The sequence below is a fragment of the Chromobacterium sp. IRSSSOUMB001 genome (assembly GCF_023507765.1).
GTDB classification, from domain to species: Bacteria; Pseudomonadota; Gammaproteobacteria; order Burkholderiales; family Chromobacteriaceae; genus Chromobacterium; species Chromobacterium haemolyticum.
On the sequence record NZ_JALCYU010000005.1, the window covers coordinates 228,141 to 336,209 of the forward strand.

Sequence of the window (108,069 nt, forward strand, 5' to 3'; positions counted from 1 at the left end):
TGTGGGCCTGGACGAGGCGGACGCTTTGCTTATGGCCAGCCATGGGGGCTCCTTTCATCAGGCGTAAAAGTCGGAGGTGAACAGCAGCGGGTAATAGCCGAAGCCGTCCTGGTACAGAGCCGGCGGCGGCGTGGCCGCCTTCAGCTTGTCGTAATGGGAGAAATCGGGAGACCAGCCCAACAAGGCATCGCGCACCTGGGCCAGCAACTGGCCGGCTTTGTCGAATGCGGCGGCGTTGTTGCCTTGCATCACGGCCACCACCAGCCAGTATTGCTGGATGAGGTTTTGAGCATCGGCCGACTGGCTGTCACTCGGCAGCACGTCGCGCTGATAGATCAAGTACAGCGCTGGCGAGATCTGACTGCCGCTCGACAAATCGTCCATCTCGCCACGTTGTTCTATCGTTCGAACGCCTGCGATTTCAGCCCGCAGCCGCGCTACCAGGTGAGCACCCAGTGCCAGGTGATTGGGGCGCATCAGTACCCCTCCATGGTCTTACGCGTAAACAGCCGCGGGGGGCCGTCTACGACCACCGCGCCGACGGCGCTGGCCGGTGCTTTCGATTCCGGGAGACCAAGGGAGACGACACCGGTGGACACGTCGCGCAGCCAGCGCTGGGCAGCATCATGACGTTTGCTGATGTCTTCGCTGGGGCTGTCGAACAGGAAATAGCGGACCAGGTCGGCGGCAATGCGCTGCAGCGCGTCGGGCACATTCGGCACCGGCAGCAGATAGCGCTTGCCAAGATAGCTATTGATTAAGCTGGTGGCGTCGGCGATGGCCCGCTCCACTTTTGCCGTATTCACTTCACCGGTGTTGGTCGGATCGGTCGCGATGAGCAGGAAGTCCCGGCCGAAGCGGGCTTCCAGATCAGGGGCGGTGATGTAGGGGCTAGATGCAGTCATGCCCGCATTGTGCGGGCATGATCAGGGGGAAACAGTCATGAAGGGGTTCGGTAGAGGATTCACTCTTCCTCCTCCTCTATGAACCTAGGCCATAGATTTGCTCCAATAGCAAGACCAGCCAAACTTGCTGCTGCTTTGAGTTTTACTAAAAAACATAGTTGCTTCATGTCCACAGACGCTACTTGATGGCTTTGAAGCAAAGCCCATCCGTCTGGTATGAGAACGCAAGCAACAACGGCTATCGCCACGGCACAAAGGGACACCACAAAATTTAGCCCACATAGCCACTCGCACAAGATACGGCAAAGGAAAAAAACAAGGATATAGCCAATTAAGATGACTAATGTAGTTGCCGTATAAACTGTATAAAGTTCGGGCATCATTTGTATGATTAAGTTAGTTAGAGTTAATGCGATTTTGAAACTGAAATCAACTTCGCTTTTCTTCCGTGCTTAACGTAACCCTGATGCAGATGGCGTGGTTACATGAGGTATGGCTACAATGGTTATTATAGTGCAGCCTGGCATTATTTCTAACCCCACTCAATTTATGTTCCGATTTAAAATAATCAGCTCCCCAGCCTCTTTCCTGGCAGCTCCCTGGCCCACGGTGTAGCGAATGCTGACGCGCTCCTGGTAGAAGTCCTGGAACACCTCACGGATCGCGGGATGATCGTTGATGCTCAACACAAACTGCCCCCGGCACTGGCGCATGATCTCGGCCAGTGCCACATACTCATCGAATGGGAAGGGCACGCCATAGCCCTGGGTTTGCCAATATGGCGGGTCTGCGTAAAACAGGGTGTGCGGCCGATCATAGCGCTGAATGCAGCTCTTCCAATCCAGGTGTTCGATCAAGGTCCGAGACAGTCTCAGATGGGCCGCGGACAGCTCCTCCTCCAACCGCAGCAAATTGAGCCGGGGCGCACTGGTGGTCATGGTGCCAAAGGTCTGGTTCTCGGTCTTGGCCCCAAAGGCGGTTTTCTGCAGGTAATAGAATCGTGCCGCCCGCTGGATGTCCGTCAGCGTTTCCGTCGGTGTCGCCTGCAGCCATTTGAAAATTTGTCGGGAGGTCAGCGACCATTTGAAGTGCCGGATGAACTCCTCTAGGTGGTGCTGGACAACTCGGTACAGATTGACGATCTCGCAGTTGATGTCATTCAGCACCTCAGCTTTGGACGGTGCCTTCAAAAAGAACAACGCCGCCGCACCGCAGAAGGGCTCGACGTAACAGGTGTGTTTGGGGAACAGGGGCAAGATGTGTTTGGCCAGGCGGCGTTTGCCGCCGATCCAGGGCACAATGGGGTTGCTCGTCATGCTGGGCTCCAGTGGCTCTCTAGGGGCGCTGGAGTCGGGGCGCGAGGCCCTCGGGCTTTGGGCCGGGCGAAAACCCGGCGTTACGGTTTACTGCTCTGTCGCCGCCGGTGGTCGAGGCAATCTCGCACCGATGCCGGCATGCGTGGAGATGTAGCCACAAAGGCATTCATGGCGCTGCACCGCGGGCACTTGATGCGCAGTTCAACATACCATCCCTCCGCCAGCTTTTTATGACAACATCCGCACCGTATTTCCTCTGCAATGGTTTTATTCATGCTGCAAGTTTCTTGAAACCCGGTAGACTGGTCTCGCTTTCTGGCCAGAAAGTGACGGCCTCCGGGTTGGCTTGCAGGTGCTTCTGCAGGTCAGCTGGCCGGCGACGTGTTACCGCACGCCACCGGTCGCCGTCTCTCTACTGCTGCGCTATTTCAGCGCCAGTTCTACCAGCATCTCAGGGCGGAGACACAAAGGCAGCGGGTTGGACTGGGTGTGCACGTCGACGCCGCGGTCAAAATCGGTGTTTTTGATCTTGGCGTAGTACGGCTCGCCGACCGTGCCCACCGCTTCCATGAAATCGCCTGGCGCATCGTAGGTGCGGAACGAGTTAACAGTCCCCAGCGGCACCACATGCCCACGACCCGGATCAATCAGCGGATGGAGTTTGTCCGAGCTGTCCGAGACCTCACCCACATATTCTTCGAACGTAAGGCCGCCGAATTTGAAACCGCTGCGGGTATCGCCCCCAAGCGCTTCCTGTGCCGCCGCCCAGCCCTGGAACGCCTTTTCGACTTTGGGGTGAGCCGTCAGGGCATCGAAGAAATCCGCATCGACCCAGACCAACTTGTTGGTATAGCGGTCGCCCATCAGGTTTTTCTCGATGTGGCGCGAGACATTCATGCAGGCGCGTTTGACATCGAATGCCGCATCGCTCAGCTTGAATTCGATCGTCTTTTTGGAGATGCCGTATTCCTTGAACAGGTCGTACAGCAGATTGCCGTCCCCATCCAGGATTTGTCCCTTGATGGCACCCAACATCATCCATTCCTGCGTCAGATCGTGGCGGGCTTTCATTTCTTGAAGACGTTCATTCACCACCGCGGCGACATCCGCAACCGGATCGGTCGAGCCAAAGCCACGGCTCCCGCTTAGGTCCGACGCCAGAATCGTATCGTCATGCGGGATGTGAGGGATGACGAAAGAGCGGACATTCCGGCCCTTTCGAGCTGACCGGCTGCCCGGCGCGCCCAGGTCTTTCGGACCGAGCAAGTGGAGCCGGCCATTCGCGTACTCGATAACCACCGTCCGCGTGTTGACCCCTTTGCGCGTGAAAATGCCGCGCTGACCGACTTTGCTGTACATGTTGGGCAGCAACTTAATGGATTCGGTGAGGCTGGCAACACCGAATGCCGGGTCTTTCAAAATATCTGCGATTGTAGTGAGCATATTGGGGTGTCCTTTGCTTAATTACGTTCGACGATCCGGGCACCACGCGCGGACAACATGCGCACCGCCTGGCGATAGTGCGCCGGTGCGCTGGTTTTTGCATCGCGCAACACCGGCAGGGTGTCCAGCGCTAGCGAGCAGTTGCCGGCAACGATATTGGCGGGTCGCTGTGTGACGCCAGCCGTGGCGGCCGGCAACGGCGTGCGCACCACGCCGACGACGAATGCTGGCAGCGGGTCGGCGGCGTTGAGCCAGGGAACCGCCAGTTCGTCATCCAGCTTGTCCACGCCCAGCAGGGTGCCGGCGGCCAGCGCGACCGGGCCGACGAGGACGCTCTCTTGCGACAAGCCAGGCTCGCCCTGGAGCGGGATTTGCGGCTTGATTTGTTCGGTGATGGTTGCCATGGGGTTTCCTTATTTCTGTGCGGCGCGAGCCTTGGCGTTGGCGATCAGCGGGTTGTCGCCGCCACCGTGCTGGCCATCGCCTTTTGCATTGGCGGCGCGCTGCGCATCAGCCGCGGCCGCGATGACCGGAGCGCCAGCGACGAACTGGCGGAACGACGACATGTCGGCCGCGCACTGGGCGCGGAAGTAACTGCGGGAGGCCGGCGCAATCTTGCCGGCTTTGATTGCCTCGTCGAGCATTTGGTCAATCTCCGAGTCCTTAGCCCCAGCCTCCTGCTGAGCCAGCGCATTGGCGACGCGCTCGTACTCTGCTTTGGGCACGAATCCGGTCAGCACGCTGTTGGCAACGGTTTGAAGCGTAGCGTCATCCGCTGCGCCGACGGCCTGGCGCAAACTGTTGGCCGCGGTTTGATTTTCCTTCTTGGCCGTCACCAGCGCCTTGATCGCCTTAACGGCCGCGGCGGCATCCGCATCAGCCGGCAGGCCGAGCAGTTCCAGCAGTTTTGCTAATTCCACGATGGTTCCTCCATGTGTGGTGTTGAGGGCACGCAAAAACAGGTTCGGGATATTGCTGAGAGCGACCGAGACGATGAAGACAACGCGGCCGGTTGGGTCGAAATCGAAAACCGGGGACATATAGCGGTATTCTTTTTTGCCGATTTGATCGGCGGCGGCCGCGGTCCACTCGACGCGTGCCCAGACGGCCCCGCCTCGCTCCTCCATGGCCTTGATCCAGCCTGCGGCAGGCGCTTTTTGTCCGGTTTGCTGCACAAGCATTGTTTGGTGGTCGTAATCAAACACCGGCTCAATGCCGCCGCTTTGATCCGCCATGAACGCGCTCAGGATGGCCGGGATGTCTGCAAGCCATGGGCCGCGCCCATCCCGGCCGCTAAATTGTCCAGCCGGCAGCAACTGGACCCATTCCGGCACTTGACCATCGACGAGCTCAAGGCTCATAGAGCAGGCCGCTCGCGATGTCATATCGGCGGCGGAGTTGAGGGCGCGGAAGTAGGTTTGCGTGTTCATGGGCCGCATTGTGGGGCGGCCATGTCGTGGAGAAAGATATGGAAGGGCTTCGGCAAGAAACTTGCTACGTGAAGCTGAATCAAAGCCTTCCAGCAAAAATGGCATCACTTGCTGGAAAATGACATTTGGGATGTGGTAGATTTTATATTCTTAAAACAATAGGAATATAAAATGTTTGAAACTGCTGTAAGTTGGTTTAAAGATAGTACCGTCCAAGGGCTTTTCTTGTCGCCATTAATTGGTGCCATCATGGGACTGCTGCTGACCTTTCTTACTCAAGGTAGCCAGTTAAGCAATGCCAACCGTCCAAGAGACGTCATTCTGATTGTTCAGAAGAAAATCACAAACAACAATCCAGCAAGAAACAACTCTGATGATCCTGCTGCTGTCTTGATTGCCTTGGCCGCTGCGCTATTGTTTTCGATTTACTTCTATGCGGTGCACTCCGTTCTCATAATTGATACTGCATTCAAGGCAACATTGTTTGCGATCTCATTGGGAGTTGCCTTTGTTTTTGCGCTTATTTTACAAAGCAGAATATCTGGTGCTGAGTGGATTGCCAGGGTTGTTCTGCCTCTGGTCTTTATTCTGTTCTCGTGGGTATTGTGGGGCTATGCTCAACGTGGCATTGTTCCTGGAGCAAAAGAAGTTGCCGAACAGTCGGGAGTTGTGAAATTTTACTTCTCCGCATTAGATGAGCCACATAGAAACTGGATTTTGAGTCAACTGCTTGGTGTACTGGCAAGTGCCGTCTATACCATTCTGGCAATTGTAAACCTGTTTCATAATATGGCTTTGCTCCAAGTGCGCTATCAAGGACAGCTACAGGCTTTCTGGCTGTGGGTTTTTAGGGCTACACACTTCTTCTCTACAGGTGGTGTCGTATTCCTGATCATCCTCCTAGGGGCATTGGCCTTGTGCTTGCTCAATGGAATGGGGTACGAATTTCTGATGAGCCGTGTAAAACTGTAGCGCCCCGCCTCTGGAGTGCAAATTTAACGTGAGTTAACGGGGTCTGGTTGCGTTTTGCCAGTCTTCCTGCAACCTTGCCCCATCCTCCGCCCACTTGTCGTGATAGTGGGCTTTTCTACGCCTTCTTCAAGACCACAAACATTCGCAAGACTATGCAAGCGTGAACCAAAGGCCAGTACCTTGGAGAGCGCATGCAATCTAAAATGCTGGTTTTACTTGTCGCAGGAAAGCCAATGAAGCGCGTTATCCGCCTTGGAGACCCCACCGATCACGGTGGTTTTGTCACCAGTGCCGCATCGACCACGGTTTTCTTTGGCAAGCCGGTCGCTTTGATTGGGGATGCCGTGAGTTGTCCGAGACAGGGGCACACGAACTGCGTCATCGTTGAAGGCGATGCTTCTTGGGTCGTGAATGGTAAAGGCGTGGCGCTGGAGGGGCACAAGGTCAGTTGCGGCGCAACATTGATTTCCACTATGCCGGAGGTCGGCCGATCTTACGAAAGCAGCGGCTCTTCCTCATCGGGCATTGGAGCCGGCATGGCTCTGGCCGCCACAGGAGCCGCCGGCTTGCTCCAAATGTTCAATGAGAAATTCCAGCTCCTAGACGAGTCGTCCGGCCACCCCTTGGCTAACCATGAGTACGCTATTGTGCGAGCGGATGGAAAAGTCGAGCATGGCGTCACAGACGATGATGGACACACCCATCTTACAAAAGCCACTGTTGAGTCGGAAGAACTCAGCATCTACCTGGAGGGCTGAACGTGGCCGGGGAAAACGCTAGTCAAACCCTTAAAGCACCGAGCGGAAAAGACCTGTTCCTGGTAAGGAAGCAGACCTCAACGCCTACCACCAATGATGAGCTCAAAAAGGTGCTGTTAAAGCGGGAGCTAATCGAGGTTATCATCAGCGACTCTAGGATGCGCAGCATGGGCTCTCAATGGGGGCATGCCGCCATTGTCATTGATGGCCAGGTCTATAGCCGTGCGCATGAAGAGTATGTGAAAACCGACAAGAATACCTACCTGAACGGCGGGGTTGTTCAGAGAGCAAACGACACTATCAATGTCAATGGCAACCGTTGGCGCGACAATGTTGGCGTTTATCTCACTGTATCAACAAGAGAGAAGGACATCGTAAAAAACGAATTGGAGCGGCGAATTAAAGTTGATCGGGAGTTCAAGCGCAAGCATCCGGACGAGACGTCATATAGTTTGTTCAGTAATAGCTGCTCGTCTAATGTTGCTGACGCTTTGGAGTTGGTCAATATATTGGCCCATGATCCTCGTTGGATTCCTTTTCCGGTTGCCCCCGCCGAATTGCTTGCTGTTATCGAAAAATCCAATCGAGCAGTAAAAAAAGAGCTCTACCCCAAGAAATGAAAAAAGCCTTACTTATCAATTTTATTGTGACTGCAATCTCCGTTGCAGTTACATCCATATACTTTTTGAGCCAGCAACCCAAATTTTGGAAGGAGCGCCTGGAGCTAAAGAAATTTGAAGTCATGAGTGTGGAGCCGACTTCAGTGTATGAATTTTCCGATTTAAAAAATGCAAGCTTCAAAGTTAAAAAAGGCGATCAATGCTTCTATGTAAGCGAGGGGAGCTTTTCATTTGGCGAGGCTACGCCTGATCTGGCTTGGTACAAGAAGCTAATTATTCTCTGCCCAGAAAAGGGTATTGGCTGGATTGAGAATGGTAAGTGATTCGTGACTGACTCATCAACGCCAGGCGGCATTAGCCCTCTCCATCAATATGGCGATTGATCACGGCCACCAGCTCCGCCTCGGCCCGCGGTGCCAACTGCCCGTTTTCATCCACCGGCAGGTAAGAACGCGCCGGCAGATAGACGCTTAGACCGCGGCCAGCAATGCCGCCCAAGTGCTGGATCGCCGCATAGGCGTCCAGGCCATTGCCCCAAGGGCCGAAGCGCAGTCCTTCCGCGCTGGCGGCATAGCTGAATGCGGCACGGCGCAGATTGCCATCGACCTGCAAAATACGCTTTGCGCCTAGGCGGCGCTCGCCGGCGATGCTCAGCTTGCCGTTCCGCTTGTAGTTCTTGTGGCCGCCGTGGCTGCGCAAATAGGCGGTGAGCGTCGACGGGGCATTGGGCTGCCAGGGTGTGCCGGACCAGTCGCTTTGTTCACTAAAACGCTCGTCGGTTTCGCCTTTTGCCCATTCGGCCCAGTCCAACAGCGCTGGCCGCAGGTTTTGGCCGCGCTGCTCCAGTTGCGCGAGCGATTGCTCGACCGTGTCGCTGACCACTTTGATTTCAAAGCTGTTTTCACTCATAATGATTAAACACCGTGCGGGAATACGTGAATTCGCCTGTACGTATGGCAAGCCCACCAGGGAGTGCCCACGCAGGAAGTGGCGTCCTGCCTGCCCGGTGATTCCCCCCTCTATTTGACCCGCCGGTATTGCGCCGGGTTATCCAAGTCCGACAGTTCCACATAGCCCAAGGTCGTTAACGTATTGGTCTGTATGCTGACCCGCTTGCCATCCTGTTGTTTATCTTTTGTGCGGTAATTTGCACTGACCACGGCTTTTACGTGTTTCTTGCCTCCCTGGGCAGGGTAGATCATCAGGTACAACGGCTTGGACTCCCCTTGCTCGACGACCTGGTACACCCTTTCCGGTTGGTACATGCCGACTACAGCGCGCAGGGCGTCCGCCTGGCTGATCCGCTTTGTCGCCTTACCGCCGGCATCGCGCAGCGCGTGTTTGATCTCGCTATCGTCGACCGAGATCACCGCAGTGGCCAGTTCCTGACCGGTCACGGTTTCGATGTGCTCGACCAGCTCCGGGGCCAGCGCGCCGATGTGGATGCGCTGCTTGCTCGGCTTGTAGTTACTCGGGTCCGGGTAGATCCGTTGCACAAGCGGCCGCCATTGTTCCTGGAGCACCTTGTCCAGGGCGTCGATGTTTTCCGCCGCGCTGCGCACCGCAGCCGCACCGATCCGCGCCGAGGTGCTGGCCGCCTTGTCCAGCAACTGGCGTCCCAGGTAAGCCTGGCCGGGGGCGTAGTCCCAGCCAAAATCGACGCCGTCCGGCACAAAGACGCTGCTGCCGTCCGGCCGAATAATCTCGCGGGTCTCGATGACGGGTGCGGTGTCCGGGCCGGACTTGCCGAATGTGCTGCGCAGTTCCTGTTCGGATACCGCGACGATGCTGCACTGGCAGCCCCAGCCATTAGGAGGGAAATGGATCTGCCACCATGGGTCGTCGGCCCGCAGAATGAGGCCGTTCCAGGCCAAGTGTTGCGGGCGCGGCCGCAACACCGAGTCGCTGTGTTTGTAGCGCCAGTATGGCCGGACCTTGAGCATGTCCGGGTCGGTCAACTGCTGCCAGCGCCCGGCGGCGTAGCTGCTGGCGAGGTTGGTCTGGTAGATCACGCGGCTGCGCCAGTCGCGGCTGCCGTTGTACTCCCAGCCACGCTCCGCGACGATCTTGTCGAAGTCGCGCCGGAAATCCGCCAGCGTGCTGCCGCCGGCAACTGCCTTGTCAACCGCCTGGCGCAAATCCTCAAGTAAGTCACCGGCCATCGCGCCGGCCACGACGAAGGCCTTGTCGTGCTGGCCTTTCATGATGTCGGTCCAGCGTTCGGTGCCCAGATTCAGTTTCTGCCGAAAATAGGTGAGCTGGGCATCCCAGGGTCGCTTGAACACTGCGGCCAGGCTATCGGCCATGGTTCACCTCGTAGCGCCCGGCCAACTCGGCAAGGCTGAAACCGGTATGCATCACGCGCTGCAGCTGCTCGGTTGGCAGATCGCCGTAGGCGTCCAACAGCCATGCACGAAACGACTCCAGGTCCGGCGCATCGGCCAGCGCCTGGCGGATGACCTGCAGCATCGCGTCCAGCGGCTGTTGGCCTGCCTGGGTCAGTTGCTGCTGCAGCGCGTCCAGTTGCCCGCTCTGGCTAGGCTGCAGCTGGTTGGCTACGCGATAACGATTGACGGCCTGGGCCAGGCCAACGCCGGCGTCAACGGGCTGCAATAATGCCTCGCCTTCTTTGGGTTTCTCCAGGCCAAAGCGCTGATAGACCGAGTCCTGGCTAATTGGCAACCCCGCCCGCACCAGCGTATTGACGACGCCGGCCAGCGCGGTCAAGTCCTCGGGTTTATTGACACGAATCTTGATCGACGGATAAACCGACTGCGGCCCGAGGTTTAAATCAACCAGCGGCCGGACATAGTCGCGGGCCAGTGTCGTTTCGAGCTGCCCGACATCCGACTCCAAAATGTCTTGTCGCACTTCGTTGTGAACTTTGCCGAGCGCGTAAGCGCCGCCGCCGCTTTCGCCGGCATTGGTTGACAGCGTTTGCCCGAGCACGATCTTGCTAATGTTGCGGTCGAAATACTCGCCGAGTTTTGCATAGATATCGACGGAGGCAGTTTTATTGCCAGCGTCGACGAATTCTATTTTCATGTCCTTGGGGATCGCCGCCGCCGCGTCGGTGCCCAGGCTGCGCAGCGCTTGCAGCAGCGAGTCGATGTCCGCCGGCGTCGCGCTTTTCTCGTAGTAGCCAACACGCAGCGGCTGACCGTAGGCTTCAGCGAAGGTTAACCAATCTTTGATCGCAAAATTGCTGAACAAGAAGGCCCAAGTCGCCATCCGGGCCAAGCCGCCGCGGATCAACACCCCGGATTTCGCCTTCACCTTGTGCACGATGAATTTGTACGGCAGCAGCGGTTCCCCCGCCTGGTCCATATCCGAGCGCAGAAACAGCGTGTCCGGCTCGGTTTTGCGGGTCTGCAGCCAGTAGGGCTGGAGGTGTTGCAGCCCCCTGGGCATCCATTGTTTTGCACTGGTTTCCCAGTCGATTTCATGCACGCTATAGCCTTTGCCGATGGCGTCCAGCAAATCGAACAGGCTCGCCCGCACCGGCTCCAGCGCCTGCTCTACAAGCTCGGCGGCGCGCAGGCTGGTGGCATCGTCGCCGGCCGGTTCGACATAGAGTTCCAAGCCGACCAGGGCGCGTTTACGCGTTGACAGCTCAGAACCGTAATGGAGGTACTTTTCTTCCATATCTTCGGCAAGCTTCAGGTAGTCGCTAGCATTGCCAGTCACGGCATTGCGCAACATGGTGCCCAGTCGATGCGGGTCCAGCCCCTGAGTGACGCCGGCAACAATTTGACGAACCCCGGTGGTGGTCGGGGTGGCGATCGTGGTTTTTAACAGGCCGGTGCTGATCGGCTGGCCATCGGGGCCAAGGATTCTGCTCGCCATTTTTCTTCCTTTACCAGGTGCCGCGACCGAAACGACCGGACGCGGCATGCATGCCGCGGCTGATGCCGTGATAGCCGCGGGTGGCTAATGGCGTTGCGTTGATTTCGCGGCTGGCGTATTTGGCCAGTGCCAGCGCAATGGCCGCATCACCGTGGCGCTGGCCCTTGTCTTCTCCCGCCGTTCGGCTTTCGGGCACCCTCGGCACGCCTTTGATGATTTGGACCGACCGCAGGTCGGCCAAAATGTCCTTATCTTTGGGGATGTCGATCAATTCGCCGTCCTCTAGAGCGGCTTTCAATGGCGGCATATGCTCGCGATACCAACTTTCGGTGGGCATGATCTGATGAATGCGTTCCACGCCGTAGCGCTGCATGGCCACCTCCGCAAGGTATTGACCGTTCCCTCGAGCGTCGAACGCGGCCCCAGCAAAATTGGGCAACCCATCCAGCAAGTGAAAACAAAGTTGTTCCTGCTGCCGGAATGGAACATTGCGCAGCTCTAACACGAAGGGCACCCGATGCAATAGATTCTGCTGCTCAATCAAGGGCACATGCACCGACAGATCGCCGCTACGGGCAAAGTCCTGGCCGTCGAATGACCGCAGCTCCGGTGGCAGCTTTTTCAACACGGGGTCCAGGTGTTCCTCAATCCAGTCCTGACAATCAAGATGACGGGTGGTGTCGGACAGCAGCTCGAATCCCTCCTTGCACTCGTAGCGCAAAACCGGGGTCTCTGCGGACATGCGTAGCTCAATCAGCGCACGCGATAGCCAGGCACCGCCCGAATTGGCCGGCACGCAGTCCAGCTCTTCCACCGCGCCATCGCCATAGAAGGCGTAGACCCCCGCCATCCACTCGGCCTCGTCCGCAGCGCTCCAGTCCTTGCCCAGACGTAAGCAAACCCGCCGATAAAGTCCGTCTGCAACGGCTTCTTTGAATGTCACACGATGCACACTGCCTTTGCGCTTGCCGGCCCGGATATCTTCAATCAGGTCGTTGAACGGGTTATCGGTGCCGTTATGGGTGGAAATGATGCGCACCTTGCCACCCCAGATCAGCATGGCCAGCGCTGCTTTCAGCAGCTCGCCCAGTTTGTCGTGGAATGCGGCCTCGTCAATGACGATGATCCCTTGCCGGCCGCGCAAGTTGGACGGCCGGCTGGACAAGGCGACGATACGGAAGCCGGAGGCGGGGAATCGGATGGTATAGGTCTTGATGTGTTTGTCCGCATCGTCTTCCCCGTCCCAAAACCCTTCTTCCACTTCACCGGCCGCGTAATTGAAGACTCGTGCCCACATCGCACATGCCTGGATGTACTCGATAGTCATGTCCTGGTTGTAAGCGATGTAGTAGACGTTCTGCCCGCCGGCGCTGCGGGCAGTCGCGGCCGACAGCACATCATCTGAGGCCTCACCCCAGGTCAGGCCGGTACGGCGGCTTTTCTCTATGACCTTGAGCGGGGACGGGTCAGCAACCCAGCGCTGCTGATACCCCATCAAGGCTGCCGGAGCCTCAATGCTTGCCGTATTGGGGAGCTGAACTGGAAGGTTAGCTTTCATCCACGGCCTCGCCCTGGAGGAGACTATCAATGACCATATCCGGCTCCGCTTCGGCCATAATGGCCCTCACTTCCTCCTCGCTGTCGGCAATCACCGTCGCCTCGTAAACTTCGCAGGATATGCGCGAGCCATTGCTCTTCGTTTCACTGTATTTCACATGCCATTCATACATTTCAGTCCCCATGCTCACGTTGCTTTAGCCCGCAATCCCAAGGATTTCTCGACGCAGCTGTGCTGCTACCTCGGCCGACAGGCCGCCTTTCTGGGCGATCTTCTCGACATTGGCGGCGGCTGTGTCCACCTTCGCCTGCACTTCCTGGCGAAACCGCTTCTGGTTGACGCTGGCCCTGGCCAGGGTGGCGATGTTTTTCGCCGCTTTCGACAATAGCGCGATGCGGTCTTCCGGTCGGATGTCTTCCTCGTTGGCCTCTTGCAGATTGACGATGCTTTCAAACATCTCTGTCTGCACCAGTGCGATCACCGCTTCGCTGCGTGCGTCCTGATCATCGGCCGCGCCCTCGGTTAGAAAGCGCGCCGCCTCAGTGCTCGCTTTAATGGCGGCGAATCGGCGCTCGATTTTCTGGCCGTAGCGGTGAATCGCTGATCGGCTGACCGCGCAGCCCCGCTCGCGCAGGGCCTCCTCCAGCGCCTTATAACCGCTGAAATTGCCATCGATCAGCGCTTTGTCCAGCCAGTCGCGTACCGCTTTGGGCAACTGCTCGACACTGTTGCGACGCGCCATCTCATTGGCCCCAGTATTTTTGGGGTCGGGCAATGCCAGGTTCGCAGTCGATGGTGTACTCGGTGATATCGACGCCGTATCGGGTCAGATCGCCCCACCACCGCCCGCTAGCCTCTTTGCGCAATTTCACCAGCACCCGGACGGCCAAGTAATCCAGCTCTTTGCGGACCTCCAGTGCCGTGACGTCGGGGTATAGCGTCTGCATCGTCATCAATACGATGTCCTCGCAGACTTCTTCCGGACGTGCGTTGTACAGTGCCAGCAGCAGATACCAGCGCAGCGATTCACGACGCAATTTCGCTTGATCCACATTCATCGGTGTGCCCTCAATTGGATGTTCTCGATTTTCAGCGCCACAGCGTCCAACTTGGCTTCGATTACCGTTTGATTGCGCATGTAATCTTCGCGGCGCACATAAGAGAGAGGTAGGTCTCCCTGAAACTTCAGGAAGTCCCTCTCCAAGCGATGCACGCTTTCAGCTTGTTGGGACAACTGTTGATTCACGCTTTCGGCCTGTTGGCCCAGCTGCTTAAGTAGGGCCTGAGTTTGCTGTTCCTGTCGGTCATCCCGCTCACTCTGCCGGCGGTCCACTTGTGCCAGGAACAGCTTGCCTGCGGCAAATAGAAAACCGAAAAACGAGAGCGCTAGCCCAATCAGGTATGTCGGCTCCAATGTGATCAATATTTCCCCCTCGGCGCTCAGCGGCGCTCCTTGCGTTCTTGGCAGTAAATACAGCGGCGGCAGCCTGGCATCGCTCTAGCCCGCGCCGGCGGGATCGCGTCGCCGCAATCCTCGCAGTGGCTCAAGGCCAGCCCGCTGGCGGCACGGGCCAGTTGATCGCTCAACGCGATATCGCGCTGCAGCTGTTCCAGCTCCGACGCCTGGTCAAACTGATCCATCAAATGCCTCCGTCCACGACGCCTGGGCTTCCGCCAGGCGGTTTGCGGCTTCTTTTGCACAATTGCCATTTCCCCCCATCGGAGCGATCTGCTGAATCAGCCCGGACAGCCTGTCGCTGGTGGCGTCAAGTTCGTCGAGCAGATCGCCGCGGTCATTCATTCGCAGGCCAAGGAAATCGATCACCGGGACTCCGCGTGATACAAGCGGTTCAAGCTGTCGAGCTGCTGCTCTATCTTCTGGCACCAAGCGCCGTAATCGGCGGAATGAGCCAGGAGGTCGACTGGTAATAGCCCGGTCTCGGCGGCGGCGGTCGCATCGGTTTTTGCAGCATTTCCGGCGTCGGTTGCGGGCAAGCCCTTTGCGGCGTCGACATAACCGAGGTTGTCGGTGTAGAGCCGCAGCCCTGCAGGGCCAAGGCCAGTAAAAGAAGAGCCGTCGGAACGAGTCGCATCGGGGATTCTCCGTTTCAGTGCGGCATGAGCCGCAACGAGTTCAGCGCGGGTGTTCAGCAGTTCAACGCCTAGGCGGTGCGCCTGTTCGTTGAGCGCGGTTTGCTCGCGCAGCGCTTTGTCCAGCGCCGTCGCCTGGGCTTCCGCCTGGCTCTGGCGCTCGCGTGCATAGTCGGCATGCAGTCGGTCCAACTTGGCCTGGTAGACATTGGCGGCGACTTGGTATCCGCCGCCGGCAATCAGGCCGGACACTGCGATCACCAACAGCGCCAGGCCAATGGGCCTCAACCAAGGATTCATGGCGTTTCCTCCGGTTTTGTCGGCAGCGTGTCGCGAGTGATGGCGGCGCGTTTGGACGCTTGGCTTTGCGTCACCCAGGCAGCCAGATAGCCAACAAACAGCCATTCGCTCAGTTGGCCGGTGACAGTGGCGTAAAGCAGCGCCAACGTGCTGGCCAGGAATGCGCCGACCAGGGTGCTGTCGCTGGTAGAAAGCCGGCCAGAGGCCGGGTTTGTGATGAGGTCTCGCAGCGCCATGGTCAGCCCAACAGATGCGCGGCTAAGGGCTTCATACCGCTAGACAGCCATTCGGCGACCGTGAAGCCCGGGCAGGTTTTGGTCCACTCGTTCGGCGTGATCTTGCCGTCGCCGTTGAGGTCCGGGGACAAGTCGCGATGGCCGAGCACGGACGCACCAGGGAACTGCGCCTGCAGCGCTTTGACCAGGCTGTGCAACGCGCTCCACTGCGCGCTGGTATAGCGGTCTGTGCCGACCAGGCAAATCCCGATGCTGTCAGCGTTATGGCCCTGGACATGCGCGCCGATTTCGTCGAGATGCCGGCCAGTCGATTTGCGGCCGTCGACGTCCAGCACGTAGTGATAGCCGATGGACTTGAGATTGGGGTTGAAGCTGGCGGCATAGGGGCCGCTGCGCCGGAAGCCGCGCTGGCTGTGCCAAACATCAATGATGCCGGCGGCGGTTTGGCTGTCACTGCGCGCCAGTTGCTTGCCATTGGGCGAGGCGGCGCAATGAATCACAATTCGATTGATGGTTCGGGCCATGGGGCCGCTCCTGTCGTGGACATGAAGCGATATTAGGGAGCGGCGGCCGAAAAGAAGATCAGGAAGGAGTTCGGTAGGGGATGCGGCTTACTACTTACACAGACGTTCAGCGATGTCGAATAGTGGAGACAGCGACATCTTGGGCGTCACGCAGTTGGGTTCGTCAGGCCGGCAAGCCATTCCAGGGTTGGAGTTGTCGAGGAGTAGCGGGCGAATCTCAGGATACACTGCGTTCGCCATACCATTGATGCCCCAGCGCTGGCCGTTAGGGTCTTCGAACACGTAGCGAGCACCGAGTTCGCAGTAAACTTTGCCGGAGCTGACGCGTAGCGGCCACTCATTGCCCAACTGCGCGGCAGATACTGATTGGCTTTGTGCCTGCGAGGGGGATGAAGTGGGGGTAGTGGCCTTGTACTGGTAATACTCTGCACCTGCTATAGCAACCATGAGAACAGCCACAATGCCTAACTGCTTATTGGTAATCGCCATCACTCCCCCTAAAACAAGCTCCCTTGCGCCTCCGGCAACACCTGGTCGACCTTGGATAAGATGTCTTCCAGCCTCCGGTCGCATAGTCGGTACTTGGGAACCAGTATATTGTTGACAGTGGCATTATGCCCCAATTCCCGGCACCACTTATCATAGTCCGCACGGATGTTGGCATCACGCAAACCGCGCAGCGCCGCCGCGCATTTCGGCACATAGAGCCGGGTATCGCCATAACGCCGCACCAGCAGCCGAGCGGCATCGGTGCCCACGACCTCCGACAGCGCGGAGAAACTGCCACGCTCGCGTGTGGTTTTGGGTACAGAAACATGGGTGCCGCCAAAGGCGTTCACGAGTTTCAATGTAGTGGCCAGGCCGATGATGTCGACGACCTGGCGGGCATTTTCCGGCAGCAGATGCAAAGCGCGGGCCATCGCCGCTTCATGCTGGGCTTCGTTCATTTCGGCCTCCCATTGCGACGCGCATCGTAAACCAGCGCCAACATCAATTTGTTCAGCTGCTCGGCGTCCAGCCATTCCACGCGGGCAATCCGGAACATATGCCACGCCATGCCGTGGGCGTAGCTCCAGGGCCTGGCGGCGCTAGCCAGCTGCGCCTCAATTTTTGCGACCAGTGTTTCGCGGCTGTCCGTCGGCCGCGGCCTGCGGCCATGCTTTTGCGCTGGCTTTTGCACGAAACCGAGGCGAGCCATCTCGCGCAGCGCCATGTCCAGTTCGGCCCGCGTTAATTGCGTGCTGCTCCGTTTGCCCGATGCGATGCGAGCGAGCATCGCCCGATAGTCGGCGTCGTCCATTTGCAGCTTGCGCTTGGCGATCTGCAATTTAACGATCATCGGTTTGCGCGGGTCTGTCATCGTGTTTCCTCCTGCTCGCATGGGTGAGCCGCCTGCCGGCGGTATCAGAGAACGGCACCCCTGTTGAATGGATCGGGGCCGGCGGCTCACCCATGCGAGCTCTGTCGATGGTCTGCGGCTGCTCATCAGTACCGGGCCGCCACGCCCGGCAGACCGCCCTTGCGGGCGGTTTCGCGGGGGTCAGTCTTTCTCGATAAGGTCGCCGGCTGTGTTCCCAATTTTTTCGGCGAGGTGGGCCAGGGCGCCCTCGTTGTAGGCGTCGAGGTCTCCCCACTGCGCGGCCATGTCCTGCAACTTCCGCTGCATGGCCAGAAGGGATCGGCGCTGTCCGGCTGCGATCTGTTTGTGCGTGGGGGCCATCTCATTCACCCAGCGGAATCAGATCGTCAACGGGAACAAAGGCGTTGTACTCCTGCGTGCAGTACGGGCAGCGCAGGATCAGGTCGATGACTGGACTCGGCCCCACCGCGCTGTCGAACACATCCGCCTTGACGTGATTCAGCCAGCCCATCGTTTCGCTGCAGTTGATGCAGTTAGCCATCTCAATCCTCCTGCGCGTCGCGCATTGCCTGAAGAACCGCCTGGGTGTGATATCCGGAAATCATCACGATGGCGAAAGTTCTGCTGTTATTCAGTTCCATTTCAACGACCTCGAACTGATCATCCTCAGCGTTAACCGCCTCGTTGAAGACATTAAGAAGGGTGGTTTTGGGCCAGTCGAACACGTTTGTCAGTGCGCTCATCTCAAACTCCCGCAATATCAAGGGGGATCATCCGGTACTGTTCGGATTTGCCGATTCGCTCATAGAGCCGGATATAGGTGGAGCTGCCTACCACCTGCAGCGCCTCGCCAATGGCCGTCATAGCCCGCTGCCAACGCTCGTCTTGGATGTCCAGGCGACGCAGAGCCAAAATGCGGGCGGTATTGATCTTGCCTTTTTTGTCCACGGCAAAAGCCTGGTTCACGATCGCCTGCAGTTCCGGCCCGGCCCCTTCCGACCAGTCGTGTAGACACTGATCAATCAACACCTTCGCCGCCTGCAGACGCTCATCAAAGGCGATCCGGTCCTGGAACGCGCGTTCCAGGCGATAACGGCCGTCGAAGCTGTGCAGCGTTACGTTGCCCTTTTTGCCGCCCACCACGACGCCGTACTGTTCCCAGGACAGCTCGGTAAAGGCGGCCACGTCGTCAAAGGCACTTTTCTTGAAGCCCGCTAGGGCATCGGAAATCGGCAGGGCCCTGCCCACCAGCTCTTTCACCAGGCGGTCCCGTTCCTGGTCAATGGGCCGGATCAGACTGACCGGCACTAAATGACCTTTGGCGTCCTGCCAGTACCCCTCCGGGATTTGCATATCGTTTTGCATCGTCATCACCTCAACAATCGCTTTACATGCGCCAGTTGCCGCCGGTTCCTTTCCAGCCACTCAGGCGTGAGTGGCGGCTCATCCTCCGCCCGCCAAAACGGACGATTAGGAGGTGGAGCACTGGCCGGCGGCTCCGGCACCGGGACAGCCACAGGCGGCGCTGGCGTGGCGACCAGGCTGGCAGCCAGTTCGTCCTGGTAGTCGTCCCATACGATCCGCCGCGCGTCTCGCCGGTCGATGTCCATCGCTACCAGCCGGTCCACCTCGGCAGCCAGCCGCTGCCGGGTCGCCTCGTCCAACACCGCCTGTGTCATAAGGCGGCCCCGATCAGCGGCGCCGCGAGACGCATGAACTCGTTCAGGGCCGCGGCCTCTGTCACGCTCAGCGTCAATTTCCCGCCATGGTTCTGAATCTCCAGCGAGCCGTTATTCACCACAGCGATGCGGAATTGCCGGGTGAAGCGGGCTAGCGTCTGGTCGATCTGGTCCAGTTCCGCGACGTCGGCCGGCTGGGCCGTTGGTTCCGGCAACAACACCGGGGCCGGGTCCAGTTGCACGCCTGCCGGGACTCCATCCGATGCCGGCACGCTGGCGGGCGGCTCCTGCCACTGCCAGCCATCGTTGACGATGCGCACGCAGTTTTTTTTGCGCCAGTGCTGCAGCGCTGCGTTGATTGCCTGACGCGAGCCATCTACCCGTTTCGCCAGTTCGGCGACGCTGAGTGTTTGCTGTGGCGCGGCCTCTAGGTGCTGCCGCACCTGCTGCGGCACTGACAGGCTGTCGCACGGCGCAGCAGCGATGGGTGTCGCTGGCGGCGTAGCGACTGTAGTCGGCAGGTTGATTTGGTAGGTCTTCTGGTCCAGGTCGAATGTCACGAGATAGACCTCGGCCAGCTTGTCCAGGCATTGCTGCACCAGTTCGCGGTTCAACTGGGTGGCCTCAACCAGTTGACCGAATGTCAGCGGTTGCGAGGCGCGGTTCAGAGCGTGGACGATGGTTTGTTGATGCGGAATGATTTGCATGGTCAGCCCTCCCGGCCTGTTTCCAGTTGGTTGACGCTGCCGGCCTGTTCAGCCTCAGCTGCGGCCAGCTTCATTGACGCGATCAGCACCTGGAAGCGCTCGGCGGTGCGGCGCAGTTGCCCGGCGTCCAGCGTTCCGCCGATCACGGCCCGCACCAGGTCGGCGTTGCCGCTGCTAATCAGCCGCGTGTCGATGTCAAGTTCGTGCTGCAGGCGGACCAATTCAGCGACCGGCTTCGGGATTTTGCGCTCGTTCTCATAGCGCGAGCCGCCGGACTGGGTGACGCCTACCCGGCTCCAGAATTCGCCCTGTTTCATGCCGCGGTTGCGACGGATTTCGAGATAGTTTTTGCGTGCGGTTTGCATGTCATGCTCCTGATGGTTACGGGGGTGTCGTGGGTTTGGGGTTACGGGTACTGGGTCCAGATCACGCGGCAACCGGCGCGTTCGAACTGGGCCTCGCTGAAGCGGCCATCATCGTTGCTGCCGAACGAGTAGAACGAGGCCTCGCCGGTGGCGATCAGCCGGTCGCACTGGATGCTGTGGCGCACGCGAATCGTTGGCTTCATCGGGTGTTCCTGTACCGAACTCAGCACGGTGAGCCCTTCGCGGCTCAGCAGCTCAATCGCGGCGGCGATCCGGTGAGCGCCGGCCAGCATGTAGACATTGGGCACCGGCCGGCCCAGCGGCAGGACGGCGCTCATGGCCGGGCCTCGGTCACGTAGAGATTCAGCGGCCGGCGCTGCAGGCAGCAGCGCGCCATGCGGTACAAGAGGGCAAAGCCGGTGCGCCCCATCGGCACATTGACCCGCAGCTCGTCGTCCCGCTGGTCGTCGTCGCTCCAGAAGTCGACGCGGCCACTCTCAAAACGCTGACGATAGAAATCGACGGTCAGTTGCAACGCCGGCTGGCGGTCCAGCGTATGGCGGCGGATCAGGAAGTATTCCCGGCCGGCAACGGGCTGCTCGTGCAGCTGCTGATTCGATTGGATGCGCTGCAGAGCAGCGGTTTCGCTATGTAACATCGTCACTCTCCTGTGCTGCGGTTGGGGCAATGCCGGCAGTGCTGCCAGTTCGCCAACTTGCTGGGGTTATGTGTCGGGATCGGGCCGGCGGAGATCGTCGCGCAGACGTCGCGGGCGATGGCGTGCCCGGTGAACGGGCACGCGACAGTGCCGAACTCTGTTTGCACCGCGTTTTGCACCAGGTCGACGCGGCCGCCGTATTTGCCGGCCAACACTAGGCTGATGGTGGTGCGCGAGTAGTTCAGCCGACGCGCTACCGCCTGCTGGCCCTCGGCCTGGACGGCGGCGTGCAACATCGCGAGCCAATTAGTCATGGTGCGGTGCCTCTTGCTGGACGATCTGCGCCCAGTTCGGGTCGTAGACCGTTTTCAGAAGCTGAACCATCGGTGCCCGCGGCCCCGGCGCTTTGCCGGTGATGGGGTGAATGGGGCGCAGTCGCAGCCGGCAGGGGCTGTTGCCGCCGCCGGGCTTCCCTTGCGAGGGCTGAACGATGTCCAGATAGCCGGCCTGCTCCAGTGCGAGCAGGTAGTTTTTGGCCGTGGATGGGGCAATCTGGTGTTCAGGCGTCGAGGCATCGCGGGCGATGCTGTGATAGTCGAACTCGCTTTTGCTCATTCGGATCACGCGCCACATATTGGTGTTGCCAATGCCACGATTCACCACTTGGCCGTGACGATTGAGCCGCGGCGCGTCGACGCCGCAGTCGTTGGCCAGCCGGTAGGTTTTGGCGGCGATACTGGTGTTGCGGCGCGGGCTGGTGCTGCTGATATAGCCGCCGCGCTCCAGCGCCTGCAGATACGCCTTCGCGGTTAGGATGTCGATGTCGGCATAGCAAGCGACGTCGTTCAGCGTGAAGCTTTCACGACGGGCGCGGATGGTTTCCCAGGCCAGCTGGCGCGGACTTTTACCGCCGGCCAGTTCCAGTTGAGCCGGTTTGCGGCCGTTGCGGGGCGCGGTCATTGCGGCAGCCTCCGGGTCGGTGCTTTGCCGTTGTACAGCGGCCGGGTACCCCACACCTCCAGGGTGGCCACGTCCCAGCCTTCGGCCAGTCCCTCTTCGCGAATCAGGTTCAGGTTGTTACCAACGCGGCGCACCGAGCCGCGGGCTTCATCCACCACGCGCTGCAGCAGGCAATCTGCGACCGGCAGATCGGCGCAATAGATCGGTGCCAGTTTGCGGGCGTCGGCCAGGCTGACCGGCTGGGCCGGCACCCAATCCAAAACGCGGCTATGGACCCGTTCCCATTTGGCGAGCTTGTGCGGTAGTGCTTCCTCGCCGACCAAAATGATGCTGGCGCGCCAACTGGTGTCGTGAATGTCGCGGATCAGTTGAATCAGCCGGGGCTTGTCAGCCGCATAGTCGGCTTCATCGATGATCATCGGGCGCTGGCTGGTCGATAGCTGCTGCGCGACTTGGTCGAGCATGGCGCTGGTGGTGCGGCCCGCTTGGATGTCCATTTCGGCGAGGACTTTTTGCAAGAACGTCTTGCAAGTCCACGAGTCGGAAACGCGGACGAAATAGCCGTTGTGGCGCAGATAGGCCTGAGTCGCGGCTTGGGTTTTACCGTAGCCGCTGGGGCCAAACATCACGGCCAGCCCATCCGAGCCACTCGGGCGGTTCAACAGGCGCAGCGCCGTGGCGTGCATCAGATCGACATTGGTAATGTCGGCGGTAGCATTCAAAGTCATGTTTCAAACTCCTAGTGGTTGCCGGCGTTGCGCGGCTGGCTGGCCTGCAGCTTCTGGTGCTTCTCGTGCTGGACCATGAATCGGGCGGTCTTGGGGAAGCCGGCGAAAAAGCGCTGTTCGTTTTCGGGGATCGCCTGACCGTGCTCGACCAAGTCGGACAGTTCCAGCCAGCGGCGAAACTTGGCTTCGTCGCTCAGCGGGATGTCGACCGGGGCCGGGGCAGATTTAGCCGCCAACGCCTGCTGGCGTTGAATCGCCAGCGGGATATTGGATTGAGGGTTGTCGACGGCCTGGACTGCGGCTGCGGCGGCGCGGGTGCCCTGGGTGTCGACGGCGGCGGCCGGCCGCGGCAGCGAGACCAACTTGCCGGCGCGCTCGGCGTCGGCGCGAAGGATTTCCTGCACAACTTCGTCGGTGGCCGCCTTGCGTGCCAGCGCTTTGAGTTCGCGCTTCTGGCGGCTGACCTCAGCGGCCTGCATGCGTTTGGCCTGCTGTGCTACAAGTTGGCGATCCATGCCGGTGCGTTCCGGGCATTCGGCGACGCAGATGAACTGGCCGTCGTGGAACACGTAGACGCGGCCCAGGTCGGTGGGGTCCAGCCGGACCTGGACTTGACGGCCGATCAGATTCACCGCCAATTCCGGGGCGATGAACCAGCCGCCGTCGATCTGCAGGCCTTTTTTCAGCACGGTGCGGTCGATGCGTTCGGCCAGCAGCACGTCGAGCAGGCGCGGGTTGTCGATCTCCTCGACCTCACCGGCCCAGGACGCCGCTTTTTCAACGGGACTCATCTCAAGCTGGCTGTGCGTCGTGTTGTGGTAACGCACCAGCCATTGGTCGCAGAACGCCTGCAGCTGCTGGCTGCTCATGCCGACATCCAACACTGTGTTTTTGGTGAACAGCCGTTCCGAGAACTGCTTGCGCGCCTCAATGGCTTTGCGCTCGGCGACGTTGTGGCCGATATAGCCCGGCAGCAGCTCCAACAGATCGTGCGAGAAAGTGCGGAAAAGTCGCTCGATATGGGGTTTGTGCCAGGGCTGGAACGGCGGGCATTTGATCTGCTCAATGTCCAGTGCGCGGAACACGTCGTCGACGTAGACGCCGACGTATTCCTGGCCATTGTCGGTTTTGGCCTCGGCGCATTTGCCCCAGTCCAGCAGCGCGGCCCGGACCAGGACGCCCACGCCCAGGGCGCGGCTGGTTTTGGCAACCAACAGCTTGGCGCGGCGGCTCCAGACGTCGATGACGCCGAGCAAGCAGTAACGGCCATCGGTCAGCATCAGATCGGCCGGGGTGGAGTCAAACTCCCAGCGCTGGTTCAAGCCGTAAACGTCTTCAGACGCGGAGCCGAACGCCGACATGTGTTGGTTTTTCCACGCGTCCGGGTTGATTAGGGCGGTAAACAGCTCGGCGTTGTCGGTTTTCCATTGATTGATGAAGCGGCGGAACGCGTGGTATCCGGGCACGGACACGTTGCTGTGGCCGGCAAAGCGGGCGGCGGCGGCTTGCTCAAGGTGGACCGGCTTGATATGCGGATTGCTGACCAGCATGCCGAGGGTGAAGTTGTGCAAATCCGGCTGCAAACTGATCTGGCAGCGGCCGCGCTGGTGGCTGCCGTCGAGTTTGTCGACGAAGGCCGCAAGGCCGGTTTTTTCGTAATCGGACACCCACATCTGCAGAGTCCGCAGCGCGATCTGCTCAATCACGCCGGCGGTAGCGATGGCCAGCTCCGGGTATTGCACCTTATTCGCCTGCAGGTGGCCGGCGTTGAAGTGGCTGACGAAGGCTTCGTACAGCTTGCGCGACGGCCGCATGCCGTGGAGCTTGAGATAGGTGTACCAGGCTAGGGTGATACTGCGGCGCGCTTCGAAGCGTGCGACCTGTTTTGGCGTCAGTTTCGGCAGCCGCAGCAGCACTTCGCGGTCGGCTTCACGGCGGTTTTCGTCGTCCAGCAAGCTCATTTGCGAGCCAGGGATTCGGCTATTGATCGCCGGGGCGGCGGCGGGGTCCATCAGTTGGTCAACGCGACCGGCGGCAGCGGCGCGGGCTTGGATGGCGCGGACGGCGTCAATTGGGAGGCTAGAAATAGCGTACTCGAACCCCTTACCTTGGAGCTTCTTGCGAGCGTCCCACTTATTACGCTCAGCAGTGATGCGAATGCCCCTTTCAGTCCCCGGAAGGTTAGGCAAGCGCATATTCGCTAGCTCTGACGCGCTGAAATACGACTTGAATGCGGGGGAGTTCATGCTTGGCCCTCGCAGAAATCGAGCTCAGGCTGGCCAATTTTGCGGATGTTTTCGCGGTGGTAGGCCGCTTGCGAAAGGACAACGCCGAGTAAGGCCAGGGTTTCCGCGACGCTCGTTTTGTCGCGGTAGCATTGCTCCAGCAGCATGATCACTTCGCCAAAATTAGCCTGCATTTCCCCAAGGTCGCTCGCTTTGGCGGCACGGCCAGACGGGATGGCGATCACCACTTTGTCTCCATGAGCCGTGCAGAGGTATTCGCTGATGTAGGAGGCTTTGCAGAAGGTTTCGAACTGGCGAACGCGGTTCAGCGGCATGCTGTTGTCCGCCAGCCAGCGGTAATAGGTCTTGAGTTCAACACCCATCAGGTCCGACATGCGCTTCGGAACCAAGCCGATCTTGGATGCCGCCTCTACTTGCCGGTTGATGGCATCGCTGAGGCTCGATGAAACAGTTTGTGTTAGTCGTTTTCCCATTTGTCTTGACCTCTGAATGAGAATTGGCGTGGTAGTTATTCCGAGTGGGGTTCACTACCATTCACGAGGAGACAGGGGACGTACTTGCGCAGTCCTCTGTAGATTTGGGAAGCGCGGCAGGAAAAACCGGCTTAAAATGGCGCTTGTTGTAGCGACTTGGCCAGATGCTTTCCGGGGGGACTCCGATAGCAGCGGCAATGATGCCCTCTGCTTTCGGCCATGACCGGTCAAGTGCATTGTTGAGTGCGCCTGCGCAGAGTCCGGCTTCAATGGACAGTCTGCGAAGTGACCACCCCGCCTTGTGGACGGCTGCAACAATATCCGCCCGATGCCAGTCGGCGGCTTTTTTTTGCACTGTTGGTGTGTTCATTTGATGATCTCTTGCAATGAATTCGCAAGCACATTATGGATCGCATCCGATCCATTCATCAATAAAAAACACTCATTTCCGATTCGCTTCCGATTCGGATGCGATTGATTTGACTAGGGATTGCACTGTTTTCTCAATGAAAACAGACATATACGATTGGAATTTGCATGGCTTCAGCCAAAAATGGATCGTTTCCGATTTGCAACAGTGGCATCGGAGACCGCATTGGAACCGTTGCAGACCTCTACGGCACAAAGGGTGAGGCCGCCTCTACAGCTGGGGTTAGCCCAATCTCGCTCCGTAGATACATCGCGGAAGAGCAAGCACCACCATTTGAGGTTCTGGCAAACTTGGCTATGGCAAAAGGTGTTTCTCTTGAGTGGCTGGCAACCGGGGAGGGTGAACTCTACGCGAGACAAAGAGTTGTTCACGGTGAGGTAAAAGCATCTGAGGACGACGCCGTCGAAATGGTCAAACTAAGCGTTCAGGCGCTAGAGGAATGGCTGCTAGAGGAAAATTTAGAGCTCGACCCGGAGCGCAAAGCGGAGGTTGTGGTGGTGTTGTATCGCTACTTACGGTCTCGAAATACAGTCAATCCACAGGAAATTGCTAGCCTATTGCAAGCGTTGGCGGCCTGAGCTTAGCAACTGCCCTTAGTGCTGGTTGCGAGCCTGATAATACTAATCTAGGATGTCCGCGTCATATTAATTTGCGGCGGCAAGGCGTCATGGGGGATCAGGGCACTATCGATCATCTCAAGGGGCTGCTCGCAAAAGCTAGGCCACCAACGCCCCGACGACGCTTCCCACGGGATATAGAGGCTGCGAATGATCCCACAATCCCGCATCAGACAAGCGTTTCAGCGGCTGTAATGCATGCAGGTAGCCGAGCAGCGCCACTTTCCCTCGCATTTGCCCACTTTTGGGTGGAGGATCGATGGCAAACGGCCATTGTTTGGCTGGTGGTCTTGTGGCCATACGCAAAAAAGCGGTGGCGGCAGGGTTGGGGCTGGCAGGTTCAAAACTCTTCTAAGACGCCGCCAGATGGATGCAAAACCAGCCACAAAAATCATGCTTCCACAGATTTTCGATGCAACGGCTGGCTTTCGTCATCAAAATGGCGGCTAGATTGCTCAGAGACAGCGCCCAGGCTTGATTTCCCGCCACTTTATCCCATGTCATCCTGGCTCATCCCACTTCCTGACCCAGTGCAATACTCCTAGCAACATCACAAAAAGATCGTAAACAGGTTCTAAGAGCGGCTAGCATTGTCAGTTTCACGTCTTTCGCCAATCAAGACGGCTCTACATTTCCTGGACAAACATCACCGTGTTTCCGGCTGGATCGCTGACTTGGGCAAGCTTTATGAATCCCAGGTCCTGTGTTTCGCTAGCGGCAACACCAGCGTCTTGACAAATTGCCCTCTGTGTTTCGATATTGCGGACACCGCACACTACACATGATTTACCCGCCAGGCTTGGGTCTGGCGCAAGCGAAACTTGAATCCAAGCATTTTCTGCCAGCCGCCATTCGGCGACTCCCTCATAAGGGGTAACATCCGGCTTGCGCCCAAGCCATTTGGCGTACCATTCAACGGCTCCGCCGAAATCATTCACGTGAAGAACGGAGACTACGCTCGTAAAATTGTTATTCGACATGTCCTTATTCTCCTTGTTACGATTTTTTCAGTGCGTGAAATGCTGCTTAACCGCGCAGCGGATTCAATGCCTTGAGCAAGGCTGCCAGTAAGCAAAGACCATGAACAGGTCCGCGCTACACCTGCCGCCCCAGCCACACCACCCGCCCCAACACCGAGAAATCCGCCGGCGGCGCGGCCAGGTCCACCTCAAACGGCGGATAAGCCTCATTGGCGCTGGACAAGCCCAGCTTGCCGCCCGGCAGCCTCTGCGCCCGGCGCACCACCACCTCGCCGTCCAGCTCCAGCGCGTACAAGCCGCTGCCCGGCTGGGTTTCCGCCCGGTTGATCAGGGCCAGGTCGCCATCGTTCAACACGCCGTCCATCGCATCGCCCGCCACCGCAACCGCCGCCAGCTGGCCGGCCGGCAACTTGAGCCGGGATTCCAGCCAGCCCAGCGCCAGCGGCAGAGCCGCGCCGTCGCCGTAACACAGCACCTCCACATGCGCGCCTTGCGGCGCATACGGCGCCAAGGGCTCGCCGGTGCGCGGCCCCGTCGCCCCCGGCAAGGCCTCCCCTTCGCCAAACAGCAGCCAATCCAGCCGCGCGCCGGTCAGGCGTGAAAACTTGGCTACCAGCACGGCGGACGGTTTGCGCGTGCCGCCTTCGTAGTTCTGCAGCGACACCAGCGATATGCCCAGTTTCTGCGCAGTGACGTCGCGCGCTTCCTTCAGCACCGTGTCGCGGATAAACCTCAATCGTTTGCCAAGAGATTCCAATATCCACCCCCTCAGAATCGGTTCAAAGTCTGCTGCGCTTCATGGCGCCTTGTACCGCGCCGCGCCGCCATTCCGCCGCCTCAGCCGCAACGCCTTGTCCCGCTTGAGCCCCCCTGCGCCCTGAACAGGCTCTCAGCTTCAACAAGGAACGAAGCGGATAGACGGAAAAACCACATTCACGGTCACTGCAATGAGTTGATTTTATTGAATATATTTATATTTTAAAATTGCGGACCACGCTCGCATTTGCAATTAACCGCGATCGTGGTGAGATAGCGTCACGCCAATGACTCAACAGGCTAACGCCGCCAAGGCCAGCCAAACCAGTCAGCGGATAAGCCCCGCGGCCACCCGCCAGGCCTCCCTTGGGTCAAGGCGGAACCGGAGTTCCGACACGATTCGTGCATTCTAAGCCGCTCATCTCGAAATCGCGAATCCAGCCGGTCCGCCTTCCGCCCAGCGGACCACGCCCCGCGCCAGCCCATAACGGACTTCCAGGAGCTTCCATGCCGATACGCAACCTCCTCGCCCGATTCGCCAAACCGCCGCCGGCCAAACCGCCCGCCCGCCTGATCAAGACCGTCCAGCAGTTGCACGCGCAGCGCAGCGACAACCCCGCCCTCGCCGCCATCGACCTTGAACTGGCCTATCTGTCCCGCTGCTGCGAACACTACGACGACATCGCCGACGAACTGCGCCAATGCTGCGAGGCGCTGAGCGCGCTGCTGCTGATGCTGCGCCACACGGAAAACGCGCAACTGCGCGGCAAGGCGCTGTGGGCTTTGCTGGAGCCTTTGCAACAACGTTTGCAGCTGGCCGCAAGCAAGCTGGAGGCGGTGACGTCCTGAACGCCCATCGGCCCGCATTGCCTGATGCTTGGGCTGCGCTGGCGCCATGGGAGATACACGCGGCGGGCGCCCCTCATCCCTCCAATATCCGCCGCGCGCAGGCCTCGTCGGTAACCAGGCCGGACAGCCATTCGCCGCGCAGCGCCGCCAGGATGGCGGCCGCCTTGTCCTCGCCGCCGGCGAAGGCGATCACCGGTTTGGCCGGCCGCGGCCTCAAGGCCAGGCTGGTTACCCGCTCCTGCACCGTTTCGCCCACCAGCCGGCCGGCGCTGTCCATCGGCCGGCCCAGCAGCTCCGCCACCGCCTGGCGCGCCATCAGCCCGGCAATCTCGGTCTCGTCCAAAAAGCCGTCCTCCTGTAGGGGGCAGCCCGGCGCAATGGCGCCGATGCCGATGAAGGCCACGTCGGCCTCCGCGCCCAGCGCCTCCACCGCGCGGTACAGCCGGTGGTTGCACCATTGCGCGCGGTCGTCGGCGCTGTCGGCGTACAAGGGCGCCGGCAGCAGGTAGTAGCGGCTCTGGGTTTTCTGCGCCGCCGGCAAGGCCACGTCGTAACGGTTGGAACAGCCGTCGTGGGCGATGGTGCCGATCAGCGACACCAGCCGGTGCTGCGGGCTGTGAATGTCGCCCAGTTCGTCGATCACGGCCTTGAGCGTGCGGCCGGACCCCAGGGCCGCCACCAGCGGGCGCGGCTGCTGCAAATAGCTCTCGAACACGCGCGCGCCGGCCACCGCCAGCTTCTTGCGCAATTCGGCCGGGGCGTCGCCGTCGGCCGGCACCACCTCGCACAGCTGCAGACCAAAGCGCTGGCGCAAGGCTTCCGCCAATGCCAGGCAGGCCGCCACCGGATGCGCCACCGTCACCTTGACCAGGCCCTGGTCCACCGCCGCCGCCACCAGCCGCTGCGCCACCTGGCGCGACACTTGCAACTGCTCGGCGATCTCGTTCTGGGTCTTGCCCGCCACGTAATACAGCCAGGCGGCCCGCGCCGCCTGGTCCAGCTTTTCCTGCTGTTTGGACAAAACACCCTCCTCGCTTGATTTGGCCCTCGCCCGCGTCCGCAACGCAGAGACACGCATTCTAAACGATTGGCGCGCCGCGCTTCATTCGCCGCAAGCACGAAGAAATAGGCTTTTAAAATCATGCTGCTATGCAGCACTTCTTTTTCGCCCTCTGCGCTTGACAGCCCTCTTCATTTTATCGAATATTTGCCCACAACAAGAGCAAATGCTCAAAAACAATCTTTGGAGGAGAAAGCATGAAGTTGAAACACAAGGTGGCCATCGTCACCGGCGCGGCCGGCGGCATCGGGCTGGCGGTGGCGCGCCGCTACCTGGCCGAGGGCGCGCGCTGCCTGCTGGTGGACCTGCGGCTGAGCCCGGAACTGCTGGCGCTGGCCGGCGGGGCGGACGCGGACAACACGGCCTTGCTGGCCGCCGACATCGGCAAGCGCGACGATATCGAACACATCGTCCGCGCCGCGATCGAGCGCTTCGGCCGCGTGGACATCCTCTACAACAACGCGGCGCTGTTCGACCTGGCCCCGCTGCTGGAAGCCAGCTGGGACAGCTATGAGCGGCTGTTCGCCGTCAACGTCAAGGGCATGTTCTTCCTGATGCAGGCGGCGGCGCGGCAAATGGCGGCCCAGGGCGAGGGCGGCAAGATCATCAATCTGTCGTCCCAGGCCGGCCGCCGCGGCGAGGCGCTGGTGGCCCATTACTGCGCCAGCAAGGCGGCGGTGATCAGCTACACCCAGTCCGCCGCCCTGGCGCTGGCGCCGCACGGCATCAACGTCAACGCCATCGCGCCCGGCGTGGTGGACACGCCGATGTGGGATCAGGTGGACGCGCAGTTCGCCCTTTACGAGAGCCTTGGCCCCGGCGAGAAAAAACGGCGGGTGGGCGCGGCGGTGCCGCTGGGCCGCATGGGCAGGCCGGAGGATTTATGCGGCGCGGCGGTGTTTCTCGCCTCCGCCGACGCGGACTACATCACCGCCCAGACGCTGAACGTGGACGGCGGCAACTGGATGAGCTGAGCCGCCACGCCGGCAAACCGCCCTGATTCACGCCTCAATACCCGATCCAGAACCGCAGACACCGCCCCGAGCGGGCCCGAGCCGCCGCCGCATCGCGCCCGGCGCCGGCCGCACCAGCTTTGTCCGCAACGCTTCAAGCTAAGGAGAAACGCCATGACCAGACCCTGCCGCTTCCCGCTGGCCGCCGCCCTGCTGCTGGCCGGCTCCGCCCACGCCGCCACCCTCACCATCGCCACGCTGAACAACCCGGACATGATCACGCTGAAAAAGCTGTCCCCGGCCTTCGAGGCGCAAAACCCCGGCATCAAGCTCAACTGGGTGGTGTTGGAGGAAAACATGCTGCGCCAGCGCGTCACCACCGACATCGCCACCAAGAGCGGCAAATTCGATCTGATGACGATAGGCACCTACGAAGCGCCGATCTGGGCCAAGAAAGGCTGGTTGCAGCCCATGGATCAACTGGCGCCCGGCTATGAGCTGGCCGATGTGGTCAAGACCGCGCGCGACGCGCTGTCCTACAAGGGCCAGCTGTACGCGCTGCCCTTCTATGTGGAAAGCTCGATGACCTATTACCGCAAGGACTTGTTCGCCAAACTGGGGCTGAACATGCCGGAGCGGCCCACCTATCAGCAGATCGCCGGTTTCGCCAAAACGCTGAAGGAAAAAGGCGGGGTATACGGCATCTGTCTGCGCGGCAAGGCCGGCTGGGGCGAGAACATGGCCTATCTGTCCACCCTGGTGCACACCAACGGCGGCCGTTGGTTCGACGAGCAATGGCGGCCGACGATAGACAGCCCGGAGTGGAAGCAGTCGCTGAACTTCTACGTGGACCTGATGCGCAACTACGGCCCGCCGGGGGCCAGCACCAATGGTTTCAACGAGAACCTGACCCTGTTCGCCAGCGGCAAATGCGGTATCTGGATAGACGCCACCGTGGCCGCAGGGCTGTTGTTCAATCCCAAGGAGTCTCAGGTGGCGGATAAAGTGGGCTTCGCCCAGGCGCCGACGGGGGTGACGCCCAAGGGCTCCAGCTGGCTGTGGTCCTGGGCGCTGGCGGTACCCCAATCCTCGCGTCAGCAAGCGGCGGCCAAACAGTTTGCCCAATGGGCCACCTCCAAGGACTACATCCGGCTGGTGGCCAAGGATCAGGGCTGGACTTCGGTGCCGCCCGGCACCCGCCTGTCCACTTACCAGCAGCCGGAATACCTGAAGGCCGCGCCCTTCGCCAAATTCGTGCTAGCGGCGATCCAGCAGGCCAATCCCAATGACCCGGCGCTGAAAAAAGTGCCCTACACCGGCATCCAGTATGTCGGCATCCCGGAGTTCCAGTCCTTCGGCACCGTGGTCGGCCAGGCCGTTTCCGGCGCGCTAGCCGGTCAAAGCAGCGTGGACGCCGCGCTGAAAGCCGGCCAGGCGGCGGCGGACCGGGCGGTGCGGCAGGGCGGCTATCAAAAGCCGTAAGCATAAGAACCCAAGAGCCTGTTCCCAGCGCTTTGCCGCCCCCATCCACCCACGACCGCCGCTACGGCGGTCCGGAGGAAACCCCATGCCCTCTCCCGCTCATACTTTACGCGCCGCCGCCGGCGCGGCCCCGCCTTCCAGGACGCGCCGCGGCGGCGCGCGGCGCTGGCTGCTGGCGCCGGCGGTGCTCAGCCTGTTGCTGTGGTCGCTGGTGCCGCTGGCGATGACCCTGTATTTCTCGGTCAACCGCTACAGCCTGCTGAGCCCGGACGAATCCGGCTTCGCCGGCCTGGACAATTACCGCTTCCTGTGGAGCGATCCGGCCTTTTTCCCCTCCATCGCCAACACCTTGCTGCTGACCGGCGCGGTGCTGCTGATCTCCGTCGTCGGCGGCCTGCTGATGGCGGTGCTGTTCGACCAGCCCTGCTTCGGCCGCGGCCCGGCCCGCTTGCTGGCCATCGCGCCCTTCTTCGTAATGCCCACCGTGGGCGCGCTGATCTGGAAGAACATGCTGCTGCACCCGGTCTACGGCCTGTTCGCCGCCGCCGCGCAAGCGCTGGGCCTGCCGCCGGTGGACTGGCTGGGCCAGTACCCGATGTTCTCGCTGATCCTGATCGTCAGCTGGCAATGGCTGCCCTTCGCCTTCCTGATCCTGCTCACCGCCATCCAGTCGCTGGACCCGGAACAGAAGGAGGCGGCCCAGATCGACGGCGCCGGCCCGCTGGCCATGTTCTTCCACATCATCCTGCCTCACCTGAGGCGGCCCATCGGCGTGGTGGTGATGATTGAAACCATCTTCCTGCTGTCGGTGTTCGCGGAAATCTACGCCACCACCGGCGGCGGCCCCGGCACCGCCACCACCACGCTGTCCTTTTTGATCTACGCGGTGGGCCTGCAACAGTTCGATGTCGGCCTGGCGTCCACCGGCGGCGTGCTGGCGGTGGTGCTGGCCAATATCGTGGCGGTGTTCCTGATCCGCATGCTGGCGCAAAACCTCAAGGAGGAAGGGCAAGCATGAACCGGAAACCGACGCTGTCCTGGCGCTACGCCGCCACCTCCGCCGCGGCCTGGCTGATCGCCCTGCTGCTGTTCTTCCCCATCCTGTGGATGCTGCTGACCGCCTTCAAGACCGAGGCCCAGGCCTATCAGCTCAGCCTGTGGTTCCAGCCCACGCTGGACAGCTTCCGCGAGGTGTTCGCCCGCAGCGACTACCTGGCTTTTGCCGGCCACTCCATCGCCGTGTCCTTCGGCGCCACCGCGCTCAGCCTGCTGCTGGCGGTGCCGGCCGCCTACAGCCTGGCCTTCCATCCCGGCGCGCGCGCGCAGTCGCTGCTGCTATGGATGCTGTCCACCAAGATGCTGCCTTCGGTGGGTGTGCTGCTGCCGGTCTATCTGCTGCTGAAACAGGGAGGCCTGCTGGATACCGTGACCGGGCTGGTGCTGGTCTACGCGCTGGCCAATCTGCCGATCGCGGTGTGGATGGCCTACACCTATTTCTGCGAAGTGCCGCGCGAAATCCTGGAAGCGGCGCGCATGGACGGCGCCGGCCTGTGGCAGGAAATCATTCATATGCTGCTGCCGATGGCCCTGCCCGGCCTGGCGTCCACCAGCTTGCTGCTGCTGATTCTGAGCTGGAACGAGGCTTTCTGGAGCATCAATCTGTCCAGCGCCCACGCCGCGCCGCTGACGGTGTTCATCGCCTCCTACTCCAGCCCGGAAGGCCTGTTCTGGGCCAAGCTATCCGCCGCCTCGCTGCTGGCGGTGGCGCCCATCCTGGCGCTGGGCTGGCTGACGCAAAAGCAGCTGGTGCGCGGCCTCACCTTCGGGGCGGTCAAATGAGCGGCGCCGTCGCCCATCTGGTCTGCGATTGCGACGGGGTGCTGCTGGACAGCGAGGCCGCCGCCCAGCACGCGCTGCAAACGCAGCTGGCTGCTCGGCTGCCCGGGGTGGACGCGGCCGCCGTGATCCAGCCGCGGCTGGGCATGACGCTGGAAGCGCTGCTGGCCGACATCGCCGGCCAGCACCCCTTGCCGCTGACGCCGGACGAGATCGCGCGCATCCGCCGCGCGGTGGACGCCGAGGTGGCGGCGCGGCTGCGGGCCGTGCCCGGCGTGGCCGCCGCCTTGCGCGCCATCCCCCTGCCCAAGGCGGTGGCCAGCAACAGCGCCGGGGCGCGGGTGCGCGCGGCGCTGCGCCGCACCGGGCTGTGGCCCTTGTTCCAGGGCCGCGTGCATTGCGCCGACGAGGTGGGCGCGGCCAAGCCGGCGCCGGATGTCTACCTGGCGGCCTGCCGCTCGCTGCGCGCCGCGCCGGATGACTGCCTGGCGCTGGAGGACAGCGTCACCGGCGTCACCGCCGCCCGTGCCGCCGGCCTGCGCGTGTTGGGCTTCGCCGGCGCCGGCCACATCGCCGCCGGCCACGCTGAGCGGCTGCTGGCCGCCGGGGCCGGCCTGGTCTTCGACGATATGCGGCGGCTGCCGGAGCTGGTGCGCCGGCTGCAAGCCCGTCCGTTCTGAAATACTGATAAGGAGAAAACGCATGGCAAGCGTCCAATTGCGCAATGTCGGCAAACGCTACGGCGACGGTCCGGAGGTGATGTCCGATATTCAACTGCACATCGACGACGGCGAGTTCGTCGTCTTCGTCGGTCCGTCCGGCTGCGGCAAGTCCACGCTGCTGCGCATGATCGCCGGCCTGGAGGAGATCAGCGCCGGCGAGCTGGAGATAGGCGGCGAACGCATGAACGAGGTGCCCGCGGCCAAGCGCGGCATCGCCATGGTGTTCCAGTCCTACGCGCTCTACCCGCATATGAGCTTGTACGACAATATGGCCTTCGGCCTCAAACTGGCCGGCAAAAGCCGCGCCGAGATCGACGCCGCGGTGCGCCGCGCCGCCGCCATCCTGCACATCGACCACCTGCTGGAGCGCAAGCCCAAGGCCTTGTCCGGCGGCCAGCGCCAACGGGTGGCCATAGGCCGCGCCATCACCCGCCAGCCCAAGGTGTTCTTGTTCGACGAGCCCTTGTCCAATCTGGACGCGGCGCTGCGGGTCAAAATGCGGCTGGAGTTCGCCCGCCTGCACCAGCAGCTGAAAACCACCATGATCTATGTGACCCACGATCAGGTGGAGGCGATGACGCTGGCGGACAAGATCGTGGTGCTGTCGGCCGGCCGCGTCGAACAGGTGGGCGCGCCGCGCACGCTCTACCACCATCCGGCCAACCGCTTCGTCGCCGGCTTCATCGGCTCGCCGCGGATGAATTTTCTGCCGGGCCGCGTGCTGAGCATCCAGCCGGAAGGCGTGGCCGTGCGTCTGGACGGCGGCGGCGAACTGCTGGCGGCGGTGGCGGCGCAAGACCTGAAGCCCGGCGACGCCGTCACCGTCGGCGTCCGCCCGGAACACCTGCAGCCGGCCTCCGGGCCAGCGGCGCTGCGCGCGCGCGTGGCCGCGGTGGAGAGCCTGGGCGACTGCGCCTATCTGTACGCCGAGGCGCCGGACGCCGACGAGCCGCTGATCAGCCGGATCTCGGACGCGCAGGACTTCGCCGCCGGCGACGAAATAGGCTTCAGCGCCCTGCCGCATCACTGTCACCTGTTCCACCAAGACGGCCAGGCCCTGCCGCGCCTGCCGCACTGAAGCCGCCACGGAGCCCTGCGATGAAACACACTCCCTCCCCGCCGCGCTGGCTGCACATCGGCGCCGGCGCCTTCCACCGCGCCCACCAGGCCGTCTATCTGGACCAACTGGCCTGCGCCGACGCCGAGCCCTGGCGGTTGGCCGTCGGCAATATCCGCGCCGACCAGAACCCGCTGCTGGAACAATTGGCGGCGCAGCAAGGCCAGTACACGCTGGAAACCGTCAGCCCGGCCGGCGAGCGCCGCTACCGGCGCATCCGCGCCATCAACGCGGTGCTGCCCTGGGACCGCCGGTTGAACGCGCTGATAGACGAAGGCGCGCACCCGGCCACCCGGGTGATCTCCTTCACCGTCACCGAAGCCGGCTACTACCTGAACCAGGAGCAGGCGCTGGACACCGCCAATCCGGAGCTGGCGGACGATTTGCACGGCGGGCTCAACACCCTGTACGGCGCCGTCGCCGCGATTTTGCGCGCGCGCGCGGCGCGCGGCGGCGGCGCGCTCACCCTGCTCAATTGCGACAATCTGCGCCACAACGGAGAACGCTTCCGCCAGGGCCTGGAACAGTTTCTGAGCCTGCGCCAGGAAACCGAGCTGCTGGCGTGGACGCGCCGCCACAGCAGCTGCCCCAACGCCATGGTGGACCGCATCACCCCGCGGCCGCCCCCGGAACTGGCGGAACGGGTGGCCGCCGCCACCGGCTGGCGCGATCCCTGCGCGATCACCGCCGAATCCTTCACCCAGTGGGTGATAGAGGATCGCTTCGCAGCCGGCCGCCCGGCGCTGGAGCGCGTCGGCGCGCAGCTGGTGGCCGACGTCCAGCCCTATGAAGAAGCCAAGATCCGCATCCTCAACGCCAGCCACAGCGGCATCGCCTGGGCCGGCAGCCTGCTTGGCCTGGACTTCATCCACCAGGGCGCGGCGGACCCGGACATCCGGCGGCTGGCTTACGACTACGTCAGCCAGGATGTAATCCCCTGCCTTAGCCCCAGCCCGCTGGATCTGGCCGGCTACCGCGACAGCGTGCTGGAGCGCTTCGGCAATCCGGCGCTGGGCGACAGCAATCAGCGCGTGGCGGCGGACGGCTACGCCAAGCTGCCCGGCTTCATCGCGCCCACGCTGCGGGAATCCATCGCCGCCGGCCGCCGGCCGGACGCCTGCGCCATGCTGCCGGCGCTGTTCCTGCGCTTTTTGCAGCGCTGGCGCGCCGGCCGGCTGGCTTACGCCTACCAGGACGGCAGCATGGACATCGCCGCCTGCCATCGCATGCTGGCGGCGGCCGACCCGGTGGCCGCCTACTGCGCGGACCCGGCGCTCTGGGGCCCCTTGGCCGGCAGCCCGGCGCTGGTCGCGCCCTTGCGCGCCGCATTGGCGCGGGTGGACAGCTGGCTGGACGGCCGCGGACGGGGATAGACTGCGCGAGAGAGCCGTCATTTGGCCGTCCGCCACTCCATCCAAGGACAAAACCATGTATCTGGGCATCGATCTGGGCACTTCGGAAATCAAGGCCGTGCTGCTGGACGGCGACAACCGCCCGCTCGCCAGCGCCGGCGCGGCGCTGGACGTGTCGCGGCCGCGGCCGGGCTGGGCCGAACAAGACCCGGAAGACTGGTGGCGCGCCGCCTGCGCGGCGGTCGCCAAGCTGCGCGAACAGGCGCCGGCCGCGCTGGCCGCCACCCGCGCCGTCGGCCTGTCCGGCCAGATGCACGGCGCGGTGCTGCTGGACAGCCGGGACCGGGTGCTGCGGCCGGCCATCTTGTGGAACGATTTGCGCAGCGTGGCCGAATGCGCCGAGCTGACCGCCGCCGCGCCGCGGCTGCACGCCGTCGCCGGCAACCTGGCCATGCCCGGCTTCACCGCGCCCAAATTGCGCTGGCTGGCGCGGCATGAGCCGGAGAGCTTCCGCGCCGTCGCCACCGTGCTGCTGCCCAAGGACTATCTGCGCCTGCGCCTGTGCGGCGACAAGATCACCGACACCTCGGACGCCTCCGGCACCTTGTGGCTGGACGTGGGCCGCCGCGACTGGTCCGAGGAACTGCTGGACGCCGGCGGACTGTCGCGCCGTCAGATGCCGCGGCTGGTGGAGGGGCTGGCGCCGGCCGGGAGGCTGAGCCCGGCGGCCGCGGCCGATTGGGGCATCGCCCGGCCGCCTCTGATCGCTGGCGGCGCCGGGGACGGCGCCGCCAGCGCCGTCGGCATCGGCGCGATCGCCCCGGGCGACGGTTTCCTGTCGCTGGGCACCTCCGGGGTGATCTTCGTCGTCGACGACCGTTTCCGCCCCAATCCGGCGCAGGCGCTGCACGCCTTCTGCCACGCGCTGCCCCGGCGCTGGAGCCTGATGAGCGTGATGCTGTCCGCCGCCAGCTGCCTGCGCTGGTTCTGCCGGCTGGCCGGCGTGGACGAGGCGACGCTGTTGACGGAAATAGAGCGGCTGAGCCCGGCGGAGCTAAGCGCCGCGCCGGTATTCCTGCCCTATTTGTCCGGCGAGCGCACTCCGCACAACGATCCTTTCGCCCCCGGCGCCTTCTGGGGCTTGAGCCAGGCGCACGGCCGCGCCGCGCTAGGCTACGCGGTGCTGGAGGGCGTCGCCTTCGGCATGGCGGACGGGCTGGACGCGCTGCGCGCCGCCGGCGCCGCGCCGCGAGCCTTGTCCCTGGTGGGCGGCGGCGCGCGCAGCCCGTTCTGGGCGCAATTGCTGGCCGACGCGCTGGACACCGAGATTCTCACCCACCTGGGCGGCGAAGCCGGCGCCGCGCTGGGCGCGGCCCGACTGGGCTGGCTGGCGGACGGCGGTGACCTCGGCGTCGTCTGCGTCAAACCGCCGCCGCGGACGCGCTATGCGCCGGACGCCGCCCGACATCAGGCCTTGCAAGCTCGCCTGCGTCACTTTCGCGCGCTCTACCAGGCGCGGCCCCCCTCATTTGCGGAGACCCCCACATGATTCTGTGCTGCGGCGAAGCCCTGTACGATTTTTTCCTGGAACCCGGCGCGGCGGAATGGCCGCAGCTGAACTACCGCGCCGTGCCCGGCGGCTCGCCGTTCAATGTGGCCGTGGGCCTGGCGCGGCTGGGCCGGCGCGCGGCCTTGCTGACGCCCTTGTCAAACGATTATCTGGGCGCTCAGCTGCGGCGGCTGTTGGATCGGGAGGGGGTGGACGGACGCTATCTGCTGCCGCGCGATCTGCCCACCACCTTGGCGATGGTGAGCGTGGACGCAGGCGGCCAGCCGCAATACGGCTTTTACGGCGAGCGCGCGCCGGAGGCCAGCCTGCGCCCGGAAGAGCTGCCGACGCTGGACGACGAGATCGCCGCCGTCCACTTCGGCTCCTACGCCTTGGTGGGCCGCCCCGGCGGCGAGGCGCTGCAGGCGCTGGCGGCTCGCGAAAGCGGCCGGCGGCTGATCTCGCTGGACCCCAATCTGCGGCTGAACGTGGAGCCGGAACGGGCGCGCTGGCGGCAATGCCTGGACATCCATCGCCGCCACGCCCATCTGATCAAGGTCAGCGCCGAGGATCTGGCCCTGCTGTATCCGGGACAGGAGATCGAAGCCTGCGCCCGCCGCTGGCTCGCCCCGCCATGCCAGTTGCTGCTGCTGACCCGCGGCGAACAAGGCGTACGCGTGTTCAGCCGCCGTCACGGCGAATGGGAACAGCCGGCCGCCGCCGTCCAGGTGGTGGACACCGTGGGCGCCGGCGACAGCTTCCAGGCCGCGCTGCTGTGCCGGCTGGCCGAGCTGGACCGGCTGAGCCCGGATGGGCTGGCGGCGCTGAGCCGGACGGAAACCGAGGATCTGGTCCGCTTCGCAACGCGCGCCGCAGCCCTGACCTGCGCGCGGCGCGGGCCGGACCTGCCGCAACGGGAACAGCTGACGGACTAAGAACCTGTTTACGATCTCGAGAGCAAGGGCGAGACAAGGAGAAAATGGCTGAAAAAGCAAAGTGCACACACGGGGCATGAGCATTTCGAGGACATTTTCAACGCCGTACCGCCAACGCTCAGCAGATTTTGAGCAGGCTCTGAGGCGCCGCCTACTCGCAGCCGCCCTCTTTTCGCAGCCAATCGAACATACCCGCCATCGCCTCGCTACGCAGAGCGTCCCGCGGCCGGGACAACCACCATTGCGCGCCCGGCTGGCGCGGGTAACCGGCCAGTTCGCGCAGCCGGCCTTCTGCCAGCGCTTCTTCCAAGGCCATCGACGGCAGGCAGGCGATGCCGTGGCCGCGCAAGGCCGCGTCCAGCGCCAACTGCGGCGCGTCGTAGGCGGCGGCGATGCCGAAGCGCGGCAGCATGGACTGCATCGCGGCGGCGGCCGCCTCCGGCATACTGGCTTTTTCCAGGCAGATCAAGCGCGTCAGTTGCGGATGACGCTCGGCCGGCAGCGCCGCCAGCCGTTCCGCCAAGGCCGGCGCGGCGACAAAACGCCAGTCCTCGCGCAGCCAGGCCGCGTCTTCCCAGCCGGCCATCGCCAGCGGCTGCCGGCCGATGACGATGTCGACGTCGATCTCATCGGCCTGACCCGGTTCTTCATCCGTGGACAGCAGCGGCACGATGTCGGGGTGGGCTGCGCGCAGGCGGTCCAGGCGCCCCTGCAGCCAGCCGTGCAGCAAAAAAGCCGGCCCCACCAGCACCACCAGGCCCGGATCGGTGTACACCGCGATGCGGTCCAGCCCGCGCCGCAGCGTGTCCAGCGCGCGTCGCACGCTCTGCTGCAGCATTTCGCCGGCAAAGGTGAGTTCGATGCCGCGGCCCACGCGCTGGAACAAGGGCTGGCCGACAAAGGCTTCCAACTGTTGAATCTGGTGACTGACCGCGGACTGCGAGAGGTGCAGCGCCTCGGCGGCGCGGGAGACGCTGCCCAGACGCGCGGCGGCTTCGAAACCAGTCAGCAGCCGCAGCGACGGCAGGCGGCCAAGCTCGCCGGTTGCCTGGTCTTCCCACTCGCCCGCCTTAGGCCCGCCGCTGTTACTGCCTCTATCCATCCGGATATGTCCTCTTGGTTTCCGGCCTAGGCCGGCGTGGAGGCGATATTGCCTTCTACGCCGCCCGATTAGAACATGTTTACGATCCCGCGAGCTGAGAACCGGTTCAACATCCCACAAGCAAGAAGAAGGCGCACCGGCTGAGAAAGCGGAATGTACAGGCGGCGCATGAGCATTGTGAGCTCGTTTTCAACGCCGTATCGCCGACGCGCGGCAGCGCGTAAACGGGTTCTCAGGCCGGCTGCTGCTGGGTGGCGCAATGAATGCCGCCGCCGCCGGCTGCGATGCCGTCGATGTTCAACTGCACCACTTCGCGCTGCGGAAACAACTCGCGCAGCGCCGCCCGCGCGTTGCGGTCCGCCTTGGCGTCGCCGAACTCCGGCGCAATCACCGCGCCGTTGCAGACATAGAAATTGATGTAGCCGGCCGCCATCTCATGGCCCTCGTACTCGGGCCGCACCCGCTCGGGACCCGGCAAGACCACCACCTCCAGCTTGCGGCCGCGCGCGTCCCGCGCCTGACGCAGCAAGGCCAGGTGGCGACGGGTCACCGCGTAATCGTAGGACTGCGGATCCGTGTCCAAGCCGGCCACCACCACGCCAGGACGGACGAAACGGGCGTAGAAATCGGTATGACCGTCGGTGATGTCGCGGCCGGCGATGCCGGGCAACCAGATTACCTTGTCCACGCCCAGCAGCCGGCGCAGTTCGCGCTCGCACCGCGCCTTGTTCCAGCCGGGGTTGCGGTTGGGGTTGAGCACGCAGCTTTCCGTGATGATGGCGGTTCCCTCGCCGTCCACTTCAATGCCGCCGCCCTCCAGCACCAACGAGGTCCTCACGGCCGGCGCCCCGCTCTTTGCAGCCACCGCGGCGGCTACTTTGGCGTCCCGACGGTACGCCTGCTTGCCGCCCCAGCCGTTGAAGTTGAAATCCACCGCCGCCGGCGCTCCGCCTTCGCCCTTGACGAAAACCGGACCGCTGTCGCGTATCCACAAATCGTCCAGCGGTTGCTCCAGCAGCTCCACCTTGGGGCCGCACAGCTTGGCCGCCAGTTCCATGTCCTCGGCGCGCGCCAGCATGCGCACCGGCTCGTGAGCGGCGATGGCCTGAGCCACCCGCGCCAGATCGCGCCGCGCCACCGGCAGCAAGTCTTCTCCCCACACCGCCAGGCTGGGGCCGAAGGCCATCCAGGTGGCCGCGTGGCGTTCGCCCTCGTCCGGCATGCGGTAGCCGGCCGCGCTCGGCGCGCCGCTCCAGCCGCGGGCGGCCAGCAGGCTCCCCGCCGTCAACAGGCTCGCGCCCAGGAAGTGTCGTCTAGTACTCATCGCCGCGTCTCCAAGACCGGTTTCCAGCCACATGGCTGCGGTCAGCATTGTGCAAGTGGACATACATTTGAAAAAGCGATGAATTTTGCGGAAACCTATCTATTTCTATCATGTATTTGTCTCCGCTGCGCGCTGGCGGCGGGAATGACATAAGCTGAAAACGAACGACCGGAGGGACCATCATGCGTCTCGCGCTTTGCCTCCTCATCGCCGCCATTGCGGCCCAAGCCTTCCCCGCGCCGGCGCAAGACCCCGAGCTGGTGATGGGCTACCGCACCAATGAGCGGCGCCCCTATATCGAGGACGAGAGCGACGACGGCATCTATAAAGCCCTGTACAGCCGCGCCTGCCAGCGCATCGGCTGCACGCTGAAAGTGGTGCGTCTGCCAAAGAAGCGGGTGTTGCAAGCGCTGGCGCAGGGCGAGGTGGACTTCTACCCCGGCTATACCTACAACGCGGAGCGCGAAGCTATCGTCCTGTTCGTGGCCAACGGCCTACGCGAGCGCCATGTGATCATTACCCGCGCCAAACACGCGCCCGTACGCGGCTACGCCGATCTGGACAATAGCGTGGAGCTACGCAGCCTGGGCAACCCGGACCTGCTTCCCCCTCCCTGGCAAGCGCGCACCAAGGTGCTGCAAGTGCCGGAGCTGGACGTCGAACGCGCCTTCCGCCTGATCAGCGCCGGCAAGGCGGATTTCTACATCTATGACGAACTCACGCTGCGCTTCTACTGGGAACGGCTGCGGCCGGCCGGGCTGACGCTGCACCCGTCGCTGGAGCCCTGGCAGGCAATGCATATGGGCTTTTCCAAGCATTCGCGCTTTTACCGGGCACTGCCCAACCCGGATTACCGCGCCGACCAGCCGCTAAGCCCGGACAACTACCCGCAACGGCTGGACCCGGCCTCTCTGGCCGGCAAGCTGAGCGCGGCCTTGCAGGCGATGAAGCAGTCCGGCGAAACCGAACGCATCGTCGAGCATTTTCTCCAGACGCCGGCCCGTTGAATAGAAGGCCGCCGGCTCCCGCCCGCATAAACAAAACCCCTGAAGCCGCCATGCGGCGCGTCAGGGGTCCATTAAGGCGTTTTCAACGCCGATCGCCAAGAGTCTGTTCAAGTCTCGCGTGCAAGGGCGAGACAAGGCGAAAACCGCTGAAAAAGCGGAGTGCACACACAGTACATGAGCATTTTGAAAGTGCACTCACCGAGCCACGTTTCACGACGCGTAGCAGATCGTAAACAGGTTCTAGGGCGTAACCCGCATATACGGCGTAGTGCTCAACGTCGCGCTAATGGAACAGCCGCCGGACAACTGGGCCGCATCCAGGCCAATCACGGTTTCGCTGCCGTTGTCGGCCACGCTGCCCACAATCTTGGTGGGGCCGCACAGGCCGCCGGCGATCGGCGATTTCACATTCACCGACACATTATCCAAAGTCAGTTGAGTGGCGGTATCCACGTGACCGGTCCACGGCGAAGCGACCGAGGCGGAGGGCTTGATCACCTTGCACAGCGCGCCGCCGCTGAACGAGGCGCTGGTGATGGCCACATTGCCGTAGCCGTCCACGGTGCCGCTGAACACCGCCTTGCAGTCCAGATCGATGCCGAACTTGCCCACCTTGGCCGGCCCCACCGCGGAAAACGGCATGGCCGCGCCGCCGGGGCCCGGCGGGGTGATGGTGACGGCGAAGGCGGAAGCGGCGGCCAGACTGAGTGCAGCGGCGGCGAGACAATGGGAAAAGCTCATGAGGGCTCCTTGCTTGAGAAGGTTGATTCATGCCAATCGGCAAGAAGCCCATAAATTAAAATGCCATTTAAATTAAACGTTTGATTTTCATCAAGCCACCGTCCGTCGGCTGCCTGACCTATAGGCTGATGAACAAGCGCCAGCTGTCGGCGCCAAAATCCGGTCGCTCAAACGCAAACAGGCTTCCAGGCGGAACCTGTTCAAAGTCTCGCGAGCAAGAGCGAGGCAAGGCGAAAACGAGCGAAAAAGCGGAATGTACACGTGGTACATGAGCATTTTGAGCTGGTACTCACCGTGCAACGTTTCACGAAGCGCAGCAGGCTTTGAACAGGTTCTCAGGGAATCATCACCGTGAACTGACCGGGCGAGTTGATCTTGATCACCCCGCCCCAGTTGCACATCAGCATGCTGTTGCTGTCCAGCGCCGGCATATTGCCAATCAGCACCGTGGGCGCGCCCGGCGTCCACGGCGCGGCGGTGACAGGGATGCAGGGCATGGGCGTCAGCACGCCCATGGCGGCGGCGGTGGCGGCCGCCACCATTGGGTTGGCCGGGCTTTGGCACATGCCGAAGGGCATGACGTTGAGCATGGGCACATGGTCCATGATGTTGGCGGCCGGCACCCCGCCGGCCATCACCCGGTTGGCGGGCAACACCACCAGACTGCTGGGGGCGACGCCGAAGCTGCATTGCAGCATCGCGCCCATGCACACTTGCGGACATCCCATGCGCGTTTCCTCACTCCGGCGGGCCAATACATGACATCGTCACGCCAAAGCGAGCCATCGTCAAGCGCGGCCGCGCCAGCCCTGGCCGCGCCGGGTCAAGACTCGCTCCAGCCCCAGCAACAACAACGACACCCCGGCCGAGCTCAGCGCGATCAGCGTGGCCATCGCCGCCGCCGCCGCGGTGTCGCCGGCGTCGTCCATGGTGACGATGGCCACCGCGGCCAGGCTATTGTCCGGACTGGCGATGAAGATCAGCGCCGACAGCGTGGTCATCGCGGACACGAACAGATAGCGCATCACGTCCAGCAGCGCCGGCAGGCACACCGGCAGCGTCACCCGCCGCAACGTCACCCAGAACGGCACTTTGAGCGAGGCGGCCACCGCTTCGAACTCGCCGTCCAGTTGCTTGAGCGCGGTGCTCATGGTCAGGTGGCCGGTGGTGTAGAAGTGGGCGATGGTGCAGGCGGCCATCAAGGTCATGCCGCCGTAGAGCCCATGCAGCGGATTGTCCGGATGGTTGAAGAAGAACACATAGCCCAGGCCCAGCACCAGGCCGGGCACCGCCATCGGCAGCATGGCGAAGAAGCGCAGCAGCGCGCGCCCCAACGGCGCGGCCGGCAGCTTCTCGCAGGCGTAGGCGCCGGCGAACACCAGCAGGCTGCCCGCGCCGGCGGTGATGCAAGCCAGTTTCAGGCTGTTGAAGTAAGCGCTCCAGCCGCCGCCGTCCACGCTGTCGAACTGATAGTGGGCCAGCGTCAGGCTTAAATCGTACGGCCAGTACTTGATGAAGGAAGCCACGACGCCCACGCCCAGCAAGGCCAACAGCGGCAGCGAGATCGCCGCCAGCAACAGCCAGGCGGCCAGGTCGCGCCATGGCGCGCGCCCCGGCGAAAACGGCACCGCGCGCGCGCCCAGCGCCGCCTGCTGGCGACGCGCCATCCGCCGCTCGATAAAGAAGGAAAACACCGCCGGCAGCAGCAGCATCAGCCCCACCACCGCGCCGCGCGGGAAGTGTTGCTGGCCCACCACCTGTTTGAAGGCCTCCACCGCCAGCACGTTGTAGTCTCCGCCCACCACCTTGGGTACACCGAAATCGGTGATCACCAGGGTGAATACCACCAGGCCCGCCGAGACCAGGCCATAACGCGCGCCCGGCAGGGTGATGGTGAGGAAGCGACGCAGCGCGCCCGCGCCCAGCGCGCGACCGGCCTCGTACAAACGCGCGTCCGACGCCGACAACGCGGTCAGCAGGATCAGCAGCGCATGCGGAAAGGTATAGAAGGCCTCGCCCAGCACCACGCCCCAAAAGCCGTAGACGCTGCCGCCGTCCAGCCAGGATTTGAGCAGGCCCTGGTTGCCGAACAAATACACCAGCGAGATGGCCGGCATCAGCGACGGCGCCAAGAGCGGCGACAAGGCGATCTGGCGGAACACCCCGCGGCCCCAAACGCGGCTGCGGCTCAGCCCCCAGGCAAAGGCGAAGGCCAGCGGCAACACCAGCGCGGTGACGGTCAGCGCCAGCCACAGGCTGTGCCGCGCGGCGCGCATCAGGCCGGGGCTGTCCAATACCTGGGCGAAGTTGGCCAGGCCGACGAAGCCGCCGTCCATGTCCAATACCGATTTGCCGAAGATGAACAGCAGCGGCAGGCCCAGCGCCAAAGCCAGCAGCGCCGTCAGCGTCCACACCAGCGCGGCGGCGGCCCGGCGCTCGCCGCAGGCCGGCGCGGCGCGCCAGCCGTTCAGCGCGCGGCTCAGCATGCGCCCTCCCCGGCATAGGCGCGCAGCAGCGCGGCCGGCAACTCCACCGGCACCACCTCGCCCGGCGTCAGCGGCTGGCGCTGCAGCATGGACGGACAGATTTCCGCGTGCAGCGCCAGGCCGGGCATGGCTTCCGGCTGCAGCCGCAGCCGGGTCATCGCGCCGCCGAAGCTGATGTCGGCCACCCGCGCCAGCAAGGTGTTGGGCGCGCCGTCCCAGCGCGCCTTGACGATGATGTCTTCCGGCCGCAGGAACAGGGTCAGCGCCTCGCTCTGCGGCAAGGGCGCGTCCAAGCGCAGCAGGCAGTTGCCGACGGCGGCCTCATGGCCGTCCAGCCGCCGCGCCGGCAGCCAGTTGGCGGCGCCGACGAATTCCGCGACGAAGCGGCTGGCGGGACGGCGATAGATCTCGGCCGGCGTGCCGATCTGCTCGATGCCGCCTGCGTTCATCACTACCACCCGGTCCGCGATGGCCAGCGCCTCGGCCTGGTCGTGGGTCACCATCAGCGTGGTGACGCCCAAGCGTTTTTGCAGGCCCTTGAGTTCGTCGCGCAGCTTGTCGCGCACCCGCGCGTCCAGCGCGGACAGCGGCTCGTCCAGCAGCAGCAGGCCGGGCGAGGTGGCCAGCGCGCGCGCCAGCGCCACACGTTGCTGTTGGCCGCCGGACAGCTGGGCCGGGTATTTGTCCTCAGCGCCGGGCAAGCCCACTAGGTCGAGCAGCTCCCGCACGCGGCGGGCGTGGCGCGCGCCGCCGCCGCGCGGCTTGAGGCCGTAAGCGATGTTGTCCGCGACATTGAGATTGGGGAACAAAGCATAGCTCTGGAACACGATGCCGTAGTCGCGGCGGGCCGGCGGTTCGCGAGTGATGTCGCGCTCCAGCAAATGGACGCTGCCGGCGTCCGGCTGGTCCAGCCCGGCGATCAGGCGCAACAAGGTGGTCTTGCCGCAGCCGGACGGGCCCAGCAGGCAGACAAATTCACCCTTGCGGATGGACAAGGACACCTCGTCCAAGGCGGTGAAGCCGCCAAAACGGCGGCTGAGGCCGCGGACGGACAGGTGTTCGGACAAGCCGTCCAAACTATCGGCCGGTTTCATGCGCAACTCCAGGGTGTCTTGAAATGAAACGACGCCGCCCGGCGGGCGGCGTAATGGCGTGAACCGGCTCAGCTCTTGGGCTCGGCCTTGCTTTCATAGCGGCGCGACCATTCGCGCAGGATGGCCTCGCGCTGTTTGGCGGCCCAGGCGAAGTTATTCTTGCTCAGGCGCTGGGCGTAGTCGGCGGGGATGAAGGGGTTGGGTTTGGCCACGCCGGGCATGGCCAGCACCGCGTAGTTCTTTTCATACAAACGCATCGCCGGCAGGCTGACCGAGAAGTCCGCCAGCTTCTGCGCGGCGGCCAGCTTCTTGCTGCCCTTGATGATGGCGGTGGCTTCCAAGTCCCAGCCCAGGCCTTCCTTCGGGTAGATCAGGTCGATGGGCGCGCCCTTCTCTTTCAGCTGGGCGCCGCGGTATTCGAAGGAGATGCCTATCGGATACTCGCCGGCGGCGGCCATCTTGCACGGCTTGGAGCCGGAATGGACGTACTGCGCCATATTGGCGTGCAGCTTGTCCATATAATCCCAACCCTTTTTCTCGCCCATCATCTGCAACCAGGCGGACACGTCCAGATAGCCGGTGCCGGAGGACGCCGGGTGCGGCATCACGATCTGGCCCTTGTAGGCCGGCTTGGCGAGGTCGGCCCAGCTCTCGGGCTTGGGCAGATTTTTCTTGGCGGCTTCCACGGTGTTGAAACAGATGGTGGCGGCCCACACGTCCATGCCGGTCCACTTGGGCGGCTTGGCCTTGTCGACGAATTCCGGGCTCAGCTTGTCCACGCCCTTGGGCGCGTAAGGCTGCAGCATGCCCTGCTGGTCCAGAATCATCAGGCTGGTGGCGGCCAGGCCCCATACCGCGTCGGCTTGCGGATTGTTTTTCTCGGACAGCAGTTTGGCGGTGATGATGCCGGTGGATTCCCGCACGAAGCGGATTTCGATGTCCGGGTTGGCCTTTTCGAAAGCCTCTTTGTATTCCTTGACCTGATCCGCCTCCAGCGCGGTGTACACGGTCAGGGTGGTGGCGGCCTGCGCCAGCGGGGCCGTCAGGCCGGACAGGGCCAGGCCGGCGGCCAAGGCAATCAGTTGTTTCATCGACATCGCTCCAATGGGTTTAGACGTATAGACCTCATAGCCCATGCGCCGTCCTTTAATCAGCCGCCACCTTACGACGCGCCGATGACAGCGCGGTGACGGCCGGGTGAAGCTTGTCTTGCGCGGCTGGATGTCTTGCCCGCCGGCGCGCGGCCTACCAGGCCAGCGGCCCTTTCTCGCCGTTGGCGTGCTCGCCGTAATACAGCGAGGGCAATAGCCGCGCCAGGCAGTTGAACTCGTTGTAGCAGTGGCGCATCAACTCCAGGCCCAGGCGTTCCGGCACCGGTTCGCCGACGCCGTCGGCCGCGCCCAGCAAGAAGCGGCTGCGCAGCACCGCGCCGTGGGCGGTGTCCCGCGTCAGGTGCACCATCTCGCCGTCCAGCGGGTCGCCGTCGGCGCTGAGCCGCGGCTCCTCGCCAAAGGCGATGCGCGCGCACACCGCGGCCGAGGCGTCGCCTCGCGCCAGCGCGGCGCTAAGCCGGCCGGCGCCGAAGAAAGTTTCCGGCGGGTGGAATTTCAACACCGCCGGCACCGGCGGGATCTCGCCCAGCGCCTCCACCGCGCGCACGGTGGCGCCCACATAGCCGCGGCCGGGTCGGCGGCGCCCGTCCCAACCGCGCAGCTCCACATGGTCGTGCGGGTGCCACCAGCGAATGTGCCGGGTGGATTCAAAGAAAGTAAACCACCAATCGAACATGCGGCCGGCGCAGCCGGGCAGTTCGGTTCGCGCGGCCACCAGCAGCCGGCCGTCGTCCAGCCGGCGCACGCCGGTTTCCAGCATCAGCGGGCCGGGCTGCAACAGCTCGTCGTAAGATGTTTCATAGAGAGAATTCACAGTACACTCCTTGGCGTGAAGAATGACAGGGCGCGATGCGCGGCTTCCATTAATTTGGAAACGCATCACGTTTCCATAATGAGGAAGCCATATCCAGATGTCAAGCCAAGATCAGGAGCCGCGCGCGCGCGGCCGCCCCGCCATGCCGGAACGGGAGCTGCGTCAACAGGTGCTGGACGCCGCCACCGAACTCTTGCTGAGCCAGGGTTATCAAGCCGCCACCATGGCGGCGGTGGCGCAGCGGGCGGGCGTGGCCAAGAAAACGGTGTATCGCTTCGCCGACAACAGCGAACAGTTGCTGGGCGCGGTCATTCACGGCTGGACCGACGCCTTCGTCGCGCCGATGCAGGAGCCGCTGACGGCCTCCGCCCACCTGCCACAGGCGCTGGAGGCCTTGCTGAACACGGTGGCGGCCAAGGTGCTGACACGTGAGGCGATAGGGCTGTTCCGCCTGCTGATAGGGGACTTTCCCGGCCGGGAACAGGCGCTGGCGCAATACGCGGAACACGGCGTGCAACGCTGCGCCGCGCTCTTGGCCGGCTGGTTGGAACGCCAGGCGGAACAGGGCCTGATCCACTGCCCGCAACCGGCGCAAACCGCCGAACTGCTGCTGGCGATGACGATAGCCGAGCCGCTGCGCCAAATGGCCTTGGGCCTGACGCCGCCGCTGCCGGAGCATGACCCCGGCGAGCGCATCCACGCCGCGGTGGCGCTGTGCTGCGCCGGGCTGCTGCCGCGCTGAGCCGGCCCGCCGGGCCTTGGGCATACAAGGCACAAAACCTTGACTAAACTATCTTGAAGACAACCCTATTTGCCGCCATGAGCCTGCGCCGCGTCCTTGATAGTATCGTTACCCGCTTGCTGCTGCTGGCGCTGGGCATCGTAGTGGCCGGCACCGTGGCGCGCTACTACGCGGTCAGCCAGTTTCTGCGCGAAGACTTGAGCAAGGTGGTGCAAAACCAGCAGATGGCGCTGGCCAGCTATGTCGCGCGCGACGTGGACTTCAAGATCCAGCAGCGCCAAGCGCTGCTGCGCCGGCTGGCCACCGGCCTTCCCCTGGATTTGCTGCAACGCCCGGCCGAGCTGCAAGCCTGGCTGCGCCTGCATTGCGACTTCCAATGCCCGTTCTCGCAAGGCCTCTACGTGGTGACTCCGGACGGCCGCGCCGTTGCAGACTACCCGCCGATGCCGGGCCGCGCCGGCCGAAACTTTTCCGACCGCGACTACATCCGCATCGCGCTGTCCAGCCCGTCCAATCTTGACCGCATCGCCATCGGCCGGCCCGTCGTCGGCCGCGTCAGCAAAAAACCGGTGCTGCCTATGGCCGCCGCGCTGCCCTGGCGCGACGGACAGCCGCAAGGCGCGCTGGCCGGCGTCACCGCGCTGGCCGCGCCGGGCTTCATGGACTTGCTGCTGGCGTCCCACATCGGCGGGCCGAACAGCGGCTTTTTGCTGGTCTCTCCACAAGACCGGCTATTCATCGCCTCCTCCCAGCCGGACATGGTGCTCAAGCCCACGCCGCCGACGGGCATCAACCCCTTGCACGACCGGGCGATGGCCGGCTTTCGCGGCGTCGGCATCACCGTCAACGCCCAAGGGGGCGAGGAAGTGTCCGCCATCGCCTCGGTGCCCAGCACCGGCTGGTTCGTGGTAGCCCGGCTGCCCAGCAGCGAGGCCTTCGCCACCGTGGACCGGGTGCAAACCTTTTTACTGAAAACCGCGGCGCTCGCCATCCTGGTGTTCGCCCTGGCCGCGGGCGCGGGCCTGTACCTGCTGTTCCGCCCGCTGTTCCGCGCCGCCAGTCACGCGGACCGCATGACCCGCGGCGAATTGCCGCTGGAGCCGCTGCCGGTCAAGCGCAACGATGAAGTGGGCCATTTACTGGCCGCCTTCAACCGGCTGTTGAGCAAGCTGAACCAACACCAGGCGGAATTGGCCCGCATGGCCCATCACGACACCCTGACCGGCCTGCCCAACCGCGCGTTGCTGGCCGACCGCCTGAACATGGCGCTGGCGCGCGCCCAGCGCCATGAAAGCCGGCTGGGCCTGCTGTTTCTAGACCTGGACGGCTTCAAGCTGATCAACGACAACTACGGCCACAAGGCCGGCGACAAGGTGTTGTGGCAGGCGGCGCAACGCCTGAGCGGCATCGTGCGCCAGACCGACACCCTGGCGCGCATCGGCGGCGACGAGTTCGTGCTGTTGATTGGCGATCTGGGCGAGGACGCCGAGGAGGTGGCGCGCATCGTGGCGACCAAGTGCATAGAGACGATGCAGACGCCGTTCGACATCGGCGGCGAACAGCGCCAGCTGGGCATTTCCGTCGGCATCGCGCTGGGCAACGGCGAGAGCAGCGCGGACAGCCTGTTGCAGGCGGCCGACCAAGCCATGTACCGGGCCAAGAAATCCGGCCTCAGCGGCTGCGAAAGCGTCACGCTGTAAGAACCTGTTTACGGTCTGCCGCGCGTCGGCTATGCCGCGTTGAAACCCGCTTCGAAATCCGCATGTACCACACGCACATTCCGCTTTCTCAGCCGTTTTCGCCTTGTCTCGCCTTAGCTCGCGAGATCGTAAACACATTCTAAGAGCCGCTAACAAAACCTCGCAGAGAACCTGAGCCAAGGCGCGCCGACGCAGGCAGTACCCGTAGTACGACAAGGAGGCGCAACACAGGATCAGGGATTTTGTTAGCGGGTCTAAGCATGCGGCGGCCCTGCCAGGCCGCCGCCGCCGTCTACACTATCTCGGGAATAGGCTCGATATAAGCCACCCGCTCGTTATTGTGCAGCACTTCCACCGCCGTATACTTGGGCGCGCCGGGCGGCAGCACCCGGTCATAGCGGGCATGCGCCACCGCCAGCACCTGCGGCCACATGCCGGGCTTCTGCACCAGATGCAAGTCCAGCATCAGGATGGCCGGGTTGATGCCCTGCGGCTCGCGCATGGTCAGCACCGCTTCCACGCCGGGATTGGCCACCACCACATCCCCCGCCACATGCAAACTCTTGGGGTGGCCCGGCATCGCGTTCAGCCAGGCATGCCAGTTTCTCGATTGCAAAGCCATGTCCATTACTCCTGCCAATGGCGGGACGACCATTGCATGCGCACCGCTCAGAACCTGTTTACGATCTGCTGCGCGTCGGCGATACAGCGTTGAAAACCACTTCGAAATGCTCATGTACCACCTGTACATTCCGCTTTCTCAGCGGTTTTCGCCTTGTCTCGCCTTAGCTCGCGAAATCGTAAACACGTTCTCCGGCGTCCCGCCAGCCGGAAGCGGCGCGCGGCTCGCCGCCGCGCTGCCGGCGAACTGCCCCGGTTATAGCAAGCGACCGCGGCCTCGCCGGCCCGGTTTTCCAGACATTAAGGACAGTGCCGGCCCAAATCCTTGCTCAGCAAACGCAGCAGCCGTTCACCGGCCTCGGCCAATTCGCCATCGTTGCGCAACACCGCCGCGCCCGGCGGCGGCGTCAGCGCGGCGGCCTCTTCCAGCCGCTGGGCCACGCGTTCGGGGGACTCGCGGCCGCGTCCGGCCAGCCGAGCCGCCAGCGCCGCCGGACTGGCGACGATCCATACCGGCCGCAGGCCGGGAAAACGCCGCGCCGCCAGCGGCAAGGCCGAACGCGAACCGTTAACCACCACGTCCAGGCCCTGATCCAGCCACAGCGTCACCTCCATCCCCAGGCCGTAAGCCAGGCCGTGCCGCCGCCAGCTCAAGGCGAAACAGCCGCTGCGCTCGCGCTGCTCGAACTCCTCCAGGCTCAAGGCCACGTGGTTCTCGCCGCCGGCGTCCGCCGGCCGAGTGATGTAGCGGTGAGCGAACACCAGCCGGCCGGAAGGCGGCAGCCGCGCCCGCGCGTAGGCCAACAGGCTGTCCTTGCCGGCGCCGGATGGGCCGATCACATACCACAACGCGCCGGGTTCAGGCTTCATAGCGCGCCGCCTGGCCGTCGAAGCCGCAATGCGCCAGGTAGCGGAAGGGCTCGCCCGCCGCCGTTTCGACGAACACCGCCACGCCATCCACCCACGCGCGGGCGAAAGCGGCGAAGTGCCGGCGCGCCGCCCGCTCCAGCGCCCGCCCCTCCGCGCTGTCCGGCGTCAGCCGGCCGCTCAGCGTCAGGTGAAAGCGGTATTGCTCGAACACATAGGGGTAGCCCCAGCGCCGCTGCAGCCGCTCTTGGCGCGCGTCCAGGCCGGCGCGCACCTTCCACGGCGATTCGCGATCGGCCAGGGCTTCCAGCTCCACAACGCAGGCGGCGGCCAGTTCGGCCAGATCCGGCGGCGGCGCCATCGGCCGCAACGCCAAAAAATCCGCCAGCCAGGCCACTTCCAAACTCAGCTCAAAGGGCTGGAAACGGCGCGCCAAAACGGCCGTCCGCGCCAACAGCGCCGCTTCGTCCACCCCGGCGCGCAAGGAAAACGGCGCTTTCAGGGTGGCATGCCAGCCGTAACGGGCCGGGGCCGCGGTCAGCTCCGCCCAGGTTTCAGCGTCCAGGCCCGGCGCGTGCGGCGGCAGCACTTGCAGACCGCTGTGCGCATCCTGTCCCAACCAGCCGCTGCCGGCGCGCCAGAAGGCGCTGTCCGGCCTCGGGGCGTAATACAGCGCGTAACGCATCAGAGATCCTCCATCACCAACTGCACCAAATCACCGTTGAAACAGGTGATCCCGTACTGCACCGGCCGCCCTTGCGCGTCCACGTTCAAGGACTTCACATGCAATACCGGCCGGTTTTTGGGCAGGCCCAGGTAGTCCACCGTCTCGCTGTCCGGCAGCCGCGCGCTGACGCGGGTGAAACGCCGGGTGTAATCGTCCACGCCGAAATGCGCCAGCGCGCGCGTCACGGAGCGCTCTCTTCGATAGATCTCCGGCAAGCCGGGGAAGCGCGCCGCCGGGAAGAACATCGTCGCCCAATCCACCACCCGCAGCTCCACCCGGCTCAAGGTTTTGATGCGCAACAGCGGCTCGCCCGCCGCCACTTGCAGCAGCTCGGCCAGCTCCGCGTTGGCCGGCACCGTGTCGCTGGCCAGGACGTCGATGTCCGAACTCAGGTTCTGGCTGGCCATGTTTTGGGAAAAGCGGGTGCGCTTGCTGATCGCGTAATCAATCGCGTTGTCCTGAACGAAGGTGCCGCGGCCCTGCTCCACCCGCAGCAAGCCGCGCTCCACCAAGGTGGCCACCGCTCGCCGTATGGTGTGGCGGTTGACGCGAAAGCGCTGAGCCAATTGCAACTCGGTGGCCAATTGCTCGCCGGCGCGGATCGCCCCGCTGGCGATCTCCTCCGCCAGGCTGTTTTCTATCTGCCGCCAAACGGCGACGCCGGAACCGCGTTCAATCATCGTTCAAATCCTTTCTCCCCCGAGGCGGCCTAGGTCTAGCCCCACCACCAAATCGTCACAAAACCTTCATCGCCGCATGCTGTTTGCGCTTTGTCGCCGGCCATTATCATGGATACGTCTATACGTTTATATGAATTTTTGTTGAAACCGCACAGGGGAATACCCGATATGGAAACCTCGACCAGACAAGACTGGCTCAGCGTGCTGGCCCACACTCCGCCGCCGCGGCTGCGCCGGCTGCTAAGCCCGCAACTGCCGCCCGCGCCGCAAGTGGAATGGCTGCGCCGCGCCGAAACCGGACTCGTCATGCTACAGGCCCGCGCCGGCGGCGGCGGCGCCCGCTTCAATCTGGGCGAAGCCAGCGTCAGCCGCGCCAGTTGCCGGATAGCAGGCCGCCTGGGCCACGGCTGGGCGCTGGGCAGCAACGGCGAACACGCCGAGTTGATCGCCCAGGCCGACGCCTTGCTGCAGGATCCGGCGCGCCAAGACCAGCTGCTGGCGTTATGGATCGCGCCCTTGCGCGCCGAACGCGCCGCGCGCCGCGACCACGCCGCGCGCGAAGCCGCCGCCAGCAAGGTGGAGTTTTTCACCCTGGTCAGGGGGGAATGAGATGCGCGCCGCCTTCGCCGATCCTGTCCACGACAGCCAGCGCTGCTTCCGCGCCGCGCTGGCCGCGCTGGCCGAACCCTTGCTGCCGCAAACGCTGCCGGCCTTGCCGCCGGAGCTGCCCGGCCTGATGCCGGCCACCGCCGCCCTGCTCTACACCCTGCTGGACCAGGATGTCGGCGTCTGGCTGCCGCCGCTGCCGGCGGACACCCTGGCCAGCCTGCGCTTCCATACCGGCCTGCGCCTGGCCGCCGCGCCGGAACAAGCCGACTTTGTGGTGCTGCCGCTGGGCGCGCCGCTGCCGCCGCTGGCCGCACTCAAGGCCGGCGAGCCCGAATACCCTGACCGGTCCGCCACCGTGCTGCTGGAAACCGCCGGCTTCAACGCCGAGCAAGTGGAAGCCGGCGGTCCGGGCTTCGCCGCGCCGCGCCGTTTCGGCATAGACGGCGCGCCGGACGGTTTCTGGCGGCAATGGCGGGACAATCACGCCCGCTTCCCGCTGGGCGTGGACATCTTGCTGATCAGCGGCGAGCGCGTGGCCGGCCTGCCGCGCAGCACCCGCGTCAAGGAGGGCTGATATGTACGTAGCCGTCAAAGGCGGAGAAACCGCCATCGCCCGCTCCTGGGACCTGCTGGCCGCCAAGCGCCGCGGCGACGCGGCGACGCCGGAGCTGAGCCTGGCCCAGATCCGCGGCCAATTGCGGCTGGCGCTGGCCAGAGTCATGCAGGAAGGCTCGCTGTACGACGAGGAGCTGGCGGCGCTGGCGCTGAAACAAGCGGCCGGCGACTGCGTGGAAGCCGTGTTCCTGCTGCGCGCCTTCCGCACCACCCTGCCGCGCTTCGCCGCCAGCCGGCCGCTGGACACCGCGGCGATGCGGGTGCGCCGCCGCGTGTCCGGCACCTTCAAAGACGTGCCCGGCGGCCAGGTGCTGGGCCCCACCGCCGATTACACTCAGCGGCTGCTGGACTTCGATCTGGCCCAGGCCAGCGAACCGCCCGCTCCTGCTCTGTCCGACTTGCCACTGCCGGAACGGCTGCCCTGCGTGCTGGACGCCCTGGCGCAAGAAGGCTTGATCGAGCCGGAAACGCCGCCGCCGGGCGACCCGGAGCCCGTCGACCTGACCCGAGAGCCGCTGCTGTTCCCCGCCTGCCGCGCCGCCCGGCTGCAAAACCTGGCGCGCGGCGACGAGGGCTGGCTGCTGGGCCTGGCTTACTCCACCCAGCGCGGCTACGCCGAAAGCCATCCCTTCGCCGGCGAAATCCGCATGGGCGAAGTCAGCGTCTTGGTCTGCCCGGAGGAACTGGGCTTCGACATCGACATCGGCGAAATCACCCTGACCGAATGCCAGATGATCAACCAGTTCGCCGGCAGCCGCAGCGCGCCGCCGCAATTCACCCGCGGCTACGGTCTGAGCTTCGGCGAAGCCGAGCGCAAGACAATGGCGATGGCGCTGGTGGACCGCAGCCTGCGCGCCGAGGAGCTGGGCGAACCCGCGCACGCGCCGGCTCAGCAGCCGGAATTCGCGCTGTGCCACAGCGACAACGTCGAAGCGTCCGGCTTCGTCCAGCACCTCAAGCTGCCTCATTACGTCGACTTCCAGGCCGAGCTTTCGCTGATCCGCCAACTTCGCAGCGAACACGCCGCCAAGGAGCAACAAGCATGAACACCGCCGCGCCATGGGCGTACAACTTCGGCTTCCTCGATGAAAACACCAAGCGCATGCTGCGCCGGGCCCTGCTCAAAGCCGTGGCCGTGCCCGGCTGCCAAGTGCCCTTCGGCGGCCGCGAAATGCCGCTGCCCTACGGCTGGGGCACCGGCGGCATTCAAGTGACCGCCAGCGTGATCGGCCGCGACGACGTGCTCAAGGTCATAGACCAGGGCGCCGACGACACCACGAACGCGGTCAACATCCGCCGCTTCTTCGCCCGCGTCGCCGGCGTGGCCACCACCACCCGCACCGCCGAGGCCAGCCTGATCCAGACCCGTCACCGCATTCCGGAAACCCCGCTGCGCGCCGGCCAGATCATGGTGTTCCAAGTGCCGGAACCGGAACCGCTGCGCACGCTGGAGGCCAGCGAACAGGAAACCCGAAAGCTGCACGCCCATCAGGATTACGGCCTGATGCACGTCAAGCTGTACGAGGACATCGCCCGCTACGGCCACATCGCCGCCAGCTACGACTACCCGGTGCTGGTCAACGGCCGCTACCTGGCCTCGCCATCGCCGATCCCCAAGTTCGACAACCCCAAGCTGGACAAAAGCCCGGCCCTGATGCTGTTTGGCGCCGGCCGTGAAAAACGGCTGTACGCGATCCCGCCTCACACCCAAGTGGAAAGCCTGGCTTTCGACGATCACCCCTTCCAGACGCAAAGCTGGGAACAAGCCTGCGCGCTGTGCGGCGCACGCGACAGCTACCTGGACGAAATCATCACCGACGACGCCGGCGCGCGCCAATACGTCTGCTCCGACAGCGATCACTGCCGACAACGCCGCGACACACAGGACAATCCGCAATGACCCCGCCCCTCCTCAGCGTCCGCGGCCTCGGCAAGGACTACGGCAACGGCAACGGCTGCTTCGACGTGGACTTCGACCTCTACGCCGGCGAAGTGCTCTGCGTGGTCGGCGAATCCGGCTCCGGCAAATCCACGCTGCTGGCCGCGCTGGCCGGCAAGCTGGCCGCCGACGCCGGCAGCGCGCGCTTTCGCGAACGCGACGGCCGCGAACACGAACTCACCGCCGTCGCCGAATCCGAGCGCCGCCGGCTGGCGCGCAGCGAATGGGGCTTCGTGTCCCAGCACGCCCGCGACGGCCTGCGCATGAACGTCTCCGCCGGCGCCAATATCGGCGAACGGCTAATGGCCCTGGGCCAGCGCCACTACGGCCAACTGCGCCAAACCGCCGGCGACTGGCTGGAGCGGGTGGAAATCGGCCGCGCGCGCTTGGACGACCCGCCCAGCGCCTTCTCCGGCGGCATGCAGCAGCGGCTGCAGATCGCCCGCAGCCTGGCCACCCATCCGCGGCTGGTGTTCATGGACGAGCCTACCGGCGGCCTGGACGTCTCGGTGCAAGCCCGTTTCCTGGACCTGACCCGAAGACTGGTGCGCGACAGCGGCATCGCCGTCATCATGGTCACCCACGACCTGGCCGTGGCCCGGCTGCTGGCGCAGCGCACGCTGGTGATGCAAGGCGGCCGCGTAGTGGAAGCCGGCCTCACCGATCAAATTCTGGACGACCCGCAGCATCCGTACACCCAGCTGCTTGTATCCTCCATCCTGCAGGCCTGAAGCCATGAACGTATTGATAGACGCAAGGCAAATCAGCAAAACTTTCACCCTGCACCAGCAAGGCGGCCTGACGCTGCCGGTGCTCGACCAAGTCTCGCTGCAAGCGGCCGCCGGCGAATGCGTGGCGCTGGCCGGCCCTTCCGGCGCCGGCAAGAGCACGCTGCTCAAGGCGCTGTACGCCAATTATCTGGTTGAGCGCGGCAGCATCCGCATCCGCCATCGCGGAAACTGGCTGGACATGGCCGCCGCGCTGCCGCACGAGATCGCCGACGCCCGCCGCCACACCCTGGGCTACGTCAGCCAGTTCCTGCGCGCCATTCCGCGGGTGCCGGCGCTGGACATCGTCGCCGAACCGTTGTGCGAATGGGGCGTGGACGCCAACGAGGCGCGGCGCGAGGCAGGCGCTTTGCTGGCGCGCCTGAACATCCCGGAGCGGCTGTGGCGGCTGCCGCCGGCCACCTTCTCCGGCGGCGAACAACAGCGGGTCAATATCGCGCGCGGCATGATCGCGCCGCGGCCCATCCTGCTGCTGGACGAGCCCACCGCCTCGCTGGACGCGGCCAATCGCGCGGTGGTCGTCGACTTGATGCGCGAAGCGCTGGCGCGCGGCGCGGCGCTGGTGGGCATTTTCCACGACGAGGCCACCCGCGACGCCGTCGCCCACCGCGTGTTTGAAGTACCGCTGGCAAACAAACCGGAAGCCCTAGCATGAAACGGATCTTGAACAACGCCAGGCTGATCCTGGCCGACGACACTCTTGAGCGCGGCGCGCTGGAGATCGACAACGGCGTCATCGTCGCCATCCACTCGCGGCCGCTGAGCGCGCCGCCGCCGCATAGCGAGGACCTGAACGGCGACGACCTGCTGCCCGGCCTGGTGGAAGTGCATACCGACAATCTGGAGAAACACCTGATGCCGCGCAACGGCGTGCTGTGGCCCACGCTGCCGGCGGTGGTCGCCCACGACGCGCAATGCGTGGCCGCCGGCATCACCACGGTGCTGGACGCCCTGTCGGTGGGCGATCTGGAAGGCGACAGCGTGCGGCTGGACACCCTGCAAAGCGCCTTCGAGGCGATAGACGCCGGCATGCGCCAGCGCGTGTTCCGCGCCGAGCATCTGTTCCACTTGCGCTGCGAACTGGCCTATCCCCAATTGCTGGACGCTCTGTCGCCCTTGATCGGCCACCCGGCGGTGCGCCTAGTGTCCTTGATGGACCATACCCCAGGCCAGCGCCAATACCGCGACTTGGCACAATACAAGAAGTACTACGCCAAGAAAAACGTCAGCTGGAACGACGACACCTTCCTCGCCGCGGTGGAACAGCGCAAACTCAAGCAGCGGCAATACGCCGGCCGCCACCGCCAGGCGGTGGTGGAGCTGGCCCGCGCCCGCGGCGTCGCGCTGGCCAGCCACGACGACACCGAACTCAGTCATATCGACGAGGCGGTGCGCGACGGCGTGGCCATGTCAGAGTTTCCCACCACCTTGGCCGCCGCCCGTGCCGCGCGCGACCAAGGACTGATGACGGTGATGGGAGCACCCAACATCGTCCGCGGCGGCTCCCACTCCGGCAACGTCGCCGCGTTGGAGCTGGCCGGCCACGGCCTGCTGGACATCCTGTCCTCCGACTACGTGCCAGCCAGCCTACTGCACGCCGCCTATCTGCTGGGCCGCCAGCCGGGCTGGAATCTGCACCGCGCAATAGCCACCGTCACACGCAACCCGGCGCGAGCGGTGGGCCTGGCGGACCGCGGCGCCGTCGCCCTAGGCCAGCGCGCGGATCTGGTTCAGGCGCGCGAACGGGACGGCATCCCGCTGGTGCGCCAGGTATGGAGCGCCGGCCAACGCGTATTCTGAGAACCTGTTCAAAGTCTGCTGCGCTTCGGCGATACGGCGTTGAAAACACCCTCAAAATGCTCATGTACCCTCTGTACACTCCGCTTTTTCGGCCGTTTTCGCCTTGTCTCGCTCTTGCTCGCGAGACGTTGAACAGGCTCTGAGAATCTTCAAAGTCTGCCGTGCGTTGGAGATACGGCGTTGAACAGGCTCTGAGAACCGGCTTACGATCCGCTGCGCTAGGCGACGCCGGCTTGCACTGGCCGGATTCTCCTCACGCCAAAAGGGCCGCGTTATCACAACGCGGCCCTATTTCATTTCAATCCGAAAATGTCTACTTACTTACACCCGCTCCGGCAAGGCGAGAAGAAACCCGCGCCTGACTTTGCTGCCACAAACCAGGCGCAGGCGCTCACTCGCGCCGCAACGGCGCATTCAACGCTTTCTCCTTGCCAATATGCAAGAGCAGCATCAACACGCCAATGCCCAGCGCTTTCATTCCGCACCAGAACAAAGCAATGCTAAATACCCGACAACATACAAAGCCGATCAGCGACACTATTCATTTCCCAATCCAAAAATACACGCCACTACTGACCAAAAATCAAACTGAAAAGGATTCTGATTTTACCGCCCAATAAATATCCAAACGCTCTTTGCGCGTCAGATACACTTTACCGCCCACACCGCCGCCTTTTAATGCGACACTGCATATTCTCAAGGCGCGATATAAACCTGGCACCACCGCACCCATGGCGCTGGTTTTTCTGATCAGGTTTTCTATATACACCGTCAAGCTCTCCAGATCTTGCCGCCAAATCATCTGCCGCTCCCGGGCCAAGCCCTCCAATACCTTTTCATTTCTCGCTATTAACATGGCCACTTGCCTCCCAAAAACATGAGCAGTCAGCTTAACCTCATTGATACTAAATGTCTTTATCTTAACCAGTACAATTTATTATCAGCCATTAGAAATGATTATCGTTATAGCCATCCTGAAAGAACCGGAAATGTCCAACACAGCCCCAAAGAGAGGCCCGGAACTGCCTCATCAATCATTATCATTCCTTACCACCCCTGGCAAAAAGCTTAATTCTCAAGCCTTGCGCCCCCATCCATCCAAACTGCATGCTATGATCTGCACTCTGTTCCGTGGGCGCGAAATCCGATTTCGTCAGCCTAAATGTATTGAATAACGACACAACATCATTCAGCATGCAATATAAAAACAAAGACCACGCCAACGCCGGCGCTCCGCTAATGGAGCAACTCGCCAACAGTGCGAAACTCTCCGCTCTGATCCTATGCCTGGACCAGGCCCAATTGCTGAGCGAGCAACTGTTAAACGAACTTAACAGCAGAGATAAAAGAATTAACGCGATAGAGCAAGAGCTGCTTCTGGCGCAACAAGAAATCAAACAGCTTAAATCCACTCATTGAAAAAAAGGCGGGACCGGCTTAAAAAAGCCGGCTCCGCCATTTCACTGCCCCATCTATTCCATCCAATCCTAGTTAGATAGCGCCCGCCTATCTTCATTGACGGTTTTCCGCCCCTGATTTTCAAACGCCGCACTCGCCGGATTGGCCAATACGGACCTTTTCCGCCCCGCTACCGCGCCGGAGCGCTGTAATCGGGACGCTACAATTCCGTAGTCATCGCCCCCTACTCAGGCCTTTTGCCAAATTCATGGTTTTCGTTGCGGACAGGCCACGTCGAATACGCATCATTCCCCAGCGCCGCCATCCCGGCGGCAATGCCCAACAGGCCTGAGTTCCAGCAGATTTCGCCGCGCGCCCGCGCCCACGACCCGCGCTGCGGCGACAGCCATCCTCTTGAAAAGAAGCGGATTTTGTTGGAAAATATTTCACGTCAAACCAAGAGCGCCCCCGGCGCTCTTGTCATTTCCGCTTACCTTTCGGCTCCCCCGCAGCACCACTTGGCAAGGCCAGCTTGGCAGTTGGGTATTGCTATCTATAATCGATTTAGAGCAAATTACCTATGGGGTAATTTAAAATATCGCCGACCCCGCTATTGGCCGTAATATCAAATTTTCCAATACCGGCCTTCGCGTGGACAGAAAGATTATAAAAATGAGATTCCATATTGAAGACAAAGTCGTCTTCGACCCTGATGAAGGCAGCCTGCTGCCCTGGGATCAAGACAAGATCATCTTGAAGTACAACGAAGCGTTGCTGCTCAAGCTCTTGCTCTCCGGGCTGTTCGAAAAAAACGAGCTAATTGAAAACGTATGGGGGAAAACCATCGTCACAGACTCCAGCTATCACAAGCTGGTGTTCGATCTGCGCGCGCAGCTTGAGAAAAGCGGCCTAGACCCCAAGATCATCAAGACCATTCCAAGACGCGGCTGCCAATTCGTCGGCGCCTTCGTCTTACTGGAACCGGAGGCGGAGGCGGAGGCGGACGCCGACGGCCCGTCGCCGGCGACGGAAGCCGGCCCGCTGGAGACCAGCCCCGCGCCCGCGCCACACCGTCGCAAAACCCGCTGGCGTTTGCCGGCCCGCATTGATCGCCGCCAGGCACTGGCCGCGCTGGCTATCATCGCCCTAGGCCTGCTGCTGGGCTGGCATGCCTCTTGGTGGATTCCGCAAATGAATATTCATAAAATGCGCGACGGCGCGCGCAGCCTGTTCGTGGTGGGCAATGTCTACCGCGACGCGCCCAAGCTGCCGGAAAGCGGCGGCGACGCCTTCTACATCAAAAGCGGCAAGTGCACGGCGAGCTATCTGTGCGACAAGAAATACGGGAGCGATCTCAATTGCAAAAACAAAATCGTTTTCTGATCGCTCTCGGACTGTTTCTGGTCGCGCTCTACCTGGGCTATGCCAGCCGCAACTACATCATGGACAGCCGCACCATCTGCACCGCTCGCATCTCCGAGCTGCGCTTCCCGCGCCACAGCGGCGAAGTCGCCACCACCAGCGGATTCATCGACCTGGACATGAAGAACGAGACCATCCACTTCTTCCTGCATTCGCCCACCGGCGATTACATCAACCGTCTGCTGCAGTTCAAAACCAGCTACGGGTGGAACGGAGAAGCCAACGCGGTCACCATCGTTAAAAAGACCAAATCGCCGTCCGAATACGGTAGCCTGGCCAGCGAATACCACATCTTCGACATCGGCACCCGTCACCTGATCAATATGGTGCCGGTCACCAACCATGTCACCCAAGTCAATTTCGACTCGATCAGCTTTTTCTGCGAAAACCAGGAAATTCTCTAAAGAGCCTGTTTACGATCTCGCGAGCACGAGCAAGACAAGGCGAAAACCGCTGAGAAAGCGGAATGGTCATGTGGTACATGAGCATTTCGAAGCGGTACTCACCGTGCCGCGTCTCACGAAGCGCAGCGGATCGTAAACAGGTTCTCACGACAAACCAGGCCTCAACCCGGCGGGGTCGGCACCACCGGCCCGCCGGGTCTTGAGACTGTCTGTCAGAAGTAGGCCATCGCGTAAGTCATCGCCCCCACCAGGCTGCAAAAGATCAGGCTGTGCTTGAGGGTAAAGCGGAACAGGTCCGCCTCCTTGCCCACCAAGCCCACCGCCGCGCAGGCCACGGCGATGGATTGCGGCGAAATCATCTTGCCGGTGACGCCGCCAGTGGTGTTGGCCGCCACCAGCAGGATGTCGGACACGCCCAATTGATGCGCGGTGGACGCCTGCAAGGCCGAGAACAAGGCATTGGACGAGGTGTCGGAGCCGGTCAGGAACACCCCCAGCCATCCAAGGAAAGGCGAGAAGAAAGGAAAGGCCTTTCCGGTATTGGCCAGGCACAGCGCCAGCGTGCTGGACATGCCGGAATAATTGGCGACGAAAGCGAAGGCCAGCACCATGCCGATGGACAAGATGGGCCGCCTCAGTTCGGCCAGGGTTTCACCGAAGGCGGCGACAGCCTGCGCCGGCCGGAAACGCAGCAGCACAATGGACAGCAATGCCGCGACGAAGATAGCGGTGCCCACCGCCGACAGCAGGTCCAGCTTGTACAGCGCCTCGTAAGGCTTGTCCACGGCCACGATCGGCGCGGTCTTGATCACCAGATTGTCCAGATGCGGCACGTGGAACTTCAACACCCAATGCTCCAGCGCGCCCCCCTTGGCGAACAGCGCCTTGAACGGCTTCAGGCTCCACAAGGTCACTAACGCGGTCAGGATCAGGAACGGCCCCCAAGCGCGGGCGATCCGTCCCAGACTAAAGCCGGAAGCCTGGCGCGGGCTGGGCGCGCGGCGGCCGGCGAAGGTGAAGATCTCGCGCGGCTGCCATACTTTCAGGAATAGCGTCAGGCACACCAGGCTCACCAGCGCCGAAGTGATGTCCGGCAGTTCCGGCCCAATGTAATTGGAGGTGAAATACTGGGTGACGGCGAAAGAGCCCCCCGCCACCAGCACCGCCGGCCAGGTTTGGCGCACGCCCTTGAGGCCGTCCATCATCATCACCAGCCAGAACGGCACCAGCACCGACAAGAAGGGCAACTGATGACCGGCCTTGGCGCCGATGGCGAAAGGGTCCAGCCCGGTCACCTGGCCGGCCACGATAATGGGGATGCCCATCGCACCGAAAGCCACCGGCGCGGTATTAGCGATCAGACACAGGCCGGCCGCGTACAAGGGATTAAAGCCCAGTCCCACCAGCAACGCGGCGGTAATGGCCACCGGCGCGCCAAAGCCGGCGGCGCCCTCCAGAAAAGCGCCGAAGGAAAAGCCCACCAGCAGCATCTGCAGACGCTGATCCTCGGTCACGGACAACACCGAAGCGCGGATGATGTCGAACTGCCCGGTCTTGACGGTGATCTTGTACAGAAACACCGCGGCGATAATGATCCAGGCGATGGGCCACAGACCGTAGGCGAAGCCGAAACCCGCGGCCGCCAGCGCCATGTCCGCCGGCATGCCGTAGAACAGCGTGGCCACCAGCAGCGCCAGCAACACGGTCAGGCTGCCGGCGACGTGCCCCTTGAGCCGGAACACCGCCAGCGCCAGGAAAAAGAAAATAATCGGCAGTGCCGCCATCAGCGCCGACAGCGCCATGCCTCCGGACGGAAAGTAGTTTTGGGTCCAAACCATGATGTCTCCTCTGTAGTCTCTCCTTCTCCTTGCGCGCACGGGACGCCGCGCGGCGGCGGGCTAGCCGCGGCCGTGTGGACGGAATGCGCTCAGGGAAGGATGTTTACGGGCGTTTCAACTCGGAGCCGGCCGTCCTCCCGGACGGCGGCGCCAACGATGCGGCCTTCATAGCGGGCCGCTTTTTGGGGTGGTGCAAAAATCCAGCAGCGCCTCGATGCTGCGGTACTCGAAGCCGGCGTGTTCGCTCAGGCCGATCTGACAGGTGCGGCTCATCGACACGCCGTGGCGGCAGCCGGGGGGCAAGGCCGGCGGCAAGCGCCGCAAGCTGTGCGCGTTCAGTTCCGGCACGGTGAAGCCCTTATCTCCGGCAAAGCCGCAACAGGCGATGTCCGGCACCGTCAGCCGCTCGGCGCAGAGGCCGGCCAGCCGCGTGAGCGCCTCCGCCGCGCCCATCTCGGCGGCGCTGCAAGGAATGTGCAGCGCCAACTGCTCCAGCTTGCGCGTCACCGCCAGCCGCGGCGCGACGAAAGCCTCCAGAAATCGGGCCGCGTCGAACAGCCGAAGCCTGGCGTCCAGCCGGCCTTGACGTTGGGCGGACAGGATGCGCGCCGCGCACGGCCCGTTGTCCAGATACACCGGATGCCGGCCGTCTTCGCTGGCCGTCAGCAGCGCCCGGTTCAAGGCGTTCTGGCTGATGTCCAGCGCCTCGGCGGCATTGGACGAGACGAAAGGCTGGCCGCAGCACAGGCCGTCGTGGCCGGGCGGATAGCGGGGGTTGAAGCCGGCGCGGCGCAACAGCGCCAAGGTGGGCGCGGCCGCGTTGCCGCCGGCGGCGTCGACGGCCAGCGCTCGGTTGACGCAGCTGAGAAAGAGCACCACCGGCTCGCCGTCGCCGCCAATAGCGGCGGGCAGACGGCCGGCCGGCCGCGGCAGATGCGCCGGAATCAGGGGAATCACCTTATGGCGGCGGCGCAGCCGCAGGCTGATGCGATGCAGCCGCTCCGGACCGAATAGATGCGCCAGCGCCAGGCCGGCGCGAACGGCGGCGGCGGCGGCGCCGATGTGGCGGGCTGCAAAGCGGGCGGCGCGGGGCCGCGGCGACGGGCCTTGCAGCCGTTTCATCAGTTCGCCGGTATTGATGCCCACCGGGCAGCGCGTGGCGCACATGCCGGTGGCGGCGCAGGTATCGATGGCGCGGTAGCGGAAATCGGCGCGCAGCGCGGCCAACTCTTCCCCCGCGTCGCCGTCGCGGTTCAACTGCTGGATGCGACGCCAGGCGACGATGCGCTGGCGCGGGCTCAGCGTCAGCCCATGCGACGGGCAGGCCGCCTCGCAAAAGCCGCACTCGATGCAGCGGTCGACGACAGGATCGGCCGCCGGCAGGGGTTTGAGGTTTTCCAGGTGCAGCCGGTCGTTGTCGGTGATGATCACGCCGGGATTGAGCAGACCGTCCGGATCGAACAAGGCCTTGATGCGGCGCATGATGTTCCAGGCGGCGTCGCCCCATTCCTGACGCACAAAGGGCGCGACATTGCGGCCGGTGCCGTGCTCGGCTTTCAACGAGCCGTCGTATTCGCCGGCCACCAGCGCGCTCACGTCCTGCATGAAGGCGTCGTAGCGCGCCACCTCGCGCTCATTGTCGAAGCTGGGCGCGAACACGAAATGCAGATTGCCGTCCAGCGCGTGGCCGAACAACAGCGCCTCGTGATAGCCGTGGCGGTCGAACAAGGCGGTCAGCCTGGCCACGCCGTCGGCCAGCAGCGGAATCGGAAAAGCCACATCCTCGATCACCACGGTGCTGCCCAGCGGACGCACCGCGCCCACCGCCGGGAACAAGCCCTTGCGCAAGGCCCAATAGCTGTCGCATACCGCGGCCTCGCGGCTGAAGCCGCTGGACAAGCGCGGCCCGAAACCAGCCAGCAAACCCTCTATCTCCGCGCAATGGCGCTCCAGTTCCGCCTCGGAACCGGCCCGCGCCTCAATCAACAGACAGGCCTCGTCCGGGCCAAACGGCCGCGCCAGAAAATCCGGCAGCCCCGGCTTGCCGTGCAAGGCGCGCAGGCTGCGGCTGTCTATCAGTTCCACCGCCGCCACGCCGTGGGCGTCCGCGGCCGCGCTCAGCGCCGACACCGCGCGACAACAGGGCTCCAGCGCGTCGAACAGCAGCAGCGCCGACGCCTTGTGCGGATGCTCGACCACGCTGTGGAAGGTGATTTCGCTGATAAAGCCCAGCGTGCCCTCGGAGCCGATCAACACATGGCTGAGCATGTCCACCGGATCGTCGAAATCCAGCAAGGCGTTGATGCCGTAGCCGGTGGTGTTCTTCAGCCGGTATTTGCGGCGCACGCGCTCGGCCAGCGCCTCATCGGCGCGCAGTTCGGCGGCCAGGCCGGACAAGCCGGCCAGCAGCGCGGCGTGGGACTGGCGAAAAGCCGCCACGCTGGCGGCGTCGCCGGTGTCCAGCACGGCGCCGTCCAACAACAACAAACGCATCGCCGCCAAGGTGTGATAACTGTTGTCGCGGGTGCCGCAACACATGCCGCTGGAGTTGTTGGCGGCAATACCGCCGATCTTGGCGCTGTTGATCGACGCCGGGTCCGGGCCGATCTTGCGGCCGTAAGTCGCCAGCAAGGCGTTGGCGTGGCTGCCTATCATCGCCGGCCCCAGCCGGACGCGCGCGCCGTCGTCCAATACCTGGCCGTGGTTGAAGCCGTCGCCCAGCAAGACCAGCACCGAATCGCTGACCGCCTGGCCGGACAAGCTGGTGCCGGCGGCGCGGAAAGTCAGCGCCACCCGGTGGCGGCGCGCCAGCGCGAGGATGGCCGCCACTTCCGACTCGCAGTCGACGCGGGCGACGATTTGCGGCCGCAGCCGGTAGAAGCTGGCGTCGGTGCCGTAGGCCAGCGTGGACAGCGGATCGGTGTGGATGCGCGCCGCCGGCATGCTTTGCAGCAGATCCCGATGGAAAGCCTGATGCGCCGGACTCATGCTCATGCCGGCTCCCCGTCGCCGCGACGCGCTTCGCGTTCGCACACCAGCTCGTGCAGAGTCTTGGGCGCGGGCGTCAGCGGCGCGTGGTTTTGGGTCCAGCCCAGTTGACCGCCAAGCGCGAGCTTGCGCAGCCGGGTGGCCCCCCAGCCAAACCAGCGGTATAGCCGCGGCGAGGCGTGGACCTGCCGCCAGCCCTTCCAGGCCAGCCGCTCCGCCGCGCTCGCCGCCGCGCCCTGGCCGCGTAAGGGATGGCTGACCGCCTCGTCGGCCGGACGCTGGCTTTCTTCGCGCAGCCGCATCAGCATCTCGGGAATGGGAATCTTCACCGGGCAGACTTCGCCGCAAGCGCCGCACAGGCTGGAAGCCGTGGGCAGGTCTCGGGTGTTTTCCAGGCCCAGCAGGTGCGGCGAAATGATCTCGCCTATCGGCCCCGGATAAGTGGTGCCGTAAGCGTGGCCGCCGATGCGGGCGTAAACCGGGCAATGGTTCATGCAAGCGCCGCAGCGTATGCATTGCAGAGTCTTGCGCAACTGCGCGTCGGCGTAGGCCTGGCTGCGGCCGTTGTCCAGCAGCACCAGATGCACCTCGCGCGGGCCGTCTTTTTCGCCGGCGCGGCGCGGCCCGCTGATCATATTGAAATAGGTGGTGATGGGCTGGCCGATGGCGGAACGGGTCAGCAGGCTGTACAAGGGCGGCACGTCGGCCAGCTTCTCCACTACTTTCTCAATGCCGGTGATGGCGATGTGCAAGTCCGGCACCGTGGTGCACATGCGGCCGTTGCCTTCGTTCTCCACCAGGCACAAGGTGCCGGTTTCCGCCACCGCGAAATTGACGCCGGACAGGCCCACGTCGGCGTCCAGATAATGCCGGCGCAGCGCGCCGCGGCCTATCTGGATCAACTCGTCCACGTCCTCGGTGTACGGCGTGTCCGGCAACTTGTCGTGGAATAAGCGCGCGATGTCGGCCTTGGTCTTGTGTATCGCCGGCATGATGATGTGGGTGGGCTTTTCCCCGGCCAGCTGCACGATGTACTCGCCCATATCGCTTTCCACCGCGGCGACGCCGCGCGCTTCCAGATAATGGTTGAGTTCAATCTCCTCGCTGACCATGGACTTGCCCTTGACCATCAAGCGGCCGGAACGCGCCTCTACCAAACCGTGGATGATGCGGTTGGCCTCGTCCGCGGTCTCGGCCCAGTGCACTTGCACGCCGTTGGCGCTCAGCCGCGCCTCCAGTTGCTCCAGCAAGTCCGGCAAGCGCGACAGGCAGCGCTGACGGATGGCCTCGCCCAAGGCGCGCAAGGCGTCCAGTTCCGCCGGATCGTCGAAGGCCGACAAGCGCTTGGCCATCAGAAAATCCATCGCCCCGCGCAGGCTGTGGCGCAGCTCGCCGTCGGCCAGCGCCGCGCGCGCCTGCTGCTTGAATTGGCGCGATGGATAGAGTTCGATCTTGTGCTCGCTCATGGCCGGGCCTCCTCCTGCTCCAGCTGCGCCGGATCGATGTGCTCGGGCAATTGCGCCAGCACCAGCAGTTCGCGCGGCCCATGCGCGCCGTAGGCCAGCGTCAGTTGGATGTCCGCGGTCTTGGACGGCCCGGAAATCAGCAAGGCGTTGGTGGGCATGCCGTCCTGCCAGTTTTCAACGCGCATCGCGCTGTAGAAGTCAGGGTAGAGCGTGGCGGTGTCGAACAAGACAATGTGCAGCGGCGGCACCAGGCTCATGGTCCGCGGCTCCTGCGCGTCCGGCCACAGCACCAGGGTGCCGGTGGCGGCGATGCCGCAACGCGCCGTGGTGAACGCGGCCTCGATCTCGAATAATTCGGCCTTCCAGCCATCCACCTCGCGGTCGAAGAAACGTAAAGCCGGCGGCGTCGGCAAGTGTTGCAGCGCCGCCTCGGCGCGGCGGCCGTGCGCGGTGTCGGACAGCAGCAAGGACGCCGGACGCCGCTGCGCGATCCATACCGCCAAGCGGGTGTGCCAATCGTCGGCGCGCACCCACAACACTTCGGTCTTCACCGCCCGCATCGCCCGCGCCCAGCCCCGCAAAGCGGCCAGGCTGTGCTGCGGCGGCGCAAAGCGCCGGAAATGCGCGTCCAGCTCCGGCCGCGGCAGTTCTTGGCGCGGCGCGGCGCGCAGCTTGGCCAGGATGGCGTCGCGGGCGCTCATGCCTTGCCTCCCACGCGCTCCAGCAGAAAACTGGCCAGGTGCCGGCCTTGAAACGCCCTGCCCTCCTTGGCCAGTTTGCCGTTGATATTGAGCAGGCAGCCGCCGTCCGCGGTGATGAACTCCACCGCGCCGCTGTCCTGCAAGGCGGCGGCCTTGTCCGCCACCATCGCCCCGGCGATATCCGGGTGCTTGATCGAAAACGTGCCGCCAAAACCACAGCACTCGGACTCATGGTCGTGCGTCACCCTCTCGACATTGGCCAGACGCTCCAGCAAGGCCCAACAGGACAGATGCACATTCATCTCGCGGCGGGCGGAACAGGAGGTGTGCACCGCCACCTTCACCTTCGGCCCCAGATCTTGCGGCCGCCAGTCCAGATGGTTGAGCAGAAAGTCGCTGAACTCCACCACCCGCGCGGCCACCGCGCAGGCCTGCGCCTCATCCGGCTGGCCGGCGAACAGCTTGGGCCAATGGTGCTTGATCATGCCGCCGCAGGAACCGGACGGCACCACGATGGGCCAGTCCTCGGCAAAGCAGTCCAGCTGCGCCCTCGCCACCGCCAACGCTTCCGCCGGGTGGCCGCTGGTATAAGCCGGCTGGCCGCAACAGCTCTGACGCTGGGGAAAGTGCACCCGCAAGCCCAGCCCTTCCAGCAGGACGATGGCGTCCACGCCGGCCTGCGGCAAAAACAGGTCGAGCAGACAGGTGCCAAACAGATAGACGTTGGCAGGCTTCATCCGATTTCCTTTGTAAATTGGTAAGACCAATTATATTTATTAAAATAACTCTAGAGTGATTGCTTGACTCCGTCAATATGACGATAGCGGATTCCCCATTCGGCTGTGGTAAGCTGCACTCACTCTGGTCTGACCACTTTCGCTGAACGAACAAGCCCGGCGCCATGGCCTATCCCAAGCTGAACATCCCCAAACTCTCCGACGTCATCGTCGAACAACTGGAAAAACGCATCCTGGACGGCGTGCTCAAGCCGGGGGACCGCCTGCCGCCGGAACGACAGCTGGCCGAGGAGTTCGGCGTGTCCCGTCCCTCGCTTCGCGAAGCGATACAGCAACTGGCGTCGCGCGGCCTGCTCAGCAGCCGTCAGGGCGGCGGCACCTGGGTGACGGACCGGCTGGAAACCGCGTTTTCCGACCCCTGGGAAAAGCTGCTGAACCAACATCAGGATTTGCACGGCGATTTGCTGGAATTCCGGCGAGTGCTGGAAGGCGCGGCGGCGCGCGGCGCGGCCAGCCGGGCCACGCCGGCGGACTTGCTGAGGCTGGAGCATTGCGTGAGCCAATTGCAGGACGCCTACGACGGAGGATATCTGGCGCAACAGGCCCAGGCCGACGTGCGCTTTCACCAAGCCGTGGCGGAAGCCTCGCACAATGTGCTGTTCGCGCATTTGAGCGGCAGCCTGCTTGCCATGCTGCACCGGCACGTCAAGGACAATATCGCTGATCTGTTCGCCGTGGGGGAGGTGGCGGACGCCTTGCGCGCGCAGCATCTGGCCATCTGGGAAGCCATCCGCGACAAGCAGCCGGACGCCGCGCAGCAAGCGGTGGAGCAACATCTGGACTTTGTCGCCACCACACTGCAAAGCAGGAGGCGGCAAGCGGAACGCGATGCGCGGGCGCGCATGCGATTGGAGCATCTGGAGCCTTAACGCCAGTTCAAAGCCTGCTACGCTTAGAGCCTATTCATGGTCTGCTGCGCGGCGGCGGGATGGATAGATAACGGACGTTGAAACCGGCTTCGAAATGCTCATGTACCGCTTGACCATACCGCGTTCTCAGCCGTTTTCGCCTGGTCTCTCCCTCGCTGGCGAAACAATGAACCGCGATGAGCCCGCCGGCGCGCGCCAGCAGGGGCGCGGCGCGACAACGGCGGGCTCTCTGCCTTACTATACCTGCAACTTCTTCTGACTCTTGATCACGAAGCGCTCCCGGTCCTCCCCCCTCGCTTCAGCCTCCACCAACCAAACCGGCGGCCGGCCTCGGCCCGACCAAGTCTGATGCGGCATTGCCGGGTTCTGGTACTTTGGCGTTACACCGTTCTTGGCGTAGAGCTTGGGCAGAATCAAGCCGTAAGCCATCGCCAGCCGCTCAATTTCTTCTATCCCTTTTTGTTGACGCAGCTGAATGCGGTCGGTAAGCGTATTCAACAGAAAAACCGCCGCGTCCTTCAGTGCCTGATCCGAGCAGGAATCCAGCAACTCCTCGTTGATCAATACTTTTTTATGCATACACGCCTCCTAAAGCTTTGCCGGATTTCCACTTCCGTTACCAACTCCGGCCAACCGTTGTCTCTCAATTCTCATGTCTATGCCATCCATCATTAGCCGTCGTTCTGACCCAGGCTTTAATGCCATCCGGCATTAACTCTTTATGCCAATACGGGAGGCAAATTGTTTTTCTTTGAATATTCTATCTCCATCACCCCAATGGCTTGGAATAGGAAAAAACTGATTTTTCCTAGGAAATCACGACTTTGCCGCTCCCGGAACGGTGTAGTCAGCGAGCAGGCCGCTTCCTCCAAAACCAATGGCATGAAAGCCCGGCCTCTTCCCCCCTTTGCCTTCTTTCACCACCCACCGCCGTCTGGGAAAATATTTTTAGAAAAGCCTTGCGCAGCCTGAAAAGCCTAGGTATAGTTCGCTTCCTGTCGAGACCGACCGGGCGGATAAGCCGGGAAGGGGCAAGACAATACGTGGGGGTATAGCTCAGCTGGGAGAGCGCTTGCATGGCATGCAAGAGGTCAGCGGTTCGATCCCGCTTATCTCCACCACAATTCAGTCCCCATCGTCTAGAGGCCTAGGACATCGCCCTTTCACGGCGGTAACCGGGGTTCGAATCCCCGTGGGGACGCCAGCAATACCGGGGGTATAGCTCAGCTGGGAGAGCGCTTGCATGGCATGCAAGAGGTCAGCGGTTCGATCCCGCTTATCTCCACCAAATATAAAAGCCGAAATCGAAAGATTTCGGCTTTTATTCTTTTCGGCTCAAATATTACTCAACCGCCATCCTGAATTCGTTTTTCCCCGCCCGCTTGGCCTCGTACATCGCCCGATCCGCCGCGTGCAGCAAACCACCCAGATCCCCGCCGTTTTCCGGAAAAAAAGCCACGCCAATGCTGGCGGACACCGAGCACTCTCCGCCATCCAAAGCCACCGGCTGCGCCAATACCGTCAACAATCGCCTCACCATGACGCCGCAAGCCCCCTCCCGATCCAGACCGGGCGCCACCACCAGAAACTCATCCCCACCCAACCTCACCACCAAATCCTCTCCGCGCACATGCTGCCTCAGACGCTCCGCCATCGCCACCAGCAACGCGTCGCCCGCCTCGTGCCCCCAGCCGTCGTTCACCGCCTTGAAACCATCCAGATCAATAAACAGCAGCGCAATGCATTCATTACGGCGCTTGGCTCTGATGATCTCCTTCTCCAGCTCCACCTGTAGAAAGTGGCGATTGCCCAGGCCGGTCAACTGATCGTGATAGGCCAGAAAGTGAATATGCGCCTCCGCCGCGCGGATCGCCGAAATATCGGAGATCGCCAGCACATAGTGGCTCACCCTTCCCTCAACGTCCCTCACCACCGACGCATGCTGCCAACAGGGAAAGACCTCATTCCGGCGACGGCACATCACCTCGCCCTGCCAAAAATACCTCTCGCCTTCCAAACGGCGGTAAAAAGCCTCTCCGTGCGGCTCCACATGCAGGCAGACGTCCGGATCCTCCCCCAAGGCCTCCTCCGCGCTCAAATCCGTCAAACGGTAAAAGGACTCGTTCGCAGACACAATGCGGCGCGCGTGGTCCAACACCAGAATGCCTTCCGCGCTGGCCTGGAACACCACACTGGCCTGCCTCAGCCTGACTTCGCTCAGATACGCCTCCGTCACGTCCCGCGCCACGCCCACCCAACGCGCCGACTCTCCCTCCGCGGCAAAGTTGCGCCCGCACAACTCAACCCACCTCACCGCGCCCTCCGCGTTGATTTTCACCGTTTTCTGCAAGGCCCGCCCCGACCCCAGATCCCGAGCCAGTTCGGCGGCCTCGGCCTCCGCCATGCCCAACAGGGCAGGCCGTCCGTTCTTCGCGACGGAGAATGGAAACGCGTCCAGAAACTCCTCCACCCACACCATCTCGCCGCGCCGACCACCCCATTCCCACACCCCCAAACGGGCCGCCTCCACCGCCATGCGCAAACGACGACGCTGCCGCTGCTCCTCCACCTCCGCCCTGCGCCGCGCCAATCCCATACGCACCGAGGCATTCAGTTCGCGCAACTGATAAGGCTTCAGCAAATAGCCGTACGGCGCGCTGACTTCCGCGTTGCGCAGCATATCGTCCTCGGCGTAAGCCGTCAGAAAGATGGATGGAATCTGAAAGCGCTCGCGTATCACGCGCGCCGCCTCGGTTCCCGGCACATCGCCGTCCAAGTGAATATCCATCAACACCAGATCCGGCTGATCCGCCTCCGCCCGTCGCACCGCGTCATCCGCATTGGCGCAAACCCCCAGCACCCGGTACCCCAAAGACTCCAGGCTGGTCTGCAAATCCAGCGCCACCACTCCCTCATCCTCAACAATCAACAAACCGTTGCCCATATTCATTCCGCGTTCTCCGGCTCGTCACTGAACACGATTTCCACACAAGCACCGCCCGCCTCGGGCCGCAACAGCCTGGCCACGCCTTTCAACTGCCCCACCAAAGTGGGAATCAGGCGAAAACCCAGCGAACTCACCTCCCCCAGCTTCACTGACTCGGGAATACCCACCCCGTCGTCCGACACCAGAATCCGGCAACGCCCGCCCTCCTCCCGCTCCAACGCCACCTCCACCGTGCCGCGCCGACCGGGAAAAGCATGCTTGAGAGCATTGGTCACCAGCTCGTTCACCAGCAAGCCACAGGGAATCGCCCGTTGCATGCCCAGGTACACCACAGCATCCATGCCGCGACAACGCAAGCGAACCCCGGCGTCCGACACGCTGCCGCTTAGCAACTGGGTCAACCTCTCCAGATAGACGCCCACGTGGATACGAGAAAAATCGCCGTGCTCATACAACAGCTGATGGATTAACGCCATTGCGCGCACATGATTCTGACACTCTGTCAGCACCGACACCGCCTCCGGCGGCGCCGAGCGCGTTTGCAGATTAAGCAGACTGGAAATGACTTGCAGATTGTTCTTAACCCGATGATGCACCTCGTTGAGCAGCGCCGTCTTTTCCTTCAACGCCCGCTCCAGACTGGCCTGCGCCGCCTTGCGCGCGCTAATGTCGGTAATGGTGGCCAATACCTGCAACTCTCCACCGTCGCGCACCGGGGTCAGACCGATTTCCGCCGGGAACTCGCCTCCATCGCGCCGCACCCCGAAAATCTCCTGCTGACGCGCCATCTCTCGCGCCTCCGGACGGCTCATGTAGCTCTCGATCAACCGTCCATGGCCATCGCGAAACCGCTCCGGCACCAGACTGGAAATCATGAGGCCCTCCATGCCAACCCCCAGATAATCGAACATCGCCTCCGCCCGATGATTGGCCATCAAGATCCGCCCGCTCTGATTTATCATCACCAGCCCGTCCAAGGCGGAGTCCACCACCATGCGCAAACGGGCCTCGCCCTCGCCGCGCAGACGTTCGGCGCGCCGCTCCGCCGCCACATCCCGAACCACGGCCACTACCCCCACCACCTCGCCCGCCGATGCGCGATACGGCAAATAGCTGATCTGCCACTCTCTCACCACACCCTCGTCGCCAAGCCCCACCTTGGAATTGACGCAGAAATCGAGCACCGGCTCTCCGCTCTCTATCACCCGCCTCATCAGCGATTCCAAATATTCGCCGATCCGTGGCAACATTTCCGCCACGCCTCGACCCAGATGAGCGGAGCGTGGCAAGCCGTTGGCTTCCGCCAAACGCTGATTAAGCATTCGATAACGCATCTGGCCGTCAATCAGAGCAAGCCCCACCGGGACCGCCTCCAGCACATCGGACAATAGCCGTTCAGCGTCATCCAGCACACCGTCTCCACCCACCAGAAATTCCGTCACCCAGCCTCCTCACGCCGCGCCGCCCAACCCCTCGCGCAACCCCAAATGGCCACGCCCAAGCGCGCCGGCAAGACAGACAACCTGCCATTAGCTTGTGTTATATGACGTATGAAATAGGAAGCAAACTGTTAAAATTGCTTAGCGCAATCAATCGGGACAGGCGCGCCGGGGCTGCGAGAAACAGGGAAAAGGTCGCGACGAACGCGCGGAAATGGAAAAAGGCCACGCATTGCGTGGCCTTTGAATTTTGGCTCCCCGAGCAGGGCTCGAACCTGCGACCTGCGGATTAACAGTCCGTCGCTCTACCAACTGAGCTATCAGGGAACATCTCTTGCGAGAGAGGAGTATATTAACCAAGCACCAAGGCAGCGTCAATACCCGGGGCGCAAAATGCCTGCGCCCCGGATCTCAAACCGCGCTCAAGGATTGCGGGTTTCCACCTGCACCAGCTCCGCCGGAGCGGCCTCTTGCTGAGCCTGGCGAGTCACGTCGCGACGACGCGGCCCAGCCGGCACCACCGGCTCTTGCACAGCGGGCGCCTCGACCACCGACTTGGTGGACACCATCACCAAGCCGCCCAGGCTTACCGGTTCAGACGCGGCCACGGCGCGGGTTTCAATCACCACCGGCGCCTCGACTTCCGGCTCAGCCTGCTCCGGCTCGCTTTGCGCGGCCAGGGCAACCGGTTCCGGCGCAAGCGCCGGCTCCGCCGCGGCAAACGCTTCGACAGCCTCCACCACAACAGCCACTTCAACCGGAGCCGTCTCAACAACCGGAGCAGCCTCAGCCGCCGCAGCCGCTTCAACTACCGGCAATTCCGGTTCAGCCGCCGCAGCGGACTCAAGCACGGGGGCCGCAGCCTCCGCTTCGAACGCTTCCCGCACCGGCGGCGCCGTTTCGACAACAACGGGCTCAACCACCGGCTCAAGCACAGGGGCTTCAGGCGCCGCGGCCGGAACCGTTTCCGCCACCGCGTCCACGGCGACTTCCGCCGCTACCGCGCCGACAACGACTGCGGCCACTGCCGCAGCCGGCGCAGCTTCCGCCGCCGGCAGAGCAGCGCCCTCTTCCTGCGGCGCAGCGGACGGATCGTCGCGACGACGATCACGACGGCTGCGACGGCGACGACGCTCATTGCGCTCCTGCTGCTCGGCGTCGCCCTCGGCGCGAACCTCGTCGGCCGCCGGCTTGTTCAGCTCCAAAGCCTGCTCATCCGCCTGCGGCGCCTGACGACGGCGCGGCTCCTGCTGCGGACGCTCCTGCTTTTCCAACTTCTCCGGACGCTCTTGCGGCGCTTCTTCGCGCGCCGGCTGCTGACGCTGCGCGTCCTTCAGTTCGCGGGGCTCGCGGCTTTCACGACCTTCGCGGCCGTTTTCGCGCTCGCGGCGGCGACTGTTGCGCGGCTGCTCGCCGCGCTCCTGCCGCTCTTCGCGTTGCGGCTGTTCCTTGCGTTCCGGACGCTCCTGACGCTCGCCGTCCTGACGCTCGCCGCGTTCGGCGCGCTCCGGACGACGCGGCTTGGCCTCGTCGGCGCCCTGACGGCGCTGCTCGTGCTCGCGGCGCGCCTGGCCACCCGGGCGACGCTCGGCGTTACGCTGACGGTTGCCGCGCTGATGCGGCTGCGCCGCCGGCTTTTTCTTCTCGGCCGGCTGAGCGACCGCTTCCGGCTCGGCGAACAGGCTCTTGACCCAAGCGCCCAACTTGCCGAACAGGCCAGGCTCCGGCTCAGCCGCCTTGGCCGCCACCGACGGCGCCGGCTGCTGCGGGGTAATGCCTTTGACCGCGGCTTCCTGGCGCTCCAGCTTCGGCTTTTCATGGCCGAAGTTGGTGATCACGTCTTCTTCCTGCACTTCCACCCGCTTGTAGCTCGGCGCTTCGCCGGCTTCGGCCAGATCGTCGTGGCGCACGCGCACGATCTTGTAATGCGGGGTTTCCAGATGAATGTTCGGGATCAGCACCACGTCCACGTCCAGACGCTCTTCGATCGAATGGATTTCGGAACGCTTTTCGTTGAGCAGGAAGGTGGCCACGTCCACCGGCACCTGCGCGTGAACCGCGCCGGTGTTTTCCTTCATCGCCTCTTCCTGGATGATGCGCAGGATGTGCAGAGCGGAGGACTCGGTGCCGCGGATGAAGCCGATGCCGTGACAGCGCGGGCAGGTCTCGTGGCTGGTCTCGCCCAGGCTGGGCTGCAGGCGCTGACGCGAGAGCTCCAGCAGGCCAAAACGGGACAGCTTGCCCATCTGCACGCGAGCGCGGTCGTGCTTCAACACGTCGCGCAAACGGTTTTCCACGTCGCGCTGGTTCTTGGCGCTTTCCATATCGATGAAGTCGATCACCACCAGGCCACCCAGGTCGCGCAAGCGCAGTTGGCGGGCGATTTCCTCGGCCGCTTCCAGGTTGGTCTTGACCGCGGTGTCTTCGATGTCGGCGCCCTTGGTGGCGCGCGCGGAGTTGACGTCGATGGACACCAGCGCTTCGGTGTGATCGATCACGATGGCGCCGCCAGACGGCAGCTGCACGCTGCGCGAAAAGGCGGTTTCGATCTGGTGCTCGATCTGGAAACGGGAGAACAGCGGCACATGATCCTTGTACAGCTTCACACGCGACAGCATGTTGGGCATCACATGGCTCATGAACTGACGGGCCTGATCGTAGATTTCCTCGGTGTCGATCAGCACTTCGCCGATGTCCGGATGGAAATAGTCGCGGATCGCGCGGATCACCAGGCTGCCTTCCTGCAAAATCAGGAACGGCGCGTTCTGAGCGCCGGCCGCGCCTTCAATCGCGCGCCACAGCTGCATCAGGTAACCCAGATCCCACTGCAGTTCTTCCAGATTGCGGCCAATGCCGGCGGTGCGGGCGATCAGGCTCATGCCGTGCGGCACTTCCAGCTGCGACAGCAGATCCTTCAGCTCTTGACGCTCCTCGCCCTCAATGCGACGCGATACGCCGCCGCCGCGCGGGTTGTTGGGCATCAGCACCAGGTAACGGCCGGCCAGGCTGATATAGGTGGTCAGCGCCGCACCCTTGTTGCCGCGTTCGTCCTTCTCCACCTGCACGATGACTTCCATGCCTTCGCGCAGCACGTCCTGAATGCGCGGACGGCCGCCATCATAGCCCTGGAAATAGGAACGGGACACCTCTTTAAACGGCAGGAAGCCGTGGCGTTCGGTGCCGTAATCGACAAAACAAGCCTCAAGGGAGGGCTCGATACGGGTAATCACACCCTTATAGATATTCCCCTTGCGCTGCTCTTTGCCTACAGTCTCGATATCGAGGTCGACGAGCTTCTGCCCGTCGACAATGGCAACGCGCAGCTCTTCAGCCTGCGTTGCGTTGAACAACATGCGTTTCATTTACATTCCTTGCGCGGCACTCACGCAAGGGATGCAGCCAGTATTTGACGGCCCAGTGACTATTGATGGGCGCTTTCCGAAAGAAGTGTCGATGTAAAGATCGAAAAAAACAGTTTTGACAAGCCTACTTCCTGAAAATCGATCACACGCAGACCTGACTCATGTGCGCAATTGGCGCTCCGGGATCGCCGGCCTGCCTCAAAGGGCAGGACATACAGTACAGGGGGGCTAGCATGCCGGGTCAAACTTCGCTGCAAAATTTCCTGACTGGCTTAGCATCAGGAAATGGAATACTCGTGAGTGCGTTATGCGTACAAATGCATTACCATCGCTGCTTTTCGGTGAGCGAGTTAACCTTGGCTGCAAACGTCGCGAGCGGCATCAGGTCAGGGTCTGTAAATCCCTGCCGGCCGTCTCTAACCTCTTGCAGCAGCGCCACGCAACATGCCGTGACCTTGGCTTGACATTTCGCCGTCATCTTGGTGCAACACACCTTGGGACAGCGCCAGAAGTATAAGCAATATGACAGACATTCGCAAAGATTCCGTCTCCTTCGTCCAAGTGGACGACGGCGACGCCGGCCAACGCATCGACAACTACCTGGTGCGCTTGCTCAAGGGCGTGCCCAAAAGCCATATCTACCGCATCCTGCGCTCCGGCGAGGTGAGGGTGAACAAGGGCCGCATCGACGCCGCCTACCGCGTGCAGGCCGGCGACGAATTGCGCATTCCGCCCATCCGCGTGGCCGAACGCGCGGAAAAGAACGTGCCGGCCGCCACCTTCCCGGTAGTCTACGAAGACAACGCGCTGCTGGTGATAGACAAACCGGCCGGCGTGGCGGTGCACGGCGGCAGCGGCGTGTCCTTCGGCGTGATCGAGCAACTGCGCCAGGCCCACCCGGACTGGCGCTATCTGGAGCTGGTGCATCGGCTGGACCGCGAAACCTCCGGCCTCCTGATGCTGGCCAAGAAGCGTTCGGCGCTGACCAAGCTGCACGACATGATGCGCGCCAACGTGCCGGACAAACGCTACCTGGCGCTGGGCATAGGCCAGTGGCCGGAGGACGCCCGCCAGGTCAAGCTGCCGCTGTTCAAGTTCCACACTCCGGACGGCGAACGCCGCGTGCGGGTCAGCGACGCCGAAAACGGCCAGTACGCGCACACTAATTTCGCGATCAAGGAACGCTTTGCGGAATTCACGCTGGTGGAAGCGCACCTGCGCACCGGCCGCACTCACCAGATCCGCGTGCACATGCAGGCCAACGGCTGCGCGATCGCCGGCGACGAGAAATACGGCGACTTCGCGCTGAACAAGGAACTGGCCAAGCGCGGCCTGAAACGCATGTTCCTGCACGCGCGCAGCCTGTCCCTGCCCCACCCGCTGACCGGCGAGCCGTTGAAACTGGAAGCGCCGCTGCCGCCGGAACTGGAGCGCTTCCTGAAAATCTTGAGGTCTTGAGATGAACATTCGCTTCGATCTGGTCGTTTTCGACTGGGACGGCACTTTGATGGACTCCACCGCCCACATCAGCCAGTCCATCCAGCAGGCTTGCGCCGACCTGTCACTTCCCGTTCCCAGCCGCGAACAGGCCAGCCATGTCATCGGCCTGCGCCTGGCCGAGGCGCTGCAACAAGCCTGCCCGGCCGCCAGCGTCGAGCAGCTGCCGCGCCTGACCGAAGCCTTCCGCCATCATTACCACGCCAACCAGCATCAAGTGACCTTGTTCGACGGCGCTGTGGAGTGCCTGAACTCCGTCGCGGACAGCGGCGTTTTTCTGGCGGTGGCCACCGGCAACAGCCGCGCCGGCCTCAACCGCCTGCTGGAGCAAACCGGACTCGGCCCGCTGTTCCACGCTACCCGCACCGTGGACGAATGCCATTCCAAGCCGCACCCGGACATGCTGCTGTCGCTGACCGAGATGCTGGGCGCGGACCCTCGCCGCACGCTGATGATAGGCGACACCAGCCACGACTTGCTGATGGCCGGCAACGCCGGCTGCCATAGCGTGGGGGTCAGCTTCGGCGCCCACGACAGCGAACACCTGGAAAGCTGTGGACCGCTGGCGCTGTTCCATTCCTACCCCGAGCTGCAGACATGGCTGCTGCCGAAACTCGGGTAATCTGCCCCTCGGCCGAGCTTCAGGACGGCGGCCGCGCCTGGCGCTTCGAGATCGAACAGACGGACGGCGCGCCGCCGCTGCCCGCCTTCGCCGTGCGCTACCGCGGCAAGGTCTACGCTTACGTCAATGCCTGCCGCCACATCCCGGTGGAGCTGGATTTGCGCGATGGCGAAGTCTTCGACCTCAGCGGCCGTTATCTGGTATGCAGCATGCACGGCGCCTGCTACGAAGCACACACCGGCTATTGCGTGTCCGGCCCCTGCCGCGGCCAGCGGCTGATCGCCGTGCCCGTCTTCGAGCAGGACGGCAATATCTGCATCAATGTCATGCCGTCGTGAACTTTGCTAGACTCCTGGAATTATTCAGGGAGCACCACACATGAGCGACACCTCCAACCATTGGGAACGCCAATTGCTGGAAAAACTGGCCAGCGCCGCGCTGGTGGAACAACGCCGCGCCCGCCAGTGGAAGATTTTCTTTCGCATGATCTGGCTGATCATCATCGGCTTCGTGCTGTTCAGCCTGTTCATGCGCAACGAGGACAAGGCCGCCGCCGGCCTTTCCGGCTCCGGCCACACCGCCGTCATCACGCTGGACGGCGTGATCGACAGCCAAAGCGACACCGCCAACAAGCTAAGCCAGGCGCTGACGGACGCCTACGGCGACAAGAGCACCAAGGGCATCATTATCGACGCCAACAGCCCCGGCGGCAGCCCGGCGCTGTCCGGCATGGCTTATGACGAGATTCGCCGCCAGAAGAAGCTGCACCCGTCCGTCCCGGTCTACGTGGTGGTCAGCGAGGTCTGCGCGTCCGGCTGCTATTACATCGCCTCCGCCGCCGACAAGATCTTCGTCGACAAGGCCAGCATCGTCGGCTCCATCGGCGTGCTGTCCGACGGCTTCGGCTTCACCGGCGCCATGGAAAAACTGGGTGTTGACCGCCGCCTCCGCACCTCCGGCGAGAATAAGGCGATGGGCGACCCCTTCTCCCCGGTCAACCCCAAGCAAGAAGCCATCCGTCAACAATTGCTGGACGACATCCACCAGCAGTTCATCGCGGCGGTCAAGGCCGGACGCGGCCAGCGCCTGGCCAACGATCCGCAGCTGTTCTCCGGCATGGTGTGGCTGGGCGACAAAAGCATTCCGCTGGGCCTGGCCGACGGCTTGGGCACGGTGCGCTCGGTGGCGCGCGACGTGATCAAGGCGGAGAAAACCGTCGACTATACTCAGCAAGACGACCTGTCCAGCCGCGTGGCGCGCAAGATTGGCGTGGAGTTCGCCGGCGGCGTGAAGAGTCTGTTCGACACCAAGCTGTTCTGATCAATCGGCAAGGCACACCATGGCGCGCAGAAGAAAACGGCAAGAAGAAGAACACGAGAACCATGAACGTTGGCTGGTTTCCTACGCCGACTTCATCACCCTGCTGTTCGCCTTCTTCGTGGTGATGTACGCGATCTCCTCGGTCAACGAGGGCAAATACCGCGTGCTCTCCTCCGCCATCGTGGACGCCTTCCGTTCAGGCTCCACCATCAGCGTCAACACCACCCCGCCCAGCGGCGGGGCCAACACCATGATAGAAATCCCCGAGACCAAGCCAATAGCCAAGGCGGTCAAGGGAGAACATCAGGCCGAGAAAAAAGCCAATACCGGCTCGGCCCAGGGCGATGAAAAAACCCGGCTCGCCAACCTGACGCAGGATCTGGCCAAAGTCATGGACCCGCTGGTGAAGAGCGGCCAGGTCACCATCACGCACAGCAGCAAGGGCGTCACCATCGACATCCGCGACACCGCGCTCTTTCCCACGGGACAGGCGCAGCCCAACGAACAGTCTCGGCAACTGATGGCCAATATGGCGCTGCAACTGGCCAAGGTGGACAACCCGATCCGGGTGGAAGGCTTCACGGACACCGTGCCCATCCGCAACTCTTATTTCCCATCCAACTGGGAGCTGTCCGCCTCGCGCGCCGGCAGCGTGGTGCGCCTGTTCCAGGAAAACGGCATCAAGCCGGAGCGATTAGTGGCGGTGGGCCGCGGAGCCACCCCCCCGGTGGGCGACAACGCCACCGCCGACGGCCGCGCCAGCAACCGCCGCGTCGCCATCACCGTATTGGCGAGCGGGCTAAGCGACGCCGAAGTGTTGTCGCCGCAAGACGCATCCATGGCCAATGGCCGCTAACACCCCTGTTTCTCAAGAGGAGCACGATATGAGCACCCCGATTCATCATTCCGCGCTGGAACAGCTGTTCCTCAACGCCCGCACCCACAGCCACTGGCAAGACCGTCCGGTCAGCGCCGAAACGCTGCACCAGCTGTTCGACCTGCTGAAAATGGCGCCCACCAGCGCCAACTGCTCGCCGGCTCGCTTCATCTTTGTGCAAAGCGACGCCGCCAAGGCCAAGCTCAAGCCCTGCCTGGCCGAAGGCAACGTCGAAAAAACCATGGCCGCGCCGGTATGCGTGATCGTGGCCCAGGACATGCGCTTCTACGAACACCTGCCCAAACTCTACCCGCACGCCGACGCCAGAAGCTGGTTTGAAGGCAACGACGCGGCGATCCAGGCCACCGCCGCGCGCAACAGCAGCCTGCAAGGCGGCTACCTGCTGCTGGCCGCTCGCTCCTTGGGGCTGGACTGCGGCCCGATGTCCGGCTTCGACAACGCCGCGGTGGACCAGGCCTTCTTCCCGGACGGACGCTTCAAGTCCAACTTCCTGGTCAACCTGGGCTACGGCGCCGCCGACAAGCTCTACCCGCGCTCGCCGCGCTTCGAGTTCGACGAAGCCTGCCAGATTCTTTAATCCCCCCTCACGCATGCCCGGTTATAATGCCGGGCATTTTGCTGCCTGGAGAATCAAGATGCTCTATTCGCTTCTGCGCCCGCTGCTGTTCCGCTTTGACGCAGAGACCGCCCATGAACAGACGCTGGCCATGCTGGACCAGGCGCACAAGCTGCGCCTGAGCGCGCTGACCTGCCAAAGCGCCGCTCGCAAACCGGTGCAAGCCATGGGCCTGACCTTCCCCAACGCGGTGGGGCTCGCCGCCGGGCTGGACAAGAATGGAGCGCATATCGACGCTTTGGCCGCGCTGGGCTTCGGCTTCATCGAAATCGGCACCGTCACCCCAAGGCCCCAGCCGGGCAACCCCAAGCCGCGGCTGTTCCGTCTGCCGGAACACCAAGCCATCATCAACCGCATGGGCTTCAACAACCTGGGCGTGGACACCCTGCTGGACAATGTGCGCCGCTGCAAATTCCAAGGCGTGCTCGGCATCAATATCGGCAAGAACGCCGCCACCCCGATAGAAAACGCCGCTGACGACTACCTGGCTTGTCTCGACAAAGTCTACGCTTACGCCAGCTACGTCGCCGTCAACATCTCCTCGCCCAATACCAAGAACCTGCGCCAATTGCAGGAGGGCGACGAACTGGGCCGACTGCTGGCGCAATTGAAGCAACGCCAGCAAGCGCTGGCCGATAAACACGGCCGCCACGTGCCGCTGGCGCTGAAAATCGCCCCGGATCTGGACGACGATCAAGTCATTGCCATCGCCCGCCTGTTGACCGAGCATCGCATCGACGGCGTCATCGCCACCAACACCACGCTGTCGCGCGAGGCGGTGGCCGGCCATCCGCTGGCGGATCAAGCCGGCGGCCTGTCCGGCGCGCCGGTCAAAGACCGTTCGACAACAGTTATTCGCAAATTAGCCAAGGAACTTGACGGCGCTCTGCCTATCATAGGAGTTGGCGGCATCCTGTCCGGGCGGGACGCCGTGGAAAAACTGGATGCCGGCGCCAGCCTGGTTCAAGTCTACAGCGGCCTGATCTACCGAGGCCCGGCGCTGGTGGCCGAATGCGCGAATGCGATCGCAGCGCGCGCCAAACCCTAAACAACAGCATGCGCGGCCGCGCACGGGCGCTCCGACACCGGAACCCCGGCGACAGGCCCGCGGCGACAATCCCGGGGCAAACCGGCTCGCTTATATAAACATGGGACTCACTCTTATGAACGCCAAAAAACTGATTCGTCTTTCCGCCATCGCGCTGCTGAGCGCCGGCGTGCTCACCGGCTGCGCCACCTCCGACTCCGCGGCCGTCTATTCCAAGGGCCAGATGCGCCAGGCGCAGACCGTGCAGCTGGGCACCGTGGTGTCGGTTCAGAACGTGAAAATGGAAGGCAGCAACAATGAGCTGCTAACCCTGGGCGGCGCCGCGCTGGGCGGCTTGGCCGGCAGCAATATCGGCGGCGGCAAAGGCCAGATCGCCGGCGGCATCGTCGGCGCGCTGGCCGGCGGCTTCGGCGCACAGGCCGCTCAACGCGGCATGACCAAGAACGCCCTGGAAATCACCGTCAAGCTGGACGGCTCCGGCCGCATGATCTCTATCGTGCAGGAAGCCGACATTCCGTTCACCGCCAACCAGCGCGTGCGCGTGCTGACCGGCGGCGGCAACGACCGTGTGGTGCCGTTCTAAGCAACGGCACGAGAACCCGATGCGCGCCTGCGATACGGCGTCGAACGGGCTCTAAGGCGGACGGTGTCCGCAATAAAAAAGCCGGCGCTCGCGCCGGCTTTTTCACATGATTTCCCTCAGAGCTTGTTCAAAGTCTCGCGGGCAAGAGCGAGGCAAGACAAAAACGAGCGAAAAGCGGAATGGTCTAGTGGTGCATGAGCATTTTGAACTCGTACTCACCGTGCAACGCTTCACGAAGCGCAGCAGACCTTGAACAGGTTCTCACTCGTCCCGCGGCCTGGGCAACTCCACCCAGCGCCCATCCATCAAAGCCTGCAAGGGCTGATACATCGCCTTGTAGGACATCTTCTGGCATTCGCGTATCCAATAGCCCAGATACAAGTGCGGCAGCCCTAGCTGCTGCGTCAGCTCCGCCTGCCACAGCACGTTGAACACGCCCAGGCTGGACTTGGCGTCGTCCGGATCGTAAAAGGTGTAGACTGCGGACAGTCCATCGGACAGACGATCGATCAGACTGACCATCTTCAATTCCCCGTCCAGGCGAAACTCCGCCAGCATGCTGTCCACCCCGCTTTTAAGAATGAACTCCGAGTACTGCTGCGGATCGTCGTCCGACATGCCGCCGCCGGCGTGCCGCGACTGCTGATACCAGCGGTACAAGGCGTAGTGCTCGGCGTTGAACTCCAACGGCAGCAAACGCACCTGCATCGCCTCCAGCCTGCGCGCCACCTTGCGCTGAGTACGGCTGGGCGCGAAGCGCTCCACCGGAATCCGCACCGGCACGCACGCCTGGCAGCTGTCGCAATAAGGACGGTAGGTATACAGGCCGCTGCGGCGAAAACCCAGCTTCACCAGTTGGCTGTAAACCTCGCCATCGATCGCCTCCGCCGGGATCGCCACTTGCGAGCGCGCCTGACGCCCCGCCAGATAGCTGCACGGATAGGGCGCGGTGGCGTAAAAATGGATGGCCACTGTCGGGCCGGGATCACGATGGCTCATTGGTATACCGGTAGTTCCACATCGCGGCGGGCTGCGCCCGTCGGGCATTCTCTTTCAGAGTAGCAAGAAATGTCTGACGCGAAACCAGCTTGGCGCCCAAGCTCTGCAAATGACGGGTGTGCATCTGGCAATCTATCATTGCCACCCCCTGCTCGCGCAAATGACGCACCATGTGGATGAAGGCCAGTTTGGACGCGTTGCTGCGACGGGAAAACATGGATTCGCCATAGAACATCAAGCCCAGACCAATGCCGTACAGGCCGCCGGCCAGTTCGCCGTCTATCCAGGTCTCGAAGGAATGCGCGTAGCCCAAGCGGTGCAAACGGCAATACGCGTCCACCATCTCCGGCACGATCCAGGTGCCCTGCTGCTGGGTTCTGGGTTCGGCGCAGGCCGACATCACCTCGCGAAACGCGGTGTCCACGCGGATTTCATAACGCTGGTTGCGCAGCACTTTATCCATGGACCGGCTGACTTTCAGTTCGTCCGGGCACAGCACCATGCGCGGCGCCGGAGACCACCACAAGATAGGCTCGCCTTCGGAAAACCAGGGAAAGATGCCTTGGGAGTAAGCAGCCAGGATGCGCTGCGGGGATAAATCGCCTCCAGCGGCCAGCAAACCGTTGGGTTCGCGCAGAGCCAGCCGCACCGGAGGGAAAACCGGCTCAGGACCGAGCCAGGGAATCATGCCTTTTTGGCGTTGAGGCAGTCCGGGCACTCGCCGTACATGTACAGCGCGTGATCGACGATGCGGAAGCCGTGCTGCTCCGCGATGCGGTCTTGCAGCGCTTCAATCTCCGGATCGAAGAACTCGACCACCTTGCCGCAGCTGACGCACACCATATGATCATGATGGCCGCCCTGGTTCAGCTCGTACACGGCTTTGCCGGTTTCAAAATGGTGGCGCACCAAAATGCCCGCTTGCTCGAACTGCGTCAGCACGCGGTAAATGGTGGCAAGGCCGATGTCGATATTTTCCGCAAGCAGCTTGCGATAGACATCTTCCGCCGACATGTGGCCAGCGTGCTCTTCCTCAAACAGATCGAGGATTTTCAAACGCGGGCCGGTGGCCTTGAGGCCGATATCTTTAAGGTGACTGGCTTTGCTCATCGTGATATAAAGTGGGTCGATTTCAGATCATGATAAAGCCTTTTCACGGCTTTGCCTAATTACCGCCTCATAACTTTTCGGTCACGGAGTATCATGCGCGCCCTGATTTTTGCCGCCGTCATTGCCCTCTCCGGCTGCAGTTCGATGAACCCCCTGAACTGGCTCAGCCCGCACAAGATGGAAATCCAGCAGGGCAATTATGTCACAGAGGATGCCGTAGCCAAACTTAAACCGGGCATGACCCGCTCGCAGGTGCGTTTCCTGTTGGGTTCTCCGCTACTGGCCGACGCGTTTCACGCCAACCGCTGGGACTACACCTATAGCGACATCAAGCAGGGCAAGCTGGACAAAAGCAGCAACCGCCTGCTGACCGTCTACTTCAACGGCGACGTGCTGGAGCGCGTGGAAGGCCAGGCGCAGCCGGCCGAACGCCCGCCGCTGACCGCCTCCGCTCCCGCCCAGGAAGCCAAGCCATGAGCGCCAACCCGCTGAAACTGGTGATCGTCGGCGCAGGCGGCCGCATGGGCAAGACCCTGATAGAAGCGACGCTGGCCACGCCGGGCGTGGCGCTGCACGCCGCGGTGGACCGCCCCGGTTCGGAGTTCATCGGCCAGGACGCCGGCCTGTTCATCGGCCGGCACACCGGCGTCAAGATCAGCGGCGACTTCCTCCAGGCGCTGGAAGGGGCCGACGCCGTCATCGACTTCACCCGACCGGAAGGCACGCTGGAACACCTGGCGGCCTGCGCCGAGCGCGGCGTGCGGATGATCATCGGCACCACCGGCTTCGACGAGGCCGGCAAGGCGGCGATCCGCGCCGCCGGCGACAAGATCGGTATTGTATTCGCCGCTAATTTCAGCGTGGGCGTCAACCTCACCTTCAAGCTGCTGGACATGGCGGCGCGGGTACTGAACGACGGCTACGACATCGAAATCATCGAAGCCCACCACCGCCATAAAGTGGACGCGCCGTCCGGCACCGCCCTGCGCATGGGCGAGGTGATCGCCGACGCGCTGGGCCGCGATTTGAACGAGTGCGCCGTCTACGGCCGCGAAGGCGTGACCGGCGAACGCGACCCGCAAACCATAGGCTTCGCCACCGTGCGCGGCGGCGACGTGGTCGGCGACCACACCGCCTTGTTCGCCGCCATCGGCGAGCGCGTCGAAATCAGCCACAAGGCTTCCAGCCGCGCCACCTTCGCCAACGGCGCGGTGCGCGCCGCACGCTGGCTGGCCGACAAACCGCACGGCCTGTTCGATATGCAGGACGTGCTGGGCCTGCGCTGAGCGCCGGCGGGGAGCCCGCTCCCCGCCCCCTTCCCATGCGCCTCCTTCCGCTGACCCTGGGCCTCTCCGTCGGCCTGATCCTGCTCTCCTTGGTTTCACTGCTGCACGGCAGCGGCATGGACGCGTCCCTTTTGCTGGCCGGCCATCCTCCGCCGGAACTGGAATGGCAGCTGCTGCTGGAATTGCGCCTGCCGCGCCTGCTGGCCAGCGCCAGCGCGGGCGCTTTGCTAGCCAGCGCCGGCGCGGCGGTGCAAGCGCGTTTCCGCAATCCGCTGGCCGAGCCCGGCCTGATCGGCATCAACAGCGGCGCGGCGCTGGCCGCCGCCGCGGCGCTGAGCCTGGGCGCCGGCCTCTACGCGGTGTCCGCGTCCGCCTTTGTCGGCGGCCTGTCTTCCTTATTGCTGATCCGCATGCTGGGCCAGACTCAACAAGGCGGCAGCCGGCTGATCCTCAGCGGCCTGGCCATCAGTTCCTTGCTGGGCAGCCTGCTGACCTTGTTGATCACCACCCTGCCCGACGGCTCCTTGCGCGTGGTGATTTTCTGGCTGATGGGCAGCTTCGCCAGCGTGGACTGGCCGCAAACCCTCTTGCTGTGCACGACCGCGCCGCTGGTCTGGCTGGCGCTGCACCGGCAATGGCGCTTTCTCAACGCGCTGCAATTGGGCGAAACCGCCGCCTTTCACTTGGGCTTTGAAGTCCGCCGCCGCGAATGGCAGGTGGTGGTTCTCGCCGCCCTGGCCGCCGGCTTGGTGGTGTCCGCCTGCGGCATGATAGGCTTCATCGGCCTGATGGGCCCTCACCTGGCTCGCCAATTGGTGGGCGGCAACGCGCGCCGGTTGCTCTGGATAGCGCCCATGCTGGGCGCGCTGCTGGCCATCGCCTCGGACTGGCTGGCGCGCAGCCTGCTGGCGCCCAGCGAGCTGCCGGTGGGTGTGATCACCAGCCTGATAGGCGCGCCGTTCTTCCTGTGGCTGCTGCGGCAAAGCGCGGAAAAGGACAGTCATGCTTGAAGCGCGCGCCGTCAGCCTCTCCCGCCAGGGCCGCCTCTTGGTGGAGTCGGTTTCCCTGCGCGTGGCGCCGGGCGAACTCAATATAGTGCTAGGCCCCAACGGGGCCGGCAAAAGCAGCTTGCTGGGCATGCTGGCCGGCTTGCACGCCCCCAGCGCCGGCGAGGTGTGGATGGCCGGGCGGCGGCTGCGCGGCCAATCCGCCGCGGAACTGGCGCGCCAACGCGCGGTGGTGGAGCAAAATCCGTTGACGCCGGCGGGCTGGAGCACGCTGGAGCTGATTCAGTCCGGCGCCTACCTGCTAGGCGATGCCACCGATGCCTGCCGCCGGGCGATGGAACTGAGCTGTACCGAGGAGCTGGCGCAACGCCAGGCGCGCACGCTGTCCGGCGGCGAACAGCAACGCGCTCACTTGGCGCGCGCGCTGTGCCAGCTGTTGGCTTCTGCGGACGCGGAACGCTATCTCCTGCTGGACGAACCCACCGCCGCGCTGGACTTCGCGATGGCGGACGCGCTGCTGGCGCAAGTGGCCCGCATCTGCCGCGAACTGAATATCGGCGCGCTGGCGGTGGTGCACGATCTGAACCTGGCGCTGCGCCATGCCGACAATGTGCTGCTATTGAACGAAGGGCGCGCCGCAGGCTTCGGGCCCACGGCGGAGATCATGCGGCGGGAAAAACTGGAAGCGGTTTACGGCGTGCGGCTGGCGGAGTTGAGCAGCCGGGAGCACGCCTTGCGCGCCTTCGTGCCGCTGCCCCACTCCCATTAAAACCGATTCGCTAGCAGCTGAATTCAGCGATGCGGCGTCTGCTTGCACTCGCTGAGAAAACGCGCACGGTCGGCCTCGCTCACTTCTCCGGCAAAGCCCTGAGTGATCACCGCCTCCGCGCCGCGCCGGTTTTCCCCCAGCTGCAAGCACATCTGCTTGGCCTGGATCACGCAGGCCGCGCCCTTGGCCATGCCGTGCAGCACCAATGCGTCCGCCACCTCCTGGCAAATCCATTCCTGGTAATTCAAACGGTGCGAGATCACGTCGATCAAGCGCGCGATGCGGCCGAAACCGTGCAGCCGCCCGCCCGGAATGTAGGCCACGTGGGCTATGCCCTCGAACGGCACCAAGTGATGCGGACACAGGCTGTGGATGGAGATATTGCTGATAATGACCATCTCGCGGGAGTTGTCTTCAAAGCCGCAGCCCAACACCTCGCTGGGATCAGCGGCGTAGCCGTCCAGCAGGCGGTCCCGCCAGAACGCGCTGACCCGCTCCGCGGTCTTGCCCAGGTGCGGATCGCCTTGCGGCTGAAAGCCGCACGCGGTCAGCAAATCGGTCACCGCGCGCTCAAACGCCTCCTTGTCGAACGGCCGCAACCGCTCCACGCCCACTTTGGGTTCGCGCTCCGGCGCTGGATGATCGCAATGCTCATGGTCCATATCGTCTCCCTTGTGACCGCTGATTCAACGTCCGCTGCGCGCCGGCTGCGCATAGCGCAACGAAAACCGGCTCGCAAATTTGAGCCGGCTCTTGGGCGGCGGCTTCAATCGAAATAGGAATTCGAGAGCAGCCCGGAGGGAAAGTTGCATCCGCCGGCGGCATGAAAAACCCGGGGCGACGACGCCAGCCCCGGGTTTGCGACTATATCACAGGCCGCCGCCGTTACACGCGCGCGCCTTCCAGATTGGATTTCATCTCATAGCTCTGCTTGACATCGCCATTCCCGTCCACGCTCTCCAGCCTCACGTCGAAGCCCCACAGCCGGCACACGTGCTTGAGCACTTCGTTGGCGCTGTTGTCGTCCAGCGGGCGCCTGTTGTGCATGGTGTGACGCAGCACCAGGCTGCGGTCGCCGCGCACATTGACCGACCACACCTGGATATTGGGCTCGCGCGAACCCAGGTTGTACTGCTCGGCCAGCTTGCCCCGGATGTCGCGATAGCCCATGTCGTCGTGGATGGCGGACACTTCCAGCTTGTCGTCGTGATCGTCGTCGCGAATCGAGAACAGACGGAAATCGCGAATCAGCTTGGGCGACAGATACTGCGAAATGAAGCTCTCGTCCTTGAAGTTCTTCATCGCGAACTCCAGGGACTCGCGCCACGGCGTGCCGGCCAGGTCCGGGAACCAGGCGCGGTCCTCGTCGGTGGGGGCTTCGCAGATGCGCTTGATGTCCTGATACATCGAGAAACCCAGCGCGTACGGGTTGATGCCGTTGTACCAACGCGCCGTCACCGGCGGCTGATACACCACATTGGTGTGGCTCTGCAAAAACTCCATCATGAAACCATCGGTGACCATGCCTTTGTCGTACAGACGATTGAGGATGGTGTAGTGCCAGAACGTGGCCCAGCCCTCGTTCATCACCTGAGTCTGACGCTGCGGGTAGAAATACTGCGCCACCTTGCGCACGATGCGCACCACCTCGCGCTGCCAGGGCTCTAGCAGCGGCGCGGATTTTTCAATGAAGTAGAGCAGGTTTTCCTGCGGCTCCGGCGGAAAGCGCGGCGGCGACTTGTCGCTGCCGTCCTTGTCGCGCTTGGGAATGGTGCGCCACAGGTCGTTAACCTGCATTTGCAGGTATTGCTCGCGCTCTTCCTGGCGCGCCTGCTCCTTGGCCAGCGACAGCTTCTGCGGCCGCTTGTAGCGGTCCACGCCGTAATTCATCAGCGCGTGGCAGCTGTCCAGCAACTCCTCCACCGCGTCGATGCCGTAGCGCTCCTCGCACTTGGTGATGTAGCTCTTGGCGAACACCAGGTAGTCGATGATGGCCGAGGCGTCGGTCCAGGCGCGGAACAGGTAGTTGCCTTTGAAGAAGCTGTTGTGGCCGTAAGCGGCGTGGGCGATCACCAGCGCCTGCATCGTCATGGAGTTTTCTTCCATCAGATAGGCGATGCAGGGGTTGGAGTTGATCACGATCTCGTAGGCCAGGCCCATCTGGCCGCGCTTATAGCTTTTCTCGGTGGCGACGAAATGCTTGCCGTAGCTCCAGTGATGGTAATTGACCGGCATGCCCACCGAGGCGTAGGCGTCCATCATCTGCTCGGCGGTGATGACTTCCAGCTGATTTGGATAGACATCCAGCTTGAATTCATCCACCGCGATGGCGCGTATCTGCCGGTCGTACTCGTCGACAAGGTCGAAGGTCCATTCGGACCCGGTAGAAATGGGTGTCATGTTGCTGTCCCCTTGGCAAGACCGCTAAGAACCTGTTTACGATCTGCTGCGCGTCGGCGATACGGCGTTGAAACCAAGCTCAAAATGCTCATGTACCACCTGTACATTCCGCTTTTTCGCTCGTTTTCGCCTTGTCTCGCCTTAGCTCGCGAGATCATAAACACATTCTCAAGCGGTGGCGGCGCGGCCATTGGCCGGCTGGCGCTTGAACAGTTCCCGGAAAACCGGGTAGATGTCGGAAGCCGAACGAATTTTCTGCATCGCGAACTGGCGGTTGCGTTCCTGCACCTTCAAGTATTCGTACCAGAGGTTTTGCGGCTCTCCTTCGGTGATCTCGATGTAGGCGAAGTACTGGCAGTAAGGCAGCAGGTCCTCCTCCATGATGCGGCCGCAGTTGGCGGAATCGCTGTCCCAGTTGTCGCCGTCGGACGCCTGGGCGGCGTAGATATTCCATTCGCTGCCGGCGTAGCGCTTCTTGACGATCTCCGCCATCAGGTTGAGCGCCGAGGACACCACGGTGCCGCCGGATTCGCGCGAGTGAAAGAAATCCTCCTCGCTCACCTCCACCGCACTGGTGTGGTGGCGGATGAACACCACCTCGATCTTCTCGTAATTGCGCTGCAGGAACAGGTACAACAGGATGAAGAAGCGCTTGGCCATGTCCTTCTTCTGCTCGTCCATGGAGCCGGACACGTCCATGATGCAGAACATCACCGCCTGACTGGTGGGCTTGGGCTGCTTGACCCGGTTGTTGTAGCGCAGGTCGAACGGGTCTATCCACGGAATGCTGGCGATGCGCTCGCGCAGCCGGTGGATGCTCTGCCGTTTTTCGCGGATTTCCAGGGTGTTGTCCTCGTCATCCTCCATCAGGGTGTCGAGTTCCTCCTCCGCGTCGCCCAGCGTGGCCATCGTCGGCGCGGCCATCGCCACCCGCCGCGCCAGCGCGCCGCGCAGCGAACGCACGATGTTGATGTTGGCCGGCGTGCCGTCGTTGGTGTAGCCGGCGCGCACCGTCTTCATCTCCTCAATGCCCATCAGCTGGGTCTTGATCAGATTGGGCAGCGCCAAGTCGTCGAAGAACACGTTCATGAACTCTTCGCGCGACAGCTGGAACACAAAGTCGTCCTCGCCCTCGCCGTCCTGGCTGGCCTTGCTGCCGCCGCCTCCCCCGCCGCCTTGCGGCCGCGGCAAGCGGTCGCCTTTGACGAACTCCTCATTGCCGGGATGCACGTTTTCCGTCATGCCGCCCTTGCCGTGGTGGAAAACGGGTTCGGAAATATCCTTTACCGGAATCGAGACCTTCTCCCCGCTCTCGATGTCGGTAATGCTGCGCCCCTTGACCGCCTTGGCGACGGCTTCCTTGATTTGGGCCTTGAAACGGCGCAGAAACCGTTCGCGGTTAACCGCGGACTTGTTCTTGCCGTTGAGGCGCCGATCGATGATGTGGGACATAAGCACCTCGCTTTGCCTGTGCCGGCGGCGGCCGCGCGCTGGCGGCCATCGCCTGGCTTGCTGTTGTTATATTATTCACCGCCCGGCGGCGACAGCGGCCGCTGGGGCGATTGCCGGCGCCGCCTGAGCGGCGCCGGATCAGCGATGGCTTACGAGGACTTGCGCACTCGCAGATACCATTCGCACAACAGCCGCACTTGCTTGGCGGTGTAGCCTTTTTCCACCATGCGGTTGACGAAGTCCTCGTGCTTCTTCGCATCCTCGGCGCTGGCCTTGGCGTTGAAGGAGATCACCGGCAACAGCTCCTCGGTGTTGGAGAACATCTTCTTCTCTATGACCGTGCGCAGCTTCTCGTAGCTGGTCCAGGTGGGGTTCTTGCCGCCGTTGTTGGCCCGCGCCCGCAACACGAAGTTGACGATCTCGTTGCGGAAGTCTTTCGGGTTGGAAATCCCGGCCGGCTTCTCGATTTTCTCCAGCTCCGCGTTCAAGGAAGTGCGGTCGAAGATCTCGCCGGTGTCCTGATCGCGATACTCCTGATCCTGAATCCAGAAGTCCGCGAAGCTGACGTAGCGGTCGAAGATGTTCTGGCCGTACTCGGAGTAGCTTTCCAGGTAAGCGGTTTGAATCTCCTTGCCGATGAACTCCACATACTTGGGCGCCAGGTACTCCTTCAGGAAGGTCAGATACTTCTGCTCCGTTTCCGCCGGGAACTGCTCGCGCTCAACCTGCTGCTCGATCACGTACAAGAGATGGACCGGGTTGGCGGCCACTTCGCTGTGATCGAAGTTGAACACCTTGGACAGAATCTTGTAGGCGAAGCGCGTGGACAAGCCGCTCATGCCCTCGTCCACCCCCGCGTAATCGCGATATTCCTGGATGGACTTGGCCTTGGGATCCGTGTCTTTCAGGTTGTCCCCGTCGTACACCTGCATCTTGCTGAACAGGCTGGAGTTTTCCGGCTCTTTCAGCCGCGACAGCACCGCAAACTGCGACATCATCTTCAGCGTGCCCGGCGCGCACGGCGCGCGGCCCAGCGAAGAGTTGCGGATCAGCTTGTCGTAGATCTTGATCTCGTCCGACACGCGCAGGCAATACGGCACCTTGACGATGTAGATCCGGTCGAGGAAGGCCTCGTTGTTCTTGTTGTTGCGGAACTGCTTCCACTCGGACTCGTTGGAGTGAGCCAGGATCACGCCTTCAAACGGAATCGCGCCAAAGCCCTCGGTGCCCTTGAAGTTGCCTTCCTGGGTGGCCGTCAACAGCGGGTGCAAGACCTTGATCGGCGCCTTGAACATCTCCACGAATTCCAACAAACCCTGGTTGGCCAGGCACAAGCCGCCGGAGTAGCTGTAAGCGTCCGGATCGTCCTGCGCGTATTTCTCCAGCTTGCGGATATCCACCTTGCCCACCAGAGACGAGATGTCCTGGTTGTTCTCGTCGCCCGGCTCGGTCTTGGCCACCGCGATCTGCTTGAGCACCGACGGATAGCGTTTGACCACGCGGAACTGGCCGATATCGCCGTTGAACTCATGCAGCCGCTTCACCGCCCACGGACTGGGAATGCTCTTCAGATAACGGCGCGGAATGCCGTATTCCTCTTCCAGCAGCGCCCCGTCCTCGTCGTAGTTGAACAGCGCCAGCGGAGACTCGTTGACCGGGCTGCCTTTCAGGCAATAGAACGGCACCAGCTCCATCAGCTCTTTCAGCTTCTCGGCGATGGACGATTTACCGCCGCCCACCGGGCCCAGCAAATAGAGGATCTGCTTCTTCTCTTCCAGGCCTTGCGCGGCGTGGCGGAAGTAGGACACCACCTGTTCGATCACCTCCTCGGTGCCGTAGAAATCACGGAACGCGGGATAGACCTTGATGACTTTGTTGGAAAAAATGCGGGACAGACGCGAATCATGTCGAGTGTCCACCAGCTCCGGCTCGCCAATAGCGGCCAGCATGCGCTCTGCGGCGGTGGCATAAGCGCCGGGGTCTTTCTTGCAGAGCTCCAGGTACTCCTGGATGGTGTACTCCTCCTCACGAGTCTTGTCGTAACGAGCAGCGTAGTGACTGAAGATATCCGGGTGCATGGCTCTCTCCTGGCAGGTAGCAGAGGCGCAAACGATATGCACGCGGCATCCGCTGCTCCCCTTGCTGAATTAGAGTATTCACATTGTTTCCGGCTTTCTTTTTCTGGGTATAGCATAACGCACAGCTTGGCAGGGCAAAACCGCGCCTGCACACAAAATATGAGATCGTGAGCCAGATTCAATACAAGTATTTGAAATGGATGGTGAATTCCGCCAGCTTTTTTTTGTAACGGGAGACGAGCGGCGTGTAAGCGGGAGTAAACGGAAATCGACCCCAAAAAAAGGCCTTGATAATCAATAGTTTCCTGAGCGGCAATCAGAAGATTTAGACCAAACCGCCGGACGAATAAAAGAGAAGGGAAAATAAAGAATGCGCCGCGTCGGCGCGGACGGCGGCGATCAGCCTTTGCGCTGCACGATGCGCACGCCGATTTCATAGATGCGGCCTCGCTGCACCTCGTTGCAGCGCTTCACCTCCACCACCGCCTCCAGCGGCTTGCCCGGCATGCCGCCCACGCCCGGCGCCAGCACAATCACGGACAAACGCTCGCCAAACTGCGGCACAAAGGAGGAGCGCAGCGCCATGCCGTCCACCGACAGATCCACGCACTCGCCGTAATGGGTTTCGCCGCTGATCAAAGAACGGATGCGGGCCTTGCAGCCCATGCTGATGCGGCGCCCGCGCCGTCGATCCCGGTAAGGATCAAACGGCGACACCCGGCATCCTCCCGGCCTGATGCGCCGCCAACCAGTGCAGCCCCACAATGGACTTGCTGTCGCAGATCTCCCCGCTCAGCGTCATCTCCATCGCCTGCGCCACCGGCACCGCCAGCACCTCCAGGAATTCGCCCTCGTCCAACCGGCTGCCCTGCTGGCTCAGCCCCTCCGCCAGGTAATAACTGATGCGCTCGTTGGAATAGCCAATGCACGGATAAGCGGTGCCCAGATACGTCCAGCGCTCCGCCGCGTAGCCGGTTTCCTCCAGCAGCTCCCGCCTTGCCGTGGCCGCCGGGTCCTCGTCCGGGTCTATCTTGCCGGCGGGAATCTCCACGAACTCGCGGCCGGTCGGATAACGGTACTGGCGCTCCAGCACCAGCTTGCCGTCCGGCGTCAGCGCCAGCACCGCCACCGCGCCGGGGTGCAGAATGTATTCGCGCGTGGACGCCGCGCCGTCCGGCAGCGCCACCTCGTCTTTATGAACCTTGAGAAAACCGCCCTGATACACCAGCTCCGACGACAACTGCTTTTCAACCAGATCCACAATCACCCCTTAAAGTGTTCTGCAATGCCTGCTTTTCCAGGCGCTGATCACCGCCCAGCGCCACAGCAGCCGCGTCAACGCGTAGCCGATCACAGCAAAGGTCAGGCCCAGCGCCGGCAATCCCACCAGCAAGGGCCAGCCCAGCTCCGCCAGCCAATTCAGGCAGGCGTGCCACCAATCCGGCAAACTCATCCGGTCCCAATTAGGCGGCGGCGTCATTGTACCCGCAGCCGGATTGCCCAGTAAAAGCTTGCCATAAGCATAAGCCAGAAAATACAGCGGCAATACGGTCAAAGGGTTAGTGTACAGCGTGAACAACACCGCCACCGGCAGATTCACCCGCATCAGCAACGCCAGCGCCACCGCCGTCACCTTTTGCGTGGGGCCGGGCATCAGGCCGGCGAACAAACCCACCCCCACCCCCATCGCCACCTTGCGGCGGTTCAGCGACCAATACGCCGGCCGGTCCAGGTAAGGCGCCAGCCGGCGCAGGCCCGGCTTTTGAAACCAATGGTGCCGGTAGGCAACCCATTTGCGTACCTTGCGTCTAAACCAAGTCATCTGGAATTTTTTGATCCTTGTGCGCGCTCGTTGCCGTTAAACCACACTCGGCGGCGGGGAAAACGCGAAAAGCTTGTCAAAGCCACGTCGATAATTTAAACAAGCGTTTGAATTGTTCGCCCAAGCGCAGGGCGCATCCAAACACGACAGACCTGGTCGGATTGCCCAGGCCGCGCAAAACCAACAGGAGAGACCCATGCCTGCATACCAAGCCCCGCTGCGGGATTTCGATTTCGTGCTCCACGAGCTGATCAAGGTACAGGACATCATCCCCACCCTGCCCGGCTACGAAGAAGCCACCCAGGATATCTTCCGCTCCTACCTGGAAGCCGCCGCCCAGTTCTGTGAAAGCGAACTGGCGCCGCTGAACCGCCAGGGCGACGAAGAAGGTTGTCATTACGACAGCTCCACCAAATCCGTCACCACCCCGCCGGGCTTCAAGGAAGCCTACCAGCAATACTGTGAACTGGGCTTCCCCACACTGGACTGCGACCCGGCCTACGGCGGCCAGGGCATGCCCAAGGCGCTGGGCTTCCCCATCATGGAAATGCAGTGCTCCAGCAACGTGGCCTGGTCCATGTACCCCGGCCTGTCCCACGGCGCGTATTCTGCCATTCATGCCCACGGAACCGAAGCGCAAAAAGCGACCTACCTGCCCAAACTGGTGGACGGCAGCTGGACCGGCACCATGTGCCTGACCGAACCGCACTGCGGCACCGACCTGGGCCTGCTCAAATCCCGCGCCGAACCCAACGGCGACGGCAGCTACAACATCACCGGCACCAAGATCTTCATCTCCGCCGGCGAACACGACCTGTCCGACAACATCATCCATCTGGTGCTGGCCCGCCTGCCGGACTCGCCCAAGGACGTGAAGGGCATCTCCCTGTTCATCGTGCCCAAGTTTCATGACGACGGCAGCCGCAACGCCGTGGCCTGCGGCAGCCTGGAACACAAGATGGGCATCAAGGCCAACGCCACTGCGGTGATCAACCTGGACGGCGCCAAGGGCTACCTGATCGGCGAACCCAACAAGGGCCTGTCCTGCATGTTCACCATGATGAACGCCGCCCGCCTGGGCTGCGGCATGCAAGGCCTGGGCATAGGCGAAGCCTCCTTCCAGGGCGCGCTGGCCTATGCGCGCGAACGCCTGCAAATGCGCTCGCTGACCGGCGACAAATGCCCGGACAAGCCGGCGGACCCCATCATCGTCCACCCGGACGTGCGCCGCATGCTGCTGACCCAGAAAGCCTACACCGAGGCCGGCCGCGCGCTGACCACCCTGCTGGCGCTGCAACTGGACATTGAAGACAAACACCCGGACGCCGACGCCCGCCAGGACGCCGCCGACCTCGTCGCCCTGCTCACCCCGGTGGCCAAGGCCTTCATGACCGACAACGGCTACGAAGCCGCCAACCTGGGCATGCAAGTGTTCGGCGGCCACGGCTACATCCGCGAATGGGGCATGGAACAACTGGTGCGCGACTGCCGCATCTCCCAGATCTACGAAGGCACCAACGGCATCCAGGCCATCGACCTCTTGGGCCGCAAAGTGCTGATGGACCAGGGCCAGAAGCTGCGCAAGTTCACCAAGCAGATCCACAAGTTCTGCCAGGCCAATGAAGGCAACGACAAACTGGCCGACTACGTGGTCCCGCTGTCCAAGCTGCTGAAAGACGTGGGCGAAGTAACCATGGGCATCGGCATGGCCGGCATGCAGAACCGCGACGAAGCCGGCGCGGCCGCCACCGACTACCTGCGCCTGATCGGCCACCTCAGCTACGCCTGGCTGTGGGCGCGGATGGCGGAAGTGGCCCACGCCAAACTGGGCGGCGGCGAAGACGCCTTCTACCAGGCCAAGATCCTGACCGGCCGCTTCTACATGAGCAAGCTGTTCCCGGAAGTGCACAGCCTGCTGGCCAAGCTCAAGGCCGGCGCCAAGCCGTTGATGGAGCTGCAGGACGAGCACTTCGCGTTCTAAGCCACTTACGATAGTGAAACAAAAACGGCCCCTAGGGGCCGTTTTTTCATGGCGAACGCGCTCAGCGCTGACGGCCCCGGCCGCGCTTCTTGCGCCGCTGTTGCTGTTGCGTCTCCGCCAACTGCTCCAGGCACAGATAAAGCTGCTGCACCGCCTCCACATGCTGGGCCAGATCCACGCGCTCCACCGCCAGGTTCAGCAGCATCTCCAGATAATTGAAGAAGCCCTTGCACAGGCCGATGCGATAACTCTTGTCGGCAAAATCCATATCGCTGGCGATACGGAACAACAGCCCGCGCGCCGCGTGCTGGCGGTTGTTCTTCAATAGCTGCGCCATGTGCGCCGCGTACTGGCGGCCAATGACGCAAGCCTCGAAATAATCCTGGGGTTCCGCCGGCTGCCAGTAATGCGGATAGGTGCGGCCGGGTACGCGGCGGACAAAAGGCAGACGGAGGTCTTTGGCTTCGCTGGAGGGGAAGCGGTAGCGGGAACGGCGGGGTTTTGAGAAATCAGACATGGGCAACCTCTAGCTAGAAGTGCGTGAAAACCAGCGGCTGCCAGTTAGGCAGACGCAACGCAAGTTTGGAAAACGTGCTGAAAACAGCACCTCGCCTGCAGTCGATGGGTTCTCACGGCCCAGTGCCGGGATGAAACGGCACGGAGGGATTGTTGCTTAGAGGGGGATGGGGGTCAAGACCATACAGCCTGACTACCTTACACAGACAACACTGACGAGACGGCAAAATGCAAAATAGCAAACAATTATGACAACAACCAAATCAAAACGACCCAATGGAACTACACAATAAGCTCACCTCTTTTCTCGTGATTTCTTTTCCACCAGCCGTTCTGCAGTTTCGATATCAATACCTAAAGCCTGCCTTGCCTGCCTTGCCTTGACCTTTCTTCCACGAAGATAGCTTTTATACTCACCCACCAGCAAAGCTCCCACCATGCCCCCTCCAGAGAGAACCAACAAAATGAGCATCATATTTCCATATATCGCACTGGCATTGCCATTCAGAAAATAAGCATAACCTCGCAAACCCGCAAAAAAAGCCCCCAGCTCAGCGAATAGCAAAAAGCAGTAAATCATAGAAAAATGTAAGCCAGACATCCGTCCAATTAACCTAAAAGAAAGCACTCCCCCCATCAAAGCCACGAGCCCTACCCACGATCGCATCATAACGCTTTCAAATTTAGAGCACACCCAACCATTTCGTACGGCTGAGTAACTTTCACAATAAAGCCCGTCAGGCATATTAAGTGCCCAAGCATGAGGTATCGAAACCAATTGCCCCTGGAAAACTAAAAAAGCGAAAAACCACAAAACACCCAACAAAATTATAAAAACATTTCTTTTCATAGATCACCCAGACAAAACCATGAACCACACAAAAAAAATGAACTTCGCACTCGCTGCCAAATCATAAAAACACAAGCATCAGCACTAGCTCAAGGACACATCTGCGGATAGTTTTAGTGACAATCAACCAGTTTGCATGACACCTCAATCATCACAGCTAAGTTGATACAGCATTTATAAAAATAGTATTAACCCATAATCAAACACAGCACTCATAGCCTTACGACAACCGTCAAGCTACGCCACCGCCCTCACTGACCGGCCATCTAAGCTTCGCTCCATTGGCAGATGAACTCGCCGCGAAGTATAGGGAGGTGTAGTTCGACTAGCCACCAACTAACATCAAGGACTTCAGGTTATCCACTTCCAACACCCATCCCTTTTTGTCTCCGCAGACCACCTCCGTATAAGCATCGACCTTGCCAAATGAGATCTTGCCCACTCGGCAAGATGTTCCCACTTGAATCGTGAAGGCCGGCTTGTCTCTTGCATCGTTTGCGGCAGCGTAAGCGAGGGTGTCACGGCTTGCGATGGCCTCTGTCATTGGATCGGAGCAGCCAGCCAGAGCGACGAGGAATGTCATAAAAAGAGGTCGTTTGATCATCAGGCTTATTTCAACGCCCGCAGCGCTTCCGGGTGCTGCACCGCTACCCGCAGCAAGGTCTGCGCCGCGCCGGTGGGCATACGCCGGCCTTACTTCCCTTAGCCACGCTATCTGCGCGCCAGATATAGAGAGGCTGCTTCTCGGCCAATGCGGTCTGCCACCCTATCTGCTGTGAGCGTTTGCTCAGGGGCGCATACCGGCCTTTTTGGGTTCGTGTGAAGGCGTACTACCGGCCAATCATAGGGCAGGATTGCCTACAAGCGCCGGGTCAGTCCAAACAGTCATTTGATGTGACTATAAATCCCGGAGCAATTCAGGATGCGCATTACGGCTTGCTCAAGCTGGCTTTCTCAATGGTCTGTCTACGATTTATCGACAGGTTTTGTTAGCCGATCGAAGCGATACCCGGCGCATCATGGCTTACCATACCCGTACTTACTCCAAATTTTCTGCGACCCCGGATCGAACAGTTGCTCGTACAGTTTTCTGGCCGCTGGATGGTTGGCCGCAGGCGTCAGCAACGCGGCGGTCTGTTTGATCGGTGGGTAGGTCTCTGCCGGGATTTCCACCCAGTGCCCCTTGCCCAGATTGGAATACTTCAGCACTTGGGATTTTGAGACAAAGCCGCCCGAGGCCTTGCCGGATGCAATCCACTCCGCTGCGTGCGCCACATCCGGCACTCGGACGAAGCGCGGCCGCAGCCGTTCGGCCAATTGATAGTGGTTCAAACTATACAAGACGGTCTGGCCATAAATACTAGCCTCCGGATCAGGTAACACGATTGTGCCATGACCATCTCGCAGCCACTCCAGCCAATGGTCGCTGCGAAAATCCGCATCCAATGACCACAGCACCAACGATCCCAAAGCATAAATGCGCGGCTCGCTCAAACAACGGCCCAGCGCCCTCAGCCGCCGAGTGTATTCCTCGCTCGACGACAGATAAATCTCGAATTCCGCGCCGTTGGCGATTTGCGAGGCCAGCGCCACCGACGGGCCATATGTGACATCGACACCGACGCCCGTTTCCGCGGAGAAGCGCCTGATGATCTCGCCCAAAGCCGGTTCCGTATTGCTGGCGGCGGCCACCCTCACCTGCTCGGCATAAGCGATGGCAGACATGCAAACCAACAGCCACATTGCCAACATCTTCGACATCTCATGCTCCCAAGCACCAACAGTTCAGCATAGGACATGTGCTGTAGACAATATGAACCGGCGACAAAACCTAGTAGACCATGTGAAGCCAGATGGCGCGACACTGGGTTGCTCCTGGCCTAAGGACAGTTAGATCAGACGGCTTATTCACAAGCACCCGTCGATGCCAACGTACTTTTCATGTAACTGCTCCGGCCGAGAAACGGAACTCACCTTCAAAATCATCATCCAGCCTGCGGGCTCCCCAGCCCCTCAAAAAACCCCAGCGCCCGCGCATCGCCGGCATAAGCCACATTGATCCGTAGCCAGTCATTATCCTCGCCGCTGGGCATGAAACCGCTGCCCGGCGATAGCAGGATTCCGCGCTTGGCGGCTTCCGCCTGCATTGCCTTAAAGCTGTGGCGGCCGGTGCGCGCCCAGATGAACATGCCGCCCTGCGGCTCGGCGAACACTTGCCAGCCGTTGGCTTCCAGCGTTTGCAGCGTGGCGGCCATTTGCCGGTTCAGCCGCAGCCGCAGCCTTTGCGTCAGCTTGCGGTAAGCGCCGCTGGACAAGAGCTGGGCCGCCACGCATTCGGCAAAGCGCTGGGTGCCGATGCCGGTGTACATCTTGATATTGGCTAGCTGGCGGATCAGTTCCGGCTGGGCCAGCACATAGCCGACGCGCAGCGAGCAGCTGAGGGTTTTGGAGAAGCTGGATACGTAGATCACCCGACGCAGCGAATCCAGCGCCGCCAGGCGCACGCCGGGGTGGTTCTGAAAATCCGCGTAGATATCGTCTTCCACAATCAGGAAATCGTGGGCCTCCGCCAGTTGCAGCAGGCGGTGCGCCACCGCCGGCGTCAAACAGGTGCCGGTGGGGTTGTGGAACAGGCTGTTGATGAACAGGCATTTGGGCCGATGTCGGGCCAGGATGGCTTCCAGCGCCGCCAGGTCCGGCCCGTTGCCGGCGCGCGGCACCGCCAGCATTTTTACGCCGTGGAATTTCAGCAGGTTGAACAGATTGTAGTAGCCGGGGCTTTCCACCAGCACGGTGTCGCCGGGCTTGAGCAGCGCGCGCGCCAGCAGGTCCAGCGCGTGGCTGCCGCCGTTGGTGGTGAGGATTTGCTCTTGCTCCACATGGATGTCGATCTGGCGCAGCCGCTGCTGTAGTTGCCGGCGCAAGGCCGGCAGGCCCAGCGGGGTACTGTAGTCGAACAGGTCCGCCGGCTGGCAGCGGGTGATGTGGCGTATGGCGTAGCCCAGTTCTTCCTGGTCGCCCCAGCTGTCCGGCACCCAGCCGCAGCCCAGCTTCAACTGCTCGCCGCTGTCGCTGAACTGGCCCCAGGCCGGCTCCATGGTTTCCCGCCATTCGCTTTCTTCGCGGCCCGGCGGAGCGGCCACAAAGAAGCCGGCGCCGTGGCGCGATTCCAGCAGGCCCAACGCCACCAGCCGGTCGTAGGCGTCGATCACGCAGGACTGGCTGAGCTGCTGCTCCTTGGCCAGTTGGCGGATGGAGGGCAGCCGGGTGCCGGGGCGGACACGGCTGTGCCGTATCCAGGCGCGCAGTTGATCGGCGATTTGCTGCGCCAGCGGCTGCCGGCTGGCGCGGTCGAGTTCTAGCCGCATGGCGGGCTCACTGTTTACTGATAATGAGCAAACAGTTAAGCGCAATTGGCCGCCGCTGTCACTTGTTGTCGTCATAGGTCGGCCGGATAGTGGTGTGTACGCGGCCCGCCGCGCTCCATTCTCAGAACCTATTTACGATCTACTGCGCGTCAGCGATACGGCGTTGAAACCGTCTTCGAAATGCTCATGTACCAAACGTACATTCCGCTTTCTCAGCCGTTTTCGCCTTGTCTCGCCCTAGCTCGCAAGATCGTAAACAAGGTTCATACCAGGCCATAGCTTATGACTGTTCCACTGTTCGCCCATACTGTTTGTCCAGCCGTATCTCTTTTATTCCCGGAGGCCGCATGAGCACGCGCCGCCACCCTGCCCGGCTGGCCTTCGGCCTGTGCCTGATCACTTGCGCGGTGAACCTGCAAGCGCCGCTGTACACCGCTTACGCGCAGCTGGCCGGCCAGGGCGCGGCGGCCACCGCCACCGCGTTTTCCGCCTATGTACTGGGAGTATTGCCGGTGCTGCTGGCGCTGGGCGGCCTACCGGACCGGCTGGGGCGCAAACCTTTGATCCTGGCGGCGCTAACGCTGGCAATGCTGGCCACCGCCGTCATGGCGCTGTGGCCGCGGCTGGAGGCCTTGGCCATGGCGCGCTTTCTGCTGGGCTGCGGCACCGCGCTGGCTTCCGCCGCCGGCGCCGCCTATATGAGCGAGCTGATGGCGGAACCGGACGGCCGCCGCGCCACGCTGTGGGTGACGGCCAGCACTTCGCTGGGCTTTGGCCTGGGCGCGGCGCTGACCAGCGTGTGCCTGCTGTGGCAGAGCACGCTGACGCCGGCCAGCTTCTGGTTGCACTTGGCGGTGGCCGGAACGGCGCTGCTGGCGGTGGCCGGGCTGCCGGACCCGGCTCCGCGCAGCCGCCATACGCCCATGCTGCGCCCGCCCTATTTCCCCGCCGGCAGCCTGCCTTTCGGCTGCGCCATCCTGCTTGCCTGGGCAGCGGTGGGGCTGGTGATCGCCTTATTGCCGTCGGTATTGGCCGCGCATGGGCTGGCGCGCTGGTCCGGTTTTTCCACCTTCACCGTGATCAGCTGCGGCTTGCTGTTCCAGCCGCTAGCCCGCACGATGCCCCCCTGCCGGGCCGCCCGCCTGGGCATGTTGGTGCTGCCGCCCAGCTACGCCTTGCTGGCTTGGGGCGCGACTCAGGGTTCGCTGGCGGCGGTGCTGCTGGGCGCGCTGGGCGCGAGCAGCTCCTGCTACGGCTTCACTTATCTGGGCGGCTTGTCCGCGGTAAACGCGCTGGCCGGAACGGAAAAACCGCGCGCCAGCGCCGGTTTCTTTCTGCTGGCTTATATCGGCTTCAGCCTGCCGGTGATCTTCACTGGCTTGCTGCTGGACCGCCTGGGCGCACCCATGGCCTTGCTGCTGTTCGGCCTGGCGCTGGCCGCCGGCGCGGCCCTGGTTGCCCGGGCGATTGGACGGAGCGCGGCGGCAAGCGCCGCTTTCCCCGCCTTGGCAGCGGCCGGCCAGCGCGATTAAGCCATTAAGCTGGCCAGACCGCGATGCTTAGAACCTGTTCAAAGTCTTTTGAGTAAGAGCCCCAAGAAGGCCAGAACCTGTTCAAAGTCTTTTGAGTATGCTT

General features: G+C 62.9%; 122 protein-coding genes, 4 tRNA genes and 1 other RNA gene (1 of these 127 cut by a window edge). 46 read left to right on the forward strand and 81 right to left on the reverse strand.

The annotated features are described in order from the left end of the window. From MOV80_RS08660 to MOV80_RS08695, 8 genes are all read right to left on the reverse strand, one after another. Window positions 1-43, reverse strand: the 5' end (the start) of a protein-coding gene (locus tag MOV80_RS08660) for a hypothetical protein (protein WP_235087986.1). Its footprint begins 152 nt before the window's first position; the window shows 43 of its 195 coding nt (coding positions 1-43); it begins with the start codon at window positions 41-43; the stop codon falls past the left edge of the window. 14 nt (window positions 44-57) lie between these two features. Continuing rightward, window positions 58-477 (reverse strand): hypothetical protein, encoded by a 420-nt coding sequence (locus MOV80_RS08665; RefSeq protein ID WP_249605029.1) that lies wholly within the window; start codon window positions 475-477, stop codon window positions 58-60. Then, window positions 477-905 carry a DUF1320 domain-containing protein gene (locus MOV80_RS08670; RefSeq protein ID WP_114152755.1) on the reverse strand — a complete coding sequence of 143 codons (429 nt, stop codon included), beginning with the start codon at window positions 903-905 and terminating at the stop codon, window positions 477-479. Before MOV80_RS08670 ends, MOV80_RS08665 begins: the two co-directional genes overlap by 1 nt. Window positions 906-1,447: 542 nt before the next feature. Beyond that, window positions 1,448-2,221 (reverse strand): DNA adenine methylase, encoded by a 774-nt coding sequence (locus tag MOV80_RS08675; protein WP_249605030.1) that lies wholly within the window; start codon window positions 2,219-2,221, stop codon window positions 1,448-1,450. A gap of 80 nt (window positions 2,222-2,301) precedes the next feature. After that, window positions 2,302-2,496, reverse strand: coding sequence for a Com family DNA-binding transcriptional regulator (locus tag MOV80_RS08680; RefSeq protein WP_114152753.1), 195 nt, complete (start codon window positions 2,494-2,496; stop codon window positions 2,302-2,304). A 148-nt stretch (window positions 2,497-2,644) separates the two neighbouring features. Beyond that, complete coding sequence (locus MOV80_RS08685) at window positions 2,645-3,664, reverse strand: major capsid protein (RefSeq protein ID WP_249605031.1); 1,020 nt, start codon at window positions 3,662-3,664, stop codon at window positions 2,645-2,647. A gap of 17 nt (window positions 3,665-3,681) precedes the next feature. Continuing rightward, on the reverse strand, window positions 3,682-4,068 hold the full coding sequence (locus MOV80_RS08690; protein WP_249605032.1) for a hypothetical protein: 387 nt from the start codon (window positions 4,066-4,068) through the stop codon (window positions 3,682-3,684). A gap of 9 nt (window positions 4,069-4,077) precedes the next feature. After that, window positions 4,078-5,094 carry a phage protease gene (locus MOV80_RS08695; RefSeq protein ID WP_249605033.1) on the reverse strand — a complete coding sequence of 339 codons (1,017 nt, stop codon included), beginning with the start codon at window positions 5,092-5,094 and terminating at the stop codon, window positions 4,078-4,080. Window positions 5,095-5,265: 171 nt separating this feature from the next. On the opposite strand from MOV80_RS08695, the gene MOV80_RS08700 reads away from it, so the two are divergent. From MOV80_RS08700 to MOV80_RS08715, 4 genes are all read left to right on the forward strand, one after another. Beyond that, window positions 5,266-6,066 carry a hypothetical protein gene (locus tag MOV80_RS08700; protein WP_249605034.1) on the forward strand — a complete coding sequence of 267 codons (801 nt, stop codon included), beginning with the start codon at window positions 5,266-5,268 and terminating at the stop codon, window positions 6,064-6,066. A gap of 191 nt (window positions 6,067-6,257) precedes the next feature. Continuing rightward, window positions 6,258-6,824: a PAAR domain-containing protein gene (locus MOV80_RS08705; RefSeq protein ID WP_249605035.1), complete on the forward strand. Its 567-nt coding sequence runs from the start codon at window positions 6,258-6,260 to the stop codon at window positions 6,822-6,824. Window positions 6,825-6,826: 2 nt separating this feature from the next. Further along, entirely contained in the window at window positions 6,827-7,444 is a 618-nt protein-coding gene (locus tag MOV80_RS08710; protein WP_249605036.1) for a hypothetical protein, read from the forward strand. Then, window positions 7,441-7,767 (forward strand): hypothetical protein, encoded by a 327-nt coding sequence (locus tag MOV80_RS08715; RefSeq protein ID WP_203390521.1) that lies wholly within the window; start codon window positions 7,441-7,443, stop codon window positions 7,765-7,767. The genes MOV80_RS08710 and MOV80_RS08715 overlap by 4 nt, the downstream gene beginning before the upstream one ends. Before the next feature lie 31 nt (window positions 7,768-7,798). Here MOV80_RS08715 and MOV80_RS08720 read toward each other — a convergent pair whose 3' ends face one another. From MOV80_RS08720 to MOV80_RS08870, 31 genes are all read right to left on the reverse strand, one after another. After that, the gene (locus tag MOV80_RS08720) at window positions 7,799-8,410 is read right to left on the reverse strand and encodes a phage virion morphogenesis protein (RefSeq protein ID WP_249605037.1); all 612 of its coding nucleotides are present in this window, start codon (window positions 8,408-8,410) and stop codon (window positions 7,799-7,801) included. Window positions 8,411-8,463: 53 nt separating this feature from the next. Beyond that, the gene (locus tag MOV80_RS08725) at window positions 8,464-9,750 is read right to left on the reverse strand and encodes a phage minor head protein (protein ID WP_249605038.1); all 1,287 of its coding nucleotides are present in this window, start codon (window positions 9,748-9,750) and stop codon (window positions 8,464-8,466) included. Next, complete coding sequence (locus tag MOV80_RS08730; protein WP_249605039.1) at window positions 9,740-11,290, reverse strand: DUF935 domain-containing protein; 1,551 nt, start codon at window positions 11,288-11,290, stop codon at window positions 9,740-9,742. The genes MOV80_RS08725 and MOV80_RS08730 overlap by 11 nt, the downstream gene beginning before the upstream one ends. A gap of 10 nt (window positions 11,291-11,300) precedes the next feature. Further along, the gene (locus MOV80_RS08735; RefSeq protein WP_249605040.1) at window positions 11,301-12,848 is read right to left on the reverse strand and encodes a hypothetical protein; all 1,548 of its coding nucleotides are present in this window, start codon (window positions 12,846-12,848) and stop codon (window positions 11,301-11,303) included. Then, entirely contained in the window at window positions 12,838-13,020 is a 183-nt protein-coding gene (locus MOV80_RS08740; protein ID WP_200122384.1) for a hypothetical protein, read from the reverse strand. The genes MOV80_RS08735 and MOV80_RS08740 overlap by 11 nt, the downstream gene beginning before the upstream one ends. A 24-nt stretch (window positions 13,021-13,044) precedes the next feature. Continuing rightward, window positions 13,045-13,590 carry a DUF3486 family protein gene (locus MOV80_RS08745; protein ID WP_114152741.1) on the reverse strand — a complete coding sequence of 182 codons (546 nt, stop codon included), beginning with the start codon at window positions 13,588-13,590 and terminating at the stop codon, window positions 13,045-13,047. A gap of 1 nt (window position 13,591) precedes the next feature. Continuing rightward, complete coding sequence (locus MOV80_RS08750) at window positions 13,592-13,906, reverse strand: hypothetical protein (RefSeq protein ID WP_114152740.1); 315 nt, start codon at window positions 13,904-13,906, stop codon at window positions 13,592-13,594. Then, on the reverse strand, window positions 13,903-14,271 hold the full coding sequence (locus MOV80_RS08755) for a hypothetical protein (protein WP_233620762.1): 369 nt from the start codon (window positions 14,269-14,271) through the stop codon (window positions 13,903-13,905). Before MOV80_RS08755 ends, MOV80_RS08750 begins: the two co-directional genes overlap by 4 nt. A gap of 17 nt (window positions 14,272-14,288) precedes the next feature. Continuing rightward, window positions 14,289-14,489: a TraR/DksA family transcriptional regulator gene (locus MOV80_RS08760; protein ID WP_249605041.1), complete on the reverse strand. Its 201-nt coding sequence runs from the start codon at window positions 14,487-14,489 to the stop codon at window positions 14,289-14,291. Further along, window positions 14,476-14,673 (reverse strand): hypothetical protein, encoded by a 198-nt coding sequence (locus tag MOV80_RS08765; protein WP_249605042.1) that lies wholly within the window; start codon window positions 14,671-14,673, stop codon window positions 14,476-14,478. The genes MOV80_RS08760 and MOV80_RS08765 overlap by 14 nt, the downstream gene beginning before the upstream one ends. Then, window positions 14,670-15,239: a hypothetical protein gene (locus tag MOV80_RS08770; RefSeq protein ID WP_249605043.1), complete on the reverse strand. Its 570-nt coding sequence runs from the start codon at window positions 15,237-15,239 to the stop codon at window positions 14,670-14,672. Before MOV80_RS08770 ends, MOV80_RS08765 begins: the two co-directional genes overlap by 4 nt. Next, the gene (locus MOV80_RS08775; protein ID WP_203390515.1) at window positions 15,236-15,475 is read right to left on the reverse strand and encodes a hypothetical protein; all 240 of its coding nucleotides are present in this window, start codon (window positions 15,473-15,475) and stop codon (window positions 15,236-15,238) included. Before MOV80_RS08775 ends, MOV80_RS08770 begins: the two co-directional genes overlap by 4 nt. Before the next feature lie 2 nt (window positions 15,476-15,477). Continuing rightward, window positions 15,478-15,999, reverse strand: a complete 522-nt coding sequence (locus MOV80_RS08780; protein WP_249605044.1) for an N-acetylmuramoyl-L-alanine amidase — start codon at window positions 15,997-15,999, stop codon at window positions 15,478-15,480. 90 nt (window positions 16,000-16,089) lie between these two features. Then, entirely contained in the window at window positions 16,090-16,488 is a 399-nt protein-coding gene (locus tag MOV80_RS08785; protein ID WP_249605045.1) for a DUF2511 domain-containing protein, read from the reverse strand. Between the two features lie 8 nt (window positions 16,489-16,496). Beyond that, window positions 16,497-16,946 carry a Mor transcription activator family protein gene (locus MOV80_RS08790; protein ID WP_249605046.1) on the reverse strand — a complete coding sequence of 150 codons (450 nt, stop codon included), beginning with the start codon at window positions 16,944-16,946 and terminating at the stop codon, window positions 16,497-16,499. Continuing rightward, complete coding sequence (locus tag MOV80_RS08795) at window positions 16,943-17,359, reverse strand: regulatory protein GemA (protein ID WP_249605047.1); 417 nt, start codon at window positions 17,357-17,359, stop codon at window positions 16,943-16,945. Before MOV80_RS08795 ends, MOV80_RS08790 begins: the two co-directional genes overlap by 4 nt. Window positions 17,360-17,471: 112 nt before the next feature. Continuing rightward, window positions 17,472-17,536, reverse strand: an RNA gene (locus MOV80_RS08800) — hammerhead ribozyme type II. A gap of 3 nt (window positions 17,537-17,539) precedes the next feature. Beyond that, on the reverse strand, window positions 17,540-17,719 hold the full coding sequence (locus MOV80_RS08805; protein WP_249605048.1) for a hypothetical protein: 180 nt from the start codon (window positions 17,717-17,719) through the stop codon (window positions 17,540-17,542). Window position 17,720: 1 nt separating this feature from the next. Next, window positions 17,721-17,900, reverse strand: a complete 180-nt coding sequence (locus MOV80_RS08810; RefSeq protein WP_114152732.1) for a hypothetical protein — start codon at window positions 17,898-17,900, stop codon at window positions 17,721-17,723. Between the two features lies 1 nt (window position 17,901). Then, on the reverse strand, window positions 17,902-18,102 hold the full coding sequence (locus tag MOV80_RS08815; protein ID WP_114152731.1) for a hypothetical protein: 201 nt from the start codon (window positions 18,100-18,102) through the stop codon (window positions 17,902-17,904). Window position 18,103: 1 nt separating this feature from the next. Next, window positions 18,104-18,724, reverse strand: a complete 621-nt coding sequence (locus tag MOV80_RS08820) for a DUF3164 family protein (RefSeq protein WP_249605049.1) — start codon at window positions 18,722-18,724, stop codon at window positions 18,104-18,106. Window positions 18,725-19,034: 310 nt separating this feature from the next. Beyond that, on the reverse strand, window positions 19,035-19,745 hold the full coding sequence (locus MOV80_RS08825; protein ID WP_249605050.1) for a hypothetical protein: 711 nt from the start codon (window positions 19,743-19,745) through the stop codon (window positions 19,035-19,037). 2 nt (window positions 19,746-19,747) lie between these two features. Beyond that, window positions 19,748-20,110, reverse strand: a complete 363-nt coding sequence (locus MOV80_RS08830) for a helix-turn-helix transcriptional regulator (RefSeq protein ID WP_233620761.1) — start codon at window positions 20,108-20,110, stop codon at window positions 19,748-19,750. A 41-nt stretch (window positions 20,111-20,151) separates the two neighbouring features. Beyond that, window positions 20,152-20,448 (reverse strand): hypothetical protein, encoded by a 297-nt coding sequence (locus MOV80_RS08835; RefSeq protein WP_200122378.1) that lies wholly within the window; start codon window positions 20,446-20,448, stop codon window positions 20,152-20,154. Further along, a complete protein-coding gene (locus MOV80_RS08840) occupies window positions 20,445-20,768 on the reverse strand; it encodes a hypothetical protein (protein ID WP_200122376.1) in 324 nt (107 codons plus the stop codon). Before MOV80_RS08840 ends, MOV80_RS08835 begins: the two co-directional genes overlap by 4 nt. 2 nt (window positions 20,769-20,770) lie before the next feature. Then, complete coding sequence (locus tag MOV80_RS08845; RefSeq protein ID WP_249605051.1) at window positions 20,771-21,082, reverse strand: XRE family transcriptional regulator; 312 nt, start codon at window positions 21,080-21,082, stop codon at window positions 20,771-20,773. Next, the gene (locus tag MOV80_RS08850) at window positions 21,075-21,728 is read right to left on the reverse strand and encodes a hypothetical protein (protein WP_249605052.1); all 654 of its coding nucleotides are present in this window, start codon (window positions 21,726-21,728) and stop codon (window positions 21,075-21,077) included. The genes MOV80_RS08845 and MOV80_RS08850 overlap by 8 nt, the downstream gene beginning before the upstream one ends. After that, on the reverse strand, window positions 21,725-22,456 hold the full coding sequence (locus MOV80_RS08855; RefSeq protein WP_249605053.1) for an ATP-binding protein: 732 nt from the start codon (window positions 22,454-22,456) through the stop codon (window positions 21,725-21,727). The genes MOV80_RS08850 and MOV80_RS08855 overlap by 4 nt, the downstream gene beginning before the upstream one ends. Window positions 22,457-22,467: 11 nt before the next feature. Then, on the reverse strand, window positions 22,468-24,417 hold the full coding sequence (locus MOV80_RS08860; RefSeq protein ID WP_249605054.1) for a transposase family protein: 1,950 nt from the start codon (window positions 24,415-24,417) through the stop codon (window positions 22,468-22,470). 281 nt (window positions 24,418-24,698) lie between these two features. Then, window positions 24,699-25,175: a hypothetical protein gene (locus MOV80_RS08865; RefSeq protein WP_107731690.1), complete on the reverse strand. Its 477-nt coding sequence runs from the start codon at window positions 25,173-25,175 to the stop codon at window positions 24,699-24,701. 61 nt (window positions 25,176-25,236) lie between these two features. Continuing rightward, window positions 25,237-25,530 carry a helix-turn-helix domain-containing protein gene (locus MOV80_RS08870; RefSeq protein WP_200122467.1) on the reverse strand — a complete coding sequence of 98 codons (294 nt, stop codon included), beginning with the start codon at window positions 25,528-25,530 and terminating at the stop codon, window positions 25,237-25,239. Window positions 25,531-25,712: 182 nt separating this feature from the next. On the opposite strand from MOV80_RS08870, the gene MOV80_RS08875 reads away from it, so the two are divergent. Continuing rightward, a complete protein-coding gene (locus MOV80_RS08875; protein ID WP_107731688.1) occupies window positions 25,713-26,183 on the forward strand; it encodes a helix-turn-helix domain-containing protein in 471 nt (156 codons plus the stop codon). Between the two features lie 665 nt (window positions 26,184-26,848). On the opposite strand, the gene MOV80_RS08880 is transcribed toward MOV80_RS08875, so the two are convergent. Both MOV80_RS08880 and MOV80_RS08885 read right to left on the reverse strand, forming a co-directional pair. Beyond that, window positions 26,849-27,202 carry a hypothetical protein gene (locus tag MOV80_RS08880; protein ID WP_081950272.1) on the reverse strand — a complete coding sequence of 118 codons (354 nt, stop codon included), beginning with the start codon at window positions 27,200-27,202 and terminating at the stop codon, window positions 26,849-26,851. 115 nt (window positions 27,203-27,317) lie between these two features. Next, window positions 27,318-27,938, reverse strand: a complete 621-nt coding sequence (locus MOV80_RS08885; protein ID WP_019102565.1) for a S24 family peptidase — start codon at window positions 27,936-27,938, stop codon at window positions 27,318-27,320. 527 nt (window positions 27,939-28,465) lie between these two features. Here MOV80_RS08885 and MOV80_RS08890 point away from each other — a divergent pair. Continuing rightward, complete coding sequence (locus MOV80_RS08890; protein ID WP_249605055.1) at window positions 28,466-28,807, forward strand: hypothetical protein; 342 nt, start codon at window positions 28,466-28,468, stop codon at window positions 28,805-28,807. 73 nt (window positions 28,808-28,880) lie between these two features. Here MOV80_RS08890 and MOV80_RS08895 read toward each other — a convergent pair whose 3' ends face one another. Continuing rightward, window positions 28,881-29,828: a sugar-binding transcriptional regulator gene (locus MOV80_RS08895; RefSeq protein WP_019102567.1), complete on the reverse strand. Its 948-nt coding sequence runs from the start codon at window positions 29,826-29,828 to the stop codon at window positions 28,881-28,883. Between the two features lie 236 nt (window positions 29,829-30,064). Between MOV80_RS08895 and MOV80_RS08900 the strand changes: the two genes are divergently transcribed. The 9 genes from MOV80_RS08900 (at window position 30,065) to MOV80_RS08940 (ending at window position 39,813) form a co-directional block, all read left to right on the forward strand. After that, window positions 30,065-30,841, forward strand: coding sequence for an L-iditol 2-dehydrogenase (locus tag MOV80_RS08900; protein ID WP_019102568.1), 777 nt, complete (start codon window positions 30,065-30,067; stop codon window positions 30,839-30,841). Window positions 30,842-30,994: 153 nt separating this feature from the next. Beyond that, window positions 30,995-32,302, forward strand: a complete 1,308-nt coding sequence (locus MOV80_RS08905) for a sugar ABC transporter substrate-binding protein (RefSeq protein ID WP_249605056.1) — start codon at window positions 30,995-30,997, stop codon at window positions 32,300-32,302. Between the two features lie 85 nt (window positions 32,303-32,387). Then, window positions 32,388-33,320: a sugar ABC transporter permease gene (locus MOV80_RS08910; protein ID WP_249605057.1), complete on the forward strand. Its 933-nt coding sequence runs from the start codon at window positions 32,388-32,390 to the stop codon at window positions 33,318-33,320. Further along, a complete protein-coding gene (locus tag MOV80_RS08915) occupies window positions 33,317-34,141 on the forward strand; it encodes a carbohydrate ABC transporter permease (RefSeq protein ID WP_161524089.1) in 825 nt (274 codons plus the stop codon). Before MOV80_RS08910 ends, MOV80_RS08915 begins: the two co-directional genes overlap by 4 nt. Next, window positions 34,138-34,818 (forward strand): HAD family phosphatase, encoded by a 681-nt coding sequence (locus MOV80_RS08920; protein ID WP_107731951.1) that lies wholly within the window; start codon window positions 34,138-34,140, stop codon window positions 34,816-34,818. The genes MOV80_RS08915 and MOV80_RS08920 overlap by 4 nt, the downstream gene beginning before the upstream one ends. Before the next feature lie 22 nt (window positions 34,819-34,840). Further along, window positions 34,841-35,938: a sn-glycerol-3-phosphate ABC transporter ATP-binding protein UgpC gene (ugpC, locus tag MOV80_RS08925; RefSeq protein WP_275975325.1), complete on the forward strand. Its 1,098-nt coding sequence runs from the start codon at window positions 34,841-34,843 to the stop codon at window positions 35,936-35,938. Window positions 35,939-35,958: 20 nt separating this feature from the next. Further along, a complete protein-coding gene (gene dalD / locus MOV80_RS08930; RefSeq protein WP_249605058.1) occupies window positions 35,959-37,350 on the forward strand; it encodes a D-arabinitol 4-dehydrogenase in 1,392 nt (463 codons plus the stop codon). A gap of 55 nt (window positions 37,351-37,405) precedes the next feature. Continuing rightward, window positions 37,406-38,878, forward strand: a complete 1,473-nt coding sequence (gene xylB, locus MOV80_RS08935; protein ID WP_249605059.1) for a xylulokinase — start codon at window positions 37,406-37,408, stop codon at window positions 38,876-38,878. Further along, window positions 38,875-39,813, forward strand: coding sequence for a carbohydrate kinase (locus tag MOV80_RS08940; RefSeq protein ID WP_249605060.1), 939 nt, complete (start codon window positions 38,875-38,877; stop codon window positions 39,811-39,813). The genes xylB and MOV80_RS08940 overlap by 4 nt, the downstream gene beginning before the upstream one ends. A gap of 151 nt (window positions 39,814-39,964) precedes the next feature. Here the strand turns inward: MOV80_RS08940 and MOV80_RS08945 are convergent, their stop codons facing one another. Together MOV80_RS08945 and MOV80_RS08950 are read right to left on the reverse strand one after the other, a co-directional pair. Beyond that, window positions 39,965-40,915: a LysR family transcriptional regulator gene (locus tag MOV80_RS08945; protein WP_019103126.1), complete on the reverse strand. Its 951-nt coding sequence runs from the start codon at window positions 40,913-40,915 to the stop codon at window positions 39,965-39,967. 232 nt (window positions 40,916-41,147) lie between these two features. Next, window positions 41,148-42,239: an agmatine deiminase family protein gene (locus MOV80_RS08950; protein ID WP_118268630.1), complete on the reverse strand. Its 1,092-nt coding sequence runs from the start codon at window positions 42,237-42,239 to the stop codon at window positions 41,148-41,150. Between the two features lie 182 nt (window positions 42,240-42,421). Here MOV80_RS08950 and MOV80_RS08955 point away from each other — a divergent pair, with 182 nt between their 5' ends. Next, the gene (locus MOV80_RS08955) at window positions 42,422-43,246 is read left to right on the forward strand and encodes a transporter substrate-binding domain-containing protein (protein WP_019103128.1); all 825 of its coding nucleotides are present in this window, start codon (window positions 42,422-42,424) and stop codon (window positions 43,244-43,246) included. 240 nt (window positions 43,247-43,486) lie between these two features. On the opposite strand, the gene MOV80_RS08960 is transcribed toward MOV80_RS08955, so the two are convergent. The 6 genes from MOV80_RS08960 to MOV80_RS08985 form a co-directional block, all read right to left on the reverse strand. Beyond that, on the reverse strand, window positions 43,487-43,987 hold the full coding sequence (locus MOV80_RS08960; RefSeq protein WP_043590154.1) for a hypothetical protein: 501 nt from the start codon (window positions 43,985-43,987) through the stop codon (window positions 43,487-43,489). Window positions 43,988-44,322: 335 nt separating this feature from the next. Continuing rightward, window positions 44,323-44,715 carry a DUF4280 domain-containing protein gene (locus MOV80_RS08965; protein WP_039755922.1) on the reverse strand — a complete coding sequence of 131 codons (393 nt, stop codon included), beginning with the start codon at window positions 44,713-44,715 and terminating at the stop codon, window positions 44,323-44,325. Window positions 44,716-44,775: 60 nt separating this feature from the next. After that, window positions 44,776-46,473: a putative 2-aminoethylphosphonate ABC transporter permease subunit gene (locus tag MOV80_RS08970; protein WP_107731943.1), complete on the reverse strand. Its 1,698-nt coding sequence runs from the start codon at window positions 46,471-46,473 to the stop codon at window positions 44,776-44,778. Continuing rightward, on the reverse strand, window positions 46,467-47,567 hold the full coding sequence (locus MOV80_RS08975; protein WP_107731942.1) for a putative 2-aminoethylphosphonate ABC transporter ATP-binding protein: 1,101 nt from the start codon (window positions 47,565-47,567) through the stop codon (window positions 46,467-46,469). The genes MOV80_RS08970 and MOV80_RS08975 overlap by 7 nt, the downstream gene beginning before the upstream one ends. Window positions 47,568-47,635: 68 nt before the next feature. After that, window positions 47,636-48,658, reverse strand: coding sequence for a putative 2-aminoethylphosphonate ABC transporter substrate-binding protein (locus MOV80_RS08980; RefSeq protein WP_191185679.1), 1,023 nt, complete (start codon window positions 48,656-48,658; stop codon window positions 47,636-47,638). A 154-nt stretch (window positions 48,659-48,812) separates the two neighbouring features. After that, window positions 48,813-49,493, reverse strand: a complete 681-nt coding sequence (locus MOV80_RS08985) for a hydrolase (protein WP_107731940.1) — start codon at window positions 49,491-49,493, stop codon at window positions 48,813-48,815. A gap of 97 nt (window positions 49,494-49,590) precedes the next feature. Between MOV80_RS08985 and MOV80_RS08990 the strand changes: the two genes are divergently transcribed. Together MOV80_RS08990 and MOV80_RS08995 are read left to right on the forward strand one after the other, a co-directional pair. Further along, a complete protein-coding gene (locus MOV80_RS08990; RefSeq protein WP_107731939.1) occupies window positions 49,591-50,235 on the forward strand; it encodes a TetR/AcrR family transcriptional regulator in 645 nt (214 codons plus the stop codon). Window positions 50,236-50,288: 53 nt separating this feature from the next. Continuing rightward, entirely contained in the window at window positions 50,289-51,935 is a 1,647-nt protein-coding gene (locus MOV80_RS08995) for a diguanylate cyclase (protein WP_232060406.1), read from the forward strand. A gap of 292 nt (window positions 51,936-52,227) precedes the next feature. On the opposite strand, the gene MOV80_RS09000 is transcribed toward MOV80_RS08995, so the two are convergent. The 4 genes from MOV80_RS09000 to phnF form a co-directional block, all read right to left on the reverse strand. Continuing rightward, window positions 52,228-52,557, reverse strand: a complete 330-nt coding sequence (locus MOV80_RS09000; protein ID WP_039756159.1) for a hypothetical protein — start codon at window positions 52,555-52,557, stop codon at window positions 52,228-52,230. Window positions 52,558-52,856: 299 nt separating this feature from the next. Next, window positions 52,857-53,426: a phosphonate metabolism protein/1,5-bisphosphokinase (PRPP-forming) PhnN gene (gene phnN, locus MOV80_RS09005; RefSeq protein WP_249605061.1), complete on the reverse strand. Its 570-nt coding sequence runs from the start codon at window positions 53,424-53,426 to the stop codon at window positions 52,857-52,859. Beyond that, on the reverse strand, window positions 53,416-54,108 hold the full coding sequence (locus MOV80_RS09010; protein ID WP_249605062.1) for a DUF1045 domain-containing protein: 693 nt from the start codon (window positions 54,106-54,108) through the stop codon (window positions 53,416-53,418). The genes phnN and MOV80_RS09010 overlap by 11 nt, the downstream gene beginning before the upstream one ends. Further along, on the reverse strand, window positions 54,108-54,830 hold the full coding sequence (gene phnF / locus MOV80_RS09015; protein ID WP_118268080.1) for a phosphonate metabolism transcriptional regulator PhnF: 723 nt from the start codon (window positions 54,828-54,830) through the stop codon (window positions 54,108-54,110). The genes MOV80_RS09010 and phnF overlap by 1 nt, the downstream gene beginning before the upstream one ends. Window positions 54,831-54,998: 168 nt before the next feature. Here phnF and phnG point away from each other — a divergent pair, with 168 nt between their 5' ends. From phnG to MOV80_RS09050, 7 genes are read left to right on the forward strand one after another with little or no spacing between them, the layout of a single operon-like run. Continuing rightward, complete coding sequence (gene phnG, locus MOV80_RS09020; protein ID WP_019103505.1) at window positions 54,999-55,439, forward strand: phosphonate C-P lyase system protein PhnG; 441 nt, start codon at window positions 54,999-55,001, stop codon at window positions 55,437-55,439. 1 nt (window position 55,440) lies between these two features. Then, window positions 55,441-56,013 (forward strand): phosphonate C-P lyase system protein PhnH, encoded by a 573-nt coding sequence (gene phnH / locus MOV80_RS09025; protein WP_043590162.1) that lies wholly within the window; start codon window positions 55,441-55,443, stop codon window positions 56,011-56,013. A 1-nt stretch (window position 56,014) separates the two neighbouring features. Beyond that, window positions 56,015-57,100: a carbon-phosphorus lyase complex subunit PhnI gene (locus tag MOV80_RS09030; protein WP_118268081.1), complete on the forward strand. Its 1,086-nt coding sequence runs from the start codon at window positions 56,015-56,017 to the stop codon at window positions 57,098-57,100. Next, entirely contained in the window at window positions 57,097-57,954 is an 858-nt protein-coding gene (locus tag MOV80_RS09035) for an alpha-D-ribose 1-methylphosphonate 5-phosphate C-P-lyase PhnJ (protein WP_081555273.1), read from the forward strand. The genes MOV80_RS09030 and MOV80_RS09035 overlap by 4 nt, the downstream gene beginning before the upstream one ends. After that, window positions 57,951-58,724: a phosphonate C-P lyase system protein PhnK gene (gene phnK, locus MOV80_RS09040; protein WP_043590169.1), complete on the forward strand. Its 774-nt coding sequence runs from the start codon at window positions 57,951-57,953 to the stop codon at window positions 58,722-58,724. The genes MOV80_RS09035 and phnK overlap by 4 nt, the downstream gene beginning before the upstream one ends. A 4-nt stretch (window positions 58,725-58,728) precedes the next feature. Beyond that, entirely contained in the window at window positions 58,729-59,436 is a 708-nt protein-coding gene (phnL, locus tag MOV80_RS09045) for a phosphonate C-P lyase system protein PhnL (RefSeq protein WP_043633422.1), read from the forward strand. Further along, on the forward strand, window positions 59,433-60,581 hold the full coding sequence (locus MOV80_RS09050) for an alpha-D-ribose 1-methylphosphonate 5-triphosphate diphosphatase (RefSeq protein ID WP_081575198.1): 1,149 nt from the start codon (window positions 59,433-59,435) through the stop codon (window positions 60,579-60,581). Before phnL ends, MOV80_RS09050 begins: the two co-directional genes overlap by 4 nt. A 391-nt stretch (window positions 60,582-60,972) precedes the next feature. On the opposite strand, the gene MOV80_RS09055 is transcribed toward MOV80_RS09050, so the two are convergent. Further along, the gene (locus MOV80_RS09055) at window positions 60,973-61,119 is read right to left on the reverse strand and encodes a hypothetical protein (protein WP_157222177.1); all 147 of its coding nucleotides are present in this window, start codon (window positions 61,117-61,119) and stop codon (window positions 60,973-60,975) included. Window positions 61,120-61,164: 45 nt separating this feature from the next. After that, window positions 61,165-61,437 (reverse strand): hypothetical protein, encoded by a 273-nt coding sequence (locus MOV80_RS09060; RefSeq protein WP_107731937.1) that lies wholly within the window; start codon window positions 61,435-61,437, stop codon window positions 61,165-61,167. Between the two features lie 275 nt (window positions 61,438-61,712). On the opposite strand from MOV80_RS09060, the gene MOV80_RS09065 reads away from it, so the two are divergent. The 3 genes from MOV80_RS09065 to MOV80_RS09075 all read left to right on the forward strand — a co-directional run bounded on the left by MOV80_RS09065 (window position 61,713) and on the right by MOV80_RS09075 (window position 63,805). Next, window positions 61,713-62,000, forward strand: coding sequence for a hypothetical protein (locus tag MOV80_RS09065; RefSeq protein WP_141113286.1), 288 nt, complete (start codon window positions 61,713-61,715; stop codon window positions 61,998-62,000). Window positions 62,001-62,651: 651 nt separating this feature from the next. Next, window positions 62,652-63,362, forward strand: a complete 711-nt coding sequence (locus MOV80_RS09070; RefSeq protein WP_107731936.1) for a winged helix-turn-helix domain-containing protein — start codon at window positions 62,652-62,654, stop codon at window positions 63,360-63,362. Then, window positions 63,338-63,805 (forward strand): hypothetical protein, encoded by a 468-nt coding sequence (locus tag MOV80_RS09075; RefSeq protein WP_019103496.1) that lies wholly within the window; start codon window positions 63,338-63,340, stop codon window positions 63,803-63,805. The genes MOV80_RS09070 and MOV80_RS09075 overlap by 25 nt, the downstream gene beginning before the upstream one ends. A 212-nt stretch (window positions 63,806-64,017) precedes the next feature. On the opposite strand, the gene MOV80_RS09080 is transcribed toward MOV80_RS09075, so the two are convergent. From MOV80_RS09080 to MOV80_RS09100, 5 genes are all read right to left on the reverse strand, one after another. Further along, on the reverse strand, window positions 64,018-65,646 hold the full coding sequence (locus MOV80_RS09080) for a lactate permease LctP family transporter (RefSeq protein WP_107733068.1): 1,629 nt from the start codon (window positions 65,644-65,646) through the stop codon (window positions 64,018-64,020). Window positions 65,647-65,808: 162 nt separating this feature from the next. Beyond that, window positions 65,809-68,637 (reverse strand): FAD-binding and (Fe-S)-binding domain-containing protein, encoded by a 2,829-nt coding sequence (locus MOV80_RS09085; RefSeq protein ID WP_249605063.1) that lies wholly within the window; start codon window positions 68,635-68,637, stop codon window positions 65,809-65,811. After that, window positions 68,634-70,097: a LutB/LldF family L-lactate oxidation iron-sulfur protein gene (locus MOV80_RS09090; protein WP_249605064.1), complete on the reverse strand. Its 1,464-nt coding sequence runs from the start codon at window positions 70,095-70,097 to the stop codon at window positions 68,634-68,636. Before MOV80_RS09090 ends, MOV80_RS09085 begins: the two co-directional genes overlap by 4 nt. Beyond that, window positions 70,094-70,798 (reverse strand): lactate utilization protein, encoded by a 705-nt coding sequence (locus MOV80_RS09095; protein ID WP_249605065.1) that lies wholly within the window; start codon window positions 70,796-70,798, stop codon window positions 70,094-70,096. Before MOV80_RS09095 ends, MOV80_RS09090 begins: the two co-directional genes overlap by 4 nt. Further along, complete coding sequence (locus MOV80_RS09100) at window positions 70,795-71,535, reverse strand: (Fe-S)-binding protein (protein ID WP_019101514.1); 741 nt, start codon at window positions 71,533-71,535, stop codon at window positions 70,795-70,797. Before MOV80_RS09100 ends, MOV80_RS09095 begins: the two co-directional genes overlap by 4 nt. A gap of 164 nt (window positions 71,536-71,699) precedes the next feature. On the opposite strand from MOV80_RS09100, the gene MOV80_RS09105 reads away from it, so the two are divergent. Beyond that, window positions 71,700-72,464, forward strand: coding sequence for an FCD domain-containing protein (locus MOV80_RS09105; RefSeq protein ID WP_249605066.1), 765 nt, complete (start codon window positions 71,700-71,702; stop codon window positions 72,462-72,464). Between the two features lie 237 nt (window positions 72,465-72,701). On the opposite strand, the gene MOV80_RS09110 is transcribed toward MOV80_RS09105, so the two are convergent. Continuing rightward, a complete protein-coding gene (locus tag MOV80_RS09110) occupies window positions 72,702-73,043 on the reverse strand; it encodes an H-NS histone family protein (RefSeq protein ID WP_019101516.1) in 342 nt (113 codons plus the stop codon). A gap of 466 nt (window positions 73,044-73,509) precedes the next feature. On the opposite strand from MOV80_RS09110, the gene MOV80_RS09115 reads away from it, so the two are divergent. From MOV80_RS09115 to MOV80_RS09125, 3 genes are all read left to right on the forward strand, one after another. Beyond that, window positions 73,510-73,585: transfer RNA gene (locus MOV80_RS09115), tRNA-Ala, on the forward strand. 7 nt (window positions 73,586-73,592) lie between these two features. Then, window positions 73,593-73,668: transfer RNA gene (locus tag MOV80_RS09120), tRNA-Glu, on the forward strand. 8 nt (window positions 73,669-73,676) lie between these two features. Further along, a tRNA-Ala gene (locus tag MOV80_RS09125) sits at window positions 73,677-73,752 on the forward strand. Between the two features lie 54 nt (window positions 73,753-73,806). Here MOV80_RS09125 and MOV80_RS09130 read toward each other — a convergent pair. The 4 genes from MOV80_RS09130 to MOV80_RS09145 form a co-directional block, all read right to left on the reverse strand. Continuing rightward, complete coding sequence (locus MOV80_RS09130; protein WP_107731934.1) at window positions 73,807-75,414, reverse strand: diguanylate cyclase; 1,608 nt, start codon at window positions 75,412-75,414, stop codon at window positions 73,807-73,809. Beyond that, on the reverse strand, window positions 75,411-76,853 hold the full coding sequence (locus MOV80_RS09135) for a PAS domain S-box protein (RefSeq protein WP_118268084.1): 1,443 nt from the start codon (window positions 76,851-76,853) through the stop codon (window positions 75,411-75,413). The genes MOV80_RS09130 and MOV80_RS09135 overlap by 4 nt, the downstream gene beginning before the upstream one ends. A 248-nt stretch (window positions 76,854-77,101) precedes the next feature. After that, window positions 77,102-77,177 (reverse strand) — tRNA-Asn (locus MOV80_RS09140). 95 nt (window positions 77,178-77,272) lie between these two features. Then, window positions 77,273-80,212 carry an Rne/Rng family ribonuclease gene (locus MOV80_RS09145; RefSeq protein WP_118268085.1) on the reverse strand — a complete coding sequence of 980 codons (2,940 nt, stop codon included), beginning with the start codon at window positions 80,210-80,212 and terminating at the stop codon, window positions 77,273-77,275. Window positions 80,213-80,734: 522 nt separating this feature from the next. On the opposite strand from MOV80_RS09145, the gene MOV80_RS09150 reads away from it, so the two are divergent. The 8 genes from MOV80_RS09150 to MOV80_RS09185 all read left to right on the forward strand — a co-directional run bounded on the left by MOV80_RS09150 (window position 80,735) and on the right by MOV80_RS09185 (window position 86,796). Then, the gene (locus MOV80_RS09150) at window positions 80,735-81,670 is read left to right on the forward strand and encodes an RluA family pseudouridine synthase (RefSeq protein WP_019101520.1); all 936 of its coding nucleotides are present in this window, start codon (window positions 80,735-80,737) and stop codon (window positions 81,668-81,670) included. Window position 81,671: 1 nt separating this feature from the next. After that, entirely contained in the window at window positions 81,672-82,331 is a 660-nt protein-coding gene (locus tag MOV80_RS09155) for an HAD-IA family hydrolase (RefSeq protein WP_118268086.1), read from the forward strand. Next, a complete protein-coding gene (locus tag MOV80_RS09160) occupies window positions 82,307-82,669 on the forward strand; it encodes a Rieske 2Fe-2S domain-containing protein (protein WP_043590225.1) in 363 nt (120 codons plus the stop codon). Before MOV80_RS09155 ends, MOV80_RS09160 begins: the two co-directional genes overlap by 25 nt. A 40-nt stretch (window positions 82,670-82,709) precedes the next feature. Further along, window positions 82,710-83,651 carry a S49 family peptidase gene (locus tag MOV80_RS09165; RefSeq protein WP_043590226.1) on the forward strand — a complete coding sequence of 314 codons (942 nt, stop codon included), beginning with the start codon at window positions 82,710-82,712 and terminating at the stop codon, window positions 83,649-83,651. A 19-nt stretch (window positions 83,652-83,670) separates the two neighbouring features. Further along, a complete protein-coding gene (gene motD / locus MOV80_RS09170; protein ID WP_249605067.1) occupies window positions 83,671-84,507 on the forward strand; it encodes a flagellar motor protein MotD in 837 nt (278 codons plus the stop codon). Between the two features lie 28 nt (window positions 84,508-84,535). Then, complete coding sequence (locus MOV80_RS09175) at window positions 84,536-85,126, forward strand: malonic semialdehyde reductase (RefSeq protein ID WP_019101525.1); 591 nt, start codon at window positions 84,536-84,538, stop codon at window positions 85,124-85,126. A 58-nt stretch (window positions 85,127-85,184) separates the two neighbouring features. Beyond that, window positions 85,185-86,213 (forward strand): quinone-dependent dihydroorotate dehydrogenase, encoded by a 1,029-nt coding sequence (locus MOV80_RS09180; protein WP_019101526.1) that lies wholly within the window; start codon window positions 85,185-85,187, stop codon window positions 86,211-86,213. Window positions 86,214-86,328: 115 nt separating this feature from the next. Beyond that, the gene (locus MOV80_RS09185; RefSeq protein ID WP_019101527.1) at window positions 86,329-86,796 is read left to right on the forward strand and encodes a glycine zipper 2TM domain-containing protein; all 468 of its coding nucleotides are present in this window, start codon (window positions 86,329-86,331) and stop codon (window positions 86,794-86,796) included. 261 nt (window positions 86,797-87,057) lie between these two features. Here MOV80_RS09185 and MOV80_RS09190 read toward each other — a convergent pair whose 3' ends face one another. From MOV80_RS09190 to fur, 3 genes are read right to left on the reverse strand one after another with little or no spacing between them, the layout of a single operon-like run. After that, window positions 87,058-87,795 carry an arginyltransferase gene (locus MOV80_RS09190; protein ID WP_043590228.1) on the reverse strand — a complete coding sequence of 246 codons (738 nt, stop codon included), beginning with the start codon at window positions 87,793-87,795 and terminating at the stop codon, window positions 87,058-87,060. Next, window positions 87,782-88,483 carry a leucyl/phenylalanyl-tRNA--protein transferase gene (aat, locus tag MOV80_RS09195; RefSeq protein WP_043590229.1) on the reverse strand — a complete coding sequence of 234 codons (702 nt, stop codon included), beginning with the start codon at window positions 88,481-88,483 and terminating at the stop codon, window positions 87,782-87,784. Before aat ends, MOV80_RS09190 begins: the two co-directional genes overlap by 14 nt. Continuing rightward, window positions 88,480-88,905 (reverse strand): ferric iron uptake transcriptional regulator, encoded by a 426-nt coding sequence (gene fur, locus MOV80_RS09200; RefSeq protein ID WP_019101530.1) that lies wholly within the window; start codon window positions 88,903-88,905, stop codon window positions 88,480-88,482. Before fur ends, aat begins: the two co-directional genes overlap by 4 nt. A 93-nt stretch (window positions 88,906-88,998) precedes the next feature. On the opposite strand from fur, the gene bamE reads away from it, so the two are divergent. The 4 genes from bamE to MOV80_RS09220 are packed head-to-tail and all read left to right on the forward strand — an operon-like array spanning window position 88,999 to window position 91,967. Further along, window positions 88,999-89,382, forward strand: coding sequence for an outer membrane protein assembly factor BamE (gene bamE / locus MOV80_RS09205; RefSeq protein ID WP_019101531.1), 384 nt, complete (start codon window positions 88,999-89,001; stop codon window positions 89,380-89,382). Beyond that, a complete protein-coding gene (dapB, locus tag MOV80_RS09210; protein ID WP_249605068.1) occupies window positions 89,379-90,191 on the forward strand; it encodes a 4-hydroxy-tetrahydrodipicolinate reductase in 813 nt (270 codons plus the stop codon). The genes bamE and dapB overlap by 4 nt, the downstream gene beginning before the upstream one ends. A 35-nt stretch (window positions 90,192-90,226) precedes the next feature. Beyond that, the gene (locus MOV80_RS09215; RefSeq protein ID WP_118268087.1) at window positions 90,227-91,201 is read left to right on the forward strand and encodes an iron ABC transporter permease; all 975 of its coding nucleotides are present in this window, start codon (window positions 90,227-90,229) and stop codon (window positions 91,199-91,201) included. Next, a complete protein-coding gene (locus tag MOV80_RS09220; protein WP_118268088.1) occupies window positions 91,194-91,967 on the forward strand; it encodes an ABC transporter ATP-binding protein in 774 nt (257 codons plus the stop codon). The genes MOV80_RS09215 and MOV80_RS09220 overlap by 8 nt, the downstream gene beginning before the upstream one ends. A 23-nt stretch (window positions 91,968-91,990) precedes the next feature. Here MOV80_RS09220 and folE read toward each other — a convergent pair whose 3' ends face one another. The 7 genes from folE to MOV80_RS09255 form a co-directional block, all read right to left on the reverse strand. Next, on the reverse strand, window positions 91,991-92,629 hold the full coding sequence (folE, locus tag MOV80_RS09225) for a GTP cyclohydrolase I FolE (RefSeq protein WP_081576128.1): 639 nt from the start codon (window positions 92,627-92,629) through the stop codon (window positions 91,991-91,993). A gap of 223 nt (window positions 92,630-92,852) precedes the next feature. Next, a complete protein-coding gene (locus MOV80_RS09230) occupies window positions 92,853-94,367 on the reverse strand; it encodes a SpoVR family protein (RefSeq protein WP_043590234.1) in 1,515 nt (504 codons plus the stop codon). A gap of 168 nt (window positions 94,368-94,535) precedes the next feature. Then, on the reverse strand, window positions 94,536-95,819 hold the full coding sequence (locus tag MOV80_RS09235) for a YeaH/YhbH family protein (RefSeq protein ID WP_019100827.1): 1,284 nt from the start codon (window positions 95,817-95,819) through the stop codon (window positions 94,536-94,538). A 149-nt stretch (window positions 95,820-95,968) separates the two neighbouring features. Next, complete coding sequence (locus MOV80_RS09240) at window positions 95,969-97,897, reverse strand: PrkA family serine protein kinase (RefSeq protein ID WP_019100828.1); 1,929 nt, start codon at window positions 97,895-97,897, stop codon at window positions 95,969-95,971. Window positions 97,898-98,296: 399 nt separating this feature from the next. Beyond that, window positions 98,297-98,614 (reverse strand): PilZ domain-containing protein, encoded by a 318-nt coding sequence (locus tag MOV80_RS09245; protein WP_081545720.1) that lies wholly within the window; start codon window positions 98,612-98,614, stop codon window positions 98,297-98,299. Continuing rightward, a complete protein-coding gene (locus MOV80_RS09250; RefSeq protein WP_118268631.1) occupies window positions 98,601-99,158 on the reverse strand; it encodes an NUDIX hydrolase in 558 nt (185 codons plus the stop codon). The genes MOV80_RS09245 and MOV80_RS09250 overlap by 14 nt, the downstream gene beginning before the upstream one ends. A 9-nt stretch (window positions 99,159-99,167) precedes the next feature. Beyond that, the gene (locus tag MOV80_RS09255; RefSeq protein WP_019100393.1) at window positions 99,168-99,719 is read right to left on the reverse strand and encodes a DUF2062 domain-containing protein; all 552 of its coding nucleotides are present in this window, start codon (window positions 99,717-99,719) and stop codon (window positions 99,168-99,170) included. Window positions 99,720-99,915: 196 nt separating this feature from the next. On the opposite strand from MOV80_RS09255, the gene MOV80_RS09260 reads away from it, so the two are divergent. Then, entirely contained in the window at window positions 99,916-101,700 is a 1,785-nt protein-coding gene (locus MOV80_RS09260; RefSeq protein WP_118268089.1) for an acyl-CoA dehydrogenase C-terminal domain-containing protein, read from the forward strand. A 61-nt stretch (window positions 101,701-101,761) separates the two neighbouring features. On the opposite strand, the gene MOV80_RS09265 is transcribed toward MOV80_RS09260, so the two are convergent. From MOV80_RS09265 to MOV80_RS09285, 5 genes are all read right to left on the reverse strand, one after another. Continuing rightward, window positions 101,762-102,217 carry a hypothetical protein gene (locus tag MOV80_RS09265; RefSeq protein ID WP_118268090.1) on the reverse strand — a complete coding sequence of 152 codons (456 nt, stop codon included), beginning with the start codon at window positions 102,215-102,217 and terminating at the stop codon, window positions 101,762-101,764. A gap of 294 nt (window positions 102,218-102,511) precedes the next feature. Beyond that, window positions 102,512-103,066, reverse strand: a complete 555-nt coding sequence (locus MOV80_RS09270; protein ID WP_161524109.1) for a hypothetical protein — start codon at window positions 103,064-103,066, stop codon at window positions 102,512-102,514. Window positions 103,067-103,391: 325 nt separating this feature from the next. Next, a complete protein-coding gene (locus tag MOV80_RS09275) occupies window positions 103,392-103,670 on the reverse strand; it encodes a hypothetical protein (protein ID WP_019104325.1) in 279 nt (92 codons plus the stop codon). 413 nt (window positions 103,671-104,083) lie between these two features. Next, window positions 104,084-104,827 carry a molybdate ABC transporter substrate-binding protein gene (modA, locus tag MOV80_RS09280; protein ID WP_083860762.1) on the reverse strand — a complete coding sequence of 248 codons (744 nt, stop codon included), beginning with the start codon at window positions 104,825-104,827 and terminating at the stop codon, window positions 104,084-104,086. Window positions 104,828-105,051: 224 nt separating this feature from the next. Further along, window positions 105,052-106,434, reverse strand: a complete 1,383-nt coding sequence (locus MOV80_RS09285; RefSeq protein WP_249605069.1) for a PLP-dependent aminotransferase family protein — start codon at window positions 106,432-106,434, stop codon at window positions 105,052-105,054. Window positions 106,435-106,781: 347 nt separating this feature from the next. On the opposite strand from MOV80_RS09285, the gene MOV80_RS09290 reads away from it, so the two are divergent. Continuing rightward, window positions 106,782-107,966 carry an MFS transporter gene (locus MOV80_RS09290; protein WP_118268093.1) on the forward strand — a complete coding sequence of 395 codons (1,185 nt, stop codon included), beginning with the start codon at window positions 106,782-106,784 and terminating at the stop codon, window positions 107,964-107,966. Window positions 107,967-108,069 lie beyond the last annotated feature (103 nt).

What these genes read in the sequence shown, in the direction of transcription:
- MOV80_RS09270 (WP_161524109.1), bottom strand. Translation starts at nt 103,066, where the DNA reads ATGAAAAGAAATGTTTTTATAATTTTGTTGGGTGTTTTGTGGTTTTTC.
- MOV80_RS09145 (WP_118268085.1), bottom strand. Translation starts at nt 80,212, where the DNA reads ATGAAACGCATGTTGTTCAACGCAACGCAGGCTGAAGAGCTGCGCGTT.
- phnF (WP_118268080.1), bottom strand. Translation starts at nt 54,830, where the DNA reads ATGATTGAACGCGGTTCCGGCGTCGCCGTTTGGCGGCAGATAGAAAAC.
- MOV80_RS09180 (WP_019101526.1), top strand. Translation starts at nt 85,185, where the DNA reads ATGCTCTATTCGCTTCTGCGCCCGCTGCTGTTCCGCTTTGACGCAGAG.
- aat (WP_043590229.1), bottom strand. Translation starts at nt 88,483, where the DNA reads ATGATTCCCTGGCTCGGTCCTGAGCCGGTTTTCCCTCCGGTGCGGCTG.
- MOV80_RS08705 (WP_249605035.1), top strand. Translation starts at nt 6,258, where the DNA reads ATGCAATCTAAAATGCTGGTTTTACTTGTCGCAGGAAAGCCAATGAAG.
- bamE (WP_019101531.1), top strand. Translation starts at nt 88,999, where the DNA reads ATGCGCGCCCTGATTTTTGCCGCCGTCATTGCCCTCTCCGGCTGCAGT.
- MOV80_RS08850 (WP_249605052.1), bottom strand. Translation starts at nt 21,728, where the DNA reads ATGACCGCGCCCCGCAACGGCCGCAAACCGGCTCAACTGGAACTGGCC.
- dalD (WP_249605058.1), top strand. Translation starts at nt 35,959, where the DNA reads ATGAAACACACTCCCTCCCCGCCGCGCTGGCTGCACATCGGCGCCGGC.
- phnK (WP_043590169.1), top strand. Translation starts at nt 57,951, where the DNA reads ATGACCCCGCCCCTCCTCAGCGTCCGCGGCCTCGGCAAGGACTACGGC.
- MOV80_RS09035 (WP_081555273.1), top strand. Translation starts at nt 57,097, where the DNA reads ATGAACACCGCCGCGCCATGGGCGTACAACTTCGGCTTCCTCGATGAA.
- MOV80_RS08695 (WP_249605033.1), bottom strand. Translation starts at nt 5,094, where the DNA reads ATGAACACGCAAACCTACTTCCGCGCCCTCAACTCCGCCGCCGATATG.
- MOV80_RS08950 (WP_118268630.1), bottom strand. Translation starts at nt 42,239, where the DNA reads ATGAGTACTAGACGACACTTCCTGGGCGCGAGCCTGTTGACGGCGGGG.
- MOV80_RS08690 (WP_249605032.1), bottom strand. Translation starts at nt 4,068, where the DNA reads ATGGCAACCATCACCGAACAAATCAAGCCGCAAATCCCGCTCCAGGGC.
- MOV80_RS08790 (WP_249605046.1), bottom strand. Translation starts at nt 16,946, where the DNA reads ATGAACGAAGCCCAGCATGAAGCGGCGATGGCCCGCGCTTTGCATCTG.
- MOV80_RS08965 (WP_039755922.1), bottom strand. Translation starts at nt 44,715, where the DNA reads ATGGGATGTCCGCAAGTGTGCATGGGCGCGATGCTGCAATGCAGCTTC.
- MOV80_RS09030 (WP_118268081.1), top strand. Translation starts at nt 56,015, where the DNA reads ATGTACGTAGCCGTCAAAGGCGGAGAAACCGCCATCGCCCGCTCCTGG.
- MOV80_RS08745 (WP_114152741.1), bottom strand. Translation starts at nt 13,590, where the DNA reads ATGGCGCGTCGCAACAGTGTCGAGCAGTTGCCCAAAGCGGTACGCGAC.
- MOV80_RS08865 (WP_107731690.1), bottom strand. Translation starts at nt 25,175, where the DNA reads ATGGGAAAACGACTAACACAAACTGTTTCATCGAGCCTCAGCGATGCC.
- MOV80_RS09000 (WP_039756159.1), bottom strand. Translation starts at nt 52,557, where the DNA reads ATGGCTTTGCAATCGAGAAACTGGCATGCCTGGCTGAACGCGATGCCG.
- MOV80_RS08680 (WP_114152753.1), bottom strand. Translation starts at nt 2,496, where the DNA reads ATGAATAAAACCATTGCAGAGGAAATACGGTGCGGATGTTGTCATAAA.
- MOV80_RS08725 (WP_249605038.1), bottom strand. Translation starts at nt 9,750, where the DNA reads ATGGCCGATAGCCTGGCCGCAGTGTTCAAGCGACCCTGGGATGCCCAG.
- xylB (WP_249605059.1), top strand. Translation starts at nt 37,406, where the DNA reads ATGTATCTGGGCATCGATCTGGGCACTTCGGAAATCAAGGCCGTGCTG.
- MOV80_RS09010 (WP_249605062.1), bottom strand. Translation starts at nt 54,108, where the DNA reads ATGCGTTACGCGCTGTATTACGCCCCGAGGCCGGACAGCGCCTTCTGG.
- phnH (WP_043590162.1), top strand. Translation starts at nt 55,441, where the DNA reads ATGCGCGCCGCCTTCGCCGATCCTGTCCACGACAGCCAGCGCTGCTTC.
- dapB (WP_249605068.1), top strand. Translation starts at nt 89,379, where the DNA reads ATGAGCGCCAACCCGCTGAAACTGGTGATCGTCGGCGCAGGCGGCCGC.
- phnN (WP_249605061.1), bottom strand. Translation starts at nt 53,426, where the DNA reads ATGAAGCCTGAACCCGGCGCGTTGTGGTATGTGATCGGCCCATCCGGC.
- MOV80_RS09150 (WP_019101520.1), top strand. Translation starts at nt 80,735, where the DNA reads ATGACAGACATTCGCAAAGATTCCGTCTCCTTCGTCCAAGTGGACGAC.
- MOV80_RS09285 (WP_249605069.1), bottom strand. Translation starts at nt 106,434, where the DNA reads ATGCGGCTAGAACTCGACCGCGCCAGCCGGCAGCCGCTGGCGCAGCAA.
- MOV80_RS08905 (WP_249605056.1), top strand. Translation starts at nt 30,995, where the DNA reads ATGACCAGACCCTGCCGCTTCCCGCTGGCCGCCGCCCTGCTGCTGGCC.
- MOV80_RS09085 (WP_249605063.1), bottom strand. Translation starts at nt 68,637, where the DNA reads ATGAGCATGAGTCCGGCGCATCAGGCTTTCCATCGGGATCTGCTGCAA.
- MOV80_RS08845 (WP_249605051.1), bottom strand. Translation starts at nt 21,082, where the DNA reads ATGACTAATTGGCTCGCGATGTTGCACGCCGCCGTCCAGGCCGAGGGC.
- MOV80_RS08730 (WP_249605039.1), bottom strand. Translation starts at nt 11,290, where the DNA reads ATGGCGAGCAGAATCCTTGGCCCCGATGGCCAGCCGATCAGCACCGGC.
- MOV80_RS08955 (WP_019103128.1), top strand. Translation starts at nt 42,422, where the DNA reads ATGCGTCTCGCGCTTTGCCTCCTCATCGCCGCCATTGCGGCCCAAGCC.
- phnL (WP_043633422.1), top strand. Translation starts at nt 58,729, where the DNA reads ATGAACGTATTGATAGACGCAAGGCAAATCAGCAAAACTTTCACCCTG.
- MOV80_RS08775 (WP_203390515.1), bottom strand. Translation starts at nt 15,475, where the DNA reads ATGGCGCTGCGAGACCTCATCACAAACCCGGCCTCTGGCCGGCTTTCT.
- MOV80_RS08860 (WP_249605054.1), bottom strand. Translation starts at nt 24,417, where the DNA reads ATGAGCTTGCTGGACGACGAAAACCGCCGTGAAGCCGACCGCGAAGTG.
- MOV80_RS09260 (WP_118268089.1), top strand. Translation starts at nt 99,916, where the DNA reads ATGCCTGCATACCAAGCCCCGCTGCGGGATTTCGATTTCGTGCTCCAC.
- MOV80_RS09220 (WP_118268088.1), top strand. Translation starts at nt 91,194, where the DNA reads ATGCTTGAAGCGCGCGCCGTCAGCCTCTCCCGCCAGGGCCGCCTCTTG.
- MOV80_RS09215 (WP_118268087.1), top strand. Translation starts at nt 90,227, where the DNA reads ATGCGCCTCCTTCCGCTGACCCTGGGCCTCTCCGTCGGCCTGATCCTG.
- MOV80_RS08890 (WP_249605055.1), top strand. Translation starts at nt 28,466, where the DNA reads ATGCCGATACGCAACCTCCTCGCCCGATTCGCCAAACCGCCGCCGGCC.
- MOV80_RS09265 (WP_118268090.1), bottom strand. Translation starts at nt 102,217, where the DNA reads ATGTCTGATTTCTCAAAACCCCGCCGTTCCCGCTACCGCTTCCCCTCC.
- MOV80_RS08880 (WP_081950272.1), bottom strand. Translation starts at nt 27,202, where the DNA reads ATGTCGAATAACAATTTTACGAGCGTAGTCTCCGTTCTTCACGTGAAT.
- MOV80_RS08970 (WP_107731943.1), bottom strand. Translation starts at nt 46,473, where the DNA reads ATGCTGAGCCGCGCGCTGAACGGCTGGCGCGCCGCGCCGGCCTGCGGC.
- MOV80_RS09255 (WP_019100393.1), bottom strand. Translation starts at nt 99,719, where the DNA reads ATGACTTGGTTTAGACGCAAGGTACGCAAATGGGTTGCCTACCGGCAC.
- MOV80_RS08685 (WP_249605031.1), bottom strand. Translation starts at nt 3,664, where the DNA reads ATGCTCACTACAATCGCAGATATTTTGAAAGACCCGGCATTCGGTGTT.
- MOV80_RS08940 (WP_249605060.1), top strand. Translation starts at nt 38,875, where the DNA reads ATGATTCTGTGCTGCGGCGAAGCCCTGTACGATTTTTTCCTGGAACCC.
- MOV80_RS08760 (WP_249605041.1), bottom strand. Translation starts at nt 14,489, where the DNA reads ATGGATCAGTTTGACCAGGCGTCGGAGCTGGAACAGCTGCAGCGCGAT.
- MOV80_RS08825 (WP_249605050.1), bottom strand. Translation starts at nt 19,745, where the DNA reads ATGCAAATCATTCCGCATCAACAAACCATCGTCCACGCTCTGAACCGC.
- MOV80_RS08805 (WP_249605048.1), bottom strand. Translation starts at nt 17,719, where the DNA reads ATGGCCCCCACGCACAAACAGATCGCAGCCGGACAGCGCCGATCCCTT.
- folE (WP_081576128.1), bottom strand. Translation starts at nt 92,629, where the DNA reads ATGGACCATGAGCATTGCGATCATCCAGCGCCGGAGCGCGAACCCAAA.
- MOV80_RS09190 (WP_043590228.1), bottom strand. Translation starts at nt 87,795, where the DNA reads ATGAGCCATCGTGATCCCGGCCCGACAGTGGCCATCCATTTTTACGCC.
- MOV80_RS09175 (WP_019101525.1), top strand. Translation starts at nt 84,536, where the DNA reads ATGAGCACCCCGATTCATCATTCCGCGCTGGAACAGCTGTTCCTCAAC.
- MOV80_RS08780 (WP_249605044.1), bottom strand. Translation starts at nt 15,999, where the DNA reads ATGGCCCGAACCATCAATCGAATTGTGATTCATTGCGCCGCCTCGCCC.
- MOV80_RS08960 (WP_043590154.1), bottom strand. Translation starts at nt 43,987, where the DNA reads ATGAGCTTTTCCCATTGTCTCGCCGCCGCTGCACTCAGTCTGGCCGCC.
- MOV80_RS09060 (WP_107731937.1), bottom strand. Translation starts at nt 61,437, where the DNA reads ATGTTAATAGCGAGAAATGAAAAGGTATTGGAGGGCTTGGCCCGGGAG.
- MOV80_RS08920 (WP_107731951.1), top strand. Translation starts at nt 34,138, where the DNA reads ATGAGCGGCGCCGTCGCCCATCTGGTCTGCGATTGCGACGGGGTGCTG.
- MOV80_RS08785 (WP_249605045.1), bottom strand. Translation starts at nt 16,488, where the DNA reads ATGGCGATTACCAATAAGCAGTTAGGCATTGTGGCTGTTCTCATGGTT.
- MOV80_RS09095 (WP_249605065.1), bottom strand. Translation starts at nt 70,798, where the DNA reads ATGAGCGCCCGCGACGCCATCCTGGCCAAGCTGCGCGCCGCGCCGCGC.
- MOV80_RS09185 (WP_019101527.1), top strand. Translation starts at nt 86,329, where the DNA reads ATGAACGCCAAAAAACTGATTCGTCTTTCCGCCATCGCGCTGCTGAGC.
- MOV80_RS08795 (WP_249605047.1), bottom strand. Translation starts at nt 17,359, where the DNA reads ATGACAGACCCGCGCAAACCGATGATCGTTAAATTGCAGATCGCCAAG.
- MOV80_RS08945 (WP_019103126.1), bottom strand. Translation starts at nt 40,915, where the DNA reads ATGGATAGAGGCAGTAACAGCGGCGGGCCTAAGGCGGGCGAGTGGGAA.
- MOV80_RS08750 (WP_114152740.1), bottom strand. Translation starts at nt 13,906, where the DNA reads ATGAATGTGGATCAAGCGAAATTGCGTCGTGAATCGCTGCGCTGGTAT.
- MOV80_RS09240 (WP_019100828.1), bottom strand. Translation starts at nt 97,897, where the DNA reads ATGCACCCGGATATCTTCAGTCACTACGCTGCTCGTTACGACAAGACT.
- MOV80_RS09235 (WP_019100827.1), bottom strand. Translation starts at nt 95,819, where the DNA reads ATGTCCCACATCATCGATCGGCGCCTCAACGGCAAGAACAAGTCCGCG.
- MOV80_RS08665 (WP_249605029.1), bottom strand. Translation starts at nt 477, where the DNA reads ATGCGCCCCAATCACCTGGCACTGGGTGCTCACCTGGTAGCGCGGCTG.
- MOV80_RS08820 (WP_249605049.1), bottom strand. Translation starts at nt 18,724, where the DNA reads ATGCAAAACGATATGCAAATCCCGGAGGGGTACTGGCAGGACGCCAAA.
- MOV80_RS08735 (WP_249605040.1), bottom strand. Translation starts at nt 12,848, where the DNA reads ATGAAAGCTAACCTTCCAGTTCAGCTCCCCAATACGGCAAGCATTGAG.
- MOV80_RS08715 (WP_203390521.1), top strand. Translation starts at nt 7,441, where the DNA reads ATGAAAAAAGCCTTACTTATCAATTTTATTGTGACTGCAATCTCCGTT.
- MOV80_RS09100 (WP_019101514.1), bottom strand. Translation starts at nt 71,535, where the DNA reads ATGAAGCCTGCCAACGTCTATCTGTTTGGCACCTGTCTGCTCGACCTG.
- MOV80_RS08815 (WP_114152731.1), bottom strand. Translation starts at nt 18,102, where the DNA reads ATGAGCGCACTGACAAACGTGTTCGACTGGCCCAAAACCACCCTTCTT.
- MOV80_RS09050 (WP_081575198.1), top strand. Translation starts at nt 59,433, where the DNA reads ATGAAACGGATCTTGAACAACGCCAGGCTGATCCTGGCCGACGACACT.
- MOV80_RS08670 (WP_114152755.1), bottom strand. Translation starts at nt 905, where the DNA reads ATGACTGCATCTAGCCCCTACATCACCGCCCCTGATCTGGAAGCCCGC.
- phnG (WP_019103505.1), top strand. Translation starts at nt 54,999, where the DNA reads ATGGAAACCTCGACCAGACAAGACTGGCTCAGCGTGCTGGCCCACACT.
- MOV80_RS08910 (WP_249605057.1), top strand. Translation starts at nt 32,388, where the DNA reads ATGCCCTCTCCCGCTCATACTTTACGCGCCGCCGCCGGCGCGGCCCCG.
- MOV80_RS08975 (WP_107731942.1), bottom strand. Translation starts at nt 47,567, where the DNA reads ATGAAACCGGCCGATAGTTTGGACGGCTTGTCCGAACACCTGTCCGTC.
- MOV80_RS09110 (WP_019101516.1), bottom strand. Translation starts at nt 73,043, where the DNA reads ATGCATAAAAAAGTATTGATCAACGAGGAGTTGCTGGATTCCTGCTCG.
- MOV80_RS09155 (WP_118268086.1), top strand. Translation starts at nt 81,672, where the DNA reads ATGAACATTCGCTTCGATCTGGTCGTTTTCGACTGGGACGGCACTTTG.
- MOV80_RS08855 (WP_249605053.1), bottom strand. Translation starts at nt 22,456, where the DNA reads ATGACTTTGAATGCTACCGCCGACATTACCAATGTCGATCTGATGCAC.
- ugpC (WP_275975325.1), top strand. Translation starts at nt 34,841, where the DNA reads ATGGCAAGCGTCCAATTGCGCAATGTCGGCAAACGCTACGGCGACGGT.
- MOV80_RS08675 (WP_249605030.1), bottom strand. Translation starts at nt 2,221, where the DNA reads ATGACGAGCAACCCCATTGTGCCCTGGATCGGCGGCAAACGCCGCCTG.
- MOV80_RS08840 (WP_200122376.1), bottom strand. Translation starts at nt 20,768, where the DNA reads ATGTTACATAGCGAAACCGCTGCTCTGCAGCGCATCCAATCGAATCAG.
- MOV80_RS09070 (WP_107731936.1), top strand. Translation starts at nt 62,652, where the DNA reads ATGAGATTCCATATTGAAGACAAAGTCGTCTTCGACCCTGATGAAGGC.
- MOV80_RS09165 (WP_043590226.1), top strand. Translation starts at nt 82,710, where the DNA reads ATGAGCGACACCTCCAACCATTGGGAACGCCAATTGCTGGAAAAACTG.
- MOV80_RS08770 (WP_249605043.1), bottom strand. Translation starts at nt 15,239, where the DNA reads ATGAATCCTTGGTTGAGGCCCATTGGCCTGGCGCTGTTGGTGATCGCA.
- MOV80_RS08915 (WP_161524089.1), top strand. Translation starts at nt 33,317, where the DNA reads ATGAACCGGAAACCGACGCTGTCCTGGCGCTACGCCGCCACCTCCGCC.
- MOV80_RS08810 (WP_114152732.1), bottom strand. Translation starts at nt 17,900, where the DNA reads ATGGCTAACTGCATCAACTGCAGCGAAACGATGGGCTGGCTGAATCAC.
- motD (WP_249605067.1), top strand. Translation starts at nt 83,671, where the DNA reads ATGGCGCGCAGAAGAAAACGGCAAGAAGAAGAACACGAGAACCATGAA.
- MOV80_RS08990 (WP_107731939.1), top strand. Translation starts at nt 49,591, where the DNA reads ATGTCAAGCCAAGATCAGGAGCCGCGCGCGCGCGGCCGCCCCGCCATG.
- MOV80_RS09160 (WP_043590225.1), top strand. Translation starts at nt 82,307, where the DNA reads ATGGCTGCTGCCGAAACTCGGGTAATCTGCCCCTCGGCCGAGCTTCAG.
- MOV80_RS09105 (WP_249605066.1), top strand. Translation starts at nt 71,700, where the DNA reads ATGGCCTATCCCAAGCTGAACATCCCCAAACTCTCCGACGTCATCGTC.
- MOV80_RS09290 (WP_118268093.1), top strand. Translation starts at nt 106,782, where the DNA reads ATGAGCACGCGCCGCCACCCTGCCCGGCTGGCCTTCGGCCTGTGCCTG.
- MOV80_RS08740 (WP_200122384.1), bottom strand. Translation starts at nt 13,020, where the DNA reads ATGTATGAATGGCATGTGAAATACAGTGAAACGAAGAGCAATGGCTCG.
- MOV80_RS08875 (WP_107731688.1), top strand. Translation starts at nt 25,713, where the DNA reads ATGGCTTCAGCCAAAAATGGATCGTTTCCGATTTGCAACAGTGGCATC.
- MOV80_RS09130 (WP_107731934.1), bottom strand. Translation starts at nt 75,414, where the DNA reads ATGAATATGGGCAACGGTTTGTTGATTGTTGAGGATGAGGGAGTGGTG.
- modA (WP_083860762.1), bottom strand. Translation starts at nt 104,827, where the DNA reads ATGTCGAAGATGTTGGCAATGTGGCTGTTGGTTTGCATGTCTGCCATC.
- MOV80_RS08830 (WP_233620761.1), bottom strand. Translation starts at nt 20,110, where the DNA reads ATGCAAACCGCACGCAAAAACTATCTCGAAATCCGTCGCAACCGCGGC.
- MOV80_RS09275 (WP_019104325.1), bottom strand. Translation starts at nt 103,670, where the DNA reads ATGATCAAACGACCTCTTTTTATGACATTCCTCGTCGCTCTGGCTGGC.
- fur (WP_019101530.1), bottom strand. Translation starts at nt 88,905, where the DNA reads ATGAGCAAAGCCAGTCACCTTAAAGATATCGGCCTCAAGGCCACCGGC.
- MOV80_RS08835 (WP_200122378.1), bottom strand. Translation starts at nt 20,448, where the DNA reads ATGAGCGCCGTCCTGCCGCTGGGCCGGCCGGTGCCCAATGTCTACATG.
- MOV80_RS08980 (WP_191185679.1), bottom strand. Translation starts at nt 48,658, where the DNA reads ATGAAACAACTGATTGCCTTGGCCGCCGGCCTGGCCCTGTCCGGCCTG.
- MOV80_RS09090 (WP_249605064.1), bottom strand. Translation starts at nt 70,097, where the DNA reads ATGAGCGAGCACAAGATCGAACTCTATCCATCGCGCCAATTCAAGCAG.
- MOV80_RS08900 (WP_019102568.1), top strand. Translation starts at nt 30,065, where the DNA reads ATGAAGTTGAAACACAAGGTGGCCATCGTCACCGGCGCGGCCGGCGGC.
- MOV80_RS09230 (WP_043590234.1), bottom strand. Translation starts at nt 94,367, where the DNA reads ATGACACCCATTTCTACCGGGTCCGAATGGACCTTCGACCTTGTCGAC.
- MOV80_RS08700 (WP_249605034.1), top strand. Translation starts at nt 5,266, where the DNA reads ATGTTTGAAACTGCTGTAAGTTGGTTTAAAGATAGTACCGTCCAAGGG.